At 71.2% G+C, this 108,635-nt stretch carries 112 protein-coding genes, 1 other RNA gene and 1 pseudogene (2 of these 114 cut by a window edge); 44 read left to right on the top strand and 70 right to left on the bottom strand.

The genetic code is table 11. The annotated features are described in order from the left end of the window. Both VM685_RS19405 and VM685_RS19400 read right to left on the bottom strand, forming a co-directional pair. Positions 1 to 282, bottom strand: the 5' portion of a protein-coding gene (locus VM685_RS19405) for a phosphoribosyl-ATP pyrophosphohydrolase (RefSeq protein WP_325461823.1). 60 nt of this gene lie to the left of the window's left edge; only the first 282 of its 342 coding nucleotides appear in the window; its start codon is at positions 280 to 282; the stop codon falls past the left edge of the window. A gap of 2 nt (positions 283 to 284) precedes the next feature. Continuing rightward, complete coding sequence (locus VM685_RS19400) at positions 285 to 1,133, bottom strand: thymidylate synthase (RefSeq protein WP_325461822.1); 849 nt, start codon at positions 1,131 to 1,133, stop codon at positions 285 to 287. A 165-nt stretch (positions 1,134 to 1,298) separates the two neighbouring features. Between VM685_RS19400 and VM685_RS19395 the strand changes: the two genes are divergently transcribed. Next, a complete protein-coding gene (locus VM685_RS19395) occupies positions 1,299 to 1,574 on the top strand; it encodes a hypothetical protein (RefSeq protein ID WP_325461821.1) in 276 nt (91 codons plus the stop codon). A gap of 23 nt (positions 1,575 to 1,597) precedes the next feature. Here VM685_RS19395 and VM685_RS19390 read toward each other — a convergent pair whose 3' ends face one another. Continuing rightward, positions 1,598 to 2,140, bottom strand: coding sequence for a DUF924 family protein (locus VM685_RS19390; protein ID WP_325461820.1), 543 nt, complete (start codon positions 2,138 to 2,140; stop codon positions 1,598 to 1,600). 141 nt (positions 2,141 to 2,281) lie between these two features. On the opposite strand from VM685_RS19390, the gene VM685_RS19385 reads away from it, so the two are divergent. Further along, entirely contained in the window at positions 2,282 to 3,223 is a 942-nt protein-coding gene (locus VM685_RS19385) for an RcnB family protein (RefSeq protein WP_325461819.1), read from the top strand. A gap of 7 nt (positions 3,224 to 3,230) precedes the next feature. Here VM685_RS19385 and VM685_RS19380 read toward each other — a convergent pair whose 3' ends face one another. Together VM685_RS19380 and VM685_RS19375 are read right to left on the bottom strand one after the other, a co-directional pair. After that, positions 3,231 to 3,701 (bottom strand): 5' nucleotidase, NT5C type, encoded by a 471-nt coding sequence (locus VM685_RS19380; protein ID WP_325461818.1) that lies wholly within the window; start codon positions 3,699 to 3,701, stop codon positions 3,231 to 3,233. A 32-nt stretch (positions 3,702 to 3,733) separates the two neighbouring features. Continuing rightward, positions 3,734 to 4,216, bottom strand: coding sequence for a Fur family transcriptional regulator (locus tag VM685_RS19375; RefSeq protein ID WP_325461817.1), 483 nt, complete (start codon positions 4,214 to 4,216; stop codon positions 3,734 to 3,736). 122 nt (positions 4,217 to 4,338) lie between these two features. On the opposite strand from VM685_RS19375, the gene VM685_RS19370 reads away from it, so the two are divergent. Continuing rightward, complete coding sequence (locus VM685_RS19370) at positions 4,339 to 6,363, top strand: TonB-dependent receptor (RefSeq protein ID WP_325461816.1); 2,025 nt, start codon at positions 4,339 to 4,341, stop codon at positions 6,361 to 6,363. Between the two features lie 106 nt (positions 6,364 to 6,469). Here the strand turns inward: VM685_RS19370 and VM685_RS19365 are convergent, their stop codons facing one another. The 3 genes from VM685_RS19365 to VM685_RS19355 all read right to left on the bottom strand — a co-directional run bounded on the left by VM685_RS19365 (position 6,470) and on the right by VM685_RS19355 (position 9,417). After that, complete coding sequence (locus tag VM685_RS19365) at positions 6,470 to 7,513, bottom strand: DUF4167 domain-containing protein (protein WP_325461815.1); 1,044 nt, start codon at positions 7,511 to 7,513, stop codon at positions 6,470 to 6,472. A gap of 246 nt (positions 7,514 to 7,759) precedes the next feature. Beyond that, positions 7,760 to 8,629: a peptide chain release factor N(5)-glutamine methyltransferase gene (prmC, locus tag VM685_RS19360; RefSeq protein ID WP_325461814.1), complete on the bottom strand. Its 870-nt coding sequence runs from the start codon at positions 8,627 to 8,629 to the stop codon at positions 7,760 to 7,762. After that, entirely contained in the window at positions 8,620 to 9,417 is a 798-nt protein-coding gene (locus tag VM685_RS19355; RefSeq protein WP_325461813.1) for an MOSC domain-containing protein, read from the bottom strand. The genes prmC and VM685_RS19355 overlap by 10 nt, the downstream gene beginning before the upstream one ends. A gap of 101 nt (positions 9,418 to 9,518) precedes the next feature. On the opposite strand from VM685_RS19355, the gene VM685_RS19350 reads away from it, so the two are divergent. Beyond that, entirely contained in the window at positions 9,519 to 10,772 is a 1,254-nt protein-coding gene (locus tag VM685_RS19350) for a YihY/virulence factor BrkB family protein (protein WP_325461812.1), read from the top strand. On the opposite strand, the gene VM685_RS19345 is transcribed toward VM685_RS19350, so the two are convergent. Then, a complete protein-coding gene (locus VM685_RS19345; protein ID WP_325461811.1) occupies positions 10,769 to 11,446 on the bottom strand; it encodes a DJ-1/PfpI family protein in 678 nt (225 codons plus the stop codon). The genes VM685_RS19350 and VM685_RS19345 overlap by 4 nt on opposite strands. A gap of 126 nt (positions 11,447 to 11,572) precedes the next feature. On the opposite strand from VM685_RS19345, the gene VM685_RS19340 reads away from it, so the two are divergent. After that, complete coding sequence (locus VM685_RS19340; RefSeq protein WP_325461810.1) at positions 11,573 to 12,541, top strand: GlxA family transcriptional regulator; 969 nt, start codon at positions 11,573 to 11,575, stop codon at positions 12,539 to 12,541. A gap of 4 nt (positions 12,542 to 12,545) precedes the next feature. Here VM685_RS19340 and prfA read toward each other — a convergent pair whose 3' ends face one another. Further along, entirely contained in the window at positions 12,546 to 13,619 is a 1,074-nt protein-coding gene (gene prfA / locus VM685_RS19335) for a peptide chain release factor 1 (protein ID WP_325461809.1), read from the bottom strand. 124 nt (positions 13,620 to 13,743) lie between these two features. On the opposite strand from prfA, the gene VM685_RS19330 reads away from it, so the two are divergent. Then, a complete protein-coding gene (locus VM685_RS19330; RefSeq protein WP_325461808.1) occupies positions 13,744 to 14,040 on the top strand; it encodes a hypothetical protein in 297 nt (98 codons plus the stop codon). Positions 14,041 to 14,130: 90 nt separating this feature from the next. On the opposite strand, the gene VM685_RS19325 is transcribed toward VM685_RS19330, so the two are convergent. The 5 genes from VM685_RS19325 to VM685_RS19305 all read right to left on the bottom strand — a co-directional run bounded on the left by VM685_RS19325 (position 14,131) and on the right by VM685_RS19305 (position 20,253). Beyond that, positions 14,131 to 14,427, bottom strand: coding sequence for a hypothetical protein (locus VM685_RS19325; RefSeq protein ID WP_325461807.1), 297 nt, complete (start codon positions 14,425 to 14,427; stop codon positions 14,131 to 14,133). Positions 14,428 to 14,513: 86 nt separating this feature from the next. Further along, on the bottom strand, positions 14,514 to 15,656 hold the full coding sequence (gene ispG / locus VM685_RS19320) for a flavodoxin-dependent (E)-4-hydroxy-3-methylbut-2-enyl-diphosphate synthase (RefSeq protein WP_325461806.1): 1,143 nt from the start codon (positions 15,654 to 15,656) through the stop codon (positions 14,514 to 14,516). A gap of 53 nt (positions 15,657 to 15,709) precedes the next feature. After that, positions 15,710 to 16,657 (bottom strand): helix-turn-helix domain-containing protein, encoded by a 948-nt coding sequence (locus VM685_RS19315; protein WP_325461805.1) that lies wholly within the window; start codon positions 16,655 to 16,657, stop codon positions 15,710 to 15,712. A gap of 195 nt (positions 16,658 to 16,852) precedes the next feature. Next, entirely contained in the window at positions 16,853 to 19,117 is a 2,265-nt protein-coding gene (gene ptsP / locus VM685_RS19310) for a phosphoenolpyruvate--protein phosphotransferase (protein ID WP_325461804.1), read from the bottom strand. A 173-nt stretch (positions 19,118 to 19,290) separates the two neighbouring features. Continuing rightward, positions 19,291 to 20,253, bottom strand: a complete 963-nt coding sequence (locus tag VM685_RS19305; RefSeq protein ID WP_325461803.1) for an NAD-dependent epimerase/dehydratase family protein — start codon at positions 20,251 to 20,253, stop codon at positions 19,291 to 19,293. Between the two features lie 86 nt (positions 20,254 to 20,339). On the opposite strand from VM685_RS19305, the gene VM685_RS19300 reads away from it, so the two are divergent. Beyond that, on the top strand, positions 20,340 to 22,070 hold the full coding sequence (locus VM685_RS19300; protein ID WP_325461802.1) for an alpha/beta hydrolase: 1,731 nt from the start codon (positions 20,340 to 20,342) through the stop codon (positions 22,068 to 22,070). Positions 22,071 to 22,227: 157 nt separating this feature from the next. Further along, positions 22,228 to 23,628 (top strand): MFS transporter, encoded by a 1,401-nt coding sequence (locus VM685_RS19295; RefSeq protein ID WP_325461801.1) that lies wholly within the window; start codon positions 22,228 to 22,230, stop codon positions 23,626 to 23,628. On the opposite strand, the gene VM685_RS19290 is transcribed toward VM685_RS19295, so the two are convergent. Next, positions 23,625 to 24,875, bottom strand: coding sequence for an aspartate kinase (locus VM685_RS19290; protein WP_325461800.1), 1,251 nt, complete (start codon positions 24,873 to 24,875; stop codon positions 23,625 to 23,627). The genes VM685_RS19295 and VM685_RS19290 overlap by 4 nt on opposite strands. 109 nt (positions 24,876 to 24,984) lie before the next feature. On the opposite strand from VM685_RS19290, the gene ubiG reads away from it, so the two are divergent. The 4 genes from ubiG (at position 24,985) to VM685_RS19270 (ending at position 29,284) form a co-directional block, all read left to right on the top strand. Further along, the gene (gene ubiG, locus VM685_RS19285) at positions 24,985 to 25,743 is read left to right on the top strand and encodes a bifunctional 2-polyprenyl-6-hydroxyphenol methylase/3-demethylubiquinol 3-O-methyltransferase UbiG (protein WP_325461799.1); all 759 of its coding nucleotides are present in this window, start codon (positions 24,985 to 24,987) and stop codon (positions 25,741 to 25,743) included. A 53-nt stretch (positions 25,744 to 25,796) separates the two neighbouring features. Then, entirely contained in the window at positions 25,797 to 26,600 is an 804-nt protein-coding gene (locus tag VM685_RS19280; protein ID WP_325461798.1) for an FkbM family methyltransferase, read from the top strand. A 34-nt stretch (positions 26,601 to 26,634) separates the two neighbouring features. Then, the gene (locus VM685_RS19275) at positions 26,635 to 28,251 is read left to right on the top strand and encodes a long-chain fatty acid--CoA ligase (protein WP_325461797.1); all 1,617 of its coding nucleotides are present in this window, start codon (positions 26,635 to 26,637) and stop codon (positions 28,249 to 28,251) included. A 79-nt stretch (positions 28,252 to 28,330) separates the two neighbouring features. Further along, positions 28,331 to 29,284, top strand: a complete 954-nt coding sequence (locus VM685_RS19270) for an alpha/beta hydrolase (protein ID WP_325461796.1) — start codon at positions 28,331 to 28,333, stop codon at positions 29,282 to 29,284. 4 nt (positions 29,285 to 29,288) lie between these two features. Here the strand turns inward: VM685_RS19270 and chrA are convergent, their stop codons facing one another. Further along, positions 29,289 to 30,491, bottom strand: coding sequence for a chromate efflux transporter (gene chrA / locus VM685_RS19265; RefSeq protein ID WP_325461795.1), 1,203 nt, complete (start codon positions 30,489 to 30,491; stop codon positions 29,289 to 29,291). Between the two features lie 161 nt (positions 30,492 to 30,652). Between chrA and VM685_RS19260 the strand changes: the two genes are divergently transcribed. Beyond that, positions 30,653 to 31,738 (top strand): Zn-dependent alcohol dehydrogenase, encoded by a 1,086-nt coding sequence (locus VM685_RS19260; RefSeq protein WP_325461794.1) that lies wholly within the window; start codon positions 30,653 to 30,655, stop codon positions 31,736 to 31,738. 113 nt (positions 31,739 to 31,851) lie between these two features. Continuing rightward, positions 31,852 to 32,397: a hypothetical protein gene (locus VM685_RS19255; RefSeq protein ID WP_325461793.1), complete on the top strand. Its 546-nt coding sequence runs from the start codon at positions 31,852 to 31,854 to the stop codon at positions 32,395 to 32,397. Positions 32,398 to 32,404: 7 nt separating this feature from the next. Here VM685_RS19255 and VM685_RS19250 read toward each other — a convergent pair whose 3' ends face one another. The 6 genes from VM685_RS19250 to ctrA form a co-directional block, all read right to left on the bottom strand. Continuing rightward, complete coding sequence (locus VM685_RS19250) at positions 32,405 to 32,764, bottom strand: cytochrome c (protein ID WP_325461792.1); 360 nt, start codon at positions 32,762 to 32,764, stop codon at positions 32,405 to 32,407. Between the two features lie 44 nt (positions 32,765 to 32,808). Beyond that, on the bottom strand, positions 32,809 to 33,615 hold the full coding sequence (locus VM685_RS19245; protein WP_325461791.1) for a methyltransferase: 807 nt from the start codon (positions 33,613 to 33,615) through the stop codon (positions 32,809 to 32,811). Between the two features lie 66 nt (positions 33,616 to 33,681). After that, the gene (locus VM685_RS19240) at positions 33,682 to 35,034 is read right to left on the bottom strand and encodes a M23 family metallopeptidase (protein WP_325461790.1); all 1,353 of its coding nucleotides are present in this window, start codon (positions 35,032 to 35,034) and stop codon (positions 33,682 to 33,684) included. Positions 35,035 to 35,164: 130 nt separating this feature from the next. After that, positions 35,165 to 35,515 carry an arsenate reductase (glutaredoxin) gene (gene arsC, locus VM685_RS19235; protein WP_325461789.1) on the bottom strand — a complete coding sequence of 117 codons (351 nt, stop codon included), beginning with the start codon at positions 35,513 to 35,515 and terminating at the stop codon, positions 35,165 to 35,167. Positions 35,516 to 35,546: 31 nt separating this feature from the next. Next, a complete protein-coding gene (locus VM685_RS19230) occupies positions 35,547 to 37,931 on the bottom strand; it encodes a M20/M25/M40 family metallo-hydrolase (protein WP_325461788.1) in 2,385 nt (794 codons plus the stop codon). A 114-nt stretch (positions 37,932 to 38,045) separates the two neighbouring features. Beyond that, complete coding sequence (gene ctrA / locus VM685_RS19225; RefSeq protein ID WP_257816599.1) at positions 38,046 to 38,741, bottom strand: response regulator transcription factor CtrA; 696 nt, start codon at positions 38,739 to 38,741, stop codon at positions 38,046 to 38,048. A 296-nt stretch (positions 38,742 to 39,037) separates the two neighbouring features. On the opposite strand from ctrA, the gene VM685_RS19220 reads away from it, so the two are divergent. From VM685_RS19220 to VM685_RS19210, 3 genes are all read left to right on the top strand, one after another. Continuing rightward, positions 39,038 to 40,063, top strand: a complete 1,026-nt coding sequence (locus VM685_RS19220; protein ID WP_325461787.1) for an SDR family oxidoreductase — start codon at positions 39,038 to 39,040, stop codon at positions 40,061 to 40,063. 100 nt (positions 40,064 to 40,163) lie between these two features. Then, complete coding sequence (fliI, locus tag VM685_RS19215; RefSeq protein ID WP_325461786.1) at positions 40,164 to 41,498, top strand: flagellar protein export ATPase FliI; 1,335 nt, start codon at positions 40,164 to 40,166, stop codon at positions 41,496 to 41,498. Then, positions 41,495 to 41,902, top strand: coding sequence for a flagellar FliJ family protein (locus tag VM685_RS19210; RefSeq protein WP_325461785.1), 408 nt, complete (start codon positions 41,495 to 41,497; stop codon positions 41,900 to 41,902). Before fliI ends, VM685_RS19210 begins: the two co-directional genes overlap by 4 nt. A 21-nt stretch (positions 41,903 to 41,923) precedes the next feature. On the opposite strand, the gene VM685_RS19205 is transcribed toward VM685_RS19210, so the two are convergent. The 12 genes from VM685_RS19205 to ssrA all read right to left on the bottom strand — a co-directional run bounded on the left by VM685_RS19205 (position 41,924) and on the right by ssrA (position 54,399). Then, positions 41,924 to 42,295, bottom strand: a complete 372-nt coding sequence (locus tag VM685_RS19205; protein WP_325461784.1) for a DUF4282 domain-containing protein — start codon at positions 42,293 to 42,295, stop codon at positions 41,924 to 41,926. A gap of 130 nt (positions 42,296 to 42,425) precedes the next feature. After that, positions 42,426 to 44,522, bottom strand: a complete 2,097-nt coding sequence (flhA, locus tag VM685_RS19200) for a flagellar biosynthesis protein FlhA (protein WP_325461783.1) — start codon at positions 44,520 to 44,522, stop codon at positions 42,426 to 42,428. A 6-nt stretch (positions 44,523 to 44,528) separates the two neighbouring features. After that, positions 44,529 to 45,896 carry a sigma-54 dependent transcriptional regulator gene (locus tag VM685_RS19195; RefSeq protein WP_325461782.1) on the bottom strand — a complete coding sequence of 456 codons (1,368 nt, stop codon included), beginning with the start codon at positions 45,894 to 45,896 and terminating at the stop codon, positions 44,529 to 44,531. A gap of 32 nt (positions 45,897 to 45,928) precedes the next feature. Next, positions 45,929 to 46,264: a flagellar motor switch protein FliN gene (fliN, locus tag VM685_RS19190; protein ID WP_325461781.1), complete on the bottom strand. Its 336-nt coding sequence runs from the start codon at positions 46,262 to 46,264 to the stop codon at positions 45,929 to 45,931. A 6-nt stretch (positions 46,265 to 46,270) separates the two neighbouring features. Next, the gene (locus VM685_RS19185; RefSeq protein WP_325461780.1) at positions 46,271 to 46,918 is read right to left on the bottom strand and encodes a flagellar assembly protein FliH; all 648 of its coding nucleotides are present in this window, start codon (positions 46,916 to 46,918) and stop codon (positions 46,271 to 46,273) included. After that, positions 46,918 to 47,940, bottom strand: a complete 1,023-nt coding sequence (fliG, locus tag VM685_RS19180) for a flagellar motor switch protein FliG (RefSeq protein ID WP_325461779.1) — start codon at positions 47,938 to 47,940, stop codon at positions 46,918 to 46,920. Before fliG ends, VM685_RS19185 begins: the two co-directional genes overlap by 1 nt. After that, positions 47,940 to 49,580, bottom strand: a complete 1,641-nt coding sequence (gene fliF / locus VM685_RS19175) for a flagellar basal-body MS-ring/collar protein FliF (protein ID WP_414693392.1) — start codon at positions 49,578 to 49,580, stop codon at positions 47,940 to 47,942. The genes fliG and fliF overlap by 1 nt, the downstream gene beginning before the upstream one ends. A 225-nt stretch (positions 49,581 to 49,805) precedes the next feature. After that, complete coding sequence (locus VM685_RS19170; protein WP_325461777.1) at positions 49,806 to 52,007, bottom strand: serine hydrolase domain-containing protein; 2,202 nt, start codon at positions 52,005 to 52,007, stop codon at positions 49,806 to 49,808. 121 nt (positions 52,008 to 52,128) lie between these two features. Beyond that, the gene (locus VM685_RS19165) at positions 52,129 to 52,926 is read right to left on the bottom strand and encodes a C13 family peptidase (protein ID WP_325461776.1); all 798 of its coding nucleotides are present in this window, start codon (positions 52,924 to 52,926) and stop codon (positions 52,129 to 52,131) included. Continuing rightward, a complete protein-coding gene (locus VM685_RS19160; RefSeq protein WP_325461775.1) occupies positions 52,923 to 53,387 on the bottom strand; it encodes a PaaI family thioesterase in 465 nt (154 codons plus the stop codon). The genes VM685_RS19165 and VM685_RS19160 overlap by 4 nt, the downstream gene beginning before the upstream one ends. Positions 53,388 to 53,395: 8 nt before the next feature. Further along, positions 53,396 to 53,896, bottom strand: coding sequence for an SspB family protein (locus VM685_RS19155; RefSeq protein WP_325461774.1), 501 nt, complete (start codon positions 53,894 to 53,896; stop codon positions 53,396 to 53,398). A gap of 119 nt (positions 53,897 to 54,015) precedes the next feature. Beyond that, positions 54,016 to 54,399, bottom strand: a transfer-messenger RNA (tmRNA) gene (gene ssrA / locus VM685_RS19150). A gap of 143 nt (positions 54,400 to 54,542) precedes the next feature. Here ssrA and VM685_RS19145 point away from each other — a divergent pair. Beyond that, positions 54,543 to 55,118 carry an inner membrane-spanning protein YciB gene (locus VM685_RS19145; protein WP_325461773.1) on the top strand — a complete coding sequence of 192 codons (576 nt, stop codon included), beginning with the start codon at positions 54,543 to 54,545 and terminating at the stop codon, positions 55,116 to 55,118. On the opposite strand, the gene VM685_RS19140 is transcribed toward VM685_RS19145, so the two are convergent. Then, positions 55,081 to 56,052, bottom strand: coding sequence for a hypothetical protein (locus tag VM685_RS19140; protein WP_325461772.1), 972 nt, complete (start codon positions 56,050 to 56,052; stop codon positions 55,081 to 55,083). The genes VM685_RS19145 and VM685_RS19140 overlap by 38 nt on opposite strands. 48 nt (positions 56,053 to 56,100) lie before the next feature. Beyond that, positions 56,101 to 56,649, bottom strand: coding sequence for an acetolactate synthase small subunit (ilvN, locus tag VM685_RS19135; RefSeq protein ID WP_325461771.1), 549 nt, complete (start codon positions 56,647 to 56,649; stop codon positions 56,101 to 56,103). Between the two features lie 324 nt (positions 56,650 to 56,973). On the opposite strand from ilvN, the gene VM685_RS19130 reads away from it, so the two are divergent. From VM685_RS19130 to VM685_RS19120, 3 genes are all read left to right on the top strand, one after another. Next, positions 56,974 to 57,993, top strand: coding sequence for a hypothetical protein (locus tag VM685_RS19130; protein ID WP_325461770.1), 1,020 nt, complete (start codon positions 56,974 to 56,976; stop codon positions 57,991 to 57,993). A 47-nt stretch (positions 57,994 to 58,040) separates the two neighbouring features. Beyond that, entirely contained in the window at positions 58,041 to 58,355 is a 315-nt protein-coding gene (locus tag VM685_RS19125) for a DUF6665 family protein (RefSeq protein WP_325461769.1), read from the top strand. An 85-nt stretch (positions 58,356 to 58,440) separates the two neighbouring features. Then, positions 58,441 to 58,773 carry a DUF6665 family protein gene (locus tag VM685_RS19120; RefSeq protein WP_325461768.1) on the top strand — a complete coding sequence of 111 codons (333 nt, stop codon included), beginning with the start codon at positions 58,441 to 58,443 and terminating at the stop codon, positions 58,771 to 58,773. 1 nt (position 58,774) lies between these two features. On the opposite strand, the gene VM685_RS19115 is transcribed toward VM685_RS19120, so the two are convergent. From VM685_RS19115 to miaA, 5 genes are all read right to left on the bottom strand, one after another. Further along, positions 58,775 to 59,392, bottom strand: coding sequence for a hypothetical protein (locus tag VM685_RS19115; protein WP_325461767.1), 618 nt, complete (start codon positions 59,390 to 59,392; stop codon positions 58,775 to 58,777). Positions 59,393 to 59,539: 147 nt separating this feature from the next. Further along, the gene (gene ybaK, locus VM685_RS19110; RefSeq protein ID WP_325461766.1) at positions 59,540 to 60,010 is read right to left on the bottom strand and encodes a Cys-tRNA(Pro) deacylase; all 471 of its coding nucleotides are present in this window, start codon (positions 60,008 to 60,010) and stop codon (positions 59,540 to 59,542) included. A gap of 16 nt (positions 60,011 to 60,026) precedes the next feature. Continuing rightward, on the bottom strand, positions 60,027 to 60,800 hold the full coding sequence (locus VM685_RS19105; RefSeq protein ID WP_325461765.1) for a VOC family protein: 774 nt from the start codon (positions 60,798 to 60,800) through the stop codon (positions 60,027 to 60,029). A gap of 62 nt (positions 60,801 to 60,862) precedes the next feature. Continuing rightward, positions 60,863 to 62,653: an acetolactate synthase 3 large subunit gene (locus tag VM685_RS19100; RefSeq protein WP_325461764.1), complete on the bottom strand. Its 1,791-nt coding sequence runs from the start codon at positions 62,651 to 62,653 to the stop codon at positions 60,863 to 60,865. Positions 62,654 to 62,826: 173 nt separating this feature from the next. Then, entirely contained in the window at positions 62,827 to 63,759 is a 933-nt protein-coding gene (gene miaA, locus VM685_RS19095; RefSeq protein ID WP_325461763.1) for a tRNA (adenosine(37)-N6)-dimethylallyltransferase MiaA, read from the bottom strand. Between the two features lie 118 nt (positions 63,760 to 63,877). Between miaA and serB the strand changes: the two are divergent. Together serB and VM685_RS19085 are read left to right on the top strand one after the other, a co-directional pair. After that, positions 63,878 to 64,645 (top strand): annotated as a pseudogene (serB, locus tag VM685_RS19090) (phosphoserine phosphatase SerB); the annotation flags it as partial. 4 nt (positions 64,646 to 64,649) lie between these two features. Beyond that, positions 64,650 to 65,315, top strand: coding sequence for an HAD family phosphatase (locus tag VM685_RS19085; protein ID WP_325461762.1), 666 nt, complete (start codon positions 64,650 to 64,652; stop codon positions 65,313 to 65,315). Here VM685_RS19085 and VM685_RS19080 read toward each other — a convergent pair. From VM685_RS19080 to hflK, 4 genes are all read right to left on the bottom strand, one after another. Next, entirely contained in the window at positions 65,312 to 65,647 is a 336-nt protein-coding gene (locus VM685_RS19080; RefSeq protein WP_325461761.1) for a UrcA family protein, read from the bottom strand. The two genes, VM685_RS19085 and VM685_RS19080, sit on opposite strands and share 4 nt — an antisense overlap. 68 nt (positions 65,648 to 65,715) lie before the next feature. After that, positions 65,716 to 66,261, bottom strand: coding sequence for a GNAT family N-acetyltransferase (locus tag VM685_RS19075; RefSeq protein WP_325461760.1), 546 nt, complete (start codon positions 66,259 to 66,261; stop codon positions 65,716 to 65,718). After that, entirely contained in the window at positions 66,258 to 67,157 is a 900-nt protein-coding gene (locus VM685_RS19070) for a protease modulator HflC (RefSeq protein ID WP_325461759.1), read from the bottom strand. Before VM685_RS19070 ends, VM685_RS19075 begins: the two co-directional genes overlap by 4 nt. Then, a complete protein-coding gene (hflK, locus tag VM685_RS19065) occupies positions 67,154 to 68,329 on the bottom strand; it encodes an FtsH protease activity modulator HflK (protein WP_325461758.1) in 1,176 nt (391 codons plus the stop codon). Before hflK ends, VM685_RS19070 begins: the two co-directional genes overlap by 4 nt. A gap of 141 nt (positions 68,330 to 68,470) precedes the next feature. On the opposite strand from hflK, the gene VM685_RS19060 reads away from it, so the two are divergent. After that, positions 68,471 to 69,580: an Mrp/NBP35 family ATP-binding protein gene (locus VM685_RS19060; protein WP_325461757.1), complete on the top strand. Its 1,110-nt coding sequence runs from the start codon at positions 68,471 to 68,473 to the stop codon at positions 69,578 to 69,580. A 12-nt stretch (positions 69,581 to 69,592) separates the two neighbouring features. Here the strand turns inward: VM685_RS19060 and VM685_RS19055 are convergent, their stop codons facing one another. From VM685_RS19055 to VM685_RS19020, 8 genes are all read right to left on the bottom strand, one after another. Further along, positions 69,593 to 71,059: an MFS transporter gene (locus tag VM685_RS19055; RefSeq protein ID WP_325461756.1), complete on the bottom strand. Its 1,467-nt coding sequence runs from the start codon at positions 71,057 to 71,059 to the stop codon at positions 69,593 to 69,595. Beyond that, positions 71,056 to 72,483 (bottom strand): MFS transporter, encoded by a 1,428-nt coding sequence (locus VM685_RS19050; protein WP_325461755.1) that lies wholly within the window; start codon positions 72,481 to 72,483, stop codon positions 71,056 to 71,058. Before VM685_RS19050 ends, VM685_RS19055 begins: the two co-directional genes overlap by 4 nt. A gap of 152 nt (positions 72,484 to 72,635) precedes the next feature. Then, a complete protein-coding gene (locus tag VM685_RS19045; protein WP_325461754.1) occupies positions 72,636 to 73,538 on the bottom strand; it encodes an SDR family NAD(P)-dependent oxidoreductase in 903 nt (300 codons plus the stop codon). Between the two features lie 93 nt (positions 73,539 to 73,631). Then, positions 73,632 to 74,606 carry an HlyD family secretion protein gene (locus VM685_RS19040; protein WP_325461753.1) on the bottom strand — a complete coding sequence of 325 codons (975 nt, stop codon included), beginning with the start codon at positions 74,604 to 74,606 and terminating at the stop codon, positions 73,632 to 73,634. Between the two features lie 5 nt (positions 74,607 to 74,611). After that, on the bottom strand, positions 74,612 to 75,358 hold the full coding sequence (locus VM685_RS19035) for an ABC transporter ATP-binding protein (RefSeq protein ID WP_325461752.1): 747 nt from the start codon (positions 75,356 to 75,358) through the stop codon (positions 74,612 to 74,614). Next, on the bottom strand, positions 75,355 to 76,497 hold the full coding sequence (locus VM685_RS19030) for an ABC transporter permease (RefSeq protein ID WP_325461751.1): 1,143 nt from the start codon (positions 76,495 to 76,497) through the stop codon (positions 75,355 to 75,357). Before VM685_RS19030 ends, VM685_RS19035 begins: the two co-directional genes overlap by 4 nt. 192 nt (positions 76,498 to 76,689) lie before the next feature. Further along, a complete protein-coding gene (locus VM685_RS19025) occupies positions 76,690 to 77,151 on the bottom strand; it encodes a chemotaxis protein CheW (RefSeq protein ID WP_325461750.1) in 462 nt (153 codons plus the stop codon). Further along, on the bottom strand, positions 77,151 to 78,620 hold the full coding sequence (locus VM685_RS19020; RefSeq protein WP_325461749.1) for a methyl-accepting chemotaxis protein: 1,470 nt from the start codon (positions 78,618 to 78,620) through the stop codon (positions 77,151 to 77,153). Before VM685_RS19020 ends, VM685_RS19025 begins: the two co-directional genes overlap by 1 nt. A 385-nt stretch (positions 78,621 to 79,005) precedes the next feature. On the opposite strand from VM685_RS19020, the gene VM685_RS19015 reads away from it, so the two are divergent. From VM685_RS19015 to VM685_RS19005, 3 genes are all read left to right on the top strand, one after another. Beyond that, positions 79,006 to 80,286, top strand: coding sequence for a NupC/NupG family nucleoside CNT transporter (locus tag VM685_RS19015; protein ID WP_325461748.1), 1,281 nt, complete (start codon positions 79,006 to 79,008; stop codon positions 80,284 to 80,286). Positions 80,287 to 80,351: 65 nt separating this feature from the next. After that, positions 80,352 to 80,984: a glutathione S-transferase gene (locus VM685_RS19010; protein WP_325461747.1), complete on the top strand. Its 633-nt coding sequence runs from the start codon at positions 80,352 to 80,354 to the stop codon at positions 80,982 to 80,984. Between the two features lie 2 nt (positions 80,985 to 80,986). Continuing rightward, positions 80,987 to 81,142 carry a hypothetical protein gene (locus VM685_RS19005; RefSeq protein WP_325461746.1) on the top strand — a complete coding sequence of 52 codons (156 nt, stop codon included), beginning with the start codon at positions 80,987 to 80,989 and terminating at the stop codon, positions 81,140 to 81,142. 6 nt (positions 81,143 to 81,148) lie between these two features. Here the strand turns inward: VM685_RS19005 and VM685_RS19000 are convergent, their stop codons facing one another. The 3 genes from VM685_RS19000 to VM685_RS18990 all read right to left on the bottom strand — a co-directional run bounded on the left by VM685_RS19000 (position 81,149) and on the right by VM685_RS18990 (position 82,521). Next, entirely contained in the window at positions 81,149 to 81,526 is a 378-nt protein-coding gene (locus tag VM685_RS19000; RefSeq protein ID WP_325461745.1) for a GFA family protein, read from the bottom strand. After that, on the bottom strand, positions 81,523 to 81,987 hold the full coding sequence (locus tag VM685_RS18995; protein WP_325461744.1) for a GNAT family N-acetyltransferase: 465 nt from the start codon (positions 81,985 to 81,987) through the stop codon (positions 81,523 to 81,525). Before VM685_RS18995 ends, VM685_RS19000 begins: the two co-directional genes overlap by 4 nt. 66 nt (positions 81,988 to 82,053) lie before the next feature. Next, a complete protein-coding gene (locus VM685_RS18990) occupies positions 82,054 to 82,521 on the bottom strand; it encodes a PaaI family thioesterase (RefSeq protein ID WP_325461743.1) in 468 nt (155 codons plus the stop codon). 87 nt (positions 82,522 to 82,608) lie between these two features. Here VM685_RS18990 and pcaF point away from each other — a divergent pair, with 87 nt between their 5' ends. The 8 genes from pcaF to VM685_RS18950 all read left to right on the top strand — a co-directional run bounded on the left by pcaF (position 82,609) and on the right by VM685_RS18950 (position 89,245). Then, on the top strand, positions 82,609 to 83,817 hold the full coding sequence (gene pcaF, locus VM685_RS18985) for a 3-oxoadipyl-CoA thiolase (protein WP_325461742.1): 1,209 nt from the start codon (positions 82,609 to 82,611) through the stop codon (positions 83,815 to 83,817). Between the two features lie 2 nt (positions 83,818 to 83,819). Next, positions 83,820 to 84,380 (top strand): hypothetical protein, encoded by a 561-nt coding sequence (locus tag VM685_RS18980; RefSeq protein WP_325461741.1) that lies wholly within the window; start codon positions 83,820 to 83,822, stop codon positions 84,378 to 84,380. Between the two features lie 4 nt (positions 84,381 to 84,384). Next, positions 84,385 to 85,533 carry an acyl-CoA dehydrogenase family protein gene (locus VM685_RS18975; RefSeq protein WP_325461740.1) on the top strand — a complete coding sequence of 383 codons (1,149 nt, stop codon included), beginning with the start codon at positions 84,385 to 84,387 and terminating at the stop codon, positions 85,531 to 85,533. Position 85,534: 1 nt separating this feature from the next. Beyond that, positions 85,535 to 85,804: a DUF3253 domain-containing protein gene (locus tag VM685_RS18970; protein WP_325461739.1), complete on the top strand. Its 270-nt coding sequence runs from the start codon at positions 85,535 to 85,537 to the stop codon at positions 85,802 to 85,804. After that, a complete protein-coding gene (locus tag VM685_RS18965) occupies positions 85,801 to 86,460 on the top strand; it encodes a glutathione S-transferase family protein (RefSeq protein WP_325461738.1) in 660 nt (219 codons plus the stop codon). Before VM685_RS18970 ends, VM685_RS18965 begins: the two co-directional genes overlap by 4 nt. A 51-nt stretch (positions 86,461 to 86,511) precedes the next feature. Then, positions 86,512 to 87,090, top strand: coding sequence for a uracil-DNA glycosylase family protein (locus tag VM685_RS18960; protein ID WP_325461737.1), 579 nt, complete (start codon positions 86,512 to 86,514; stop codon positions 87,088 to 87,090). Then, a complete protein-coding gene (locus VM685_RS18955) occupies positions 87,087 to 88,106 on the top strand; it encodes a lysophospholipase (RefSeq protein WP_325461736.1) in 1,020 nt (339 codons plus the stop codon). Before VM685_RS18960 ends, VM685_RS18955 begins: the two co-directional genes overlap by 4 nt. 62 nt (positions 88,107 to 88,168) lie before the next feature. Further along, positions 88,169 to 89,245 carry a Glu/Leu/Phe/Val dehydrogenase dimerization domain-containing protein gene (locus tag VM685_RS18950; RefSeq protein WP_325461735.1) on the top strand — a complete coding sequence of 359 codons (1,077 nt, stop codon included), beginning with the start codon at positions 88,169 to 88,171 and terminating at the stop codon, positions 89,243 to 89,245. 126 nt (positions 89,246 to 89,371) lie between these two features. On the opposite strand, the gene VM685_RS18945 is transcribed toward VM685_RS18950, so the two are convergent. The 3 genes from VM685_RS18945 to VM685_RS18935 form a co-directional block, all read right to left on the bottom strand. Next, entirely contained in the window at positions 89,372 to 89,803 is a 432-nt protein-coding gene (locus VM685_RS18945) for a VOC family protein (protein WP_325461734.1), read from the bottom strand. A gap of 87 nt (positions 89,804 to 89,890) precedes the next feature. Continuing rightward, entirely contained in the window at positions 89,891 to 91,249 is a 1,359-nt protein-coding gene (locus VM685_RS18940; RefSeq protein WP_325461733.1) for an MFS transporter, read from the bottom strand. A gap of 102 nt (positions 91,250 to 91,351) precedes the next feature. After that, positions 91,352 to 92,230, bottom strand: a complete 879-nt coding sequence (locus VM685_RS18935) for a transglutaminase family protein (RefSeq protein WP_325461732.1) — start codon at positions 92,228 to 92,230, stop codon at positions 91,352 to 91,354. Positions 92,231 to 92,311: 81 nt separating this feature from the next. Here VM685_RS18935 and VM685_RS18930 point away from each other — a divergent pair, with 81 nt between their 5' ends. From VM685_RS18930 to VM685_RS18920, 3 genes are read left to right on the top strand one after another with little or no spacing between them, the layout of a single operon-like run. Then, the gene (locus VM685_RS18930; RefSeq protein WP_325461731.1) at positions 92,312 to 93,538 is read left to right on the top strand and encodes a putative DNA modification/repair radical SAM protein; all 1,227 of its coding nucleotides are present in this window, start codon (positions 92,312 to 92,314) and stop codon (positions 93,536 to 93,538) included. Beyond that, the gene (locus tag VM685_RS18925; protein WP_325461730.1) at positions 93,538 to 94,968 is read left to right on the top strand and encodes a UdgX family uracil-DNA binding protein; all 1,431 of its coding nucleotides are present in this window, start codon (positions 93,538 to 93,540) and stop codon (positions 94,966 to 94,968) included. The genes VM685_RS18930 and VM685_RS18925 overlap by 1 nt, the downstream gene beginning before the upstream one ends. Positions 94,969 to 95,000: 32 nt before the next feature. Continuing rightward, the gene (locus tag VM685_RS18920; RefSeq protein ID WP_325461729.1) at positions 95,001 to 95,264 is read left to right on the top strand and encodes a hypothetical protein; all 264 of its coding nucleotides are present in this window, start codon (positions 95,001 to 95,003) and stop codon (positions 95,262 to 95,264) included. On the opposite strand, the gene VM685_RS18915 is transcribed toward VM685_RS18920, so the two are convergent. The 5 genes from VM685_RS18915 to VM685_RS18895 form a co-directional block, all read right to left on the bottom strand. After that, complete coding sequence (locus VM685_RS18915; RefSeq protein WP_325461728.1) at positions 95,261 to 95,575, bottom strand: cupin; 315 nt, start codon at positions 95,573 to 95,575, stop codon at positions 95,261 to 95,263. The two genes, VM685_RS18920 and VM685_RS18915, sit on opposite strands and share 4 nt — an antisense overlap. Continuing rightward, on the bottom strand, positions 95,572 to 96,747 hold the full coding sequence (locus VM685_RS18910; RefSeq protein ID WP_325461727.1) for an MFS transporter: 1,176 nt from the start codon (positions 96,745 to 96,747) through the stop codon (positions 95,572 to 95,574). Before VM685_RS18910 ends, VM685_RS18915 begins: the two co-directional genes overlap by 4 nt. A gap of 6 nt (positions 96,748 to 96,753) precedes the next feature. Further along, complete coding sequence (locus VM685_RS18905; RefSeq protein WP_325461726.1) at positions 96,754 to 97,413, bottom strand: TetR/AcrR family transcriptional regulator; 660 nt, start codon at positions 97,411 to 97,413, stop codon at positions 96,754 to 96,756. Between the two features lie 63 nt (positions 97,414 to 97,476). Continuing rightward, on the bottom strand, positions 97,477 to 98,652 hold the full coding sequence (locus VM685_RS18900) for a VWA domain-containing protein (protein ID WP_325461725.1): 1,176 nt from the start codon (positions 98,650 to 98,652) through the stop codon (positions 97,477 to 97,479). Positions 98,653 to 98,740: 88 nt separating this feature from the next. Further along, positions 98,741 to 99,733, bottom strand: a complete 993-nt coding sequence (locus VM685_RS18895) for an aldo/keto reductase (protein WP_325461724.1) — start codon at positions 99,731 to 99,733, stop codon at positions 98,741 to 98,743. Between the two features lie 94 nt (positions 99,734 to 99,827). On the opposite strand from VM685_RS18895, the gene VM685_RS18890 reads away from it, so the two are divergent. Then, entirely contained in the window at positions 99,828 to 100,730 is a 903-nt protein-coding gene (locus VM685_RS18890; RefSeq protein WP_325461723.1) for a LysR family transcriptional regulator, read from the top strand. Here VM685_RS18890 and VM685_RS18885 read toward each other — a convergent pair. The 4 genes from VM685_RS18885 to VM685_RS18870 form a co-directional block, all read right to left on the bottom strand. Then, complete coding sequence (locus VM685_RS18885; protein WP_325461722.1) at positions 100,727 to 101,176, bottom strand: hypothetical protein; 450 nt, start codon at positions 101,174 to 101,176, stop codon at positions 100,727 to 100,729. The two genes, VM685_RS18890 and VM685_RS18885, sit on opposite strands and share 4 nt — an antisense overlap. Further along, the gene (locus VM685_RS18880) at positions 101,173 to 101,661 is read right to left on the bottom strand and encodes a hypothetical protein (RefSeq protein ID WP_325461721.1); all 489 of its coding nucleotides are present in this window, start codon (positions 101,659 to 101,661) and stop codon (positions 101,173 to 101,175) included. The genes VM685_RS18885 and VM685_RS18880 overlap by 4 nt, the downstream gene beginning before the upstream one ends. 84 nt (positions 101,662 to 101,745) lie before the next feature. After that, positions 101,746 to 102,243, bottom strand: a complete 498-nt coding sequence (locus VM685_RS18875) for a recombinase family protein (RefSeq protein ID WP_325461720.1) — start codon at positions 102,241 to 102,243, stop codon at positions 101,746 to 101,748. Between the two features lie 114 nt (positions 102,244 to 102,357). Next, on the bottom strand, positions 102,358 to 102,930 hold the full coding sequence (locus VM685_RS18870) for a GNAT family N-acetyltransferase (protein ID WP_325461719.1): 573 nt from the start codon (positions 102,928 to 102,930) through the stop codon (positions 102,358 to 102,360). Between the two features lie 33 nt (positions 102,931 to 102,963). Here VM685_RS18870 and VM685_RS18865 point away from each other — a divergent pair, with 33 nt between their 5' ends. Together VM685_RS18865 and VM685_RS18860 are read left to right on the top strand one after the other, a co-directional pair. Beyond that, positions 102,964 to 103,890, top strand: coding sequence for a histone deacetylase family protein (locus VM685_RS18865; protein ID WP_325461718.1), 927 nt, complete (start codon positions 102,964 to 102,966; stop codon positions 103,888 to 103,890). Positions 103,891 to 103,933: 43 nt separating this feature from the next. After that, positions 103,934 to 104,557: a histidine phosphatase family protein gene (locus VM685_RS18860; RefSeq protein ID WP_325461717.1), complete on the top strand. Its 624-nt coding sequence runs from the start codon at positions 103,934 to 103,936 to the stop codon at positions 104,555 to 104,557. 4 nt (positions 104,558 to 104,561) lie between these two features. Here VM685_RS18860 and VM685_RS18855 read toward each other — a convergent pair whose 3' ends face one another. Continuing rightward, complete coding sequence (locus tag VM685_RS18855) at positions 104,562 to 105,974, bottom strand: alkaline phosphatase PhoX (protein ID WP_325461716.1); 1,413 nt, start codon at positions 105,972 to 105,974, stop codon at positions 104,562 to 104,564. A 145-nt stretch (positions 105,975 to 106,119) separates the two neighbouring features. On the opposite strand from VM685_RS18855, the gene VM685_RS18850 reads away from it, so the two are divergent. The 3 genes in view from VM685_RS18850 to dxs are tightly spaced (at most 22 nt apart) and all read left to right on the top strand, a layout consistent with a single transcriptional unit that may run on beyond the window. Further along, positions 106,120 to 106,374: an exodeoxyribonuclease VII small subunit gene (locus VM685_RS18850; RefSeq protein ID WP_325461715.1), complete on the top strand. Its 255-nt coding sequence runs from the start codon at positions 106,120 to 106,122 to the stop codon at positions 106,372 to 106,374. After that, complete coding sequence (locus tag VM685_RS18845) at positions 106,374 to 107,255, top strand: farnesyl diphosphate synthase (protein ID WP_325461714.1); 882 nt, start codon at positions 106,374 to 106,376, stop codon at positions 107,253 to 107,255. Before VM685_RS18850 ends, VM685_RS18845 begins: the two co-directional genes overlap by 1 nt. Positions 107,256 to 107,277: 22 nt before the next feature. Then, positions 107,278 to 108,635: the 5' portion of a 1-deoxy-D-xylulose-5-phosphate synthase gene (dxs, locus tag VM685_RS18840; RefSeq protein WP_325461713.1), read on the top strand. Its footprint extends 559 nt past the window's final position; the window shows 1,358 of its 1,917 coding nt (coding positions 1-1,358); the start codon lies at positions 107,278 to 107,280; the stop codon falls past the right edge of the window.

The raw sequence follows: 108,635 nt of genomic DNA, 5'->3' as shown, positions 1-108,635 counted from the left end.
CCAGCTCAGCCATTTCCGCTGGACGGCGGCCTGCGGGTCCACGCCGAAGCGGCGGCAGTAGAGGAGGAGCATGCAGAGCACGTCGGCGGCCTCGTCGGCGCGGTCCTGCTCGCTGGCCTCGCCGCGGCCGCGGGACGAGAGGCGCAGGTGGGCCTGGGAGAGCTCGCCCAGCTCCTCCTGCAGCTTGAGCAGGAACCAGTCGTCGTCGCGGTCGATGGCGTACTTGCCGGCGTAGATGTCGGAGATCCGGGCCGCCGCCTCGCTGATCTCGGCGAGCGTCATGGTCAGACGGCGATCGGCGCGGCGATCGAGGGGTGGGCGCGGTAGCCCTCGAGCTGGAAGTCCTCGTAGTCGAAGGCGAACAGGTCGTCCTTGTCGGCGACGTGCATGACGGGCAGCGGCAGGGGCTCGCGGGAGAGCTGCAGGCGGGCCTGGTCGAGGTGGTTCAGGTAGAGGTGGGCGTCGCCGAGGGTGTGCACGAACTCGCCGGCTTCGAGGCCCGTCACCCTGGCCATCATCAGGGTCAGCAGGGCGTAGCTGGCGATGTTGAACGGCACGCCCAGGAAGACGTCGGCCGAGCGCTGGTAGAGCTGGCAGGAGAGCTTTCCGTCGGCCACGAAGAACTGGAACAGGCAGTGGCAGGGCGGCAGGGCCATGTCCTCGACCTCGGCCGGGTTCCAGGCCGAGACGATGTGGCGGCGGCTGTTGGGATTGGTCTTCAGGCCCTCCACCACGGCGGCGATCTGGTCGATCACCCGGCCGTCCGGCGCGGACCAGGAGCGCCACTGCTTGCCGTAGACGGGGCCCAGCTCGCCGGTCTCGCGGTCGGCCCACTCGTCCCAGATGGACACGCCGCGTTCCTGCAGCCAGCGGACGTTGGTGTCGCCGCGCAGGAACCAGAGCAGCTCCAGGATGATCGACTTGCGGTGCAGCTTCTTGGTGGTCAGCAGCGGGAAGCCCTTCGAAAGGTCGAAGCGCATCTGCCGGCCGAAGACGCCGAGCGTGCCCGTGCCCGTGCGGTCGCCGCGCTGGACGCCGTTGGCGAGGATGTCCTCCAGCAGGTCCAGGTACTGCCGCTCGGGATGGTCCTGGGCGGCCTGGTAGCGGGCGGCGATGGAGACGGGGGCGTTCATGGCGAGTCGAGGTTGCCCGATTCGCGAATCGGAATCTCGGCGCGTGGAACGCCATCCACAGCCTTCGGAGCGTCCGTTCGTCGCAAATTAAGCTTTCGAAACTTGGCCTGACGCCCTGCGGCCGCTAAGGGCCCATGATCCTCCCCAATTCAGGTTCGTACACAGATGCTCTTCGTCTCCGCCCTGGCCGCCCTGGCCATCGCTGCGGCTCCGGAAGCCGCGGCCGTCGAGAAGACCGCCCAGGCCCCCGTGGAGTCCACGGCCCAGACCCCCACCCTCGACGCCAAGGGCGATGCGAAGACCAAGAAGGTCTGCACCGAGCGCCCGGCGATCAGCGGCTCGCGCATGGCCAAGAAGTCCTGCCGGACCGTGCCGGTCACCGAGAAGGCGGCGCCTGCTCCGGGCGCGAAGGCCGAAGCCGGCCACGACCACGCCCACTAGACGGACCCGCGGGCGGCGCCGGTTCAGCCGGCGAAGCCGCCCTCGTCCAGGAAGGCCTGCTCTTCGGGCGTGGTGACGCGCCCGAGGGCGGGATTCCTGTGCGGGAAGCGTCCGAACCGCGCGATGATCTCGCGGTGGATGCGGACCCACTTCAGCACCTCCGGATCGTCCAGCTCGGCGGCCAGGGACAGGCCGTAGTCCTGGTCGGCCATGTCCTCGGAATGCTCGAAGGGCAGGACGAAGAACTGCGCCAGCGGGGGCTCCACCTTGCGGTGGAAGCCGGCCTCGGTGGCGGCGCGCGCGATGGCCCGGGCCTTGGGGTCGGTGGCCCAGGCGTGGGCGGAGCCGCGGTAGAGGTTGCGCGGGAACTGATCGAGCAGGATCAGGAGCGCGAGCGCGCCCTCGGGGGTCACGGCCCAGGCGTCGTACTCGCCGCGGGCGGCGCGGTGGTGAACCGGCTCGAACTTGAGGCGGATCGCCTCGTCGAAGCGGGGGCTCTTCGCGTACCACTTCTCCGGCCCGGCATTGCGCCAGAAGCCCAGGATGTCGTTCGGGGTCGCGGGCACGGGGGATCCTCTTCCACGTCGGCGGCGCAGAGTTGGCGCGACCGGCGGCGGCGTTCAACCCCGGTTCATTGGAGCGGCGCCAATCCTGCTGGCCGAGTGGACTTGTCCCGGCCGCCGAAGCGGCCGCGGGGGATGACGAAGATGAAGACCAGGATCATGGCGCTGAGCCTCCTGCTGCTGGCCGGCGCCAGCGGCGCGGCGATGGCTCAGGAACAGGAGCGGGACCGCGAGCCGCGTGGCCACGTGGGTCCGGGCGACCGGCCGCAACGGCCGGTGGCGCGCGGCGTCTACCCGCGGCCGGAGACGCCGCCCCGGCCGCCGCAGGCCGCGGAGGCCCCGCAGGCGCCCGCCGCGCCCCAGGCGTCCGGCGGCGAGCGCCGTCGCGGCGGCGAGGGACGCGGGACGGAGGGCCGGCGTCGCGACAGCGACGGCCAGGGCCGGCCCGTGGGGCGCGGCGTCTGGGTGGATCGGGACGGCGACCCGGACGTCTCCGGCCTGACCGGCGCCGACCGGCAGGACCACGAGGACCGCACCGAGCTGCGCGACGCCCGCCGCTTCGACGGGCAGGAGCGCGACGGCCGCCGCGACCGTGACGGCGACGGTCGGCGCGAGCGCGACGGACGCCGTGACGGCGATGGCCGGCGGGATGGGGACGGCCGCCGCGACGGCGACCACCGCCGCGACGGGGACGGCCGCTGGGATGGCGACCGACGCTGGGACGGAGACCGGGACGGCCGGCGCGACGGCGACCGGCGCTGGGACGGATACCGCGACGGCCGCCGGCCGCCGCCGAACCATCCGCGCTGGGACCGCCGACACTATCCGCCGGTCTACAGCAGCCGCCACCGCTACCGCGGCCATGTCTGGCGTCCGCCGTCGGGGTTCTACGTCCGCCTGTGGAGCTACGGCGACGTGCTGCCGCGCGGCTGGTACGACGAGGGCTACCGGCTGTGGAGCTGGTGGGACTACGGCCTGCCCATGCCGCCGCCCGGCTACGACTGGGTGCGGGTCGGCTACGACGCCGTCCTGGTGGACCGGTTCACCGGCCGGGTCGTCCAGGTCGTGCGGCTGGTCTTCTGGTGACGCCCGCCTAGATGAAGCCCCTGGCCCGCAGCTCGGCGATCGAGCTGCGGGCGTCCTTGTGATGGATGAAGACGCCGCCCTCGGCCTCCCAGAGGTGGCGGTACTTGTCGCGGTCGTCGACCAGGGCGTCGCCGGGGTGGCAGTGCTCGCGCTTGAGCGCGGCGGAGGTGGTGATCACCTCGACGCCCGGGAAGTGCTTCTCCGCCCAGCGGCGCTTCTGCGGCTCGGCCCAGTTCCCGCGCGGCAGGCCGGTCAGGATGATCGGCTCCCTGTGCTTCACCGCCTCGAACAGCTGGTAGGCGTCCGGCAGGGGCTCGAGGGTCTCGAAGAAGCCGTCGGCGGTGGCGAGCCGCTTCCAGAACTGGCCCAGGCCATGCCGCTTCTCGAAGGCGCGGGGATGCAGGCCGAGGACCTTCTCGGCCCCCTTGTCGAAGTCGGCGAGCACGCCGTCGCAGTCGAGGTAGATCTGCTTGCGCATGGGTGGGTTGAACGTCCGCGTCGCGGCGGGGTTCACCCCTCGGCGCAGGCCGGGCAGCGGCCGCGGGCCTCCAGCGTCACGGTGCGAACCGCGTAGCCGGCGGCCCCGGCGGCCGCGAGGGCCGGGGCCAGGTCGGGCTCGAACTCCTCGGCCGCCCCGCAGCAGTCGCAGATCAGGAAGGCGGCCAGGTGGCCGTCGCCCTCCAGACGGCAAGGGACGTAGGCGTTCAGGCTTTCGATGCGGTGGGCGAAGCCCAGGCGCTCTAGGAACTCCAGGGCGCGGTAGACCGTGGGCGGCTTCGCCGGCTCCCCGGTCGCCCCGAAGGCGGCGATCAGGTCGTAGGCCTTCAGCGGCGCGTCGGCCTCCAGCAGCAGCTCGAGGACGCGTCGGCGCGGGGCGGTGAGCCGCTCCTGGGTCTCGGCGCAGCGCGTCTCGGCCGCACCGAGGGCGCGGCGAAGCGCCGGGCCCTTCAGGCCCGGGTGGACGCCATCGTCGTGGTGACACGCATCTCCCATGGGCAATCACGTAACTCCGCTCGGCGCCCGGCCGCAACGCTCTTGACGACGCGTTATGTTATTTCATAACGGTGCTGTTACTTCATAACACCTAGTCCCGCTTTCAAGTCCCTGGAGGGTCCATGTCGCGAGCCGCCCTGTTCGCCTGCGCCGCCGTCACGGCCCTGACCGCCGCCGGAGGCGCGCACGCCGCCGCGCCGAAGGACCTCGACGAGGTGGTGGTCACCGCCGCGCCCTATCCGGTGTCGATCGGCTCGGCGACGACGAGCGTCAACATCGTCAAGCGCGAGGAGCTGGACACCGCCCCGGTGGGGGGGCTGGGCGACGTGCTGAGCGGCCTGCCGGGCGTGCGCTCGACCTTCTTCGGACCGGGCGCGAGCCGGCCGGTGATCCGGGGCCTGGCGGGCCCGCGGGTGCTGGTGCTGTCCAACGGCCTGGGCCAGGTGGACGCCAGCGCCCTGTCGCCCGACCACGCGGTGGCCACCGACCCGCAAGAGGCCGAGCGGATCGAGGTGCTGCGCGGGCCCTCGGCGCTGGCCTACGGCGGCTCGGCGATCGGCGGCATCGTCAACGTCATCGACGACCGCATCCCCCGCGACCCGGTGGACGGGCTGGAGGGCCGGGTGATGGCCTCCGGCTCGACGGTGGACGAGGGGCGGATGGCGACGGCCTCGCTGAAGGCCGGCGCGGGGCCGTTCGTGGTCACCCTCGACGGCGTGCGCCGCGAGACCGAGAACTACGACGTCCCGACCCATCCGGAATCGCGCCGGCTGATGGAGGCGGACGGCGAGGAATGGCCGGGGCCGGTGGACTCGGTGGTGGAGAACACCTCGACCGAGCTCAGCTCCTACGGCGCGGGCGTCGCCTATGTGAAGGACCGCGGCTACCTGGGCCTTTCGGTGAAGCGCACCGAGACGACCTATGGCGTGCCCGGCCACGCCCACGAGGCGGGCGCCGAGGAGGAAGGCCACGAGGGCGAGGAGGCCGGGGTCGCCATCGAGCTGGAGCAGACCCGCTACGACCTGCGCGGCGAGTACGACATGGCGCTGGGCCCGTTCGAGAAGCTGCGCTTCGCCGGCGGCTATGCCGACTACACCCACGTGGAGCTGGAGGACGGCGCGCCGGCCACCCGCTTCTTCTCCGAGGGCTGGGAAGGCCGGCTGGAGCTGGTGCAGCCCGACCGCGACGGCTGGCAGGGGGCGGTGGGCTTCCAGGCCCTGTCACGCGACTTCGACGCGGTGGGCGAGGAGGCGCTGGTCCCGGCGACTACCACCAAGGAATGGGGCGCCTTCGTCCTGCAGCGGTACGACCGCGACGGCTGGGGCGTGGAGGGCGGCCTGCGGGTCGACAACCGCAGCCTCGACAGCGTCGCGGGGGAGCGCGACTTCACCAACGTCTCGGCATCCCTGGGCGCCTTCGTGCGGCCGGCGGACGCCTGGTTCTTCAGCCTGTCGGGCTCGCGGACCAGCCGCGCGCCGGCCCAGGAGGAGCTGTTCGCCAGCGGTCCGCACCCCGCGACCCGCGGGTTCGAGGTGGGCGACCCCGACCTCGACCAGGAGGTCTCCTGGTCGCTGGACGCGACGGCCCACTACGGCTCGGACCGCTGGACGGCCGACGTCCACCTGTTCGGGGTGCGCTATGAGGGCTTCATCGACCTGCGGCCGACGGGCGAGGCGGATCCCGACTCCGGCCTGCCGGTGTTCCGCTACGTGCAGACCGACGCCACCTTCCACGGCTTCGAGACCGAGGTCTCGTACCGGCTGTGGGCGGACGCCGGGCGCAGCTTCCGGCTCGAGGGCATGGCCGACTATGTGCGCGGCGACACCGACCTGGGCGCGCCGGCGCGGATCCCGCCGTGGTCGGCGGCGCTGCGCGGCGTGTTCGAGGGCGGCTGGTGGACCGGCCAGCTCGAGGCCCGCCGGGTGGGCGAGCAGGAGCGGGTCGCCGAGTTCGAGCTTCCCACCGACGGCTCCACCATGCTGAACGCCTCGCTGACCGTGCGTCCGCTCAAGGACGAGGGCTTGAAGCTGTTCCTGGACGCCCGCAACCTCACCGACACCGAGGCGCGCGAGCACGCGTCCTTCCTGAAGGACCTGGCGCCGCTGCCGGGCCGGAACGTCCGGGTGGGCGTGGCCTACAGCTTCTGAGGCCGTCCAAAACGGACGAGGGGCCGCACGATCTCTCGTGCGACCCCTCATCCGACCCGCGTCGCGGGCCACCTTCTCCCACAAGGGGAGAAGGGGATTTCAGACCTTAAGCCTCTTCGCTCTCGCTGGAGGGCGCGCCTTCGCCGGCCTCGAAGCTGCGCGGGGCGCGGCGGCGACGCGGCTTGCGGGCGGGGGCCTCCTCGTCGGAGGCGGCCTCCGGACGGGGCTCGGTGCGGGCCTGCAGGAAGGCCGGAGCGTGGCTCTCGCCGCCCTCGGCGTCGCGCAGGACCGGAGAGGGACGCTCGTCGGCCGGCGCCGCGGCGCCGCGGGGCTCGACCACGGCCAGCGGATCACGCTCGGGGCGCTCCTCGCGGTCGCGGCGTTCGCGCCGGTCGTCGCGGTCACGGTCGCCGCGCGGGCGGTCGTCGCGAGGACGATCCTCACGGGGCCGATCGTCACGGGGCCGATCGTCACGGGGACGGTCGTCACGGGCGGCGCGGTCCTCGCGGGGACGATCGTCGGCGCGTGGGCGGTCGTCACGGCTGCGGTCGTCGCGGGGCCGGTCGTCCCGGTCGCGCCAGCGGTCGCGGCGTCCGCCGCCTTCGCCCCGGTCACGGTCGTCGCGGCGGCCTTCGAAGCGCTCGCCGCGGTCGCGGTCGCGGCCCTCGCGGGGACGATCGTCGCGGCTGCGGTCGTCGCGGTCGCGGCGTTGCTGGCCGTCGCCGTCCTGGCCCTCGGGCTGGGCGGCGCCCTCGCCGGCGGCGGCGGCGGCCTCATCGGCGGCGGCGGCCTGGGCCTGGGCGCCCTCGTCCTCGAAGTCGATGTCGTAGCCGGAGGAGAAGGTGTCGCGCCCGAGGATGTCGGAGGCGGGCCGCTGCGGCTGCATGGCGCGCAGGAGGCGGAAATAGTGTTCGGCGTGCTGGAGGTAGTTCTCGGCGAGCACCCGGTCGCCGGCCGAGCCGGCGTCGCGCGCCAGCTGCTGGTACTTGTCGAAGACGTGCTGCGCGTTGCCGCGGACCTTCACGCCTTCGGGCCCGTTGGAATCGAAGGCCCGGTTCGCGTTCTGTTGAGGCTTGCCGCCGCCCCCACCGCCGCCGCCACCGCCACGATTGCGGCCGCGCTGACGCTTCATACCCTTGAAATCTCTCATTATTCGATAACCGTTTGCTCTTTTCCTGAGCGGCCCTGAGGCGGCCTGTGCCCTAGCCTTCAGCGGGTTCGGGCCCGCGGCCCGGATGGATTGTTGAAGACGCTTAAGTTCCCCGTCTTCCGCCCGGAAGCTCTTCAGCGAGAGGCCTTTTTGAGAAGCTCGCGCCTGCCGGGACGGCCTGCGCCCTCGTCGGGCGCGTCTGCCTAGCCGGCTTTCATGGGTGGAGACGACACTTGATGTAGCGACTCAAGCGCCCGTTTCCAAGGGGTTTTTCGCACCTGCGACAACCCTGTCCCGATCGGCCAGGTCGCGGATCGTCCGCACGTCCGCGGCGCCCGCCTCGCGGAACAGGGCCTCGACGGCGTCCTTCTGGTCGTAGCCGATCTCCACGGCGAAGATTCCGCCAGGCTTCAGTACGCGGAGGATCTCGGGGGCGAGGCGGCGGTAGGCGTCCAGGCCGTCGGCGCCGCCCTCGAGCGCGAGGCGCGGCTCCCAGTCCCGGACCTCCGGCTCCAGGGTCTCCAGCACGTCGCTGGCGATGTAGGGGGGATTGGAGACCACCACGTCGAAGTTCGCGTCGGCCAGGCCCTCGGTCCAGTCGCCGCGCAGCAGGGCCACGCGCCCGGCGAGGCCGAGGTGGGCGGCGTTGTCGCGCGCGACCGCCAGGGCCTCCTCCGAGACGTCGACGCCCAGCCCCCTGGCCGCGGGCCGCTCGGCGAGGATGGCCAGCAGGATGGCGCCCGAGCCCACGCCCAGGTCGAGGATCGAGAAGGCCTTGTGCTCCGGCGTCTGCTTCAGGACCACGTCGACCACCGTCTCGGTGTCCGGCCGCGGCGTCAGCACGTCGCGGTTCACGTTGAGCATGATCTTCCAGAAGCCCTTGCGGCCCAGGATGTGGCTGACCGGCTCGCGCCTCATCCGGCGGGCCAGGTAGTCGGAGAGGGTCGCCTCCTGCTCCGGGGACAGCGGGCGGTAGGGGTCGGTGACGATGTCGGTGCGGGTGGCGTCGGCGGCGGCCTCGACGAGCAGGCGCGCGTCGATCACCGGCCCGGCGAGGCCGGCGTCCTCCAGGGCCCTCTTCGCGTGCGTCCAGGCCTGGACGAGGTTCAGGCCCATTCGGGGGTCTCCACCGGCTGGGCGTCCGGAGAGGTGACCGCGTCGCCCACGCTGATGCGCCCCGGTGCGGTGACCTTCAGGTAGATGCCGCAGTTCATGTGGCCGTAGTTGTCGAACAGCGCCTTGACCACGTCGAGGTTCCGCTCGGCGGTGGTGGGATCCACATGGGTGGCCGCGCAGCGGACGATGGGCTTGAACACCTCGGCCTTCGCCCAGCCCAGCATCATCGGCCGGCCGGTCCACTCGTTCTCGACCCAGGGCGCCCAGCCGTCGACGTAGAGGTTGGCGCGGAAGCGCAGGGGATCGAGTTCGACGCCCATCTTCTGCGACAGGTCGCGAAGGCTGGCCAGGTTGATGATCGAGACCTGGCCCTGCGGATGGTCGGTGAAGCGGTAGGCGCCGGGCGCCTTGACCACCTTCAGGGGCCCGCGGAGGTCGTCCTCTGGGAGGAGGCGCGTCAGCCAGGCGGCGAAGGCCTCGCGGCCCGCCTCCTCGGCGAGCTTGCCGGAGAACACCGGCAGGCCGTCGGCGTGGGCGTGCAGGAGGCCGGTGTCCTCCTCGTAGTGGGTGCGCGCCGCGGCCACCCTGGGGATCGACATCAGGACGGTGAACTTCTGCTTCGGCACGAAAGCCGGCGCCGCCGGATCGAAGCCGGAGGGGCCGTTCTCCACCGCCCACAGGCGGTCGAAGGGGAAGCCCTCGCCCGGGGCCAGGTCCGCGTGCGGCAGGGATTCAGGGGTGAACCCCTTCACCGGGTGGCGGAAGATGGCGGCGACGTGTCCGGTCATGGACGCCCCTTGCCGGAACGGCCGGCTGGCTTCAAGGGGAACGGAGGCCGCAGGCGGCGGGTTCGGACAAGCGCCGCCTTGGAGAGGAAGCGAAGCAGCCCGTGGCGCGACCCGGCAAGACCGACAAGCCGCCCGGCCGGGGCGGCGGCGTCTCCCGCCTCCTGCTGGGCGCGGCGCCGTGGCTCGGCCTGGCCGCCATGACCGCGCTCTGGGCGCAGGCCGCACGACGGCCGCCGCCCGGCCTCTCCAATCCCGAGATCGCCGCGCCGGAGCACTTCGAGCTGACCGAGCCCGGCCGCGGGCGGCTGGCCGCCTGGCCGTTCCAGATCCCGTGGAAGGGCTGGAAGGACATCGTCTGGCGGGTCTACCGCGAGAGCGGCAACGACCGCATCGCCTTCCTGGCGGGCGGGGTGACCTTCTACGTCCTGCTGGCGCTGGCGCCGGCGGTGGCCGTGTTCGTCTCGCTCTACGGCCTGTTCTCCGACGTGAACACGGTGAGCAAGCAGCTCGACCAGCTGGCCGCCTTCGTGCCGCACGACGTGCTGGTGATCGTCGGCGAGCAGATGACCCGGCTGGCGACCCAGCGGCCGGCGGAGCTCTCCATCGCCTTTGCGCTGTCGGTGCTGCTGTCGCTGTGGACCGCGAGCCTCGGCATCCGCGTGCTCGTGGACGCGCTCAACGTCACCTACGAGGAGAAGGAGCGCCGGCCCTATCTGCTCAGGATCATCACCACCTACAGCTTCACCTTCGCGGCCCTGGTGTTCATGGCGGTGGTGACCGCCGTGCTGGTGGCCGCGCCCCTGGTGCTGAACGAGATCGGGGCGGGCGAGCTCTTGATCCCGCTGCGCTGGCTGGTGCTCTATGTGCTGGTCGCCGGGGCCTTCGCCATCCTCTACCGCTACGGGCCGTCGCGGCGGTGGGCCCAGTGGCGCTGGGTGGCGGTGGGCGCGATGCTGGCGGCCGCCGTCTGGATGGGCGGCTCGCTGGGCTACTCCTGGTACGTGAACCATGTGGCGCGGTTCCAGATCACCTACGGCTCGCTGGGCGCGATCGTCGGCTTCCTGGTGTGGATCTGGTTCTCGGTGATGGCCCTGCTGCTGGGCGCGGAGGTCAACGCCGAGGTGGAGCACCAGACCGCGCTCGACACCACCATCGGGGAGCCGAAGCCCATGGGCCATCGCGGCGCGGTGGTGGCCGACAGCGTCGGCCTGGCCTTCGTGGGCGTGCGCAAGGGCGCGGTCATCCTGTGGGGCACGACGCGCCGGCAGGTGGGCAACCTGGTGCGCCGCGGCCCGCGCGAGCCGCCGCCGCCGCTCCCGACCCTGCCGCCGCCGCCGAGACGCCCGCAACGCTAGGCCTGCCGCCAGTCGCCGCCGGCATGCTCCAGGTAGCGGGCCGTGGCCTTGCGGACCTCGGGCCCGAAGCAGCGGCCGACCACGTGCAGGGCGAGGTCGATGCCGGAGGTGAGGCCGCCGGCGGTGGCGATGCGGCCGGTGTCCACGAACCGAGGGCCGCGCTGCAGCGCCACCTTGGGGAACTCCTTCGCGAAATCGTCGAAGAACTCGTGGTGGGTAGTGGCCGGAAGGCCGTCGAGCAGGCCGATCCGCCCGAGCTGGAACGCGCCGGTGCAGACGCTCATGGTCATGTGGGCCTTGTCGCTCGCCGCCCTCAGCCAGGCGCGGGAGGGCTCGGTGGAGCGCTGGGCCGGGACGACGATGACGTCCGGCTGCGGGACGGTGTCGATGGAGTAGGCGGGCTGAACCAGCAGGCCGCCGGTCATCCGCACCGGCTCCAGCGTCGGCGCGACGGTGAACGGGAAGAACGGGTGCTGATGGCGACCGTCCGCCATGAACATCGCGTCCTGGAACACCTCCCACGGGCCGGCGGTGTCGATGACGTTGGCGTTGTCGCCCAGCAGGAAGGCGACCTTGATCATCTTCGAGGCCGGCAGCGGTGGGAGGGGCTGGGCGAGCGCCGGGCCGGCGGCGAGGGCGGCGGCCGAGGCGGTGACGAGCTCGCGACGGTTCATGGCGAGGGCTCCGGTTGAGGCTGCGGCGAAGCTTGCGCCCATGCCCGCGTGGCGCGAAGGACGCCGAGGCGTCAATTCCAGCCAAGGTCGTTGCGGGCGGGCCGCGCGTGGGCCTAGCGTCGCGGCATGACCCACCGCGTGGCCATGCTCGCCTTCCCCGACGCCCAGGTGCTGGACGTGATCGGGCCGCTGGAGGTGTTCTCGCGCACCGCCCGCTGGCTGGCCGACACCTGGGGCCGGGCCGAGCCGGCCTATTCAGTGGAGGTGGTCGCCGCGCAGGCGGGGCCGGTGCGGATGTCGAGCGGCCTGGAGCTGACCGCCTCGCGCAGCTTCCGCGACCTGGACGCCTGCGACACCCTGCTGGTGGCGGGCGGCATCGGCTGGGCCGGGGCGGCGCAGGACGCCGGCCTGCTGGCCTGGCTGCGCGGCATGGCGGGCCAGGTGGAGCGGCTGGGCTCGATCTGCACCGGCGCCCTGATCCTCGGCGCGGCCGGCCTGCTGGAGGGGCGGGCGGCGACCACCCACTGGGCCTACTGCGACCGGCTGGCGGCGCTCGCGCCCGGCTGCGACATCGCCCCCGACGCGATCTTCGTGGAGAGCGGCGGCGTCTTCACCTCGGCGGGGGTGACCACCGGCATGGACCTGGCCCTGGAGATGGTCGAGCGCGACTGGGGCAAGGCGACCGCCGTGGCGGTGGCCCAGGAGCTGGTGATCTACCGCAAGCGGCCGGGCGGGCAGGGGCAGTTCAGCCGCTTCCTGGAGGCCGAGCGGCGGGAGGACGTGTTCGGCCGCCTGCAGCTCTGGGTTCTGGATCACCTGGACGAGGACCTGCCGCTGGAGCGGCTGGCGGCCGTCGCCGGCATGAGCCCGCGGCACTTTTCCCGGCGCTTCAGGGCCGAGATGGGCGCGACGCCGGCCGCGTGGGTGGGCAAGGTCCGGCTGGAGGAGGCGCGCCGCCGGCTGGAGAGCGGGGCCGGCAGCCTGAAGGACGTCGCCCGCGGCTGCGGCTTCCAGGACGAGCAGAACCTGCGCCGGGCCTTCCGCCGCCGCCTGGGCGTGGCCCCCAGCGACTACCGCGAGCGGTTCGGCGGCTGAGCGCCTAGGCCAGCTCCTCCTCGAGGGCGGCGAGGCGGGCGGCCTGGTCTTCGGCGATCAGGGGATCGATGACGTCGTCGAGGGCCTCGCCCTCCATGATCTTCGGCAGGTTGTAGAGGGTCAGGTTGATCCGGTGGTCGGTCACCCGGCCCTGCGGGAAGTTGTAGGTGCGGATCCGCTCGGAGCGGTCGCCGGAGCCCACCTGGCTCTTGCGGCTCTCGGCGCGGGCGGTGTCGAGCGCCTCGCGCTGCTGGTCGTAGAGCTTGACCTTCAGGGCCTTCATGGCGCGGGCCCGGTTCTGGTGCTGCGACTTCTCGGAGCTGGTCACCACGATGCCGGTGGGCAGGTGGGTGATGCGCACGGCGGAGTCGGTCTTGTTGACGTGCTGGCCGCCGGCCCCGGAGGAGCGGTAGGTGTCGATGCGCAGGTCCTGGTCGCGGATCTCGATCTCCACGTCCTCCGGCTCGGGCAGGACGGCGACGGTGGCGGCGGAGGTGTGGATGCGCCCCTGGGCCTCGGTGGCCGGCACCCGCTGCACCCGGTGCACGCCGCTCTCGAACTTCAGCCGGCCGAACACGCCGTCGCCCGTGATGGAGGCGACGATCTCCTTGTAGCCGCCGGCGTCGCCCTCGGAGATGGAATCGATCTCCACCCGCCATCCGCGGTTGGCGGCGTAGCGCTGGTACATGCGGAACAGGTCGCCGGCGAACAGGGCCGCCTCGTCGCCGCCGGTGCCGGCGCGCACTTCCAGGATGGCCGAGGCGTTCTCGTCGCGGTCCTTGGGTGCGAGCAGCAGGGCGACCTCGTGCTCAAGTTTCGGAAGCCTCTCCTTCAGGGCCTCCAGCTCGTCGCGCGCCAGCGCGGCCATCTCGGGGTCGCCGGAGGCCATCTCCTCGAGCTCCGGCAGCTCGGCCCGGGCGCGCTCCAGGTTGGAGACGGCGTCAGCCACCGGCTTCAGCTCGGCGTGCTCCTTGGAGAGCCGGACGATCTCGGTCCCGTCGGTGGCCGCGCCCATGCGCGCCTCGATCTCGCGGAAGCGGTCGAGCACCTGGTCGAGCCTGGCCTGGGGAAGTCGCACGTGGTTTCGCACCCGGAAAAGAGGGGAGCCTCCTCTAGCGCGCAGCCGGGCGGATGCCAAACCCCGCCGGAACGGGAGAGCGCCGTTCCGAGTTACGGCCACGGTGACTACGAGGAGACTTGAAATGGCTACCGAACGCGTGACCCAGCACCCGGACGGCACGACCGAGCGGGTCGTTGACCGCGACAGCGGCGGCACGACCTATGTGGAACGCGGCGGCTCCGGCGTGGGCGGCGTGATCATCGGCATCGCCGTCCTGGCGCTTGTGGCGATCGTCGCCTTCTTCCTGCTGAGCGCGAACCGCCAGGAGGCGATCCGCACCGACGCCGTGACCAGCGCGGCCTCCAGCGTGGCCGACAGCGCCGCCGGCGCCGCGGACGCGGTGGGCGACGCGGCCAATGCGGTGAACCCGAGCAAGTAGGATCTCCTGCCCACGATCCGGGAAGGCAAAGAAAAGGCCCGCTGCGGCGTCCGCAGCGGGCCTTCGCTGTTTTCGGTCAGGCGTGGAGCCTTAGACGCGGACGCCCGAGAGCGGGGCGTTGCCGAACGCGCCGAGCTTGACGTTGCCGGTCATCTTGTCGCCGTCGACCTTGGCTTCGAACTCCAGGGTCATCGGCATCGGGCTCGTGATGTTCGAGCTCCAGGTGAGGGTGTCGCCGGCCACCTTGCCGGAGACTTCCTGCGAGCCCATGCGGCCTTCGGTCTTGCCGGTGAAGGTGTCGCCGCTGGTCGTGATCGAGGCGTTCACTTCCTGCGCGCCCATGGGCGTGTTGATGGTGATCTTCCAGTTGCCGTCAGCCGAGGACATCAGTCCCTCCCGTGTTGGTCGGCGCGCAGCTAACAGCGGTTGCGTCGCAGGCGCAAGGGTGACGCCGGCGTCAACTTCGCAGTTTTCTACTCGGCGGCTTCCAGGGAGGCGGTCTTCGCCGCCTCGATCTCGGCGGCGCGGGCCTCCACGAGGCCGACGATGTGGTCGACCATGGCCTCGTTGTCCATCTTGTGGTCGGGCCGGCCAGCCACATAGACCATGCCCGAGCCCTTGCCGCCGCCCGTGAAGCCCAGGTCGGTCATCAGCGCCTCGCCCGGGCCGTTGACCACGCAACCGATGATCGACAGCGACAGCGGCGTGGAGATGTGCGCCAGGCGCTCCTCCAGGGCCTCCACCGTCTTGATCACGTTGAAGCCCTGCCGGGCGCAGGACGGGCAGGCGATGATGTTGACGCCGCGGTGGCGCAGGCCGAGCGACTTCAGGATGTCGAAGCCGACCTTCACCTCCTCCACCGGATCGGCGGCGAGGCTGACGCGGATCGTGTCGCCGATGCCGGCCCACAGCAGGGCGCCCAGGCCGATGGAGGACTTCACCGTCCCGGTGCGAAGCGCGCCGGCCTCGGTGACGCCCAGGTGCAGCGGGCAGTCGATGGCTTCGGCCAGCATCTGGTAGGCGGCCACCGTCATGAACGGGTCGGAGGCCTTCACGCTGATCTTGAACTCGTGGAAGTCGTGGTCCTGCAGGATGCGGGCGTGGTTCAGCGCGCTCTCGACCATGGCGTCGGGGCAGGGCTCGCCGTACTTCTCCAGCAGCTCGCGCTCGAGGCTGCCGGCGTTGACGCCGATGCGCATGGAGCAGCCGTGGTCGCGAGCGGCCTGGATGACCTCGCGCACCCGGTCGGGGCTACCGATGTTGCCGGGATTGATCCGCAGGCAGGCCGCGCCCGCCTGGGCCGCCTCGATCCCGCGCCGGTAGTGGAAGTGGATGTCGGCGACCAGCGGGACCTTCGCCGCCCGGGCGATGGTGCGGAAGGCGGCGGTGGACTCCTCGTCGGGGCAGGAGACCCGGACGATGTCGGCCCCGGCCTCCTCCAGCTGGCGGATCTGGTCGATGGTGGCCGCCGCGTCGGCGGTCAGGGTGTTGGTCATCGACTGGACGGTGATCGGCGCATCGCCGCCCACCTCCACGGAGCCCACGCGGATCTTCCGGCTCGGCCGGCGCTGGATCTGCCGCCAGGGGCGGACGGAGGTGTGGTCCTGGGTGCTCATGCCGCGCGGAAAATAGGGACTTTCAGGAGAGAACCCAAGCGCGGCGGCGCCGCTTACCCGCCCAGCTTGCTGGCGGAGGAGAGGGCGGCGGGGAGGAAGCCACGGGACTGGCCGCCGGCGAACACCTGGAAGGCCTGCGGCTCGGAGACGTCCACCATCAGGCCCTCGATGGCCGGAATGCGGTAGGCCTCGCCCTTGTCGAGCTGGCGGGCGAAGTAGACCGACCCGTCGGCGCCGCGGATGATCAGGGCGCCGGACTTCAGCGCCTTGAGGGTCACGTAGGACGGCTGGCCGACCGCCGCGCCGTAGATCTTGCCGTCCGGCTTGAACACCGGGGCGAGCTGGGAGGTGTCGGGCGGCGGGGCGTCGTCGGGCGTGACGCCGAGGATGGCCGGCGGGGCGAGGTTGCCCATGCCGTCCTCGCCCGCCTTGGCGAGGCCGGGCGTCTCGTAGGGCGTGGGCGTGGTGGACTCGACCGGCGCCGGCAGGGGCGCGCCGAGGGTCACCGGCCCGGCCTTCTGCGCCGTCAGCGCCTGGATGACGGCCTTCTCCGGCGCCAGCGGCGGCGGCGGGGCGGCGTCGACCATGGCGCGCTGGGCGATGTTCCACATGAAGATGGCCGCGACGATCACGCAGCCGCCGGCGATCAGGGCGGAGAGCCGCGGATCGCGGTCCTCCTGCACGCCGACGGGGGCGCGGAGCGGCTCGTCGAGCACCGGCTCGTCGGCCTTGAAGCGGTAGACCGCCTCTTCCGGGTCCAGGCCCAGCGCTTCGGCGTAGGAGCGGATGTAGCCGATGGTGAACGGCCGCGAGGGCAGCTGCTCGAGCCGCAGCTCCTCGATGGCCGCCAGATAGCTGCGGCGCACCCGGGTGCGCTCGGCCAGCTCCTCCAGCGACAGTCCCCTGAATTCGCGGACGGCGCGCAGCGCCTCGCCAATATCCGCGCCGGACTGCAGCGTCGGCGCGTAGGAGTCGACAAGACCAGGGTCGCCGGCGTTCACGGGTTCGACTTCAAGATCGACAATGCGACCAGTATCGAGCGGCATGGCCACTCTCACCCCCGGACATGCGCAGCGGTGAGCTCACCGCGGCGGCGTTCGAACCCAAGACTCGCGGAAGTTCTAGAGAAGAACTTCGCGTACCACGCGTCGGGGTTGTGCTCAATGCGGTATTCGGTCACGTCGGCCGGGCTCTCCTCAGACCGCCAGGTAGATTTTGCGCGCGAGAGTTTCGATTTCGTTGCGCACGGAACCGGCTCCGCTCTTCAACAACGCCGAAACCCCCCGCCGCGCTGCCTCGCGGTCGCACGAGAGCACCATCTGCTTCACCGGGCCCACGCCCGCCGGCGGCATGGACAGCCGCTCGAAGCCGAGCGCCACGAGGGCGAAGGCCTCCAGCGGCCGGCCGGCCATCTCGCCGCAGACGCTGACCGGGGTGCCGGTCTCGGCGCAGCCGCGCTGGATCTGCTCCATGGCCCGCAGGAACGGCGGGGACAGCGGATCGAAGCGGTCGGAGACCCGCGGGTTCCCGCGGTCGGCGGCGAACATGTACTGCATCAGGTCGTTGGTGCCGACGCTCACGAAGTCGGTCATCGGCAGGAGGGCGTCGAGGTGCCAGACGATCGAGGGCGCCTCGATCATCGCGCCCACGTCGAGGCGGGAAGGCGCCTTGCGGCCGCGGCGCAGGGCCCAGGCGATCTCGGTGTCCACGAGCGCGCGGGCGGCGCGGAACTCGTCGACGCTGGCGACCAGCGGGAACATGATCCTGAGCGCCCGGCCCTTGGCCGCGGTGATCAGGGCGCGCAGCTGCAGGCGCAGCAGGGACGGCCGGTCGAGGCCCATGCGGATCGCCCGCCAGCCGAGCGCCGGATTGTCCTCCCGCTCGGCCTCCAGGTAGGGCAGCACCTTGTCGCCGCCGAGATCCAGGGTGCGGAAGGTCACCGGCAGGTCGCCGGCGGCGTCCATCACCCGGGCGTAGAGGGCCGCCTGGGCGTCGAGGCGCGGCATCTCCTCGGCGACCATGAACTGGAACTCGGTGCGGAAGAGGCCGATGCCCTCGGCCCCCGTTTCGCCGAGGATGTCGAGGTCCACGTCGAGGCCCGCGTTCATCAGCAGGGTGACCTTGGCCCCGTCGCGGGTGAAGGCGGGCGTCTCGCGCAGCTTGGCGAACTCGGCCCGGCGCTGGCGGCGCACGTCGATGCGGGCCTGGATGGCCTTCACCACGTCGGGCCGCGGCCGCAGGTAGGCCTCGCCGGTCTCGGCGTCGACGATCACCGGGTCGCCCTCGCTCACCCGGTCGCGCAGGCCGGGGAGGCGGCCGACGCAGGGAATGTCGAGCGAGCGGGCGATGATCGCCGCGTGGCTGGCGGCGGAGCCCTCCTCGAGCAGCAGGCCGCGCAGCTTGGTGCGGTCGTATTCCAGCAGGTCCGCCGGGCCGAGGTTGCGGGCGATCAGGACCGCGTTCTCGGGCAGCTCGCGAGCGACGTGGCCGTCGCCGGAGAGGTGGCGCAGCAGGCGGTCGTTGAGGTCCTCCAGGTCGTGCAGGCGCTCGCGCAGATAGGGGTCGCGGGCCTGGCCGAGGCGGGCGCGGTGCTCGGAGCGCACGCGCTCGACGGCGGCCTCGGCGGTCAGGCCGTTGCGCACCGCGTCCTCCAGGCTGCGGTTCCAGCCGCGGTCGTGGGCGAACATGCGGTAGGTCTCGAGGACCTCGTAGGAGGCCTCCACCAGGCCGTGCTGGCCCTCCAGCATGGTGTCGATCTGGGCCTGCAGGGCGGCGACCGCGGTCTTCAGGCGGATCTCCTCGGCCGCCACGTCGTCGGACAGCAGCTGGGAGGGGGCGACCGGGGGCTCGTGCAGGACGGCCACGCCATAGGCCAGGCCGTCGGCGAACTTGGCGCCCTTCAGCCGCTCGGGCCGGTGGGGCGCGATCTCGACGCCCTTGAGCTCGTCCTCGGCGATCAGCTCGCCGCCGGCCACCATCTCGGCCAGGACCATGGCGATGATCTGAAGGTCCTCGACCTCGTCCTCGGTGTAGACCCGCTCGGTGCGGTTCTGGACCACCAGCACGCCGATCGCGCGGCCGCCGCGCAGCAGGGGCACGCCGAGGAAGGCGTGGTAGGGATCCTCGCCGGTCTCCGGACGGTAGGAGAAGGCCGGGTGCTCGGGGGCGTCGGCCAGGTTCAGCGGACGGCCGGCCTTCATGATCTCGCCGACCAGGCCTTCGCCCGGCCGCATGCGGGTCAGGTGGACGGCGCTGGGGTCGAGGCCCTCGGTGGCGAACAGCTCCATCTCGCCGCTAGCGCGGCGCATGTAGAGCGAGCAGACCTCGGCCACCATGGAGCGGGCGATGATGCGCACGACCATGTCCAGGCGCGCCTGCGCCGGGCCGCCGCCCGCGAGGGCTTCGCGGATCTGGCGCAGCAGGCTGCGTTGGCCCCGTATGGCTACCCCTGGAATCGCCATCTGGCGGCGTCGTCCTCCCTGTCCCTTCGGCGCGGCGTCCCTAACAGCTTTACGTGTCCGGACGGAGACGGAAAGAGGGGCGTTGCGTCGATTGGCCCGTCTGCCTGGGACCCGAGCATGGCAAGCTTAGGGCGGTGACGGTTAGGACCGCGTTATGCCCCGGTCCGTGGCGTTCAGGCGCGCCTGATCTCGTCGGCGAGGGTGCGGGCGATCGCCTCCTGGGGTGACGTCGGCTCCGCATAGCCCAGCTCGGCCCGGATGCGGCCGCTGTCGAGCACCATCGGCACGGAGAGGTCGAGCGCGTCGAGGGCGCCGCGCACGCCTTCGGGCGCGGCCTCGCGTGGCAGGCGGCGGACCTCGCCGTCCCAGCCGGTGGCCTCGGCGAAGCGGGCGGCCCAGGCGGCGTGGTCGAGCGCCTCGACCGGCCCCAGGTTGTAGGTGCGGCCGGCCGCGGCGGGATGGGTCGCGGCCAGGGCCAGGCCATAGGCGACGTCGTCGACATAGCCGTAGCTCGTCCTCCAGTCGGTCCAGGCGGCGTCCAGCTCGAGCACCGGCTCGCCGGAGGTCATGGGCCGGAGCGCCCAGGAGAAGCGCCGCTGCCGGTCGCGCGGGCCGTAGACCATGGGCAGGCGCACGACGGCGTGCTCCAGGCCCGCCTGCATGCGCACGGCCGCCTCGATCGGCACCTTGTCGTAGCGGTCGAGCCAGGCCTCGGGATCGCCCGGCGCGCGGGGCTGGGCGCCGCGGTAGGGATGCAGGTGGGTGCGCAGCGGCGCGTCCTCGTCCAGGCGCTCGCGGATGGGCGTCGTCTCCAGCCGGTGCAGCGCGCCGTACTGGCGGTAGACGTCGCCGGAGCTCGCCAGGACGTAGCGCCGGACCACGCCGGACAGGGCGTCGAGCAGGGGCTGGGTGGCGGCGCGGCTCATGGCCAGCAGGTCGATCACCACCTCGACGCGGCGGTCGGCGGCGAGGGCGGCGATCTTGCCCGCGTCCCCACGATCGGCCGCGGCATGGGTGGCGCCGCCGCCCGATCCGCCCCGGCGAGAGACCGCCGTCACCTCGTGCCCGAGCCGGGCCAGCTGCTCCGTCACGGCCGGGCCGATGAAGCCCGTGCCCCCCAAGATCATAACCCGCATCGCCCCGTCCTCCCGCCCGCTTGAGCTTTCCGCCACGCGGGCTCATCGTCGCCGCCAAAAGAAACACGTGTTCGGGGGGACGCGCCATGCTCAGGACCTGCGGCTTTTTCCTGCTGGGCCTCGCCCTCATCCTTGGGGGCAGCCTGCTGGCCAGTCGGGTGCAGACGGACGGCGGCCGGGTGGAGGTGCGCGACGTGCGGTTCGCCGGCGACGGGGGGCTGATCCAGAGCGGCCTGCTCTACGTGCCGAAGACCGCCACGGCGCAGGATCCCGCGCCGGCCGTGCTGGCCAGTCACGGCTACATCAACACCCGCGAGATGCAGAGCGCCTTCGCCATCGAGCTCGCCCGACGGGGCTTCGTGGTGCTGGCCATGGACATGACCGGCCACGGCCGCTCGCAGGGCGGCGTGGCGGAGAACGACTTCGGCGGCCCCGCGGCGCTGCGCTACCTGCAGGGCCTGCCGTTCGTGGACCGGGCGAACATCGGGCTCGAGGGCCACTCGATGGGCGGCGGGCCGATCCTGGCGGCGGCGGTGGCCCAGCCGGACGGCTACCGGTCCATCGTGCTGGAGGGTTCGACGCCGGGCCTGCTGGGCGCCAAGGCGCCGGAGCGCCCGCGCAACCTGGCCGTGGTGTTCGGCGGCTACGACGAGTTCGCGCAGCTCATGTGGCAGGTCCCGAAGGGCTCGGACGTCGAGCGGTCGGCGCGGCTGATGGCGCTGTTCGGGACAGCGGCGCCGGTGGTCGAGGGACGGGTCTACGGCTCGATCGCCGACGGCACGGCGCGGGTGCTGCACAACCCGCCGATCACCCATCCGTGGGAGCACTTCTCCCGGGCCGGCGTGGCGCCGGCGGTGGCCTGGTTCCAGCAGACCCTCGACGGCGAGCCGGCCGGCCCGCCGGCGGGCGAGCAGGTGTGGCTCTGGAAGGAGATCGGCACGGGGATCGCGTTCGTCGGCTTCGCCTGGCTGCTGCTCGGGACGTTCGAGATCCTGCTGCGGACCCCGCTGTTCGCGGGCCTCAGCCGGCCGGCCGAGCCGGTCGTGGAGCGGCGCGACCGGCGCTGGTGGCTGGCCTTCGCGCTCACCGCCCTGGTCCCGGCGCTCACCTTCTATCCGGCCATGAAGCTCGGGCAGGTGTTCTTCCCGATGCGGCTGTTCCCGCAGTGGATCCAGAACCAGCTGCTGGTCTGGGCGCTGGTGAACGGGCTGATCTTCCTGGTCCTTGGCCGCTTCCGGAAGCGGAAGCCGGTGTTCGTGAACCGCTGGCTGCTCTCCGTGGCCGCGGCTCTGGTCACGGTGGGCGCGGGCTATCTGTCGCTGGTGGCCGTCGAGGCGGTGTTCCAGACCGACTACCGCTTCTGGGTGCTCGGCCTGCCGACGCTGGCGGCCGAGGACTGGGCGACGCTGGTCCCCTATGTGGTCCTCTGGACCCTGTTCTTCCTGGTGGCGGTCCGCGGGCTGGCGGCGGACCTGGCGGTGCGCGGCGAAGGCTTCCTGAGCCAGGTGACGACCGGCAAGCTCGCCATGAGCCTGGGGTTCCTCGCGCTGGTGACGATCCAGTACGTGACCCTGTTCGCCACCGGCTTCCTGGCCACGCCGTCGGAGCCGCTGAACACCATCGTGGCGATCCAGTTCGTGCCCCTGCTGGCGCTGGTGGGGGCGATCGGCGCCTGGACCTACCGGCGCACCAGCTCCTACGTCCCCGGCGCCCTGATCTGCGCCCTGGTGATCGGCTGGTACGTGACGGCCGGCACGGCCGTGCACTGGACGCCGGACTTCAAGCTGCCGCAGCCGGGAGCGAGTCGCTCGCGCTGAGCCGCCGCGCCGCCGCGCGCCGTGACCGCGGTCACAAGACCGCGGCCGGCGCCGTCATGCGAGAAGCGGCCGGGGGACGTGGCTGGATTTCCGGCGCGGCGCGCTGCAAAACGCCGGCCCCCGCTGACGTGGGCGACGGCGAGGCCGAGACGGGCGAATGGACACGGCGATCCGGAATCCGAAGGGCTGGGGCGACCTGCTGGGCGAGGGGCGGCTGCCGCGGTTCGCCATCATCTGCCTCGGCGTCTGGCTGAACGCCGCCGACAGCCTGGTCACCGCCACCATCATGCCGAGCGTCGGCGCGGACCTGGGCGGCTATCAGTACTTCGCCTGGGCGACGGCCGGGTTCCTGGTGGGCGCGATCCTGGCTGGCGCCAGCGCCGGCCGGCTGTCCGAGCTGTTCGGCCTGCGCGCCGCCACCGCCCTGGCCGGCCTGATCATGACCGCGGGCTGCGTGATGAGCGCCCTGGCGCCGGACGTGGGCACCTTCCTCATGGGCCGGCTGGTCCAGGGGCTGGGCTCCGGCTGGATCTCCGGTTTCGCCATGGTCGCCATCGCGCTCATGTTCCCCGAGCGGCACCTGGCGCGGGTGTTCGCCAGCGTCTCCGGCGTCTGGGGGATCGCCACCCTGCTGGGGCCGCTGGTCGGCGGGGTGTTTGCCGAGACCGGCGACTGGCGCAACGTCTTCTGGCTGTTCGCCCTGCAGGCGGCGGGCTTCAGCCTGGCCGCCCCCTTCCTGCTGAGCGGCACGTCCAAGGGCGCGGGCGGGCCCGGCGTGCCCTGGCTGCAGCTGGGCGTGCTGGCCGTGGGCGTGGGCGCCATCGCCGTGGCCGACGTCCTGCCGAGGCCCGGCCTCTCCATGGCGCTGATCGCCGCGGGCCTGGTGGTGCTGGGCCTGGTGTTCTGGATCGACCACCGCTCGAAGGTGCGCCTCCTGCCGCACCGGGCGGGCGACCTCGGCACGGTGGTGGGCTCAGGCTACCAGGCGATGTTCTGGCTGACCGCGGCGTCGATGGGCTTCGCCATCTACGGGCCGCCGATCTTCCAGGAGCTCAGGGGCATGTCGCCGCTCTGGGCGGGCTATGTGATCGGCGTGGAGTCCCTCGCCTGGACCGTCACGGCGCTGGCGGTCGCTCACGTCAGCGGCGCGTGGGACGGGCGCTGGGTGCGGATCGGCGCCGTCTGCCTGGTGGTGAGCCTCCTGATCCTCACCTGGGGGATGGCCGACGGGCCGCTCGCCTGGGTGCTGGTCGGCGGCGCGCTGATGGGGGCGGCCTTCGGCTTCTCCTGGAGCTTCATGGGCCGGCGGGTGATGGCGGCGCTGTCGGAGGACGACCGGGCCATCGGCTCCTCGGCGATCACGGCCGTGCGCCAGACCGGGGCCGCGGCCGGCGCGGCGATCTCCGGGGCGGCGGCCAACCTGGCCGGCTTCCACCACGGCCTCACCGCCGAGAGCGCGCGCGGGGCCTCGGTCTGGGTGTTCGCCGCGGTGATCCCGCTGGCGCTGGTGGGCGCCTGGGCGTCCTGGCGGCTGACCGGCGGGGCGGAGCGGGCCTAGAGCTGGTCCAGCCCGTAGGCGGCGTGCAGGGCGCGCACCGCCAGCTCGGTGTAGGCGGCGTCGATCAGCACGCTGATCTTGATCTCGGAGGTGGAGATCACCTGGATGTTCACGCCCTTGTCGGCCAGCGCCTTGAACATCGATTTGGCGACCCCGGCGTGGCTGCGCATGCCGACCCCGATCACCGAGACCTTGGCCACGTCCTCGTTCACCTGCACGTCGTCGAAGCCGATCTTCGGCTGGGCGGCGCGGACGATCTCGACGGCCCGCTGGGCGTCGCGCTTGCCGACGGTGAACTCCATGTTGGCCGTGTCCGCCGTGCGGGCGTGGCTCTGGACGATCATGTCGACGTTGACGTTGGCGTCGGCCAGGGCCCCAAAGATCTCCGAGGAGACGCCGGGATGGTCGGGCAGGCCGAAGAGGCTGATCTTCGCCTCGTCGCGGCTGTAGGCCACCCCGCTCACGATCCGCTTTTCCACGATCTCCTCCTCGTCGCAGACGATGGTGCCCTGTCCGGGGGCTTCGCCCGGCTCGACGAAACTTGAAAGCACCCGCACCGGCACGTTCTGGGACATGGCCAGCTCGACCGAACGGGTCTGCAGGACCTTGGCGCCCAGCGAGGCCATCTCCAGCATCTCCTCGTAGGAGATCTTGGAGAGCCGCCGGGCCTTGGCCTCGATGCGCGGGTCGGTGGTGTAGACGCCGTCGACGTCGGTGTAGATGTCGCAACGGATCGCCTTCAGCGCCGCGGCGATGGCCACCGCGCTGGTGTCGGAGCCGCCGCGGCCAAGCGTGGCGATGCGCCCGTCGCGGGTGACGCCCTGGAAGCCGGCGACCACGGCCACCTCGCCGCCGTCCATGGCCGCCGCCAGCTTCTCGGGCGGGATGTCGTCGATGCGCGCGCGGCCGTGCGCGTCGTCGGCGATGATCGGGATCTGCCAACCGAGCCAGGAGCGGGCCGCCACGCCCATGTTGCGGAGCGTCATGGCCAGGAGGCCGGCGGTGACCTGCTCGCCGGAAGCGACCACCACGTCGTATTCGTCGTCGGAGGCGGGGAGGCCCTGGGCGGCGGAGCCCGCGCCGTCGGTCCAGGCGACCAGCTCGTTGGTCTTGCCGGCCATGGCGGAGACGACGACGGCCACCTTGTGGCCCGCCTCCACCTCGGCGTTCACGAGCCTCGCCACGCGGCGGATGCGCTCCAGGTCGGCCACCGAGGTGCCGCCGAATTTCATCACCAGCCGGGACACGCCGCGCCGAACCCCCTCAGCAAAGAGCGGGCCCTTCTAGCGGCGCGATAAGGGGTCCGCAACGGGCACAAACGCTTCATGTGGAGGCCGCGCAAGGGTATGACGGGGCATGACTTCCTCCGCCTCCGTCCGTTCGAGCATCGATCCTGCCGAGGTCGAGCGGTTCTCGCGCATCGCCGCCGAATGGTGGGACCCGAGGGGCAAGTTCGCGCCCCTGCACAAGTTCAATCCCGTCCGGCTGGCCTTCATCCGCGACCACGCCCTCTACCGGTTCGGCCGGGACGGGGCCGAGCGGCAGCCCTTCACAGGCCTGCGCCTGCTGGACATCGGCTGCGGCGGCGGCCTCCTGTCGGAGCCCATGCGCCGGCTGGGGTTCGAGGTGACCGGCGTCGACGCCTCGGCGCGCAACATCGGCACCGCCTCGGCCCACGCCGCCGAGCAGGGCCTGGACATCGACTACCGCTGCTCCACCGCCGAGGCCCTGCTGGAGGCCGGCGAGCCGCCGTTCGACGTGATCCTCAACATGGAGGTGATCGAGCACGTGGCCGATCCGGGCGAGTACCTGCGCAGCTGCGCGCGGCTGCTGAAGCCCGGCGGGCTGATGATCGTCGCCACCCTCAACCGCACCCTGAAGGCCTTCGCGCTCGCAAAGGTAGGGGCGGAGTACGTGCTTCGGTGGTTGCCGGCCGGGACCCACGACTGGAAGAAGTTCCTGAAGCCGGAGGAGATCCGCGATTTCCTCGCGGGCGAGCCGGTGCAGGTGGACGGTCCCTACGGCGTGGCCTTCGACCCGCTCAGCGGCCGGTGGTCGCAGTCCACGGACACCGACGTGAACTACATGATGACGGTGGTGCGCGACCCCGCTTAAGAAGGGTGGCCGATACCGGCTTTGGGGCGCGGGGGCGCCGAAGAGGGTCTTCAATGGCTTCGCTACGCGTGCTGGGTCACGCCTTCCGGGCCTGGCGGCGGAACCTGAGGTGGGCGAAGCACGAGCCCGAGACGCCGTACCTGGCCGACCTCCTGTCCGGCGCGCCGGTCTGCCTGCACGTGGGCGCCAGCGATGGGCGGCACACCTACGTCATGACCCAGGTGGCCCCGGACGCCCGGATCCACGCCTTCGAGCCCTCGGCCTTCACCTTCCAGGTGCTGAAGACCTGCATGGCCTGGCACGGCATCGCCCGCCAGGTGACGCCGGTCCACGCCGCCGTGGCCGACAAGCCGGGCGAGCTGCTGCTCGTCACGCCGAAGAAGATGTCCGGCCGCATGGGCCGGGCCTACGCCTTCGTCGCCGAGCAGGCGCCGGAGGGCGCCGCGCGGCCCGACCTGCAGGACAAGGGCGCCGACCTGCAGCCGACGCCGGTGGTCACCCTCGACGAGTACTGCGCGCAGAACGGCATCGGCCGCGTCGACTTCATCCGGATGGACATCGAGGGCGCCGAGCTGCGGGCCCTGGAGGGCGCCAAGGGCATCCTCGACCGCGACCGGCCGCACGTGCTGATCGAGATCCACCCGACCATGCTCGCCGCCCGCTTCGGCGGCACGGCGGAGGCGGTGGTGGAGCTGTTCCGCAGCCGCGGCTACCGGATGTTCGCCCTCGACGGAGGGCGGCTCGAGGAGCGGGACACGGTGGTCCCGGACCTGCCCTGGAAGGACTACTTCTTCATCCATCCCGCCCGCGCCGCGCGCCTGCCCGACGGGGTGTTCAAGGCCCGGATGGCGGCCTAGCCTTTTCCCCGACGACGTTCAGGGAGGACGCGCCATGCGGGCGCTGATGATGGACCGGGCGCTGACGCTGCCCACGATCCTGGAGTACGCGGCGCTCTACCATCCCGACCGCGAGGTGGTGACGCGCAGGGTCGAGGGGCCGATCCACCGCTATGGCTACGCCGACGCCCTGGCGCGCACCAAGCGGATGGCGAACGCGCTGCTGGCCCTGGGCGTGAAGCCCGGCGACCGGGTGGCGACGCTGGCCTGGTCGACCCACCGGCACTTCGAGCTCTACTTCGCGGTGACCGGCATCGGGGCGGTGCTGCACACCATCAACCCGCGCCTGCACGACGACCAGATCGCCTGGGTCGCCAACCACGCCGAGGACAGCGTCCTGTTCTTCGACATCACCTTCGCGGGCCAGGTGGCCGAACTCGCCGCCCGCATGCCGACGGTGAAGACCCTGGTGGCGATGACCGACCGGGCGCACCTGCCGGCCGACGCGCCGGACACGGCCCTGGTCTACGAGGAGCTGATCGCCGCCCATGCGCCAGAGTTCGACTGGCCTGAGCTGGACGAGCGTAGCGCCTCGGGCCTCTGCTACACCTCGGGCACCACGGGCAATCCGAAGGGCGTGCTCTACGGCCACCGCTCCACGGTGCTGCACGCCATGGCGCTGGTGGCGCCCGACGCCTTCAACCTCTCGGCCCGCGACGTCGTCCTGCCCTGCGCCCAGATGTACCACGCCAACGCCTGGTGCACGCCCTACGCGGCCCCTCTGGTGGGCGCCACGCTGGTGCTGCCCGGCCGGCAGCTGGACGGGCCGGCGGTGTCGGAACTGATCGAGGCGGAGGGGGTCACCTTCCTGCTGGGCGTGCCGACCATCTGGGTCGGCGTCGCCGAGCACCTGGAGGCCCAGGGGCGGACGCTGACGTCCGTGAAGACCATCGCCATCGGCGGCTCGGCGCCGACCCAGGCGCTGATCGAGCGGATCGAGCACAGGCTGGGCGGCGAGGTGCGGCAGATCTGGGGGATGACCGAGACGAGCCCGCTGGGCGTGATCAACACCCCGCTGCCCGGCCAGGCGGCGGAGCCCGCGCAGAAACTGAAACAGGGCCGCGGGCTGTGGGGCGTGGACCTGCGCATCGTCGGGGAGGACGGGAGCCTGCTGCCGCGGGACGGCAGGAGCCCCGGCCGGCTGCAGGTGCGCGGGCCCTGGGTCTCCTCGGCCTATTTCAAGCACGACGGCGCGGGCGCGTTCACGGCCGACGGCTGGTTCGACACCGGCGACATCGCCACGATCGACGCCGACGGCTTCCTCAGGCTGACCGACCGGGCCAAGGACGTGATCAAGTCCGGCGGCGAGTGGATCTCCACCCTCGACCTGGAGGACGCCGTCTGCTCGCACCCGGCGGTCGCCATGGCCGCGGCGGTGGGCGTGCCGCACCCGAAGTGGGACGAGCGGCCGCTGCTGCTGGTCACCCTGCGCGCCGGGGCATGGGTCGATCCCGAGGTGTTGAAGGCCCACGTGGCCGAACGGGTGGCGAAGTGGTGGGTCCCGGACGAGGTCCGCATCGTCGAGGCCCTGCCCATCGGGCCCACGGGCAAGGTGCTGAAGCGGGAGCTGCGCGACACCCTGGCCACACCGGCGGCAGAAGCTGCGGTTTAGGCCGCAGCCGCCAGAACCAAGCCTTGAAACGCGCGTTTGCGACCTCAGGTGACAATGGTGACCTGAGGAGATTGCGAACGTGCCGCGCAAACGGCCGAAGGGTGTGCTCGCCATGGGGTGGGCGTGTATCGAGTGCGCCGCCACCGGCCGCACGGAGCACGCGCCGACGTCGGCCGACTATCCGGATAGTGTCATCCGGCGCACCAGCTTCTACGCGGGCGGCGGCCACGGCTGGAAGATCTCGGCGCTCGAGACCCCCCGCGAGGAGCCGGCGCCCTGGCGCGTCGTGGTCATCACCGGCGCGCCGTCCTGGGCCGAGTACTGGGCCGAGACCATGGCCGAGCTGCCGCAGGACCGCGAGATGATCGTCGTCGACCGGCCGGGCTATGCGGCCTCCGAGCCGGCCCACGCCGTCACCGACATCCGCACCCAGGCGGAGGCGCTGGCGCCGCTGCTGCACGCCGCGCCCGGCCAGAAGGTCCTCCTGGTGGGCCAGAGCTACGGGGCGGCGATCGCCAGCCTGATGGCCGAGGCCAATCCGAACCGGGTGTCGGCCCTGGTGCTGCTCTCCGGCTTCTTCGGCGAGACGGGCCCGACGGCCCGCTGGCTGCTCGACACCGGCGCCAAGGCGCTGAAGGTGATCCCCAAGGACCTGCGCCACGCGGTCATGGAGGCCTCGGGCCAGCGGCCGCAGCTGGTCCACGCCAAGCGCGCCCTGGAGCGGCTGCACATGCCGATCCACATGATCCACGGCGACAAGGACGACTTCGCGCCGATCGAGGTCGCCGAGCGGATGGCGCGCGAGGTCAGGACCCGGCGGCCGATCAACTTCGTGCGGACGCAGGGCGCCAACCACTTCCTGAACGACGGACCGGCCGAGCAGCTGCTCGCGGCGCTGGAAAGCTGCATTCCGCAGAAGAAGGCGGCCTGGACCTTCCGCCTGCCGAAGCTGCCGCAGATCCGCTTCCCGCGGCCGGCGGCGGCGTTCGGCGCCATCGCCCCGGGCGCCACGGCCCGGCAGCAGGCGGCCTAGGCGCCTACCGCGGCCACAGTCCGGTCGCCGCGGCGAAGCCCACGACGACCAGCCAGGGCGGCAGCCTGGCGACCGTAAGGAAGACGAAGGCCGCGGCGACCAGCGCCCAGTCGCCCGACCGGCTCACGGCGCTGGTGAGGACCGGATCCCAGAGCGCGGCGGCGAGCAGCCCCACCACCACGGCGTTGACGCCGGCGAGCGCGCCGCGTGCCCCGGGACGCCGCCGCAGGTCGTCCCAGAACGGCAGGACGCCCAGGACCAGCAGGAAGCTCGGCAGGAAGATGGCCACGATGGCCACCAGGCCGCCGGCCCAGCCCCCCGGCGCCACGCCCTGGGCCGCGCCCACGAACCCCGCGAAGCTGAACAGCGGTCCGGGCAGGGCCTGCACCGCGCCGTAGCCGGCCAGGAAGGTGTCGGCGTCCAGCCAGCCGCGGCCGACGACCTCGCCCTCGAGCAGCGGCAGCACCACGTGGCCGCCGCCGAACACCAGGGTGCCGGTGCGGTAGAAGATGCTGGCCAGCCCCAGGGTCGGGCTCTGCAGCAGCTGGGCGAGGAAGGGCAGGCCGGCCAGCAGGAAGGCGAAGACGGCGATGGCGGCGGCCGCGCCGCGCAGGCTGATGGAGTTCGCCGACGCAGCCTCGGGCGCCTCGGGCGGCGGCTCCTTCAGGAAGGCGGCGCCGAAGGCCGCGCCGGCGATCAGGGCGCAGATCTGCGCCACCGGCCCCTGGGCCAGGATCAGCCCGCCGGTCGCCCCGATGGCCATGCCGGCGCGGATCGGGCCCACCGCGAGGCTGCGGGCCATGGCCACGACGGCCTGCAGCACGACGGCGGCGGCGGCGATCTTCAGCCCGTGCAGCCAGCCCTGGCCCCAGGCCGAGTTCAGCACCGGCGTGGCGTAGGCCAGCAGGATCATCGCCGTGGCCGCGGGCAGGGTGAAACCGACCCAGGCCGCGAGCGCGCCGGCCAGGCCCGCGCGCCTGAGCCCGATGGCCATGCCGAGCTGGCTCGAGGCGGGGCCCGGCAGGAACTGGCAGAGCGCCAGGAGATCGGCGAACACCGCTTCCGACACCCAGCCACGGCGCTCGACGAACTCCTTCCGGAAGTAGCCGATGTGCGCCACCGGGCCGCCGAAGGCGGTCAGGCCCTGGTGAAGGAAGGCGAGGAACACCTCCCACAGGGGCGCGCGCTGGGGCTGCGTCTCGTCCATCAAATCCGGGGCGGCCATCGACGTCCCCTGTCATGCGGGGCGGACGCTGCGCTGTCGAGGCGTTTTCGGAAAAGCCCTTGGCCGCCGCATCTGAACGGCGATAAGGCTCATCCCGACCGGTCCGCGACGAGAGCGGGCCCAACGGGAAGGGGAGATCCGCCATGAAGGCCGCCGTTCTGCGTGAAGTCCGCAAGCCGCTCCAGATCGAAGACGTCCAGATCAACAAGCCGGGCCCGCACGAGGTGCTGATCCGCACGGCCGCGGCCGGGGTCTGCCACTCCGACCTGCACTTCATCGAAGGCTCCTACCCGCACCCCCTGCCGGCCGTGCTGGGCCACGAGAGCGCCGGCGTGGTCGAGGCGGTGGGCTCCGAGGTGCGCACCGTGAAGCCGGGCGACCATGTGATCACCTGCCTGTCGGCCTTCTGCGGCCACTGCGAGCACTGCCTGACCGGCCACATGAGCCTGTGCGTCAGCCCCGAGACCAAGCGCGACCAGGACGACGAGCCGCGCCTGTCGGCGGCCAACGGTCCGATGATGCAGTACCTGAACCTGTCGTCCTTCGCCGAGCAGATGCTGATCCACGAGCACGCCTGCGTAGCCGTGCGCAAGGACATGCCGCTGGACCGCGCCGCCCTGATCGGCTGCTCGGTGATGACCGGCGTGGGCGCGGTGATGCACACCTCCAACGTGCGGCCCGGCGACACCGTGGCGGTGATCGGCTGCGGCGGCGTGGGCCTCTCGGCGATCAACGGGGCGGCGATCGCCGGCGCAGGCCGGATCATCGCCATCGACGTGGTGGCCGGTAAGGAGAACTTCGCCCGCGCGTTCGGCGCCACCGACTTCGTCAACGCCTCGGAAGTCGATCCCGTGAAGGCGGTGATCGAGCTGACCAAGGGCGGCGTGCAGCACTCCTTCGAGGCGCTGGGCATGACCAAGACCGCCGAGCAGTCGTTCAACATGCTGCGCCGGGGCGGCACGGCGAACATCATCGGCATGATCCCGGTGGGGCAGTCGATCAGCCTGATGGGCGCGGCCTTCCTGGGCGAGAAGCGCATCCAGGGCTCGCTGATGGGCTCCAACCGCTTCCCGGTCGACATGCCCCGGCTGTGCGACATGTACATGGCCGGCAAGCTGAAGCTCGACGAGATGATCTCCCGCCGGCTTAAGCTGGAGCAGGTCAACGAGGCGTTCGACGAGATGAAGACCGGCTCGATCGCCCGCTCGGTCATCGTCTTCGACGCCTGATGCCTCCCTGCGCGGTGGCATAACGATGATCGTTGTGCCACCGCCACGGCCAAGTTAGCCTCTCGCTAAGGTTGCGTGTGCCAGAGTCGCACGGACCGTGGCGGGGGCCAGCTATGAGCGGAGCATTGCGGATACGCCGGGCGTCGCCCGGCCAGGCGGCGGCGGGCGGCGAGCCCCGGCCGCCCAGTGAGTACATCGAGCGGCTGGTCAAGCTGATCCCCACCGAGATCATCGGCCTCTACCTGGGCGGCAAGGCCGCCATCCAGACCCGCTACATCGACTTCCACACCCCGGCCGTCGGCGCGCCGTCGCAGGACCCGCCGGTGCTGGGGCCGAACGAGGACGTGGCCTGGGTCGGCTGGACCGCCATCTGCTTCTTCGCCCTGCTGGCCGTCCGCGCCTGGGCCACCAAGCAGAACGATCGCCCGCAGTGGTCGGCCGTGCTGATCGCGGCGGTCTCCTACCTGATCTGGGTCTATTCCTTCGGGGACGTCTTCCACCTGGTGATGGGCATCTGGGATCCGCTGCCGGCCACCCTTCTGGTGCTGGTGTGGACCTTCGCTGTGCCGATCTTCTACCGCGGCGATCCCGACGCCGCGCCTGTGGCGGCGAAGAAGGCGGCCGAGCCCAGCGCCCCCGCCAAGGCCGCGCGGGCCTGAGCCCCGCCTATTCCGCTTCGGGGTGCGGCAGGCCGGCGGCCTGGCTCGTCTGCACGGACTTGAGGTAGCGGATGATGGCGTTGACGTCGGTCGGCCCGAAGCGCAGCTCGGGCATGGCCGGGTGGCCGACGATGATCCCCTCGGCGAGGGCCTCGGCCAGGTTCTCCACCGGATAGCGCTTGTGCAGCTCGCGGAACGGCGGGGCGGCGGCGTTGCGGCTGCGGCCGGTGGCGGCCACCGCATGGCAGCCGGCGCAGTGGCGCTGGACGAGCGCCTTGCCGCGCTCGGCGGAGGCGTCCCGCTCGGCGGCGAGGGCCGCGGTGGGCAGGGCGAGGGTGGCGAGGAGCAGGAGCGGGAGGCGGCGCATGGCGCCATGAGGCGCCGGACCGGAGCCCGCCGCCTTGACCGCGATCAACCCCTGGGACGCATCACCAGCCACGGCGTCGGCGCCGAGCGCCACTCCCAGACCGCCAGCAGCTGGTCGAGGTGGGGAAACTCCTGGAGCCAGGCCGGCAGGGGCATGGTCTTGGGCCCGAGGTCGACGACGGTGATGTCGTGGGTGGGGCTGAACCGCTCGATCAGCCGGGCCTTCACGCCCGGGCGGAAGCAGTCGTGCGTCTCGACGATCACGTTCATGCCGGCCAGCGCGGGCCCGAGATCCGGCTTCAGGATGTCGTCCTCGGCGCCCTCGCAGTCCACCAGCACCAGGACGCGGCGGCCCTCGAAGGCCTGGAAGTCCTGCGGCGTGAACTCACCGCCGACGACCACCCGGTCCTTCACGCCGTTGGCCTCGGCGTGCAGCGCGCAGGCCTCCCGCGCGCGGGCCTCGATGTCGTAGGCGTAGACCGTGGCCTTGGGCATCAGCCGCGCCAGGCCCACGGCGTAGTAGCCCTCGGCGCAGCCCACATCGATGACGCACTCCACCCCCTCGTCGGCGAAGGCCTGGAAGTGCGGATGCAGCTCGCACTCGTAGGTGCCGAGCAGCCGGGGGATCAGCGCCCCCTCCGTCTGCATGGTGACGTATTCGAAGCCGGCGAACGGCCCCTGCAGCACCTTCGCGCCGTGGTGGCGGACATAGGTGTTGGCGATCAGCTGGGAGCGCCAGCGGGCCAGCAGGCGCAGGACGGAATTCAGGTCGTCGATGCCGGGCTGTGGCGGCAGGCGGCTGACGCCGTCGCGCAGCAACTCGCTGATCCGCTCGGTGATTGGCCCGGCCATGCCCTGCTCCTACGCCACTCCGCCCAGCTTATGGCGCGCCGGCGGACGGCGCGGCAAGCTCGGGCGTCAGCGGCGCAGCTGCGACTGGACGGCGGTGGTGTCGGCCTGGGCCAGCTGGCGGGTCTCGGTCTCGCCGGCCAGCAGGCGGTCGATGCGGGCCTTGTTGGCCTTGAAGCGGGCCAGGTCCGCGCCGGCCAGCACCGTGCCCTGGGGCACCTTGGCGCCGACGGGGTTCACCCGCTTGCCGTTCAGCCAGACTTCGTAGTGAAGGTGCGGGCCCGTGGACATGCCGGTGGAGCCCACATAGGCCACGACCTGGCCCTGCCGGACGCGCATGCCGGGCCGGATGCCCTTGGCGTAGCGGGAGACGTGGGCGTAGCCTGTGGACCACCCGCCGGAGTGCTTGATCTGCAGCCAGTTGCCGTAGCCGCCCCAGCGGCTGGCCTTGGTGACCACGCCGTCGCCGGCGGCCAGGATCGGCGTGCCGTGGCCGGCGCCGAAGTCGACGCCCTGGTGGGCGCGGGCGTAGCCCAGCACCGGGTGGCGGCGCAGGCCGAAGCGGGAGGTCATCCGCGCGCCGTCCACCGGGGTGCGCAGCAGGAAGCCGCGGATGTTCTTGCCGGACTCGTCGAAGTACTCGGCGTCGCCGTCGCCGCGCTCGAAGCGGTAGAACTTGACGCCCTTGACCTCGGCGAACTCCAGCTCGCCGGTCTCGATGGTGCGGCCGCTCTCGGTGACCTGCCGGCCGAACACCAGCTTGAAGTCGTCGCCGGCCTTCAGGTCGCGCTGGAAGTCGAGCTTGTGGGCGAACAGCTTGACCACCTGGGCGGTGATCGCGGGCGTGGCGCCCAGCTTGGCGGCGCTCTCGTAGAGCGAGCCGTGGATCTCGCCGTCGGCGACGGTGGTCTCGGCGCGGATCTGCTCGTCGAGTTCGCGCAGGCGCATGGCGCCGTCGAAGGTGCGCGAGAGCGTCAGGGTGCTGGCGGGGCCGGTCCGCATGGACAGGCCGATCAGCCGGGCGTGGCCGCGGTCGGCCCGGGGCCGGGCGATGGCCGCCTCGAACGCGAGGCCGGCGCGGATGCGGGTGGTGTCGATCGACTGGGCGAGGACCTGGACGGCCTGGCGGGCCTCCTCGGGAGCCACCCCGGCGCGCTCCACGGCGCCTTCCAGGGTCTCGCCGCGGCGGACCTTGACCTCGACGCTTTCAGGACGGTCGAAGCCGGGCTGGGCCTCGGCGTGGGTGAAGGCGGTGTGCTGCAGGGCCGCGATGGCGGCGGGGCTGAGCGGCGGCGGGGCGTCGGGCCCCTGGGGCCCCTGGGTGACCTTCCAGGCCACGAACAGGCCCAGCACGGCCGCGGTCCCGGCGAGCACGCGCGGCGCCACCCGGAAATTGGTCTGTCGCGGGTCGAATTCCTGCATCACGCCCCCGTACTAGGCGATGCATGGTTAAGGCATCGCCACGAACTAGCCGATTATCCGCCGCCTCCCCAGGCGGTCGGAAGATGGCCGAGTTTGGCGGCCGCCGCCCCCGGTCCTTTTGTCACGGTGTCTAAAGCAGTCCCAGGACGAGCTCCGCGGGCCGGCACAGGGCCGCACCCTTCGGGGTCACCACGATAGGCCGATTCACCAGGATCGGATCGACGATCATGGCCGCGATCAGGGCGTCGTCCGACGCCACCGGATCGGTGAGGCCGAGCTCGTCGGCCTTGGTGCCGTTCACCCGCAGGATGTCGTGCGCCGAGGCGTCCATCTTCTTCAGGAGCGCCTGCAGCTGGTCGCGGGTCCAGCCCTCCTTGAGGTACTCGACCACGGTGGGTTCGATCCCCTTCTCCCGCAGGAGGGCCAGGGTGTTGCGCGAAGTCCCGCAGGCGGGGTTGTGGTAGATCACGACGTCGCTCATGGGCCGGATCCATTAGCCGGTTCGCGGCCGTTCACCAAGAGAAGCGGCGCGTGCCGCTGACCCGGACGGAGTCCGAGGCGTCGAACGGCATGTCCGCGGCGGGCCTGGGCGGCAGGGGGGCCGCGCCGGCCGGCCAGCCGTCGATCGTGGCGATGTAGCGGACGTCGAGCGTCCCGGGCCCGGCGGGCCGCAGGCGCAGGGTGAGCCCCTCGGGCGCGGCTTCCCAGTTCACCCGGGTCCAGCGACCGGGGGTGAGGATGAGCTTCACCGGCAGGCTCGCCACCTGCTCCAGGGTCACGGCGGTGTCGGCCCGCAGGCGCAGGCCGATCTCGCGGGCGCCGGCCGGCGGGACGACCGTCAGCAGCACCGAGCCGTCCGACTGGCGGGCCAGGCTCGCCTGCGCCGTCGGCGCGGGCAGCGGCCGGGCGGCGGCGGCGATGTGCGGGCGGCCGATCGCCCAGTGCCCGGAGGGCGCGATGCGGCCGCCGTCGGCGGTGAGCACCCGCTCGACCCAGGGCGTGCGCTCTAGCGTGCTGACCCGCCAGGCGCGGCCGGTGTCCTGGTCCAGGTGGTAGACGACGAGGGTGGCCCGCGGATGGCGGGCGTCCCAGGGGTCGTTCAGCCGCACGGCGACCAGGGCCACGAGGCCGGCGGCCACCAGCAGCGGGCCCACGAGGCGCGCGGGCGGCGCGCCTTCCTCGGGCTGGGCCAGCGGCCAGATCAGGATGGCGGCCAGCCAGACGGCGGCGGCCAGCAGCTCGGGCATGTCGAGACCGAGGAACAGGACGTGCGCTGTGCCGGCAATCCAGCCGAGGCCGATGGCGGCCAGCAGGGCGAGGAGGGCGTAGGCCGGCAGCCCGCGGCGCGCGGCCATGGCCGTGGCGGCCCCGCCGACGCCGGCCAGCGCCAGCGGCCAGGCGAACATGTAGCCGGTGGCGGGGGCGGCGACCTGGGCGGCCACGGCCACGAGGAAGGTGAGGGCCAGGACGCCGGTCCAGGCGCCGGGACGGCCGGCGGGCCGGCCGTAGGTCAGGACGGCGACCACCGCGGCGCCGACGCCCAGGCCCGCGCCCAGCGGGTCCAGGCCGCCGAAGGCCGAGCTGGCCAGGCCGGCGGCCAGGGGCACGAGGGCGATGTTGCGGCGGCCCCGCGCCAGCTCGCAGGCCGACCAGAGGAGGAAGCCCATCGCCAGGAGGAACACGGCCGCCTCCCAGCGGCTCACCTGGGCCAGCAGGAAGCGCTGCTCGAAGTAGCCGAAGTCCGCGCCGGTGGCCCGGCGGGCGAAGTGCAGGATGGCGGCCGAGCCGAGGACGGCGGAGATCGTCGCGCCGGCGCCCCGCGCCACGTCCGGCCAGGGGAAGGCCTCGATCCGGCGCGCGCGGACCACGCCCAGCAGCATCAGCCCGCCCGCCACGGCCAGCACGATCCAGCCGCCCCAGGCGGGGTAGGCGAGGACCAGGTCGCCGAACACCTGGCTGTAGACCGCGTCCGGCGCCTTGCCGGGCAGGGTGGGGGCGAAGGCGGCGGCCCGCGTCACCGCCAGTACCTGGGCGCCCAGGTCCTGCAGCGTGCCGCGGTCCATGTTGGCGGGTGTGGCGGTGGCGGCGTGGTAGTCGAACTGGCGGCCGATGAAGGCGAAGTTCATGCCGGGGAAGCCTGCCTCGTTCGACTCCGTCATGTCGGTGTCGTTGGGCATGTTCTCGTAGACGAACACCGAGAGCGACGAGGACGAGGGCCGCTCGGCGTGGCGGCGCAGGAGGTCGATCAGCTCGCCGTTGCCGGCGCTGGTCTGGAACATCTGCACCCGGCCGGAGATGCCGCGCGCCTCCATGTTCACGACGAGGCCGACGCGCCGCGCCAGCGGGTCGCGCTTGAAGAAGGCGTTGGCGCCCAGCAGGCCGCTCTCCTCGCCGTCGGTGATCAGAACCATGACGTCGCGCACGGGCTCGCCCTGCGCCTTGATGGCGCGGACGATCTCCAGGGCGGCGGCCACGCCGGCGGCGTCGTCGGCGGCGCCGGGAGAGCCCGGGACGCTGTCGTAGTGGGCCATCAGCGCCACGGCGGGCAGGGTGCGGTCGCGGCCGGGCAGGACGCCGACCAGGTTCTCCACCGCGCCGCCCGAGACGAAGGTGTCGCCGCCCCGCTGGCGGTGGGTGACCGCATCCCCGCGCCTGACCTGCGGCGAGAGGCCGAGCGTGGTCATGCGGGCCAGGAGATGGTCGCGCACCCGGTGGTTGGCGGGCGTGCCCATGGGGTGAGGCTCGCGGGCGATCTGCGCCACGTCGGCCATGGCGCGCTCGGCCGAGAAGACGGCGGCCGGCGCCGTGGCCGGCTCCGGCGCCGGCGGCCGGGCGTCGAACCAGGCGATCAGCGTGGCTGCGACCAGCGCCGCCAGCAGCGCCAGAACTCGTCCCATGGGCCGTCCTCCCCGACGGGCGTTTGTGGCGAGGCTAGCCGCGGGGCGGCCAAATGAAAACGCCCGCCGGCGAACCGGCGGGCGTCCCACTCTCCTCGATGATCAGGTCGCGGTTTACGCTGCGACCTGGGCCTCCTGTGGGTCGCGCAGCACGTAGCCGCGGCCCCAGACGGTCTCGATGTGGTGCTTGCCGTCGGCGGCGGCCGCCAGCTTCTTGCGCAGCTTGCAGATGAAGACGTCGATGATCTTCAGCTCCGGCTCGTCCATGCCGCCGTAGAGGTGGTTGAGGAACATCTCCTTGGTCAGGGTCGTGCCCTTGCGCAGGGAGAGAAGCTCCAGCATCTGGTATTCCTTGCCCGTCAGGTGGACGCGGATGCCGTTCACTTCGACGGTCTTGGCGTCCAGGTTGACGGTGATGTCGCCGGTCTTGATGACCGACTGCGCGTGGCCCTTGGAACGGCGGACCACCGCGTGGATGCGGGCGACCAGCTCGTCCTTGTGGAACGGCTTGGTCATGTAGTCGTCGGCGCCGCCCGAGAAGGTCTTCACCTTGGTGTCGATCTCGGCGGTGCCGGAAAGGATCATGATCGGGGTGTTGATCTTGCCGACGCGCAGCGTGCGCAGGACATCCATGCCGCTCATGTCCGGCAGGTTCAGGTCGAGCAGGATCAGGTCGTAATCGTAGATCTTGCCGAGATCGACGCCTTCTTCGCCCAGGTCCGTCGTATAGACGTTGAACCCTTCCGACTTCAGCATCAATTCGATGCTTTGTGCCGTGGCGCTGTCGTCCTCGATCAACAGTACGCGCATTCTGCTCTCCTACTGCGTCCCCGCCCAGCCCTCGGATTCTCGGAATCCGCCCCGAAGCTCGCCGTTAAACCTGCCAGCGAGTTAATTTAAGACTGGTTAATGGATGATGGCTCTCTGCCCGGAATGGTTAATCTGATTTGAGATTCCGGGACAAGCGGGACTGCGCGGACGGTCCGCCGCAGCCCCGTTGAATCTTTTGTGATTGGACAGTTCCGCGAAGCGGAGGGGGCGGAACGACGGCCGGGCGGGGCCGTTCAGCGCAGCGGTCCTACTCCAGCAAACCGACAGGTTCCGCCATGCGCGCCAGGCTCAAGCCGATCTCCGACCAGGTCATGGTCATCACCGGCGCGAGCTCGGGCATCGGCCTGGCGCTGGCCCGCCAGGCGGCGCGGGCGGGGGCGGCCGTGGTCCTTAACGCCCGCGACGAAGCGACGCTGCGGAAGATCTGCGACGAGATCAACGCGGAGGGCGGCCGGGCGCACGCCGCGCCCGGCGACGTGGGCGTCCCGGACGACGTGGCGCGGGTGGCGCGCGCGGCGATCGCCCGCTTCGGCGCCTTCGACACCTGGGTGAACAATGCGGGCGTCGGCATCTATGGCGAGCTCACCGAGATCCCGCCCGGCGACCATGAGCGGATGTTCCGGACCAACTACTTCGGCGTGGTCAACGGCTCGGTGGAGGCGGCCCGCCACTTCCAGGCCCGCGGCGGGTCGGGCGCGATCATCAACCTGGGTTCGGTGCTCTCCGACATCGGCAGTCCGCTGACCGGCGCCTACGGGGCCTCCAAGCACGCGGTGAAGGGCTTCACGGATTCCCTCAGGATGGAGCTTTCCCGGGCCCGCGCGCCGGTGTCGGTGACCCTGATCAAGCCCTCCAGCATCGGCACGCCGTTCCCCGACCATGCCCGCAACTTCATGGGTCGCGCCGCGCGCGTGCCGCCGCCGGTCTATGCCCCGGAGGTGGTGGCCGACGCGATCCTGCACGCCGCCGCCCATCCGATCCGGCAGATCATCGTGGGCGCCGGCGGGCGGCCGCAGGTGCTGGCGGCCGCCGCCGCCCCGGGGCTGGCCGACCGGATCTACGCCCGCGTCGTGCCGCCGCTCTCCCGGCGGAACGCGCCGCCGCCGGCGCAGGACAGTCTGGACGGGCCGCACGGGGACGGCGAGGTGCGCACGCGGGCCTACCGGGCGCGGAACTTCAGCGTCTACACCGAGACCCAGAAGCATCCCGGCCTGACCCTGGGCGTGGGTCTCGCCGCGGCTGCGGCCGGGGCCCTTTGGCTGGCGGCCCGTCCCGGCGCGGCGGCGCGGGCGGCCCGCTGAGCCACCCCCAAAGGGGGTGACGCGCCGAAGCGCCGCACCGATCTTCATCACCTCTTAAGGGCGAAGCACGGATTCTGCCCCCTCAGTTCGGGGGCGTTACGTGCAGAGCCTTGTGGCCGCGGTCGAGCGGCTGGATCCCCTCAGTGTTTCGGGCCGCGTCGCGGCGGTGAACGGCCTCCTGATCGAGGCCCGCGGAGGGCTGTCGCGCCTGGCCGTGGGCGCGCGCGCCGAGATCACCCGCCACGGCGAGGTCCCGCTGTCGGCCGAGGTGGTGGGCTTCCGCGAGACGCGCGCCCTGCTCATGCCCTTCGGTCCTGTGGAGGGCGTGGCCCCCGGCGCCGAGATCCGCATCGAGCCGCAGGGATCGGCGGTGCGGCCGACCAAGGCCTGGCTGGGCCGCATCATCGACGCCTTCGGGGAGCCGATCGACGGCCTGGGCCCGCTGCCTCATGGGCTTGCCTCCTACCCCCTGAAGGCGCCGCCGCCAGCCGCCCACGCCCGCGCCCGGGTGGGCGAGCGGCTGGACCTCGGCGTGCGCTCGATGAACGTCTTCACCACCTGCTGCCGCGGCCAGCGCCTGGGCGTCTTCGCCGGCTCGGGCGTCGGCAAGTCGGTGCTGCTCTCGATGCTGGCCAAGAACGCCGACTGCGACGCCGTCGTGGTGGGCCTGATCGGCGAGCGGGGCCGCGAGGTGCGCGAGTTCATCGAGGAGACCTTGGGCGAGGAGGGGCTGCGCCGGGCCGTCGTCGTGGTCGCCACCTCCGACGAGCCGGCCCTGAAGCGTCGCCAGGCCGCCTACATGACGCTCGCCATCGCCGAGTTCTTCCGCGACCAGGACATGGAAGTCCTGTGCCTGATGGACTCGGTCACCCGGTTCGCCATGGCCCAGCGCGAGATCGGCCTGGCGGCCGGCGAGCCGCCGACCACCAAGGGCTATACGCCCACCGTCTTCACCGAGCTGCCGAAGCTGCTCGAGCGCGCCGGTCCCGGCCCGATCCGGCCCGACGGCACCCAGGCGGGGCCGATCACCGGCCTGTTCACGGTGCTGGTGGACGGCGACGACCACAACGAGCCCATCGCCGACGCGGTGCGAGGCATCCTCGACGGCCACATCGTCATGGAGCGGGCGATCGCCGAGCGCGGCCGCTTCCCGGCGATCAATGTGCTGAAGTCGATCAGCCGGACCATGCCGGGCTGCCACCTGCCGCACGAGCGGGAGATCGTCACCGCCGCGCGCCGGTCTCTGGCCGCCTATTCGAACATGGAGGAGCTGATCCGCATCGGCGCCTACCGCGCCGGCGCCGATCCCGACGTCGACCGGGCGATCCAGCTCAACCCGGCCCTCGAGGCCTTCCTTTCGCAGAGCCCCGACGATGCGACCGGCCTCGAGGCCTCCTTCGCCCAGCTCTCCCAGATCCTGAATGAGGCCGCATGAGCTGGGCGAAGTCCCTGATCAAGCTCTCCACCTACGAGGTGGAGGTGCTCCAGAAGCGGCTGGCGGAGATCGGCGACCGCCGCCGCCAGGCCGAGATGCGGCTGGCCATGCTGTTCGCCCAGGGCGAGGCGGAGGCGGCCCAGGCCGACCCGTCCACCAGCGGCGACCTGCTGCGCTTCCTGGACGCGCTGAAGGGCCGCAAGCAGCAGATCCAGTGCGAGATCGAGATCATCATGGCCGAGGAGGCCGGCGCGCGCGACGCCCTGGCCCAGGCCTTCGAAGAGCAGAAGAAGTACGAGCAGATCGCCGAACAGGCTCGGCTGATGGAGCTGAAGGTCCAGGCCAAGGTCGAGGCCGCGGCGATGGACGAACTGGGCCTCAGGAAGGCCGGCGGCGGGCGCTGAGGGGGGCTCCGGTCCCTCCGATCAGACCCGCGGCTGCGACTGGCGGGCGCGCTCGGCTTCCACGTCCTGGCGCAGGACGCTGAGGTCCTCGCTGATCTTGAAGATCGCCACGTAGAACTCGCAGAACGAGCGCCACAGGAGCGCCAGCGCTCCGATCACCAGCAGGCCGCCGACCAGCACCGGGATCGCCAGCAGGACCCCGAAGATGCTGGATTCGCGGATCGCGACGCCCACCGCAGCCCCGATGGAGCCGAACGCCCCCAGCGCGATCACGCCCAGGCCGGCCCAGTAGATCAGATGGATGACCGAGTTGGTCATCAGCTTATCGAAGGTGAGCAGGTCCCACAGGACCGCCGCGCCGGCGCCCTGAGGTCTTTTGAGAGTTCGCCGCATCCGATTTCCAAGACTCGCCGGAGCTTCGAACGCTCCGCAGGGGTGAACCGCTACCAGCCGCCGGGCCCGGTCGCAACGGGCCAGACGTCGGGCGAGGCGCGACGCTTGGTCCGGCGAGGGGCTCCGCCGGCTAGATCGTGCCGACCGTCTTCAGGCGGGCGCGGGGGTGGATCTCGTTCTGGCTCATCACCGGGGTCTGGCCGCGGAAACGCTCGATGATCGAGCGGACATAGGGCCGGATGGTCGGGCTGGTGAGCAGGACCGGCGTCTCGCCCGACAGGGCTGCGCGCTCGAAGGTGTCGCGGACCGCGCGGATGAACTCCTGCAGGCGGGAGGGCGGCAGGGCGAGCTGCTTCTCCTCGCCCTGGCCGACCAGGGCGTCGGCGAAGGCGTACTCCCACTCCGGCGACAGGGTGACGATGGGCAGGGCCCCGTCGTCCCCCCGGTTGGCGAAGCAGATCTGGCGGGCGAGGCGCGTGCGGACCTGCTCCACCAGATTGGTGACCGAGGCGGTGTGCGGCGCAGCCTCGCCGATGCCCTCCAGGATCGCCGGCAGGTCGCGGATCGAGATGCGCTCGCGCAGCAGGGCCTGCAGCACGCGCTGCACCGTGGTGGCGGTGACCACCGACGGGATCAGGTCGTCGGCCAGCTTCTTCTGCTCGGCCGGGAGTTCCTTCAGGAGCTTCTGGACCTCGGCGTAGGAGAGCAGGTCCGGCATGTTCTCCTTGAGGATCTCGGTCAGGTGCGTGGTCAGCACGGTCGCGGGATCGACGATGGTGTAGCCGCGGAAGGTGGCCTCCTCGCGGAGGTTCTCGTCGATCCAGGTGGCGGGCAGGCCGAACGCCGGCTCGCGCATGTGCTCGCCGGGCAGCTCCACCTGGCCGCCGCGCGGGTCCATGGCCATCAGCTGTCCCAGCCGCACCTCGCCGGAGCCGGCCTCCATCTCCTTGATGCGGATGCAGTAGCCCTGGGAGGGCAGGCGCATGTTGTCGAGGATGCGGACGCTCGGCATGACGAAGCCGAAGTCGGCGGCCAGGGTGCGGCGCAGCGCCTTGATCTGGTCGGTGAGCCGGCGGCCCTCGAGGTCGTTGATCAGGCCCAGCAGGCCGTAGCCCAGCTCGATCTTGATCTCGTCGATGGCGAGCGTCTGGCCGATCGGCTCCTCGACCTCCTCCACCTGCTCGACGGGGGCGATCTCCACGGCTTGCGGCGGCTGTCCGCGGATCGAACGTCGCCAGGCGAGGAGGCCGGTGGCGATGGAGATCAGGGCGAACGGGATCAGCGGCATGCCCGGGATCAGGGCGATGACGCCCGACGACGCCGCCACCATGCCCAGGCTGATCGGGTTCATGGCCAGCTGGGCGACCAGCGCCTTGTCGGCCGAGCCCTCGACGCCGGACTTCGACACCAGGAAGCCCGCGGCGATCGAGATGATCAGGGCCGGGATCTGGCTGACCAGGCCGTCGCCGATGGTCATGATGGTGTAGGTGGAGAACGCCTGGCCGATCGGCACCTTGTGCTGGATCACGCCGATCAGGATGCCGCCGATCACATTGATGGCGACGATGACCAGGCCGGCGACGGCGTCGCCCTTCACGAACTTCGAGGCGCCGTCCATGGCCCCGAAGAAGGTGCTTTCTTGCTCCAGCTCCTTGCGGCGCTTCTTGGCCTCGGTGTCGTCGATCAGGCCCGCCGAGAGGTCGGCGTCGATGGCCATCTGCTTGCCGGGCATGGCGTCGAGGGTGAAGCGGGCCGCGACCTCCGCGATCCGTCCCGAACCCTTGGTGATCACCACGAAGTTCACCAGCACCAGGATGGCGAACACCACGAGGCCGATGATGAAGCTGCCGCCCATCATCAGGTTGCCGAAGGCTTCGATGATCTTGCCCGCCCCGTGCACGCCCTCGTGGCCGTGGCCGAGGATCAGGCGGGTGGAGGCGATGTTGAGGCCCAGCCGGTAGAGCGTCGCCACCAGCAGGACGGTCGGGAAGGCGGTGAATTCCAGCGGCCGCTTGATCAGCAGCGAGGTCATCAGGATCAGCACGGAGCTGGTGATCGAGATGGCCAGGAACAGGTCCAGCAGGAAGGCCGGAACCGGCAGGATCAGGATGACGATGACCGCGGCGATGCCGATCGCCAGCGCGACTTCGCCGCGCGCGACCCAGCTCCACACCTCGCGGGCGTTGATCGGCGATCCCGCCTGGCCTGTGATCCCCGTGTCCGACATCTGGGGTTAGGCCGCGCTCGCGCCCATCTGCGGGGCGGGCACGGACACGCCGGCCTCGGTGTATTCCTTCAGCTTGTTGCGCAGCGTCCGGATGGAGATGCCCAGGATGTTGGCCGCATGGGTGCGGTTGCCCAGGCAGTGCTCCAGGGTGTCGAGGATCAGCTGCTGCTCCATGGCGGCCACCGTCTGGCCGACGAAGGCGCGGCTGGCGCTCTCGGCGGCGAAGGAGGCGGCCTGGGCCGTGCGGGTCGCGGGATCGGCGGCCGCCAGCGGCTGGCCGTCGGGCAGGCGGATGGCGCCTTCCTCGATCTCCGGGCCGTTGGAGAGCAGCACCGCGCGGTGCATGGCGTTCTCGAGCTCGCGCACGTTGCCGGGCCAGCGGTGCAGCGCGAGACGACGGCGGGCCTCGGCCGACAGCGGCCGCTCCGGCACGCCGTTGGCGGCGGCGTACTTGCGGATGAAGTGCTCGGCGAGCGCGGTGACGTCCGCCGGACGCTCGCGCAGGGACGGGATGCGCAGGTTCACGACGTTCAGGCGGTAGAGCAGGTCCTCGCGGAACGTGCCGTCCTTCACCGCCTGGGCGAGATCGCGGTTGGAGGTCGCCAGGATGCGGATGTCCACCTTCACCGGCTTGGCGCCGCCGACCCGGTCGATCTCCCGCTCCTGGATGGCGCGCAGCAGCTTGGCCTGCAGGCGGGCGTCCATCTCGGAGATTTCGTCCAGCAGCAGGGTGCCGCCGTTAGCCTCCTCGAACTTGCCGATCCGGCGAGCCACGGCGCCGGTGAAGGCGCCCTTCTCGTGGCCGAACAGCTCGCTCTCCAGCAGGTTCTCCGGGATGGCGGCGCAGTTGACCGAGATGAACGGCTTGGACGCCCGGCGCGACTTCTGGTGCACGTAGCGGGCGATGACCTCCTTACCGACGCCGCTTTCCCCGGTGATCAGGATCGAAGCGTCGGAGGGGGCCACCTGGTCGGCCAGGGCGATGACCGCATGCATCGAGGGGTCGGTGACCACCATCGGGCGGTTGTCGTCGGAGACGGCGGCCAGGACGGCGGCGATCAGCTCGGCGTCCGGGGGAAGCGGGATGAACTCCTTGGCTCCCGCCTTGATCGCCGCGGCGGCGCCGATGGCGTCGGCCCCGATGCCGCAGGCGACCACCGGCACGCGGATCCGCTCGGCCTCGTTGGCCGCGATCAGCGCCGCGATGTCGAGCTCGTAGTCGACCATGAGCAGGTCGGCGCCCTGGCCCGCGCGCAGAGCGTGGGTGGCCTGGGTGATGCTCTCCACATGGCTCACCTTGGCCCCAGCGCTCATCGCCATCTTCACGGCGGTTGAGAGCTGTCCGTTCAGTCTTCCGACGACCAGAAGCCGCATGGGTTGTCTCCTTCAGTCAATCACGCCGGCCTTCAGGCCGCCGCGTCGCCGTCCTTGATGATTTCGGTCATGGTCACGCCCAGGCGCTCGTCGACGATGACGACCTCGCCGCGCGCCACCAGGCGGTTGTTCACATAGATGTCGATGGCCTCGCCGACCTTGCGGTCGAGCTCCAGCACGCTGCCCTGCGCCAGCTCCAGCAGCTGGGACACCGAAAGGCTCGCGCGGCCGAGCACGGCCGAGATGTTCACCGGCACGTCGAAGACGGGCGCCAGGTCGGTGGCGGTCTTGTCCTCGCCGACGACGTTGTCGGGCAGGGGGCCTTCGCCGGGGGCGAATTCGTCGAGCTTCAGGTCATTCTCGGACATGGCCGTCTAGCCTTCGCTTCCGGGGATCAGGGGTTCCGCATGCAGGCCCTCGGCGGCCAGCGCCGCCTCCAGGGCCTCGGTCACGCGCAGGGCGGCGGCCTCGGGATCGAAGGCGGCCGAGCCGTCGCCGAAGTCGAGGGTGAAGGCGTAGGGCGACAGCGTCGGCTCGGTGCGCACCTGCACGGCCCCGGGGAAGCCCACGGCCGCGGCGGTGTTGCCCAGCTTCTCCTGGACGTGGGCCGCCATCTCCGGGCGCACGGCGATCACCAGGCGCGGCGCGGTTTCGACCTCCCGCGCCAGGCTTTCGATGGCCGCCTGCAGAGGCGCCTCGGGGAAGCGCGAGAGCGCCGCGTCGGCGATGGCCCGGGCGCAGGCCAGCGCCAGGTTGGCCGAGCCCACCCGGTGCAGGTGGGCCACCTCGGCCAGCTTCGGCAGGGCCTGGCGGCAAGCCGCGGCGACCTCGGCCATGGCGCGCGCCTGGGCGGCGTTGACGCTCTGCAGGCCGGCCTTCTCGCCCTCCGCATAGGCCTGCTGGCGGATCTGCTCGACCTCCTCTGGCGTGAAGGCGGTCTTCGGCCGCGGCGCCTGGTAGGCCACGGCGCCGCCGTCGTCGAACTCGGTGTCGAAGCCGAACTTGGGGAGGGAGCCGGTCATCAGTACACCAGCTCGTCATCGCCGCCGTTGCCGGCGAGCATGATCTCGCCCTTGGCGGCGAGGTCCTTGGCGACCTGAACCATGGCCATCTGGGCCTGGTCGACGTCGCGCAGGCGGACCGGCCCCATGGTCTCCATGTCCTCGCGCATGATCTTCGCCGCGCGCTCGGACATGTTGGAGAAGAACATCTCGCGCAGGGTGTCGGAGGCGCCCTTCATGGCCAGGCCCAGCTGGTCCTTGTCGACCGCGCGCAGCAGGGTCTGGACCCCGCCCGGATCCAGCTTGGAGAGGTCCTCGAACACGAACATCAGGGCGCGGATGCGCTCGGCGGCTTCGCGGTTGCGCTCTTCCAGGGCGGTGATGAACCGGGCCTCGGTCTGGCGGTCGAAGGCGTTGAAGATGTCGGCCATCATCTCGTGGCTGTCGCGCTTCGAGGTGCGGGCCAGGTTCGACATGAACTCGGTGCGCAGCGTCTGCTCGATCTTGTCGAGGATTTCGCGCTGCACCGGCTCCATGCGCAGCATGCGGTTGACGCATTCCAGCGCGAAGTCCTCGGGCAGGGCGGCCAGCACGCGCGCGGCGTGCTCCGACTTGATCTTGGAGAGCACCACCGCGACGGTCTGGGGGTATTCGTTCTTCAGGTAGTTGGCGAGCACGGCCTCGTTCACGTTGCCGAGCTTGTCCCACATGGTCCGACCCGCGGGGCCGCGGATCTCCTCCATGAGCTGGTCGACCTTCTCGCTCGGCATGATCGAGGCGAGCAGCTTCTGGGTCTGCTCGAAGGAGCCCATCAAGGCGCCCGTGCCGGCGACGCCGGAGACGAACTCCAGCAGGAGATCCTCGACGGCCTGGGACGAGACGGTGCCGAGGCTCGCCATCGCCTGCGAGATCTCCTTGATCTCGTCCTCGTCGAGCTGCTTCCAGACCTGGGCGTGCTCCTCGCCCAGGGCCAGCAGGATGACGGCGGCCTTCTCCGGTCCGGTGAGGCGCGCGGCCACGTCGATGGTCTTGCCCTTGGCCATCAGGCGGTCTCGTGCAGCCAGCTACGGAGGATCGAGACCGACTCCTCGGGGTGCTTCTCGACGAACTCCGAGACGCGCTTGATCGAGGACGCCTTCACCTGGCCCTCGATGCGCGCGATGTCGATCTTCTGCTCGAGGTCGCCCATGGGCCCCGGCAGGGCGAGGTTCGCCGTGCCGTCCGCGGAGATCTGCATCTGCTGACCGTCGGCGGTGGTCACCACGCGGGTGACCTGGGGGCCGGCCAGCGCCGGCATGCCGCCGCCCGCGCCGCCGCCCATGGCGCCGCGCAGCAGCGGCCGGACGATGAAGAACATCATCAGGAGCGCCACGATCGCCAGCACGCCCAACTCGGCGGCCCGCATGATGTCGTTCTTGTCGAAGCCCATCAGCGGGTTGGCCGCCTCCACGCCGTTGGGATCGGCGTCGGAGGGGAACCGGACGTTGATCACGCTCACCTGGTCGCCGCGGTCCTGGCTGAAGCCCACGGCGGTGCGGACCAGCTGCTCGATGCGCTGCATCTCCTCGGCGCTGCGCGGCGTGTAGCCGCCGGGCCGGCCGTTCTGGCCGGGGGCGGTGACGCCGTCCACGGCCACGGCGACGGAGAGCCGCTTCACCTGGCCGGGCTCCTGAACCTCCGTGCGGACGGTCTTGGAGATCTCGTAGTTGGTGGTCGATTCCTGCCGGCCCGAGGCCGAGGAGTTGCGGCCGGTGTCGGCGCCCCCGCCGCCCGGGATGTTGGCGGCGGCGGAGACCTCTCCGGTGGTCTCCGGCTCGTTCTCGCGGGCGTTCTCGTCGGTGGTGGACTCGGAGCGGATCACCTGGCCGTCGGGATCGTAGGTCTCCTGCTGGACGGTGACGCGGGCGAGCTCCAGGTCGGCGGTGACGTTGACCCGCGCCTTGCCGGCGCCGACCACGCCTTCGACGAGCGCCTTCACCTGCTTGGCGATGCGCTGCTCGACCTCGGTCTTGCGGCCATCGGCCTCGGCGGCCATGCCGGTCTCGCCGCCCGAGAGGGTCTTGGCGTGCTGGTCGACGACGGTGACGCGGTCGGGCTTCAGGTTCGGGACGGCGCCCGACACCAGGTTCTGGATCGCACGGACCTGTTCGGCCGTGGGCTCGCGGCCGCCGACGCCGATGTTCACCGAGGCCGAAGGCTGCTCGCCCTCCTCGTCGAACAGCTGGCGCTTGGGCAGCACCAGGTGGACGCGGGCGGAGGTGACGCCGTCGAGGCTGCGGATGGTGCGGGCCAGCTCGCCCTCCAGGGCCCGCTGGCGGTTCAGCTGCTGGACGAAGTCGGTCTGGCCGAGCGCATTGGCCTCGTCGAAGATCTCGTACCCGACGGACCCCGCGGTCGGCAGGCCCTTGGACGACAGCATCAGGCGGGTGGAGGCCACCTCGTCGCGCGGGACCAGGATGGTGGAGCCATCGCCCTTCACCTCGTACTTCACGCCCGCCTGTTCGAGGGCGGCGGTGATCGAACCGGCTTCCTTGAGGTCGAGGTTGGAATAGAGCAGGGCCTTGGGCTCGCCCAGGTTCATGGTCACGGCGACGAGCACGGCGGCCACGCCGGCGCCGATGCCCAGGATAGCGGCCAGCCGGCCGATCCCGAATCGCTGAAGCGCCGCCATGAACTGGTTCAAGCGCGTCCGTCCCCCAACCCCAAAAACCCAGAGCGGCAGGCAAATCAGCCCCGCCCGCCGCTAGGCAAGAATTACCGGGGTCTTGGTAAACGGGGCTTTAAGAAGGTCCTTCCGGGGGCGGATCAGCGGCGCCTGCGACATTCCGCGCAACATCTTGAGCCACAAAAGAAAACGCCCGCCGCCGGGGTCGGCGACGGGCGTTCTGCCAAGCAGGGGTTAACGGCCTCAGCCGCTCCAGGGGCTGAGCGCCCCCCACAGTCCCAGCACCACCGAGAAGGCCGCGTAGACCAGGACCGTGACCGTGAAGAAGGCCTTGCGCAGGTGGGTCCAGGAATCCACGCGCCGGCCGCCGCGCCAGATCGCCGGCAGGGCGATGATGGTGGTCAGCGTCAGGGCCGCAGCCACCAGGGCGCAGGCCGAGGCGGTGATCAGCAGCGCGCCGGGCCAGCGATAGATGATCTGCGAAACGTCGCCGGTCTTGGTGGCCCACACCGCCAGCAGGGCCATCGAGATCAGCCACAGGCCGGCCTGGATGTTCTGCACCAGGGCCGCGCGGGCCTGGATGGCGTTCTCGCGGAACTCCCGACGGTTGCGCAGGAAGATGCCCCCCAGGGTGGCGATGGCCGCGAAGGCGGTCAGGGCGGCCAGCACCGCCAGAACCGGCGGCCGGCGCCAGAACGGCGCGCGCTCCATCCGCGCGCCGCCGAAGGTCGGCAGGTAGCCCGTGGCCTTGCCGTCGCGCATGACGAAGGCGATCCGCTGGTCGCCGTCCGTCGCCACGAAGCGGCCCTGCGAGAGCGGCCCGTCGGGGACCCAGGTGCGTACGCCCTCGCCCGAGCCGGTGACCAGCCGGCCGGCATCGGTGACCGAGACCTCGCCGCCGCCGATCAGCGAGGTGACGAAGCCCTCGAGGCCCGAATAGGCTCGCCGGCTGGTGAGATAGTGGCCGGTGAACATGCCCGCCTGCCGCACGAGCTCCGGCGAGCCGGGGCGCGGGAACGTATGGGGCGCGGCGTAGAACTCGCGCACCAGCCGGTCGGGGAAGCGGGCGGCGAGCTGGGCGCCGGTCTCGGTGTTGGTGGAGATGAAGATCCCGAGGTTCAGCGCCGGGACCGTCACCATGTTGGAATGGAAGAAGATGGTGTCGCCGCCATGCCCGAAGCCGCGGTAGCCGCCCGGCAGCTCGTAGATCATGAAGCCGTGGGCCCAGCCGTTGATGCCGGTGGGCGTCGGCCGAAGCGGCCTGCGGAAGGCCTGCGCGGTGCGCGGGCTGTAGATCGCCACGCCGTTCAGCTGGCCGCCGTTCAGCAGGGCGATCATGTAACGGGCCATGTCGGCCGCCGTGGACGAGGCCGCGCCGGCCGGGGCGATCTGGCCCACGTACTCGAAGCCGCGGCGCTCGAAGCCCGCTGGCGTCCAGCGGTAGGCGTCGGAAACGTCGGCGGCCAGCGCCGCGGGCATCGGCCCGGGCAGGCCGCGCTTGGCCTCGCGCGGCTCGCGGAAGGTGGTCCGGCCCATGCCCAGCGGGGTGAAGATCTCGTCTTCCACCTGCTGCTCGAAGGGCTTGCCGCTGACGTAGGTGACCGCCTGGCCGGCGAGGCCCACGCCGTAGTTGGAATAGGTCGAGACCACGCCGGGCGCGGCGACGCGCCGGGGCCGCTCCTGGCGCAGGTAGAGCTCGAGCGGCCGGACGCGGTCGGGATCGCCCTCGAACAGGTGGCCCAGCGCGCGGTCCTCAAAGCCCGGGGAGTGGTCCATCAGGTTCTGCACCTGGACGTCGCGCTGATAGCCCTGGTCGCGGACCCGCACCTTCTCGGGCAGGTAGAGGTTGATGGGCGCGGTCAGGCGGATGCGGCCCGCCTCGACTTCCTTCATCAGGGCGATCCAGGTGAAGGTCTTGGAGATCGAGCCCAGGCGGAACAGGGTCCGGTCGGGGTCCACGGGCCTGCGGGGGTCGAGGTCGGCGAAGCCGTAGCCCTTCTTCAGCACCACCTGGCCGTTCTGCACCACCGAGACGGTGACGCCGGCGATGTGCTCGCGGCCCATGGCGTCCTTCACCATGCCGTCGACGAAGGCTTCCAGTTCGGCGGGCGGCAGGGCCTGGCCGGCAGAGAGGCGTGCGCCCGTCACCGTCGTCGGCTGGCGGGCCAGGGTGGGAACGGCGCCGGCGACGGCCGGCCCCGGGGCGGCGGTCGTTGCGGCGGACGCGGCGCCTGCGGCGGGGGCCGTGGCGGCTGGCGCCGGGCGGCTCGCCGCCTTCGGCTGCGGCCGGCGCTGCGGTCGGATCTTGGTGTAGGGGACGGGCGCGTCGGGCAGGTCGACGGCCGGCGCGGGCGCGGCGGGCGCCGGATCCTGGGCGACGGCGGCCGGCGCGGCGACGAGCAGGGCCAGCGCGGCGACGGCGGCTTTGACGATGGACCGCTTCAAGGAAACCCCGTCTCGACTTTGATTTTATGGAACCTTGCCCAGGTGTAGGGCGCAAAGTGAGTCCTTCAAAGCCGCCGCGGTCGCGTCAGTTTGGCTGGGCGTGCGATGGCGGGGGGCCGCCTCAGGGGCCGGTGCTGAGCGTCCGGGCCGGGGCCGCCGGCGTCGGCGCAAAGGCGTAGAGCGGCAGGAGCGGCCTAAGCGCGGGGCCGACCCAGAGCTGCGGCTCGGACGGCGGCTTCATGCCCTCCTTCTGCTCGCGATCGGCGACGCAGGCCTGGACGGCCCGCCCGAGCCCCGCGAAGTCCCGGGCCCGGGGCGCCGACTGCAGGAAGCAGTCGTCGAAATAGGGGTACTTGTCGGCCTCGCCGCAGCCGAACGAGCTGCGGTCCCGCCGCGCGGCGGTGAGGACCATCCGGTTCGGGGCGGCGAGCGCCGGCACGAAGACGCCGGAGAAGCAGGCGGAGATCACCACCACGGTCGGGCGCTCGCCGCAGGTGCGGTCGACCATGGTCCCCAGCACGCGGGGCGGCAGGACGCGCTCGTCCACCAGGACCCCGCTCGGGTCGCCATGCGAGGTGACATAGAGCAGGCATCCGCCGCTCGTGCGGGCGGTGAGGTCGCTCATCGAGGCGTAGATCGCCTCCAGGTCGGACTTCGCCGGGCGGCTGTCGCGGTAGCGCTCGGGCCGCACGGAGAACTGGCGAAGATTGTCGCGCTGGAAACCGACGCGCTCCAGGGCCTGGGCGACGTCGCGGCGGGCGTTGTCGAAAGTCTCGGTGGGGCCGCCGTTGTGGGCCCGCCAGTCCCCGGCCACCACGATGGCCGCCCAGTCGGAGAAGGAGCCGGCCTGGGCGGCGGGCGCCGTCCCGAGCCAGAGGCCCGCGAGGAGCACAACCAGCCGGGACAGCCCACGGGTCATTTCTTGTAGTTGGCGAACGGCGTGGGGATCGCCGTTCCCGTGGCCTTGGCGAGCAGCCGGCCGTCCGGGTCGTAGAGCTCCCCCTCGGTGAAGGCGACCTGCCGGCCCCACTTCACCACCTTGCCGATCCCCTTGATCTTCCCGGGCATGCCGGGCCGGAAGAAGCTGGTCTTCATCTCCAGGGTCGGCGCGACGGCCGTCATCCCGGACGCCACCATGCAGGCGACGCTCATGCACTCGTCCAGCATGGCGCAGAGATAGCCGCCCTGGATCTGCTTCATGGGGTTGAGCAGGAGTTCGGCGCGGGCGTCGAACTCCACCTCCACGCTGCGCTCGGCCTGGCTCACCGCCACCATCCGGAAGCCCAGCGTCTGGGAGCCGGTGGGCTGGTTCTTCGTGCGCAGGAAGCGCTGGAGGATGTCGCCGTCGGTCAGGGTGTCCGCGGTGGGGGCGTCGCTCATCCGCGGGCTCACTTCTTCCGGAACTGGTCCAGGGACACGATCTTCGCCTCGCCGTCGCCCTCGGCGGCCGGCGCGGGGGCGGCGGCCTCGGCCGGGGCGGGCAGCGGCGCGACCTTGGCGTCCGTCGCCGCCGCGGCCGGCGGCTCGAACTGCAGCAGGAACTGCACGGACGGGTCGTAGAACCGGGTCACCGCGGCGTACGGGATGGAGAGCCGCTTGGGCTGGCCGCCGAACTGCAGGGTCACCGAGAAGAAGGTCTCGCCGGGGGCCAGGTCCCAGTACTGGTGCTGCAGGACGATGGTCATCTCGTCCGGGTACTTGCCCAGGAGGTCCGCGGGGCCCGAGACGCCCGCCGCGTCGGTCTTGAAGGTGATGTAGAAGTGGTGCGCCCCGGGCAGCCCCTCGGGCGCGGCCGCCCGCTTCAGCGCGGCCTTCACGACGCCACGCAGGGCGTCCTGAGCCAGCGCCTCGTAGTGCATCAGGTCCTGGGACGGCGGGTCCTGGGCCATGGGGGCTCCGAAACTTTACGCAATTGCGAAAGGTAGCGTGTGAGCCAGAACGCGCAAGGCGGCGCAAGGGCCCGGATGCAAAGAAGGCGGCCCCCTCGGGGAGCCGCCTTCCGGAATGAGGTGGAGGGATTCTGTTGCCAGGCTCCCTCCCGGCCCCGCCTGAGGATCTGAACCCCCAGGACTTAGGTCGGATTTCTACCGCACCGCATTACGCGGCGAGGCGGACTTCCTCAGCGAAGTTATCGTTCGCATTTAGTTTAAAGACCCGAAGCGGTGGGTCAGGCCGAGAGAAAGCAACACCTTTACACGTCTGTCGATGCTGATCGGCCCCGTACTTCCAAAGCCAAGAACTTGGCTCCCCGGCGATAACCCGGAAGGATTTTGGTGGAGCCGCCGGGAATCGCACCCGGGTCCAGTCCGCTTATTGCGTGCGCGTTTATCTCCATAGTCGGGCGAACCCGACGCAGAGGAATATAGGGACCGAGGGTTAGGATTTGAAGACCGCATCGTCCCTTTTCGCCGTTGGCGAAGCGTGGACGGCGGCGCCGTTTGCGTGAACGGCCGCGCCGGCTTCGTCGGCGGACTCACGGCCGGGCCGCCTCGCCGCCACACTCGCACGCATCGGATTTCCCTGGAGTTTTCCCCGATGCGCAACCTCGCCTACGCCGCCCGTCCGCTGTTCAACGACCTGGCGTCCAGCCTGTTCTTCGCCGCGCTCCTGGCGCTGGGCGCCGACGCCATGACGGCGACCCTCTGGGCCATCGGCTTCGGCGTCGCCCATGTGGTCCTGTGGAAGGCGCTGAAGAAGCCGATCGCCCCTCTCCAGTGGGCGAGCCTCGGCCTCGTCCTTGTGTTCGGGACCGCGAGCCTGTTCTTCCACGACCCGCGCTTCCTGATGGCCAAGCCGTCGATCATCTACCTGATCGTCGCCGCGGTGATGCTGAAGCCGGGCTGGATGCTGCGCTACATGCCGCCGATCGCCGCCGGCCATGGCGAGCGGACGATGGTGGTGTTCGGCTTTGTCTGGGCGGGGCTGATGGTCTTCAGCGCCGGCGCGAACCTGGTGGTCGCCGTCTGGGCCCCGGAGCACTGGCCGCTCTACAAGGCCACCTTCCCCATGACGTCCAAGCTCGCCCTGTTCGCGATCCAGTACGCGACGGTGCGCGCGGTGGTCCGCCGCAAGATCATGGCCGCGGGGCAGCCGCAGGCGCAGGCGGCGTAGCCGGGGGCTCGGCGGTCTCCGGCGGCGGCTCGAAGGCGGGCGCCTGCGGGCGGGCGAGAGGATCGGGCTTCAGTGTCCCGCCGTCGCGCAGCAGGCTCTCGTACATCCGTCGCGCCGAGGCGTAATCCGCTCCGCCCGGGAAGATCACGTCGAAGCGGGGCTCGTGGCCCAGGGCGGCGCCCAGCACCGGTTCGATCGCGTCGGCCACCTGTCCGATCTCGGCGCTGTCGCAGGCCCGGCGCAGCGCCACCGACCGGCCGGGGACCACCAGGGTCAGGTCGTAGGAGGTGCCCTCCACGCAGACCGCCTCGGAGGCGCCGCCGCCCTCCTGCACCCGCACCTCGCGCGGCGCGGTCCACATCGGATGCTGGCGGAGCGCCAGGAACCGTTCGGCCGAACCGGCCGGCAGTTCGCGATCGAAGCCGATCCGCCGGGCGATCCCGGCTTCGCAGCAGGCGAGGCCCGCACGGGCCTGGACGAAGGCGTCGCCGTCGCGCCGCACGGTCACCCGCACCACGCTCTGGCGCACGCTCTGCGACGGGCGGATCCACAATTCCAGGATCATCTCCTGGCCGCGCAGCACCTGCCACTGCAGGGGCATCAGGCCCCAGAGCCGGTAGGTGGGCGGGTCCACCCCGTTGTCGATGGCCACGGTCCGCTCGCCGCGGCCCAGCCGGCGGCCGCCCAGCGGATCAGCGGCCTCGGACGGCTTCGGCCACTTGTCCTCCCACCAGGTCTTCGGGTCGGGTGGCGGGAAGGGCCAGATGGCCGCCTCGTGCGGCGGCAGGTTCTCGGGCGCGGGCGCGACGGGGACCTGGCCCTGCGGCGTTCGGCGCAAGCCGAACAGCTGCGCCTGGGCCGGCAGGGGGGGCGTCGCGGCGGTGACGAGGGCGATGGCGAGGCAGGCGGCGCGCACGCAGGCGGTCTCCTTCAAGAAGCCGGCCCCCGCCCGCCAAACATCCTACCGCCGGGAGAGGGTTCCCTAGAAGACCTCGACGCCGCGCTGGATCGACAGGACGCCGGTGCGCGAGACTTCCACGAGACCGAGCGGCCGCATGAGGTCGATGAAGCTGTCGATCTTGGAGGGCGCGCCGGTCACCTCGAAGACGAAGCTCTCGTGGGTGGTGTCGATCACCCGGGCGCGGAAGATGTCGGCCACGCGCAGCGCCTCGACCCGGTCGGGGCCCGTGCCGCGCACCTTCACCAGGGCGAGCTCCCGCTCCAGGCCGTGCGGGTCGCGGGTGATGTCCTGGACGTGGCGGGTGGAGACCATCTTCTCCAGCTGGGCCTCGATCTGGCCCAGCACCTGGCGGGTGCCGCGGGTGACGATGGTGACGCGGCTGGTGTGCGCCTTCCGGTCGGTCTCGGCGACGGTCAGGCTCTCGATGTTGTAGCCGCGCGCCGCGAACAGCCCGACCAGCCGGTGCAGCACGCCCGGCTCGTTGTCCACCAGCACCGCGAAGGTGGCCAGGCTCTCCGGCTCCTCGTCGTGGGCCAGGTCGTACACGGAAGCGGGCTGGGCGTCGGTCATGGTCGTTCCTCTTGCCGCAGGAGGTGTCACAGGAGCCGCCCCGCCGCAACCGGAGCGTTGCTTCCGCGCCACATCCGGCGGCGCATGGTTAGCGGGCTACAGGCTTGGCCTTGCGCGGCTCCGGCGGATCATGGGAAACGGCCGGCTCCAAATACGAGAGTTCGCCGAATGACGATGCGCAACGCAGATACAGGTTGGGGCCGCTTCCGCGGAACCGCCTTTGCGCGCCTCGTCCCAACGGCCGCCGCGCGCACCGCCCACTCGATCTGATCCCGCGGCCGCTCCCCAGAGAGGCGCGTCCGCGCCTCCCGACGGGAGCCTTCGATGTTCAAACGGACCCACGGCGTCGCCCCCGCCCTCGTGAAGGTGGGGCCGACGTCCCTCCTGACCCTGGTGGCGGGCGACTTCGCGCCGGCCGTGGACCGGCTGTGGCCCGCGCCGCACGCCGCCTTCGTGACCGCGCCCGCCGCGCGGCGCCACCTCGTCTGCCTGGCGCTGGCGCTCGGCGTGCGGGACCCGGCGCTGCACGAGCGTCTGCTGACCGATCGGCTGCGGCGCGCGATTCCCGCCGCCGTGGGCGAGCCGCCGCCCGGTCTCGAGCGGGCGCTTGGCCGGATGGGCGAGGTGGCCTGGGCCGCCGAGGACTACCGCATCCTGCTGCGGGTGCTCGGCGCGCCGAGGGCCGCCAAGGCCCTGCGCCACGCCGCGGTCATCGAGGCCGACGTCGTGCGCCGCCTCGCGGCGCTGCCGGAGCCGATGGGCGAGGCGGCGCACCTGGCGCTGGAGCTGACCGAGGACGGTGTCGGCGCCCTGCGTGAGGCCTATGCCGCCCTGCGGCTCCGCTCCGGCGAGGCGGCGGCGGCGGCGGCGGCGGCCCGCTGGGCGCGGAGCGGATCGGCCCGGGCGATGTTCGAGGCGGTCCGCGACGACCTCGCGCCCGAGCCCCTGGCCCCGCCGCACCCGGGCACCGCGCGGCTGAAGCCGCTCGGCAGCAAGGCGGAGATCCGCGCGGTCGCCCGGCGGTTCCGCAACTGCCTAGCCGACCGCGTGCCGCACGCGGTCACCGGCTGGTCCGCCTACTACCTGTGGGAGGGCCCGCCGGCGGGCGTGGTCGAGGTGACCCGCGACCACATCTTCGGCTCGCGGCTGGAGGAGGCGCGGCTGGCCGACAACGCCGCCGTGCCCGAGCCGGTGCGCGACGCCATCGCCGGCGAGCTCGCCCTCATGGGCGTGCACGTGGGCCGCAGCGGGTGGGAGCTCGACCGGGCGCTCAGCGTGGACGTGGGCCGGACCTATGCCCTGCGTCCCGCCGAGGAGGTCATGGCCGAAGCCTTCGGCGAATGACCGCGGCCGCGCTTGCCACGGGGACATCGGCCGCCAACATGGGGCCGATGTCCTCGCTTCGCATGCCCCAGAGCCTCGTCCGGCGCCTCGGCGTCGACACCGGTGAGGCCGTGCTGCGCTATGAGCTCCTGGAGGAGCAGGCGCATGCGCTCGGACGCTCGGGCCGGAAGGTGGAGGTCGCGCTGGCCGCCCTGCGCGACCATCCCGGCGGGGAGGGGCGGGCCGAGGCGCTGAAGGCGGCCGCCGACGCTGTCTGGGGCTTCCTGGTGCAGCGGGAGGTCATGGGGCTGCGGGACCGGCAGGCGATCATCGAGCAGTACGCCATCCCGCGCGAGGTGCTGAACCGGATCGGGGCGCGCTGAGCTGCGCGCTCAAATCCCCGCGAGGCCTGCGCGGCGGCCGAAGAACGGTGGTATCGTCGGGGCGTCCTGAACGAGGGGTTGACCCATGTCCCCACTCCGCATGCCGCAGGGCCTGAGTGAGCCACAGCACGTGGACACCGGCGAGGCGGTGCTTCGTTTCGAACTCCTGGAAGAGCTGGACGGCGGGCTCGCCCGCTGCGAACGGCGGCTCGAGGCGGCGCTGGCCGCCCTGGAGGCCGAAGCCGACGGGCCGGAGCGAAGTCGCAGGCTCGATGAAGCGGCGGACGCGGCGTGGCGGCTGATCGTGCAGCACGAAGCCTGCGACGTCTGTGACCACCGCGACCTGATCGCGCGCTACCACATCCCGCCGGAGGTGCTGGGACGGGTGGGCGCGATCCGGCCGGCGCCGCACGCCTGAACTAGGCCGCGCGCACGTCGCCCGTGCTCTGCGGCGCCTCGGCAGGCTCCAGCCACCAGAGGGAATCGCGAGAGGCCTGCGGCGCGTCCTCGGCATGGGTCATCAGCCGACCGTCGCGGATCGGGCTGGCGTTCGCCGGAACCGGGCTCGTCCGCTCATGGCCCAGCCGGCGGCCGCGGAACGCCCAGGACTCGAAGCGCATCGCAAGGCCCGTCCCCTGACCGTTTGGAAGCGGCAGGACCAGGGTCTCGGCGATCCAGCAGACATGGGCCTCCTCGATGAGGTCGGGCCCGGTGCCGGTGAGGCGCACCTCGCCGTCCTGGAAGGCGCCGAGCAGCAGCGGCGCGTGCGCCCAGTAGGCGTACTTGTCCGGGTTCTCGGGCATGCCGGGCACGGCGGTGTCCACGGCCGCCAGGCTGACCATCCGGCGGGCGGGATGGCCGCCCTCGATCTGGCCGTAGTCCTGCATGAACCAGAGGCGCGAGAGGCCCGCGCCCGGGCGCGTCCAGACCTCGGGCTCGGCCCGGTCGCGCCGATAGCCCATCCGGCCCTGGTCGCCGAACGGATGCTCGAGATATTCGTAGCCGTTGCGGAAGTAGCAGTAGCTGCCCGTAGTCATCCGTTTCCCCATTGGATGCTGCGCACGCGCGTGGAGGACCGCGCGGAGCGCACGGGTTGAAGCCAGGAACTGACGTGACTGTCAGGCCCCCCTCCCCAGGAGCGCCGGGGCCAATGGGTAAGGTGCGTCGGTGTCGCAGCCTGTGACCTAGGTCACAGGCGCCACGATGGCGCCGGTCGCCCGGACGATCTCCCCCGGCGCGAGACGCACCTGCAGCCCGCGCTGCCCGCCGTTCACGAACACCTCCGGCAGGGCGGCCGCGGCCGCATCGAGCACGGTGGGCGCGGGCTTCTTCTGGCCGAACGGGCTGACCCCGCCGACCCGGTAGCCGGTGAGCCGTTCGGCGTCGGCGGGCTTCATCATCTCGGCGGACTTCGCCCCCAGGGCGGCGGCGAGCTTCTTCATGGCCACCTCGCGGTTGGACGCCAGGATCACGCAGGCGGGTTTGCCGTCGGCGCGCACCATCAGGGTCTTCAGCACCTCGCCGGGCGGAACGCCCAGGGCCTCGGCCGCCTGCAGCCCGACGCGGTCGGCGCCGGGATCGTAGGCGTAGGTGGCCAGCGTGTAGGCCACTCCGGCGCGGTCCAGCGCCAGGGTGGCGGGCGTGGTCTTCGACATCGACGTCCGTGGGCGATCAGGCGGTCTTCTTGCCCATCAGGGCGAACATCGCCCCCTGTGGGTCCGTCGCCTGGACGATCCAGTCGCCGCCGGGCACCTCCATGGGGCCGTTCAGCACCTGGCCGCCGCCGGCCTTCACGCGGTCCGCCCCCGCGTTGATGTCGTCCACCACGAAATAGTAGAGCCAGGCTGGGACCGGGAATTCGGCCGGCATGGTCATCATGCCGCCGACCTGCCCGTCCTGGTTGGCGAACAGCCGGTAGGGGCCCATCGGGCCCATGTCGACGTCGTCGTCCTTCCGCCAGCCGAACATCTGCGAGTAGAAGGCGAAGGCGCGCTCCAGGTCGGCGGCGTAGAACTCGCGCCAGCCGGCCGTGCCGGGACTGCCCGGCGCGGGCATGGGCGGGGTCTCGTCCATCGGCGCGGGCGTCATCACCGCGATGGCGGCCCCGCCGGGATCGGCGATCACCGCGAAGCGGCCGACGCCCGGGATGTCCATGGGCTCCATCTCGACCGAACCGCCCAGCGCCTTCACCTTCTGGACGGCGGCGTCCACGTCGTCGACATCCACATAGGACGACCAGTTCGGCGGCACGCCGGCCGACTTCAGCTCGTCCGACAGCGCCATGAAGCCCGCGACGCCCGGCCCCGGCCCGGCGATGGTGTACGACATGCCGCCGCCGTCCATCTCCTCGAACGTCCAGCCCAGGAGCGGGCCGTAGAAGGCCTTCGCCCCGGCCACGTCGGGGGTCATCAGCTCATACCAGATGAAACGGCCGTGGTCGGACATGGGCGCCTCCTTAGCTGAGGCGCCCATCCTAGACCCGCCGCCGCGTCAGTTGAATGACCGCGTCAGACCAGCCGCTTGCCGGCGTCGTCGATGATCGAGCCAAGGTCGCGCGCCTCCTCGGCCATGATCATCTCGTTGTGCGCCTTGCCCGAGGGGATCATGGGGAAGCAGTTCTCTTCCTTGGTCACCCGGCAGTCGAAGATCACCGGCCGGTCGACGTTGATCATCTCGCGGATGGCGTCGTCCAGCTCGTCCGGGTGCTCGGCGCGCAGGCCGACGCAGCCGTAGGCCTCCGCCAGCTTCACGAAGTCGGGCAGGGAGGAGGAATAGGAGTGCGAGTAGCGCTCGCCGTGCAGCAGCTGCTGCCACTGGCGCACCATCCCCATCCACTCGTTGTTGAGGATGAAGATCTTGATCGGCAGCTCGTACTGCACCGCCGTGGACATCTCCTGCATGGTCATCAGCACGCTGGCGTCGCCGGCGATGTCGATGACCAGGCTCTTCGGGTGCGCCATCTGCACGCCGACCGCGGCCGGCAGGCCGTAGCCCATGGTGCCCAGGCCGCCGGAGGTCATCCAGCGGTTCGGCTCCTGGAAGTGGTAGAACTGGGCGGCCCACATCTGGTGCTGGCCCACCTCGGTGGTGACGTAGACGTCCCGGTCCTTGGTCAGCTCGTAGAGGCGCTGGATGGCGTGCTGCGGCTTGATCAGCTTGGCGTCGGGCCGGTAGCGGAACGAGTCCCGCGCCCGCCAGGCCTCCACTTCCTTCCACCAGTCGGCGAGCGCCTGCTGGTCCATCTTCAGCTTCCGCTGCTTCCAGACGGCGATCAGGTCCTCCAGCACGGAGGCCGCGTCGCCGACGATGCCGATGTCGGCGCGCACGTTCTTGCCGATCGACGAGGCGTCGATGTCGATGTGGATCTTGCGCGACGTGGGCGCGAAGGCGTCGAGGCGGCCGGTCACCCGGTCGTCGAAGCGCGCGCCGATGGCCACCATGACGTCGCAGTCGTGCATGGCGTTGTTGGCCTCGAACGAGCCGTGCATGCCGACCATGCCCAGCCACTGGCGGTTCGAGGCCGGGAAGGCGCCCAGGCCCATCAGCGTCGAGGTGACCGGCGCGCCGGTCAGCTCCGCCAGTTCGCGCAGCAGCGCCGAGGCCCGGGGGCCGGCGTTGATCACGCCGCCGCCGGTGTAGAGGATCGGCCGGCGGGCCTTGGCGATCATCGCCGCGGCCTCGGCGATGCGGGCCGCGTCGCCCTTCACGCGCGGGGCGTAGTTGTGGCTGTGCTTCACCTCGGCGGGGCCCTGGTAGACGCCCTTGGCGAACTGCACGTCCTTGGGGATGTCGATGACGACGGGGCCCGGCCGCCCGGAGGTGGCGATATGGAAGGCCTCGTGGATGATCCGGGGCAGGTCGGCGACGTCCTTCACCAGGTAGTTGTGCTTGGTGCAGGGCCGGGTGATCCCGATGGTGTCGCATTCCTGGAAGGCGTCGGTGCCGATCAGGTGGGTCGCCACCTGGCCGGTGATGACGATCATCGGGATGGAGTCCATCAGGGCGTCGACGATGCCGGTGACGGCGTTGGTCGCGCCGGGTCCGGAGGTCACCAGGACCACGCCGCACTTGCCGGTCGAGCGGGCGTAGCCCTCGGCGGCGTGGGTCGCGCCCTGCTCGTGGCGGACCAGGACGTGCTGCAGCCGGGGCTCGGCGAAGAGCGCGTCGTAGATCGGCAGCACCGCGCCGCCCGGATAGCCGAACAGGACCTCCACGCCCTGGTCGAGGAGGGCGCGCACGACGATCTCGGCGCCGGAGAGGGTCTGGGTGTCGGCTTCGATGGTCTGGTGGGCGGTCATGGCGGCGAGCCTTCGGGGCGTTTCGAGCAATAAAAAAGGCCCGCGGGGGGCCTGGTTACGAGCGACCGGTCGGTCCTGACGCGTCGTCAGTCCGTCTACGGTCGCCCTACGAGTACAAGAATGGTGCGCACGGGTGTTCTTCCAAACTGGAGGATCAGGGCTTTCGCATGCTCCTAAGGAGGCGTCAAGCCGGGTTCCGGCGCAATAAACTGCCTCCACTGTGCCTCGGGGTCCTCGCCTTCGATGCGTCGCCAGCCGGCCATCTGGCCGCGCATCCAGGTCATCTGACGCTTGGCGTAGCGGCGGGTCTCCTGCTGGGCGCGGGCGATGGCCTCGGCGAGGGTCGTTTCCCCCCGGAGATGGGCCGCGAACTCGCGCACGCCCACGGCCTTCATCGCCGGCAGGTCGGGAGCCAGGTTGCGGGCCATGAGCGCCGCCACCTCGTCCAGGGCGCCCTGCGCCACCATGGCCTCCAGGCGCGCGTCGCAGCGGGCGTAGAGCGTCGCGCGCGGCGGCTCGAGCGCGGCCGCCGTCCAGCTCCCCTCGGGAATGGCCGGATCACCGGTGCGCTGCCAGTCGGTGAGCGGCGCGCCCGTGGCGGCGAACACCTCCCAGGCGCGGACCAGCCGCTGGCGGTCGCCTGGCGCGATGCGGCCCGCCGCGGCCGGATCATGGGCGGCCAGCCGTTCGCGGAAGGCGCTCTCCCCGAGGCGCCCGAACTCGGCCTCGGCCGTCGAGCGCGCCTCGGCCGGGATCTCCGGCACCTCGGCCAGCCCCCGCGTCAGGGCCCGGAAGTAGAGCCCGGTGCCGCCGACCACGATGGCGTGGCGCCCCCGGCCGCGGATGTCCGCCAGGACGTCGGTCGCCGCCCGCAGCCAGCGGCCCACCGACCAGCCCTCCGCCGGATCGACCGTCCCGAACAGGTGATGCGGCGCCCGGGCCGTTTCCTCGGGGGACGGGCCGGCGGTGAGCACCCGCAGTCCCTGATAGAGCTGCATGGAGTCGGCGTTGACGATCTCGCCGCCCGTCGCCTCCGCCAACCGCAGGGCGAGCGCCGACTTGCCGCTTGCCGTGGGGCCGGCGATCAGCCAGATGCGGGGCTCCATGCAGATCGCCTTCACCTACGTCGTTCCGCCCAGCTCGGCGGCCTACACGCCCAATCTCAAAGCGCTGGCCAAGGCAAGTGTCGTCGACAACAGGTTCCTGGCCGACAGCGACACCTTCGCCGAGGATTTCGTGCTCGAGGTGGCCGACGCCGACGCCTTCCGGGCGGAGCTGGCCGAGGATCTCGCCGACATCCCCGTCGACTGGTGCGTGCAGCCGGCGCAGGGCCGCCGCAAGCGGCTGCTGGTGGCCGACATGGATTCCACCATCATCAACGTCGAGTGCCTGGACGAGCTCGCGGACTACGCGGGGCTGAAGGCGGAGATCGCCGAGATCACCGAGCGGGCGATGCGCGGCGAGCTGGAGTTCGAGGGCGCCCTGCGCGAGCGGGTAGGGATGCTGAAGGGGCTCGCCACCACCGCGTTGCAGAAGGCCTATGACGAGCGCGTGCGGCTGAACCCCGGGGCGCGGGCCCTGGTGCGGACCATGGCGGCGAACGGCGCGCGCTGCGTGCTGGTCTCGGGCGGCTTCACCTTCTTCACCAGCCGGGTGGCGCAGGCGGCGGGCTTCCACGCCAACCGCGCCAACACGCTGAACGAGGCCGACGGAGCGCTCACCGGCACGGTGGGCGAGCCGATCCTCGGGCGCGAGGCCAAGCTGGCGGCGCTGGAGGAGGAGGCCGCGTCCCTGGGCCTCGACCTTTCCCAGACGCTCGCGATCGGCGACGGGGCGAACGACCTGGCCATGATCAAGGCCTCGGGCCTTGGCGTCGCCTACCGGGCCAAGCCGGTGGTCGCCGCCGAGGCCCACGCCAAGGTGGACCACGGCGACCTGACCAGCGTGCTCTACTTCCAGGGCTACGCCGCCGACGAGTTCGTGGCGGACTGACGCCATGAGCCTCCCGCGCCCGGTCAAGGCGGTCGTGTTCGACATGGACGGCCTGCTGGTGGACACCGAACGGGTCTACTGCGAGGCGCTGACGCTCACCTGCCGGGACATGGGCCACGAGTTGCCCGAGACGGTGCTGCACCGGATGATCGGCCACATCTGGCTGGGCAGCGCGGTCGTGCTGCGCGAGCACTTCGGCGAGGCCTTCGACACCGACGAGCTTCGCCGCCTGTCGACCGAACGGTTCTACGAAATCGTCGAGGCCGAGGTGGCGCTGAAGGCCGGCGTGCTGGAGGTGCTGGACGAGCTGGACCGCCAGGGGCTGCCGCGGGCCATCGCCACCTCGTCGCGCCGTCACGACGTGGAGCATCACATGAGCGCCCACGGCCTTCTGGACCGGTTCCACGCGATCCTGGCCAACGGCGACTATCCGCGGCCCAAGCCCAACCCCGATCCCTACCTGAAGGCGGCCGAGGCGCTGGGCGTCGCGCCTGAGGACTGCCTGGCGCTGGAGGACAGCCACAACGGCGTGCGCGCCGCGGCCGGGGCGGGGATGATGACCATCATGGTGCCGGACCTGCTGCATCCCACCGAGGAGATGCACGCGCTGTGCGTCCGCATCGCCCGCGACCTGCACGAGGTCCACGACCTGCTGCGGGCGCAGGGCTAGCGGGTCAGCTCGGCCAGGCCCCCGCGCGCCACCAGGGCGGCGTAGGTGCGGTTGACCTCGGCCTCGTTCAGGCTCGCGAGCGCCCTCTCGATCACCTTGCGCCGGCAACGGTAGGCATAGGCCCGTGCGCGGGGAAACATCGGGCTCTCCACATGGGCGCAGGCCTCGCGGGCCGAGCCGGCGAGCCGGCGGAGCAGGATCCGCGCGCCTTCTTCGGTCGAGAGGTCGAGGTCGGCGCGCCAGATGCGGACCTCGACCGGCTGCGGCCCGTCAGCCGCGGCGGCGTGGGTCGCGGCCAGGAAGGCGAGGGCGGCCAGGGACATGCGCAGCATGGGTTCATCTCCAGACTACATGCGTAATCTGAGGCGAGGCTACGCCGGAAATTACAAACGTCAACCGATTAGCGAAGATCGATCCAGTAGCGGCGGCCGAGCGCGCCTTCGACCCACAGGTGCGGGATGATCTGCTCCAGCACGCCGCCGTTCTTCTCGATGACCCGCCGGGAGGCGAGGTTGTCCTCCGCGACCGTGAGCATCACCCGGTCGAGCGGCAGGGTTTCCCGGCACCAGGCGAGCGCGCCGGCGAGCATGGCGCTGGCCACGCCCTGGCCGCGCGCGGAGGGGCGCACCGCATAGCCGATGTGACCGCCCCACGTCGCGAGCATGTCGTTCAGCCGGTGGCGCACGCCGACCGAGCCCAGGAAGCGGTCGCCGTCCACGGCCCAGAAGTGGGTCTCCGGCACCCGCTCGCCGAGGGACCCGTCGGGCAGGACGATGGTGGTGGGAGGGGTCAGCAGCTGGCGGACGAACGCCTCGGGCTCCGCGGCGATCGCCTCGATGGTCTGGGGCGTCTCCGCCCGCAGGTTGTCCCGGGAATAGCCCTCGCGCATGGCCTCCACGAAGGAGGCCATCCAGCGGAGGTCCGGCCGGACGAGCGGGGACGTCACCGGCGGCCGCCGGAGGGCCCCTGCTCGAAGTAGCGGAAGAAGGCGCTGTCCGGGGACAGGACCATGGTGGTCTCGCCCTGGCCGAGGCTCGCCTCATAGGCCTGCATGGACCGGTAGAAGGCCGCGAAGGCCGGGTCCTTGCCGTAGGCCTGGGCGAAGATCCGCGTGCGCTGGGCGTCGCCCTCGCCTCGGGTGGTTTCGCCGAGTTCCTGGGCCTGGGCGAGCGTGATGGTCACCTCCCGGTCCGCCGAGGCGATGATCTCGCGCTTCTGCTGCTCGCCGACGGCGCGGATGCGGGCGGCCTCCTGCTGCCGGTCGGTCTGCATCCGGCGGTAGACGGCGGCCTCGTTGGTCTCCGGGAAGTCGGCGCGGCGGATGCGCACGTCGATCACCTCGATGCCGAGGCGCGAGATCTGCGCCCGACGCGCCACGTCCTGGCGGGCGAGCTGCATCAGCTGGCCGCGGCGACCGGCGATGATCTCCCTCTGGGTGGCCGAGCCCAGCACCTGGCGGAGCGAGGAGTTCACCAGCCGCTCGATCCGGTCCGTGGCGGTCCGCTCGTCCCGCAGGGTGCGGTAGAAGGCCAGCGGGTCGGAGATGCGGTAGCGGACGAAGGCGTCGACCACGAGCCGCTGGCGGTCGGCGGTGAGGATTTCCTCCTGCTGCGACTCCAGCGCGATGTTGCGGCGGTCGAACTTGATCACGTTCTCGGCGAACGGGATCTTGGCGTTCAGGCCGGCGCCGTTGACGCCCGGCGGGTTGACCACGCGGACCGGGTTGCCGAGGCGGACGACGATGGCCTGCTCGCGCTGGTCGACCACGAACAGGGTCTGGCTCAGCAGGACCAGCGCGCCCACGGCGACGAGCAGATAGATCCAGAGGCGGCGGGTGTTCATCGGGCGGCCCTCGCGCCGGCTTCGGGCTGGACCTGGACGTCGGGGACGGGAACCGCGGCCGGAGCCGGGGCCGTGCGCGGCCGGAAGACGTCGGGCGGCAGGATGATCGGGGCCGAGGCGCCCTCGGAATCGACGATCACCTTGTTCGAACGGGCGAGCACGCGCTGCATGGTCTCGATGTAGAGCCGGTCGCGGGTGACGCCCGGCGCGCGGCGGTACTCGTTGTAAATGGCGTTGAAGCGCGCGGCGTCACCGGTCGCTTCGCGCACCGCCTGCTCGCGGTAGCCCTGGGCCGACTGGACGATCTTGGCCGCGTCGCCTCGGGCCTCGTTGACCACCCGGTTGCGGTAGGTGTTGGCCTCGTTGACGGCCGAGGCCTGGTCCTGCTCGGCGCTGTTCACGTCCCGGAAGGCGGCGATCGCCTGCTGCGGCGGGTTGGCGCTGCGGATCTGCACTTCCACGACGCGGACGCCCGCGCCCCACTGGTCCAGCGTGCGCTGCATCAGATCGGCGGTCAGGGTCTGCACCTGGCCGCGCTGGCGGGTCAGGACGTCGTCCAGCGGCATGCGGCCGACCACCTCGCGCATGGCGCTCTCGGCCACGGCCTTCACGGAGGCTTCCGGGTCGCGCAGGCGGAATACGAACTGGTCGGCGTCGGCCACGCGCCAGGTGACGCTGAAGTCCAGGTCGACGATGTTCTCGTCGCCGGTGACCATCAGGCTTTCCTGCGGCACGTCGCTCTCGCCCACGCCGCCGATGTCGACGCGCTGCAGGCTGGTGACGGGCACCTTCACCACGCGTTCGATGGGGAAGGGCAGGTGGTACTTGATGCCGGGGGACTCGTTGCGGGTGTAGGCGCCGAAGGTGGTGACCACCGCCTCTTCGTTGGGCTCGACCACATAGATCCCCGACAGCGCCCACAGCGCGAAGGCGCCGCCGGCGATGGCCACGATGGCGCCGGGGCGGACGCCGCCGCCGGGGCCGCCGAAGTAGCCGCCGAAGCGCCGGCGCAGGGTCTCGAAGCTGGCGTTGAGGTCAGGGCCAGGGCCGCCCGGGCGTTGCGGGCCGCGGGGGCCGCCCCCTTGCGGGCGCTTGGGCGGGGTGTCTCGGCGGTCGCCGTCGTCCCCCGGCGAGCCCCACGGGCCGGGGTTGGCGTTGTCGTTCCAGGGCATCAGGCAGGTCGCGTCTTGGTCAAGGTTGTTGTTTTCGTGTCCAGGCGCGGCCGTGTCGGGCAAGCCCCCATGGGCTTGTAAACCGGCGCAGTCAGCCGGATATGAGACCCCTTCCCGGGCAAAGCAAGACAAAGGGGCGTCATGAGCGAACCGGCCGGACCGCAACGGGCCGTGATCCTTGAGGCGCTGGACCACGTCCGCGACCCGAAATCGGGCCAGGGCCTGGCCGCGGCCGGCCTCGTGCGCGGCCTGGTGGTGCGCGGCGACCGGGCGGCCTTCATGCTGGAGGTGGCCCCCGCGGACATCGAGCTCTACGCCCCCGTGCGCGACGCCGCGGAGCGGGCGCTGGCCGCCGTTCCGGGCGTGGGCCGGGCGCAGGTGATCCTGACCTCCGAGGGGCCGCCGCCCGAGCTGAAGACCGCGCCCCGCCGCGCCCGCGTCTCCGACGATCCGCAGGCCAGGCTCGGGAACATGCCCGAGGCCGAGAAGCCGCCCCACGTCAGGAAGGTCATCGCCGTCGCCAGCGGCAAGGGCGGGGTGGGCAAGTCCACGGTCGCGGTGAACCTGGCCGCCGCCTTCGCGGCCCTAGGCTACCGGGCCGGCCTGCTCGACGCCGACATCTACGGACCGTCGGCGCCCACCATGCTGGGCATCGAGGAGGCCGAGCCCACCTTCGACGCCGACAAGAAGCTGAACCCTGTGGAGGCCTGGGGCCTGCAGGTGATGTCCATCGGCTTCATCGTCGAGCCGGGGACGGCCAACATCTGGCGCGGGCCCATGGCCTCGTCGGCCCTGCGCACCCTGATGGGCTCCAACTGGGGGACGGCCGAGGCGCCGCTGGACGTGCTGGTGATCGACCTGCCGCCCGGCACGGGCGACATCCAGCTCACTCTCGTGCAGCGCCTGAAGCTCGACGGGGTGGTGATCGTCTCGACCCCTCAGGAGATCGCCCTGATCGACGCGCGGCGCGCGGCCGCGATGTTCTCCAAGACCGGGGCCGAGATCCTGGGCGTGGTGGAGAACATGGCCTACTTCCCCGATCCCGCGACCGGCGCCCCGATCCCGATCTTCGGCCAGGGCGGCGGCAAGGCCGAGGCGGAGCGCCTGGGCGTGCCGCTGCTGGCCGAGATCCCCATCGACATCGCGCTTCGCCAGGGTTCCGACGAGGGCCGGCCCCTGGTCGCCACCGCGCCGGAGAGCCCGGCCGCCCAGGCCTTCCTCAGGATGGCCGAGCGGCTGGCGTCCCGCTAGGCCGGGGCCTTCCTATTCGGCGGGCGTGGCCGGCCCGGGCTTCGGGCTATGCGGCGGGCCGGGCGGGCGAGGCGCCTCGCGCTCCTCGCCGGTGAGGCTGACCAGCGCGCCCGAGAGGTCGAGCACGGCGTCGCGCTCCTCGAGCTGGCGGCGGACCTCGGCGGCGCGCTCGGCGGTGAGCCGATAGCCGATCAGGCACGCCGCCCCCAGCATCACGAAGAACACCGGCCCGACGACGAACGACAGCATCAGGGCCTGGATCGCCTCCGGCGTGTTGCGCTGGCCGAGTTGCGGGTCGTAGCCCATCCGCGAGAGTACGCCGAAGGTGAGGAAGATCGAGACGCCGGCGGCGATCTTCGTGGTGAGCGTGGTCATGGCATAGAGCAGGCCGCTGCGCTCCTTGCCCTGCTTCAGCCGCATCTCGTCGGCCACGTCGGCGGTCATCGCGCGCGTGAGCACGTTGAAGCCCTGCGCCATGAAACCCGTGAAGAAGAGGGTCGGCAGCGAGGCCAGAACGCTGCCCTTGGGCAGGAAGGGCAGGCTGATCAGCAGCAGCGAATAGGCGGCCGCGATCAGCATCACGGTCCGGTGCTTGCTGATCCGGGTCGCCAACCAGGCCAGGCACGGCGCGCCGGCGATGCCGGCCAGGATGTAGACCAGCAGCAGGATGTTCGCCTGGCCGGCCGTGAACTGCATGTAGTCGCGGCTGTAGAGGATGTAGAGCGCCGCCATCCAGCCGGGCCCCAGGGAGACCATCAGGTCCACCAGCAGGATGCGCGACATGTTGCGGTCGGTGACGATCTCCAGGTAGTCGCGCAGCCGGAACCGCTGCCCGGGGACTTCCTTGGTGATCGTCTCGGGGGTGCGCCAGACCACGATGGCCACCGCGATCGGGGCCAGCACGATCAGGTACCAGACCATGGCCCGGACGCCCTGAGCCTCGCCGTAGCCGAGCTGTTCCATGACGATGGGTATGGCGAGCACGGTCACCGCGCCCAGCACGCCCACGGCGGCCATCACCCCGAACAGCCGCGCCCGGTCGTCGTAGGACCTGGCCAGCGTCGCGGCCCAGGCGTGGTGGGAGAGCATCAGGATCGAGACGCCCAGGTACATCACCAGGAGCCAGGTGATCAGATAGCCGCTGCCCACGCCGCGTCCGGCGGTCAGCAGCATGTAGAGGCCGAGCATCAGGAACGGCGCGCCCAGCAGGGTCCAGAGGCGGTAGCGGCCGAACCGGCTGCGGGTGCGGTCCATGCCGAGGCCGAGCGCCACCTCGATGGGCACGTCGATCAGCCGGACCGTGCCGAAGGCCGCGGCGACGACAGCCAGCGGCACCCCGATGTTGGCGGCGAAGTAGGCCGGCAGGTGAACGGCCACGGCCAAGCCCAGCGCCGACAGCGGCAGGCTGGTGGCGGCGAAGGCGAGCGCCGTGCCCAGCGGCAGGCGGCTCGTCGCCGGGGCGCCGGCGGGGCGGGTCACGACGGCCGGTTCGCCGGCGCCAGGTCCTCGCCGGTCAGCGACTCGAGGCTGGCGGCCGGATCGAGCAGGGTGTCGCGCTCCTCCAGCTTGCGCCGGATCTCGGCGTGCCGGTCGGCGCTCAGCCGATAGCCGATGAAGCAGGCGCCCGCGGCCATGACGAAGACGATCGGGCCGACGATGTAGGCGATCTCCAGTCCGCGGATCGCCTCCGGCGTGTTCACCGACCCGGCCTGGGCCACATAGCCCACGGCGGCCAGGACGTTGAAGGTCAGGAAGATGGCGCCGGCGGTGGCGAGCTTCGAGGTGGCGGTGATGCCGGCGTACATCAGCCCCATCCATTCCCGGCCGCTGTCGAGCCGGAGCTCGTCGGCGATGTCGGCGCAGATCGCCCGGATCATCACCGTGAAGCCGGCGGCCATGGCGCCGACCAGGAACATGATCGGCGCGAACGCCAGGAAGTTTCCGGCCGGCAGCAGCGGCACGACGATCAGGCCCAGCGAATAGATGCTGGTGTTGACCATCAGGGCGCGGTGCTTGCTCAGGCGGTTGGCGAGCCAGGCGGCGAGCGGCGCGCCCGCGAAGCCGGCGACCACGTAGATCAGCAGCAGGAGGTTGGCCGCCGCCGTGTCGAAGCCGCGGCTGTCCTTGAAGTAGAAGAGGTAGAGGGCCGCCATCCACCCCGGTCCCAGGGTCACCAGCAGGTCGGCGGCCAGCAGGCGGATGACGTTGCCGCGGCTGAACAGGGCGGCGTAGTCCTTCAGCGCGAAGTGGGAGCCGTGGTCGCGGGCGATCCGCTCGGGCGAGGTCGCCACCACCAGGATGCAGGTGAGCGCGGTGCTGCCGATGATGAACCAGATCATCGCCTGCACGCCCTCGGCGTCGGTCGCGCCGGCCTGGGTCATGACCACCGGGATCAGCAGGACCGCGATCGCGCCGATGACGCCAAGGCCGGTGATGGCCCCGAACACCCGGGAGCGTTCCTTGTAGGTGGCGGCGAGCCGCCCGGCCCAGGCGAGGTGGGAGAGATAGATGCCGGAGTAGCCGACATACATCACCAGCAGCCAGGCCCCGAGGTAGACCGCGCCCACCCCTTCGGGCGAGATCAACAGCATGTAGAAGCCCAGCATCAGCACCGGCGCGCCCACCGCCATCCAGATGCGGTAGCGGCCGAAGCGGGTGCGCGTCCGATCCATGGCCAGGCCCATCAGGGCGTCGATCGGGATGTCGATGAAGCGGACGAGGGCGAAGACGGTCCCCACCACGGCCAGCGAGAGGCCCAGCTCGGCGGCGAAGTAGCGGGGCAGGTGCACCGTGGCCGCCAGCACCAGGGCGCCCACGGGAATGCTGGCGCTGGCGAAGGTCAGCACAGCCGGAAGCGAGAGTGCGCCATCGGGCGCGGCCTTGTTGCCTGGGACCACCGGCATTCGTCCTCCGTCATGCGTCTCTCAACGGACGCTGGGGCTTAGGTTACGCGCGTTCACCTGCGCTTCGGCAAGCGGTTTTGGATTGCAGATGCGAAACGGGCGGCCCCGAGGGGCCGCCCGCCATGGTTGCGCGCAACGGCGTCGGCGGCGGCTCAGCCGCCCTGCATCTTGCGGAAGAACTTCTGGGTCTGCTCGCCGCCATTGACGTAGGCCTTGGCCCCCGCCTCGTCGGTGATCTTGGCCCAGTTGTCGCGGACCGCTTCCACCGAGGCGTTGGCGCCCAGGTAGACGCCCTCGGTCTCGACGATACGCGACAGGGCGAAGGCGCCGGCGCCGGCGGTCAGGATGGCGCCGGTCGGCGCCTCTTCCGAGCAGAGGAAGACGACGCCCGGCGTCACATACTCGGGCTTCAGCTGCTCGAGGATGGCCGGCGGCATCAGGTTCTCGGTCATCCGGGTCGCTGCCACCGGGGCGATGGCGTTGACGTGGATGTTGTTCTTCTGGCCCTCGAGCTTCAGCGTGTTCATGAAGCCGATCAGGCCGAGCTTGGCCGCGCCGTAGTTGGACTGGCCGAAGTTGCCGTAGAGGCCCGACGACGACGTGGTCACCACGATCCGGCCGTAGTTCTGCTCGCGCATGATCTCCCAGACGGCCTTGGCGGGCTTCACCGTGCCGAACAGGTGGACGTCCACCACCACCTGGAAGTCGCCGAACTCCATCTTGGCGAAGGTCTTGTCGCGCAGGATGCCGGCGTTGGCGACCAGGATGTCGATCCGGCCCCAGGCGTCCATGGCGTCCTTGACCATCCGCTGCACGCCGGCGTCGTCGGTGACGGAGGAGCCGTTGGCGATGGCCTCGCCGCCGGCCGCCTTGATCTCCTCGACGACCGCGTTGGCCGCATCCGAGCCGCCGCCCGAGCCGTCCACCGAGCCGCCCAGGTCGTTGACCACCACCTTGGCGCCGCGCCGGGCGAGTTCCAGGGCGTGCTGGCGGCCGAGGCCCCCGCCCGCGCCGGTGACGATGGCCACTTTGCCGTCGAAGCGGATGTCCGCCATGTGCTGATCCCCTCTGGAACAGGTGTTCGAAGTCGGCGCCTTGTGCGGCGCGGAACGGGGACCGTCAAGTTGACGCGAGGGAGCCCGGCGGCCTCACCCCACCGGCTTCCCCGGGACGCTGGCCTGCTTCTGGTCCATGAACTTCACCAGCACCCGCTGGCCGATCAGGAACGGCGCCCCGTCGGCCTGCACGACCACCTCGACCACGCGGTCGTCGGTGCGTTCGGTGGGATCGTCCGACTGCAGCTTGCGGGCGCCGAAGACGGCGGCGCGGCGCAGCACCCGGCCCGGATAGGTCTTGGTGGGGTCGGCTTCGGGCGACATCTGCACCGTCTGGCCGATCACCACATAGGGCAGGGCGCCCTCGGCGATCTCGGCGCGCACGATGCGGCCGGCCTGCGGCTCCAGGTCGAACATGTTGGACACGTTCAGCGTCGAGGCGCCGGCGCCGGGGTTGGCGTAGCGGCGCACGATGCGCCCGTCGGCCGGCGCGCGGATCACCGACAGCTCCTGGTCGTAGCGGGCCTCGGAGTGGCGGGCCTGGGAGGTGGCGACGATGGCCTGCTGGGCGAGGATCTTGGCCTGGGCCTCGCGCACCGCGTCGCGGGCCTGGTCGAGCTTCTGGGCGGCCACGAAGTTGTTGGGCGCCAGCCCCTGCAGCCGGCGCTCCTCGCGCTGGGCGGAGGAGAGCTGGACCTCCAGCAGGGCGAGGGCGGCGCGGGCCTGGGCGACCTCGGCGGCGGCGCGCTCGGCGGCGAGCCGGGGCTCGTCGTCCTCCAGTTTCGCCAGCACCTGGCCGCGGGTGACCATGTCGCCCTCCTGGACGAGCACGTCGCGGACGACGCCGGCGCGGCGGGCGGCCACCTGGATGATCCCGCCTTCCACGTCGGCCTTGCCGTTGGCGACGGCGGCGTAGGGGCTCTTCTTCTCGGCTGCGGCGGCTTCGGCCTTGGCGGCCTCGGCCTTCTTGGCCTGGGCCTGGCTGTTCATGAAGACGCCGACGCCGCCGCCCACGACGACGAGGGCCAGGACGATCAGGACGATGCGGTTGCGAAGGAAGGCGAACATGGACGTCAGGCTCCGACGAGCTCGGGTTGGGAGTGGGACTTGGCCGGTTCGGCCGGCGCGGGGCGCCGGTCGTCGAGGATGCGGCCGTCCTCCAAGTGGATGATGCGGTCGGCGTAGACCTCCAGCCGCGGGTCGTGGGTCACGCAGATCACGGCGGCGCCGTGCTGCTTGGCGGCCCGCTGCAGGAGCTTGATGACCACCTGGCCGTTCTCGCCGTCGAGCGCGCTGGTGGGCTCGTCGGCGAACAGCAGGCGCGGATCCTTGGCCAGCGCCCGGGCGATCGCGACGCGCTGCTTCTCGCCGCCCGACAGCTCGGACGGCCGCTGGTTCATGCGCATCTCCAGGCCCACCTCGGTCAGCGCATCGGCCGCCTTCCGGCGCGCCTCGCTCTTCGAGTAGCCCTGGTACTTCAGGATGATCTCGACCTGCTGCAGGGCGGTGAGCGCCGGGAACAGGTTGAAGCCCTGGAAGATGAAGCCGCAGTGGTCAAGCCGGAAGCGGTCGCGCTTGCCGCCGGGGAGCTTCCAGATCTCCTGCGAGAGCGAGGTGACCTGGCCCTCGTCCGGCTTCAGCAGGCCGGACAGCGCGGCCACCAGCGTCGACTTGCCTGAGCCCGAGGGCCCCATGACCATGGTGACGTCGCCGTGGAGGGCGTCGAAGTCGACCCGCTTCAGCACCTCGATGTGGGTGCGGCCGGTCTTGAACCGCTTGAAGAGGCCGTGGGCGGCGATTGCGCGTTCGGTCTTGCTCATCTCAGGAGGTCCGCGGGCTGGCTCTTCTTGAGGATGCCCAGGGCCAGCAGCCCCGAGGCGATGGAGATGATCAGCAGCAGAAGGGCCACGCTGATCACCCACCCGGGGGGGAAGCCCATGGGCAGGCCGTTGTTGGTGGCGAGCAGATAGACGCCGAAGGTGAGGACCGTGGTGGCCATCAGCCCGGCCACGCCGACCCAGAACGACAGCTCCATGACGATCAGGCTGAGGGACCCCATGGAGACGCCCAACGCCCGCAGGCTGGCGAACTCCTTGATCGACGACAGGATCGCCCCGCGCAGGGTCTGCGAGGTGATGCCGACGCCGATCAGGAAGCCGAGGAAGACCGAGAAGCCGAGGAAGATACCGATGATCTGCTCCTTCATCAGCGCCCCCTCGTTGGCCTTGGCGAGCTCCGGCCGCGTCCAGGCGCGATAGGCGCCGTTCGCCTTGGCGTTCAGCTCGTCGCGCACGGCTTCGGCGCGGGCGGGGTCCTTCACGCGGATCATCAGGGGACCGCTCTTGCCGTCCTTGTAGGCCATGCCGAGCAGGCGGAAGGTGTCGCGCGACATGGTCACGCTGGCGTTGTTCATGTCGGGATAGCCGTGCAGGACGGCCCGCACGTAGACCGTCTTGCCGCGCAGCGAGGCGGAGTCGCCGAGCTGCACGCCCAGGCGCTTCAGCTGGGTCTCGTCGATGGCCACGGAATACGGCTCGAGGAGCGCCTTGCGGATGTCCTCGCTGAAGTCGGTGGGCAGGTTCACGGCGCCGGGCCGCGTATCCACCATGTTGACGTTGACGAAGGTGGTGACGGCCTTCTTGCCGTCCTTGGGATAGTTCACCCAGCGACCGCCATCGCCGTCCCAGCTCGCCACCTCGACCACCTCGGGGTGCAGGTACATCTGCGGCTGGAGGCGCACCGGCAGGGTCGTGCCGCCGGAGTTCATCAGGCTCTCCATCTTGGGCGGCAGGACCATGATGTCGGCCCGGCTGCGGTCGATGGTGGCGGTCGCGCCCTTCACCATGCCGGTGAACATGCCGACCTGGGCGAGGATCAGCAGGCCGGAGAAGGCCAGCGCGACCATGGCCGCCGTGTAGCGGCGCCATTCGTAGAGCAGCGTGGCGAGCGCCAGCGACATGGGAACCCCCTCAGTTCGCGAACGGTGTCGTCCGGGGCGGGGATCGCGGCCAGTTAAATCCCGGTAAGCCGGGCGGCTGCGGGCCATCCGGAAACGGCGCCGTTCTCGACTACAAGGAGGCCGCCGGGGCTTCCGGCGGATGCGGAGGGCGGGATTAAACCTTCGTAATCCGGCGCCCGCCGGCCGCGAACGTCAGGCGGCTTCCAGCGCGGGGGTCTCGGGAATGGCGCCGGCCAGCTGCAGGACGGTGACGATTCCGTCCTCGTTGGTGATCACTCCGCTCAGGAACCCGGCGTAGTCCGAGCCCAGCTCCGGCGGCGGCTTCATCTCCCCTTCCTGCACGGTGATGATGTCGCACACGGCGTCGACCAGCAGGCCCACGGCGCGGCTGCCGAGGTCGGCGACCACCACCACGGACGAGGCGTCCGGATTGATCCGCGCCAGGCCCAGCAGGCCGGCGAGGTCCAGCACCGGCAGCACCGCGCCGCGCAGGTTGATCATCCCCAGCACATAATCCGGCGCGTGGGGCAGGGGCGTGGAGGCGGTCCAGCCGCGGATCTCGCGCACCGACATGATGTCGAGGGCGAAGAGCTGCTCGCCGATGCGGACAGAGATCAGCTCGGCCGGGCCGCTGGAGGTGAGGCCGCCTTCCATCAGAATTCCTCCCAGGTGTCGGCCTGCTGGGCCGGCGCGAGCTTCAGGGCCGCGCCGCCCGCCGTGGCGCGGCGGAGCTCGGCGTTGGAGGGGCCGCTGGCGCGGGCAGGGGCCCGGGGCGACGGCTGCCCGCGGACGTTCCGCGCCGGGGCGCCGCCCTCGACCTTGAAGCGGGAGATCAGCTCGGTGAGCTGGTGGGTTTCCTGGGCCAGGCTGTGGCTGGCGGCGGTGGACTGTTCGACCATGGCGGCATTCTGCTGCGTAACCTGGTCCATCTGATTAACGGCGGTGTTGACCTCGGCGAGGCCGGTGGCCTGCTCGGCCGCCGAGGCCGCGATCTCGGTGACCACGCCCGTGATGTCGCTCACCTGGGAGACGATCCGCTCCAGGGCCTCGCCGGTGCGGCCGACGAGCGTCACGCCCTCGCCCACCTGCTGGGTGGAGGCCGAGATCAGCGCCTTGATCTCCTTGGCGGCGTCGGCGGAGCGCTGGGCGAGCGCCCGGACTTCCGAGGCGACGACCGCGAAGCCGCGGCCGGCGTCGCCGGCGCGGGCCGCCTCGACGCCGGCGTTCAGGGCCAGCAGATTGGTCTGGAAGGCGATCTCGTCGATCACCCCGATGATCTGGCTGATCTGCTGGGCCGACTTCTCGATCTCGGTCATGGCGGTGACGGCGTTGCGCACGATCTCGCCCGAGCGCTCGGCGTCTGACTTCGCGGTGGAGACCACGTCGCGGGCGTGGTTGGCGCCCTCGGCGGTCTTGCGCACGGTGGCGGTGATCTCGTCGAGCGCCGCGGCCGTCTCTTCCAGGCTGGCGGCCTGCTGTTCGGTCCGCTTGGACAGGTCGTCCGCCGCCTGGCCGATCTCGCCGGTGGCCGCGCCGATGCTGCCGGCCGTCTCGATGATCACGCCCATGACCTCGGCGAGGCGCTGGATGGCGGCGTTGAAGTCGCTCTGGATGCGCGCGTATTCGGCCGGGAAGTCGCCGTCGATCCGCGCGGTGAGGTCGCCGTCGGCCAGGGCGGTCAGGCTGTCGGCCAGGCGGCCCATGGCCAGTTCCTGGCGCTCGGAGGCCTCGCGGCGCTCCCTCTCGTTCTGCGCCCGCTCGTTCTCCACCGCGGTCACGTCGCTGGCGAACTTGATCACCTTGTAGGGCTTGCCGTCGCGATCGAGCATCGGGTTGTAGGTGGCCTGGATCCACACCTCCTTGCCGCCCTTGCCGAAGCGCAGGTACTTGTCGGCGAAGAATTCCCCGCGGTTCAGCCGGGCCCAGAACGCCTGGTAGTCGGGGCTGGCGGCGTACTCGCGATCCACGAACATGCTGTGGTGGCGGCCCACGACCTCCTCGGCAGTGTAGCCAAGCGTCTTCAGGAAATTCTCGTTGGCCGTGATGATCGTGCCGTCGAGCTCGAACTCGATGACGGCCTGCGACCGCTGGATAGCGGCCACCTTCGATTCAAGCTCGGCCATCTGGTCGTTTCGTTCGACCCGGCTCTTTCGCGAAAACATCGGCTTCTCCGTGGGTGTCGCGGGTACCCTCGTCGTCCTGAGTTAAATAACGGTGTTCGATTCTTCGCTTATACCGTGTAATTACTCAAAATCCGCACCCAGGGGTGGGTAATCTAGTCGACGTTACACTGGTTAGCTGGATAAGTGTTGATCTGCCTCAAGTTCACAATTGAACCTATTCGTTTCGAACGCTTCCAGTCTGGCGCATCCTTCGCGCGAGTTCCTGAGTTTTGCTAGTCTGGCGGTTCCATGTCCTACGCGCCGGCCGGGCGCTTGCGCTCTCCCGTCTTCTGGCGCCCTTTAGCCGTTCGAGCCGCCTGACTCGGCGGCGGTGCGGGGGCTTCGCATGTTCGGTCCGGAAAACGCGCAGAGCCTGGCGGGGCTCGCGCTGGTGCTGCTCGTCTGCTGGGCGCTCTCCGAGGACCGCAGTCGCTTCCCATGGAAGCTCGCCGTGGGCGCCATCCTCCTGCAGGCCGTGCTCGTCCTGGCCCTGTTCGGCCTGCCCGCCCTTCGCGCAGGCCTGGCCGGGGTCGGCACGGTCGTGGACGGGCTCGCCAACTCCACCCAGGCCGGCGTCAGCTTCGTGTTCGGCTTCCTGGCCGGCACGCCGCAGCAGCCCTACGAGCTAGTGAACCCTTCCAGCCTGTTCGTGTTCGCGTTCCGGGTCCTGCCCGTGATCCTGGTGGTCTGCGCGCTCGCCGCCCTGCTCTGGCACTGGCGGATCCTGAAGTGGATCACCCAGCTCTTCGGCTTCATCTTCGAGCGCACCATGGGCCTGCGCGGCGCGCCGGCGCTGGCCACCGCCACCACCATCTTCATGGGCCAGGTGGAGGGCCCGATCTTCATCCGCAGCTACCTGCCCAGCCTGTCGCGTTCGGAGCTCTTCCTGCTGATCGCCGTGGGCATGGCCTGCGTCTCGGGCTCCACCATGGTGGCCTATGCGACGATCCTGCGTGACGTCCTGCCCAACGCCGCGGCCCACGTGCTCACCGCCTCGATCGTCTCGGCCCCGGCGGGCGTGCTGCTGGCGCGGATCATCGTGCCCCGCAACGCCGCCGCCGAGCAGCCGCAGGACCTCGATCCCGCCCAGGCCAAGCGCTACGAGAGCTCGGTGGACGCCCTGATCAAGGGCACCGGCGACGGCCTGCAGATCGTGCTCAACGTGGCCGCCACCCTGATCGTCTTCGTCGCCCTCGTGGCGATGGTGAACGGCGTGCTGGGCCTGTTCCCGGACGTGATGGGCGCGCCCCTGTCGGTGGAGCGCGTCCTGGGCGTGCTGTTCGCCCCGCTCGCCTGGGCGATCGGCGTGCCGTGGGAGGACGCCCTGAAGGCCGGTTCCCTGCTCGGCGTGAAGCTGGTGCTGACCGAGTTCACCGCCTTCATCAACCTGGGCGCGGTCCCGGTGGGCGAGATCAGCGAGCGCACCCGCGTGCTGATGACCTATGCGCTGTGCGGCTTCGCCAACGTGGCGTCGGTCGGCATCAATCTCGCCGGCTACTCCGTCCTGGTGCCCGAGCGGCGCAACGAGATCGTGGGCATGGTGTGGAAGGCGATGTTCGCGGGCTTCCTGGCCACCTGCCTCACCGCCTCGGTGGTGGGCCTCCTGCCGCGGGCCCTGTTCGGCTGAGCCCCGCACCAGCTTGACTGTGGTGACCGATCGTGCACTTTTTTCGGGCGAAAGGGAGGTCCGCCATGAAGCTCTACGACACGCCGCTCGCCCCCAATCCGCGCCGGGTGCGCTGGTTCATGGCCGAGAAGGGCATCCGCGACGTCGAGATCGTCACCCTCAACCTGATGGAGGGGACCCACAAGCAGCCCGACTACCTGAAGAAGGCCGGCCTGCCGAACGTGCCGATGCTGGAGATGGACGACGGGACCTGCATCACCGAGAGCATCGCCATCTGCCGCTACCTGGAGAGCCGCTATCCCGAGCCCAACCTGTTCGGCCGCACGCCAGAGGAGACGGCGGTGATCGAGATGTGGATGCGCCGGGCCGAGATGCTGGTGGCCACGCCGTTCATGATGGGGGTGCGCCACTCCCACCCCGCGCTCGCGGCGCTGGAGACCCAGAACCCCACCATCGCCGAGTACAACAAGGAGCAGGGCCTGAAGGCGCTGAAGGTGCTCGACCGGCGCCTGGCCGAGAGCGAGTGGCTGGCGGGCGACCGGATCACGATTGCCGACATCGTCGCCTTCATCGGCATCGACTTCGGCCGGATGATCCGGCTGAAGCCGCCGGAGGAGCTGAAGAACGTCGCCCGCTGGGCGGACGCCATGCGCGCCCGTCCGGCCGCCGCGGCGGGCATGCCGGAGAAGGCCGCCTAGGCATGGAGGCCCGCCACCGGATTCTCTGGCTCACCCTCGCCATTACGGCCTTCGTGCTCGGTGTGGCGATCTGGAGCCGAAATCCCGGGCTCTTCGTCCTCGCCGCCCTGGGCGCCGCGGCCGGCCTCACCGCCTGGACGCGGAGCGGTCCCCGCTAGGCCTGCTCAGTCCGGGTCGCAGGGCCGGCGCACGGCGAGCGTCGTCCAGGTGTCGGCGCCGTCGAACCGCCGCACCGGGATCCGCGTCCAGTCCAGGCCGTCCATCAGCCGTGCGTTCACGCCCATCCGCTGCAGCGCCCCGTCCAGGCTCTGCCAGTGGGTGACGACGCCGCAGGTCTTGCAGCGGTGCAGGGCGAGCATCCGGTCGCCCCAGACGTAGGCCTGGGTGGAGCCGGGGTGGGGCAGGGTGACCTCGACGGGCGTGTAGTAGGCCCAGCGCGCGCCGGTCCGGCGGCAGATCGAACAGTTGCAGATGGTGATTTCGGACGGCGGCGACGGCGCCGTCAGCCGGGCTGCGCCGCAGTGGCAGGTCGCCTCGATCACGACACGGCCTCCCGCAGGGTCGCCCAGCGCGCGCGGGTGATCTTCAGGAAATAGTGGACCTCGTCCGGCGGCCGGAACTCGGTGAAGCCTTCGCGGGCGTAGACGTGCTGGGCGCGGGCGTTGCCGAGCGCCACGTCCAGTTCCAGCGCCTCGGCGGGCGTGGTCTCGAAGACCCAGTCGGTCACCGCGCGCAGCAGTCGCGTGCCGGCCCCGCCGCCGGGGCTCTCCACGGCGATGCGGCGGAGGAGGACCATGGGTTCGCGCATCTGCTGCAGGATGGCGAAGCCGGAGAGGCCGCCGCCGTCCTTGCGCACGCCGAAGTAGCGGGCGTCTTCGGAGGCCATCAGGGCGGCGTGCTCGCCCGCCTCGAAGCGGCCGATGAAGGCGTCGTAGCCGGGCAGCCGCTCGAGACGCATCACCTCGGGGATGTCGTCAGGGGTCAGGGGCGCAAGTGGAGCCATGCCCCATCCTAGATTGCGGAGGCGGCGCTTGTCAGGCCTTGATGAACGCCGGTCCGCGGAACGACGCTAGCGCGCGCCGGTCTTCTTCAGCACCGCGGAGAAGCTCATCATCGGGTCGCCGCCGCGGCTGGCGTTCACGATCAGGCCGCGGACGAAGACCATGCTGCGGCCGGCCTTCACCACCTCGCCGGCGCACTCGACCAGGTCGCCGACCGCCGCCGAGCCCACGAACTCGCCGTTGAAGGTGGCGGTCACCGCGCGGCTGTCGACGAGCGCCTCGCCGGCGATCACGAACAGGCAGAAGTCGGCGAAGGTCATGACGCAGCCGCCATGCATGAACATGCCGCCGTTCATGTGCTTCTTCTCCGCCCGGAAGGCGCAGACCCGCTTGCCGTCGCGCTCCTGGAAGTAGAAGGGGCCGGCGAGATCCTCGTACGGGTCGCCGCCCGGATAATAGGACCAGCCGGCCCAGTCACCCTCGGTCACCGCCGTCAGCCTCGAGGTGTAGTTGTTCTCGTCCTGGCCGCCGTCCATCGCCCCTCCTCGTGCTCGCGGAAGCGTTTGCCCGCGCGCAGTTCAAACACTAGTTTGCCGGCCCGCTTAGAGCGTCGAGGAGCCCCCATGCAAGGCAAGACCGTCTATCTCTGCACGGGCGTGCGCACCCCGATCGGCCGTTACGGCGGCGCGCTCGCCAAGGTCAGGGCCGACGACCTGGCGGCGCACCCGCTCAAGGAGCTGATGGCGCGGCTGCCGTCCGTCGACTGGGAGGCCGTCGACGAGGTGGTCTACGGCTGCGTGAACCAGGCCGGCGAGGACAACCGCAATGTCGCGCGCATGGCCCTGCTGCTGGCCGGCATGCCGACGCGCACGCCGGGGCTGACCGTCAACCGCCTCTGCGCCTCTGGTCTCGACGCCACCATCGCCGGCGCGCGGATGATCGCCACGGGCGAGGCCGACCTGGTGGTCACCGGCGGCGTGGAGAGCATGACCCGCTCGCCCTTCGTCATGGGCAAGGCCGACAGTGCGTTTTCGCGCAACGCCGAGATCTTCGACACCACCATCGGCTGGCGGTTCGTGAACCCGCAGATGCAGAAGGACTACGGCGTGGATTCCATGCCGGAGACCGCCGAGAACGTCGCCACTGACTACCAGATCGCCCGCGACGACCAGGACGCCTTCGCCCACCGCAGCCAGAGCCGCGTCGGCAAGGCCCGGGAGCGCGGCTTCTTCGAGGGCGAGATCGCGCCCGTCACCATCAAGGACCGCAATGGGGATGTCATGGTGGCCCAGGACGAGCATCCGCGCCCCGACACCACCCTCGAGGCGCTGAAGGGCCTCAAGCCCATCGTGCGGCCCGACGGCACCGTGACCGCCGGCAACGCCTCGGGCGTCAACGACGGCGCCGCGGCCCTGCTGCTGGCGTCCGAGGAGGCGGTGCGCAAGTACGGCCTGGAGCCCATCGCCCGGATCGAGGGCGGAGCGTCCGGCGGCGTCGCCCCGCGGGTGATGGGCGTGGGCCCGGTGCCCGCCGTGGAGCGACTGACCGCCCGGCTCGGCATCACCGCGCGCGACTTCGACGTCATCGAACTCAACGAGGCCTTCGCCGCCCAGGCCCTGGCCTGCACCCGCGCCTGGGGCCTGGCGGACGACGCCGAGCACGTGAACCCGCACGGCGGGGCCATCGCCATCGGTCACCCGCTGGGCGCCTCCGGCGCGCGGCTGGCGCTCACCGCTGCGCGTGCGCTGAAGGACCGTGGCGGCGAGCGCGCGCTCGCCACCATGTGCGTCGGCGTCGGCCAGGGTTCGGCCATGGCGCTCGCGAAGGCCTGATCATGTTCATCGCCGCCCTGGCCGCCCTGGCGCTCGCCGCCCCGGGCGACCCGCCGCCAAAGACCGCCACCCCGCCGACGAAGTCGGCCCCGGCGGCGCAGGCGGCCGCGCAGTCGCTGAAGTTCGAGCCCAAGACGCTCGTCGACGGCGAGACCCTGCAGGTGATCCTCGGCCAGCGGGCGGTGTTCACCGTCGGCGACAACGGCCGGCCGTTCCTGGAGAAGGTGGAGGAGGGCAAGCTCGCCGACGCCCACCCCGCCGGCCAGGCGAAGGAGACCTTCGAGGCGCCGGGCGAGGGGCTGGTGGCCGCCGCCCTCGACGGCTCCGCCGAGAAGCGCGCCACCGTGCTCAAGGTGTGGAACGGCCGGGCCGAGCCGCTCGACTTCCGCGCCATCCTGCTCGTGCTGCGCGGCGAGAAGCTGACGCCCGCGCCGGTGACCATCTGCGCGGTGCCGGCCGGCCAGGTGAAGACCTACAGCTGGCCCGCGCCGGTGGTGGCCGTAGGGCTCGCCCGCTTCACCGCCAAGATCGACGACGACAAGACCTGCAACCAGGGGGACTGACCCGATGGCGCTCGACGCCGAGACCCGCGAACAGCTGATCGACACCGTGCGCCGGTTCGTCTCCGAGCGCCTGCGGCCCATCGAGGCCCAGGTGGCCGAGCAGGACCGCGTGCCCGACGAGATCCTCGAGGAGATGAAGGGACTGGGCCTCTACGGCCTCTCGATCCCCGAGCAGTACGGCGGCCTGGACCTCTCCATGGAGGACGAGTGCCTGGTGGGCGTCGAGCTCGGCCGCACCAGCCCCGCCTTCCGCTCGGCCTTCGGCACCAATGTCGGCATCGGCTCCCAGGGGCTCGTCATGTTCGGCACCGACGAGCAGAAGCAGAAGTACCTGCCGGGCATCGCGTCGGGCGAGATCATCACCTCCTTCGCGCTGACCGAGCCGGAAGCCGGGTCCGACAGCGCCAACGTGCAGACCCGCGCCGTGCGCGACGGCGACCATTACGTCCTGAACGGCTCCAAGCGGTTCATCACCAACGCCAACAAGGCCCACCTCTTCACAGTCATGGCGCGGACGGACGCGGACAAGCCCGGCGGCGCCGGCGTCTCGGCCTTCCTGGTGGAGCGCGACCTGCCGGGCCTGTCGGTCGGCAAGCCCGAGAAGAAGATGGGTCAGCAGGGGGCCCACATCTGCGACGTGATCTTCGACAACGTGCGCGTGCCGGTGGAGAGCCGGCTCGGGCGCGAGGGCGAGGGCTTCAAGGTGGCCATGCAGGTGCTGGACCGCGGCCGCCTGCACATCTCGGCGGTCTGCGTCGGCGTGGCCGAGCGGCTGATCGCCGACTGCGTGGCCTACGCCTCCGAGCGCAAGCAGTTCGGCCAGCCGATCTCCGGCTTCCAGCTGATCCAGGCGATGATCGCCGACTCCAAGACCGAGGCGCTGGCCGCCAAGGCGCTGACCATGGAAACGGCCCGCAAGCGCGACGCCGGCCAGAGCGTCACCATGGAGGCCGCCGCCGCCAAGTATTTCGCCTCGGAGATGGTCGGCCGGGTGGCCGACCGGGCGGTGCAGATCTTCGGCGGCTCGGGCTATGTGGCCGACCACGGCATCGAGCGCTTCTACCGCGACGTTCGCATCTTCCGAATCTACGAGGGCACCAGCCAGATCCAGCAGGTGGTCATCGCCCGCGAGACCCTGAAGCGGGGCGGCTAGGATGAGCGCCGCCGTCGAGGCCGCCATCTTCGACCTGCTGGGCAAGCTTGCGCCCGGCAAGTCGATCTCGCCCGAGGACGTGGCCAAGGCGGTCGATCCCGCCGGCTGGCGGCGGGAGCTGGGCAAGGTGAAGCCGGTGGCCGTGGGCCTCGCGCGCCAGGGCCAGCTCGTCATCACCCGCCACGGCAAGCCGGCGGACCCGGAGAAGTTCAAGGGCGTCTGGCGGATGCGCCTGCCCGACGCCACCACAGCGGAGGGAGACGCGTCATGAGCATGACCATCTACGGGGCGACGCTTTCGCCGTTCGTCCGCAAGACCGTGGTGTTCGCCACGGAGAAGGGCCTGGAGTTCGAGGTCGTCCCGGTGGGCGGCGGCCTGACCCCGCCGGCGGAGTTCCTCGAGGCGAGCCCGTTCCGGAAGATCCCGGGACTGAAGCACGGCGACTTCACGATCTCCGACTCGACCGCGATCGTAACCTACATGGATGCGCTGAAGCCCGAGCCGAACCTGATCCCCACCGAGGCCAGGGCGCGGGCGCGGACCATCTGGTTCGAGGAGTTCGGCGACACCCTGGTGGCGGCCTGCGGCGGCAAGATCGTCTTCAACCGCATCGTCTCGCCGCGCTTCCTCGGCAAGCCGGGCGACCTGGCCGTCGCCGACGAGGCCCAGCGGACCGAGTTCCCGAAGCTCATGGACTACCTGGAGAGCGTCGTCCCGGCCTCCGGCTACCTGGTGGAAGACCGCTTCACCCTGGCCGACATCGCCGTGGCGAGCCCGCTGGCGACGCTGGCCCACGCCGACTGCTCCGTGGACGCCGGCGCGCATCCGAAGACAGCGGCCTATCTGGAGAAGATCCTGGCGCGGCCGTCCTTCGCCGGCCTGCTCGCCCAGGAGCGGGCCTTCCTCAAGGCCACCGAGCCGGCCTGATCGCGCCGCCAGCGGGATGACAGCGGCGGGTGTCGGCCCTACCTGGGGCCGATGTCGTTGGACACCCTCCTTGGCGAGATCCGCGCCTGCCGGGCCTGCGCGCACGAGTGGCCGCATGAGCCCCGGCCGGTGGTGCGGGTCTCGGCGGACACCCGCCTGCTGATCTGCGGCCAGGCGCCCGGCCGGCGCGTGCACGAGAGCGGCCTGCCGTTCGACGATCCCTCCGGCGACCGCCTGCGCGACTGGCTGGGGATCGACCGCGAGACCTTCTACGGCCACCCGGCGCTCGGGGTGGCCGCCATGGCTTTCTGCTTTCCGGGCACCGACCCCAAGGGCGGGGACTACCCGCCGCCGAAGCGCTGCGCCCAGCTCTGGCGGCCCCGGCTGCTGGCCGAGCTGCCGCAGGTCGAGCTGACCCTGCTGGTGGGCTCCCACGCCCAGGCCTGGGCGCTCGGCCGCGCCGCGGGCATGACGGAGACGGTGCGCGACTGGCAGGCGCGCCTGCCCGCCATCCTGCCCCTGCCGCACCCCTCCTGGCGCAACACCTCGTGGCTGAAACGAAACCCCTGGTTCGAGGCGGAAGTTACGCCCTATCTGAGGGACAGGGTTCGACGGATCCTGGAGACATGAGCCGACTTCTCGCCGTCCTCTTCGCCGCGCTCAGCCTGGCCGCCTGCGCGCCGATGATGGTGCAGCAGGCCGGGCAGCCGCCGCTGGGCTTCCAGGGGCCGCGCCTGGAGGCCGACCGGGTGGTCAGCTTCGACGGCGCGCGGCTCGGCCTGACGAAGTGGCAAGCGGCCGGCGAGCCCTGGGCGGTGATCGTCGGCGTCCACGGGATGAACGACTACGCCAACGCCTTCCACCTGGCCGCGCCGTGGTGGGCGGAACAGGGCGTGACCACCTACGCCTACGACCAGCGCGGTTTCGGCCGTTCGCCAGGCCGCGGCATCTGGGCCGACGACGAGGTGCTGATGGAGGACCTGCGCACGGTCACGGCGCTGGCCCGGGCGCGGCACCCGCACGCGCTCATCGTCGTCGCCGGCGAGAGCATGGGAGGCGCCGTGGCGGCCAAGGCCTTCGCCTCCGACCGCCCGCCGCCCGCCCACCGCCTGGTGCTGCTGGCGCCTGCCGTCTGGGGCTGGGACAGCCAGCCGCTGCCCTACAAGACCGCGCTCTGGTTCGCCGCCAACGTCACGCCGGGCAAGGTCTACACCCCGCCGCGCTGGCTGACCGAGCGGATCACGCCCACCGACAACCGCGAGGAGCTGATCCGCATGGGGCGCGACCCGCTGATGGTCTGGGGCGCGCGGTCCGACACCCTCTACGGCCTCGTGAAGCTGATGGACGACGGCGCCGAGTCCATCGGCCGCGCCGCCGCGCCCACGCTCTACCTCTACGGCAAGAACGACCAGATCATCCCGGAGAAGGCGGCTTTCCGGGCGGTGAAGCGGCTGAAGCCCTCCGACCGCTCCGCCTACTACGCCCGCGGCTACCACCTGCTCACCCGCGACCGGCAGGGGCCGGTGGTGTGGCGGGACATATTGTCCTTCATCCGCGATCCCGAGGCTCCGCTCCCCTCGGGCGCGCCGCCGATCCCGGGGGCGCCGGGCGAGGAGGGTCACCCGCAGGTCGCCGCGGGGTTGTGACATGGAGCGGAGGGGCGTAGAGGCAGGCGCAATTCCTTCCCGATGATGGTGGTCTACGCGGCATGACCTTGTTCGATTCCCCGGCCTTCGAGGGCCATGAAGGCGTCCACGCGTTCTGTGACGAAAGAACCGGCCTCAAGACCATCATCGCCGTGCATTCCACGGCCCGAGGCCCCGCCGCCGGCGGCTGCCGCATGTGGCCCTACGCCTCGGCCGAGCTGGCCCTGGAGGACGCGCTGCGCCTGTCGCGCGCCATGTCGTACAAGAACGCCATGGCCGACCTGGAGCTGGGCGGCGGCAAGGCGGTGATCATCGGCGATTCCCGCACCCAGAAGACGCCGGCCCTGTTCGAGGCCTTCGGGCGCGCGGTCGAGGACGTCGGCGGCAAGTACTGGACCGCCGAGGACGTGGGCGTCTCGCCCGCCGACCTGATGCACGCCCGCAAGCACACCCGGTACGTCGCCGGTCTCGAGGGCCACCCGGCCGCCTCGGGCGACCCCTCGCCCGTGACCGCCGAGGGCATCTTCCGCGGCATCCGCCTCTGCGTGCGCCGCGCCATGAACCGCGAGCTGGACGGCGTCACCGTCGCCATCCAGGGCGTCGGCCACGTGGGCGCCTACCTCGCCGACAAGCTGCACGCCGCCGGCGCGAAGCTGGTGATCGCCGACGTCAACGAGGAAGCCGTGCAGGAGGTCGCCGGCCGCACGGGCGCCAAGGTCGTCTCGCCGGGCGCGATCTTCGACGTCGCCACCGACGTCTTCGCTCCCTGCGCCCTGGGCGGCGCGGTGAACACCGACACCCTGGACCGCATCTCGGCCCGTATCATCGCCGGCGGCGCCAACAACCAGCTGGCCGATCCCGAGGTCGGCCGCGTGCTCTTCCAGCGCGGGATGCTCTACGCCCCGGACTACGTCATCAACGGCGGCGGCATCATCAACGTGGCCGGCGAGATCCGCGCGCTGGACCGCGGCGAGGCCTTCGACCCGGCCTGGGTGGAGACCAAGCTCGCCCGCCTAATGCAGACCCTGGAAGAGGTGCTCGACCGCTCCCGCCAGGAGTCGCGCCCGACGCACGAGGTCGCCAACGAGATCGCCCGCGCCCGCATCGGCGGCGCCGCCGAGAAGAAGGCCGCGGCGTAACGAGAAAAGGCCGCTCACCCCGGCGCAAGCCGGGGCCCAAGCGGCCTCTCGGGGCGCACATCAGCCGTGGGGAGGCGCGGCGACGTGGGCTTGGGTCCCGGCTTGCGCCGGGATGAGCGGTAGGGTTCAGGCCAGCTCGCGTTCCGGCACGCCGGGGCCGGGCTGCACGATGGCGGGGTCCATCCACATCACTTCCCAGACGTGGCCGTCCGGGTCCTGGAAGCTCACCCCGTACATCACCCCGTGGTCCTGCGCCGGCATCCACGGCTTGCCGCCGTTGGCCAGCGCCTTGCCGAGGAATCCGTCCACCTCGGCGCGGCTATCCGCCGACAGGCAGATCAGCGCCTCCTTGCCCTTGGAGGTGTCGGCGATGTCGCCGGTGATGAAGCCGCGGAACTTCTCCTCGGTCAGCAGCATGACGACGATGTTCTCCTCGATCACCATCGAGATGGCGGTGTCGTCCGAGAACTGCGGGTTCTGGACGAAACCCAGGCCTGCGTAGAAGCGCCGCGACGCCTCCAGGTCCTTCACCGGCAGGTTCACGAAGATCATCCGCATGGCGTCCTCCTTGGCTTGGGCGAGCGGCAGCTTACGCTCCAAGGACGCCCGCCGGGACCGGGTCCCGACACGGAGGCGCGGATTTTTCTAGAAGGCCTGCAGCCGCGCCGTCCGGGGCTCCTTCACCGCCACGATGAGCAGGAGGAGGGCGATGGCGAGGAAGCCGAGGGAGACGCCGAACACCACGTGGTAGCCGGCGAGTTCCGCGACCACGCCGCCGATGAGCGGGCCAGCGGTGGCGGTGATGCTCTCGGCGGTGGCGGAGACGGCGATGCGCATGGGCAGCTCGTCTCTGTCGCCGAACTCCAGGATCATGGTCTGGGCGGCCATCATGTAGCCCGACTGTGCCGCGCCCAGGCCGCAGAAGGCCACGAACATGGCGGCGATGTCGTGCACGCTCATAAGCAGGACGGTGGCGCCGATCCAGGTCACGAGCGACAGCAGCAGGACCAGCCGGAAGCCGGTCTTGTCGCCGAGGTAGCCCCAGACCAGGTTGGAGACCGTGTCGGCGCCGAGGAAGGCCAGCGACAGCAGGCCCAGCGTCTTGCCGTCCAGGCCGATGATCGAGCCCACGAAGATGATGTAGAAGGGCGTCGCGATCCGCGCCGAGGTCGCCAGCATCTGCATCAGCACGAAGAAGCCGTAGCTGCGGTCCTGGCGCAGCAGGGCGGGGAAGTCGCGCAGCCGGTCGCGGAAGCGCGATTGCGCCCGGGTGGTCGGCGGCTCCGGCTCCTTCAGGAGGAGCTGCAGGGCCCAGAGCCCCAGGCTGGTCAGCACGAAGGCGAAGACGAAGGTCGTCGAATAGCCGTTGCCGAACAGGTTGGCGTCGATGAAGTACCGGCCGGCGAAATAGGCGAGGACGGCGGCGATCAGCCCGCCGGTGGCGTTGCGCCAGGCCTGCAGGCGGCCCCGCCGGCTGATGGGGATCACCTTGGCCATCAGTAGGCTGAACACCACCCGCTGGGCGCCCATGAAAATGCCGAACATCAGCATGAAGCCGAGGATGGCGGCGACGCGCGGGCGGACCAGCCATTCGCCCAGGAAGCTCAGGGACACCGGCTCGTTGGGCAGGAACCAGCCGGCGAGCGCGATGCCGAGGATCGCCATGCGCGCGAGGCCGCCCATCCACATGGCGGCCGGCATCACCCGCTTGCGGTGCTCGATCTTGGTGGCCCCGAAGATCGGCGAGATCACCCCGCCCACCTGCTGCAGCGCGAGGCCGAGGCCGACGATGGCGTTGGAGCCGGAGATGGCGAACAGGTAGGCGGGCAGGAAGGTGGGGGCGTTGACCAGCCGGAAGCCGGTCATCCCCAGCATGCCGTGCAGGTAGTTGCCGAGGTAGTTCCGCCGGAGGTTCGACCAGATGAAGTTCTCGTACGCCGCCTCGCGGGCGGGCAGGTCATCGTCGCCCGCAGGCGCGGGAGAGGCGTCAGGCTTGGCGTCCAAAATGGAATAGCCCCGGCCGAGCCGCCGCGGCCCCTTCAGGCAATGTCTAAATTCAATGACACCGGTCTATCAGAGTCCCGGACCGGGCGCCTAGCGTGCGGGTCAGGCGGCGGCGGAAAGCGCGCCGACCGGCCGCACGTCGACCCGCACGATGAGTTCCGAGCGGCCGCCGTCCCCGTAGATCGCGCCCGAAACCGGCGCGGCCTCGGCCGGCGTGCGGGCCACAGCCACGGGGATCAGGTCCTCGCTCTCGGCCAGCGCATTGGTGGGGTCGAATTCCATCCAGCCGAGGTCGGGCAGGAAGACCTCGCACCAGGCATGGGTCGCGCCGGCGCCGCGGACGTCTCCGTGGCCGGGGGAATAGAGATAGCCGGTGACGAAGCGGGCGGCGTAGCCCAGCCGGCGCAGCGCCTCGACCATCAGCCAGGCGAAGTCGCGGCAGGTGCCGGAGCCGACCTTGACCGTATGGCTGGGCTCCTGGGCCGCGCCGAGATCCCGGGCCTGGTACTCGAACTCGTCGTGGATCGCCCGGTTGAGCCGCAGCAGGAAGTCGAGCGCGGGCTCGTGGGGGCTGCCCACCCGCCCGCGCAGCCACTTCAGGAGGTCGCCGTCGCCGTCCTCGCTGACCGGCTCGATGAACGGCGCCAGCACTGCCCGGTCCGCCGCGGCGTAGACGATCGGCGTGGCGGTCTGCGGGTCGGCGATCTTGAGCTCCGAGATAGGGGCCGGATAGCGCTCGATCACCAGGTCGCTGACGATCGAGAGCGCGGTGCTCTCGCCCTGCGGCGTGAACGTGCACACGGAGTTGCCGAAGGCGTCGTAGAGCCAGCGGGTCTCGCCGGGCGGGGAGACGGTGAGCACGGCCTCCACCACGCGGATGGCGTGGCTGTCCCGCGGGCGCACCATCAGCCGGTGCGGCGCGAAGCTGACGGGACGCTCGTAGGTGTAGAGCGTCTCGTGGCGGATGCTGAGCCTGGCCATGGGCCACGGAACCGCCCTTGGCCGGGAGGGTTCCATTCGGTCGCACTATACAGAACAAAACGCGAACTGTAGAACCGGCCCATGGCGGTCCTCGACCTGAAGCGCAAACTCGCCATCCTGTCCGATGCGGCGAAGTACGATGCGTCTTGCGCCTCGTCGGGGAGCACGAAGCGGGACTCGGTGGGCGGGAAGGGCGTGGGCTCCACCGAGGGCTCGGGCATCTGCCACGCCTATGCGCCGGACGGGCGCTGCATCAGCCTGCTGAAGATCCTGCTGACCAACTTCTGCGTCTACGACTGCGCCTACTGCGTGAACCGGGTGAGCTCCAACGTGGCCCGCGCCCGCTTTTCGGTGGAGGAGGTGGTCGACCTGACGCTGAACTTCTATCGGCGCAACTACATCGAGGGGCTGTTCCTCTCGTCGGGCATCATCCGCAGCGCCGACTACACCATGGAGGAGCTGGTCCGGGTGGCGAAGACCCTGCGGGAGGTCCACGACTTCCGCGGCTATATCCACCTGAAGGTGATCCCCGAGGCCTCGCCGGCGCTGGTCAACGAGGCCGGCCTCTACGCCGACCGGGTGTCGATCAATATCGAGCTGCCGAAGGATGAGAGCCTGGCGAGCCTCGCCCCCGAGAAGGACGCCGCCGGCATCCGCAAGGCCATGGGCGCGGTGCGGCTGGGCGTCGACGCCGGCAAGGAGAAGGGCCGCGTCGCTCGGCCGCCGAAGTTCGCGCCGGCCGGCCAGTCCACCCAGATGATCGTCGGCGCCGACGCCGCCGCCGACGGCGACATCCTCAAACGCAGCGAGACCCTCTACGGCGCCTACCGCCTGCGGCGGGTCTACTATTCGGCCTTCTCGCCGATCCCGGACTCCACCGCCCGTCTGCCGCTGCAGCGCCCGCCGCTGGTGCGCGAGCACCGCCTCTACCAGGCCGACTGGCTGATGCGCTTCTACGGCTTCGAGCGGGCGGAGATCGTCGGCGAGGGGGAGGACCTGGACCTCGCCATCGACCCCAAGCTCGCCTGGGCGCTCCGGAACCGGGGCGAGTTCCCCGTGGACCTCAACGTCGCCGATCGCGAGCGCCTGCTGCGCGTGCCGGGGCTTGGGGTCAAGGCCGTGGACCGCATCCTCGACGTCCGCCGCTTCAAGCAGCTCGTCCTCGAGGACGTGCGCAGGCTCTCCCGCGGGCTGGAGAAGCTGAAGCCGTTCATCGTCACGGCCGACTGGCGGCCGGGCGCGCTCACCGACAAGGCCGACCTGCGCGAGCGCCTGGCGCCGCCGCCCGAGCAGCTGAGCCTCTTCTGATGCAGGTGGTCCGCCTCGCCTCCGAGACCGACTTCACCGGCTGGCGCGAGGCCGCCCGCGCCCTGCGCGCCCACGGCGTCCCGCCCGAGGAGGCCTTCTGGACCGTGGACGGCGCCGGCGACCTGTTCGGCGAGGCCGCCCCCGCGCCTCAGCCCGGCGCGCCGCCGTTCACCGTGCCGCGCGAGTTCATGGAGCTGGCCGACACGGTGATCCTGCACCGCTCGGACGAACGCTTCGCCCTCCTGTACCGCCTGCTCTGGCGGTTGCAGAAGGAGCCGAACCTCCTGCGCATCGCCTCCGACCCGGACGTGGCCCAGGCCCGCAGCCTCGCCCGCCAGGTCAGCCAGGCGGCGCACAAGATGAAGGCCTTCGTCCGCTTCCGCCGGGTGGAGGACGCCGAGGGCGAGATCTACGTCGCCTGGTTCGAGCCGGCGCACCGGGTGGTGGAGATGACCGCGCCGTTCTTCGCCCGGCGGTTCGCCAACATGCGCTTCTCGATCCTGACGCCGGACCTCTGCGCCCACTGGGACACCCGTGAGCTCACCTTCACGCCGGGGGCGGACGCCGCCGACGCGCCGCGCGAGGACGGGCTCGAGGACTACTGGCGCACCTACTATGCCTCGATCTTCAACCCGGCGCGCCTGAAGACGGCCCAGATGCAGAAGGAGATGCCGAAACGCTACTGGCGGAACCTGCCGGAAGCGCGCCTCATTCCTGAGCTGATCGCGCGCGCGGAGGCGAAGACAGACGCCATGGTCGCCCAGGCCCCTTCCGAACCGAGCCGCCGGGTCGTGCGCGCCGCCCAGCGCGCCAGCCGCGACGCGCCCTACGACGGCGCGGCGCCCACGACGCTGGAGGAGGTGTGGGCCGGCGTGCAGGCCTGCCGCCGCTGCGATCTCTGGAAGTGCGGCACGCAAGGCGTGGCCGGGGAGGGGCCCGCGCGGGCCAGGCTGATGTTCGTGGGCGAGCAGCCGGGGGACCAGGAGGACCTGGCGGGCAAGCCGTTCGTGGGGCCGGCCGGCAAGGTGCTCGACCGGGCGCTCGCCGAGGCGGGCGTCCCGCGCGCCGAGACCTTCGTCACCAATGCGGTGAAGCACTTCAAGCACGAGCTGCGCGGCAAGCGCCGGATCCACAAGACCCCAGACGGCGGCGAGGTGCAGGCCTGCCGGTGGTGGCTGGACAACGAGCGGCGGATCGTCCGGCCGCGGGTGATCGTGGCGCTGGGGGCGACCGCCACCCTCTCGGTGTTCGGCAAGACCATGCCGATCGCCAAGTTCCGACAGCAGGCGCTCCAGCTCCCGGACCAGGCCCAGGGCGTGGTCACCTACCACCCCTCCTACCTGCTGCGCGTGCCCGACGCCGAGGCCAAGGCGAAGGCCTACGCCCTGTTCGTCGAGGACCTGAAGTTCGCCTGGACGCTGGCGGCCTAGGAACTGCTGCGGCCCGGCGGTGTTCGTGCAGCATGCACGAGCAGAGCCCCCACCCCAGCCACCTGGACCAGACGGACCCGGCCAAGGCGGACGTGCGCGACATCCGCGAGGAGGCCGACCGGGAGATCGACGCCTATTCGGACCTGGCCGACCTGGTGCTGCTGATGCCGGAGGACCGCTGGGACGAGTTCGTCCGGCTGACCGGCGCGACGGACAGCGGCGGCGAGACGCTCTATCGCGGCGTGACCTTCCGCAGGGGGCCGGTCACCGCCGTGGTCGCCCAGGAAGGCTTCTAGACCGAGCCCTTGCGCTCGATCACCAGCACGCGGGCCTCGCCCAGCGGGTGGGCGACGTGCGCGTCGCCGGCCTCGGCCACGAACATGTCGGCGGGACCGAGCCGCACCGACTTCTCCTCGCCCGCCTCGCGGTAGCGCATCTCCACCTCGCCCTCGAGCACGACGAACACCTCGGCGCCGTCGTTGACGTGCCAGCGGTAGGGCTGGTCGGTCCAGTGCAGGCGGACGGTTGCGCCCTCGACCTCGGCCAGGTCGCGCGCGCCCCAGGCGCACTCGGCGGTGAAGGTGCGGGCGTCGGTGACGATCTTCATGGGGGAGCCTTAGCCGAGGCCGGGCCGCGCGCCAAAGCCCGCAGGCCGAAGAGCGCGCCCCATCCCACCGCGACGGCGCCGCAAACCAGGAAGGCGGTGCGGTAGTCGCTGGCCTGCGCCACGCCGGCGAAGCCGAGGATCAGTCCGGTGTAGGTGAGCTGCATGGCCAGCCCCTTCACCGAGGCCACCGTGGCCCGGGTCTCGGGGGCCAGCGCGTGCTGGAACCGGGCGTCGGCGCTGACGTCAATCACCCGGCTGAGGCCGCCCACCCCGATCAGCAGGACCACCACCCAGGGCCGGAAGACCGCGGAGGCGGCGAGGATCACCACGCCCGCCACCACCAGCAGGCCGTAGAGCGACTTCAGCCCGAGCCGGTCGAGCCGGTGGGCGAGCACGCTGCCGATGGCTTGCGCCCCGCTCATGGCGGCGATGAACAGGGCGATCTGGGCCGGCGTCAGCCCCACCTCGCGGCCGAACAGCTGCCAATAGTCCTCCAGCGCCAGCAGCACGCCCTGGACGCCGGCGATGAAGATGAGCAGCGGCAGGACGCCCGGCAGGCGCACTGCGTCCAGCGCGCCCCGCCGCAGGTGGGCCAAGTACTGCGGCGTCTCCGCCGTGGCCGCGCGGGGGACCTTCGGCAGGGAGAGCGCCACGCCCGCCGAGACCACCACCGCCAGCGCGCTGCCGGCGATCAGCAGGGGATAGCCGAAGCCCACCAGGGCCGCCGCGCCCAGCGACGCGAGCAGCAGGCCCGCATACCGGCTGGCCCAGGCGCGGCCCATCACCCGGGCGTAGTCGCCGGCCCGGCCGGCCGCCTTCAGCTCGTCATAGACCAGGGCCTCGAAGGTGCCGCTCATCAGGGCGCTCTTCACGCCCCACAGGGTCAGCCCGGCCAGGAAGCCCCAGAAGGTGGGAAAGAGAATCCAGATCCCGAACCCGGTCGCCCGGGCGAGCTGCGCCACGGCCAACAGCCAGCGCCGCGGCAGGTGGTCCGCGAGCACGCCGGACGGCACCTCCAGCAGGACGCCGGTGAGCGACCACGCGGCCAGCGCCACGCCGATCTGCGCCGGCGACAGACCGGCGTCGGCGAACATGACCGCGCTCAGCGGGTAGATCAGGACGAAGGTGTCGAGGAAGCGGTAGGCGCAGACCTTGAGGAGGAAGCCGCGCAATCCGCCCTAGGCCACGAAGCCCGCCTCGGCGAAGTCCAGCATGCGCCGCAGCAGGGCCGCCACGTCGCCCTCGCGGGTCAGGCCGCCCGACAGGTGGTGCAGCCGGTCGAACTCCACGAAGCGGTTGTTGTGGACCATGCCCAGGCAGAAATGCAGCCGCCAGTAGACCTCCTCGCGGGGAAGGTCAGGGCGGGCGGCCAGCAGGGCGTTGGCGAAGCGCTCCAGGTGGGAGACGTCGTTGCGGATCGCCTCGCGCATCTCCTCCGTGCCCTCGGAGCGGGCGCGGATGATGAACTGCACCGAGATGCGCCGGTCGTTGTCGGGCGCGGCCCACTTCAGCGGCGGGGTGAAGTAGGCCTCCAGGATCTCGCGCACCGGCGGCTTGCCCTGGTGGCGGTCGCTGGCCTCGTGGAGCATCCGCGCGCGCTCGCGGTTCAGCTCGCTGGTGCGCCGGCGGAAGATCTCGAACAGCAGGGCGTCCTTGGAGCCGAAGTGGTAGTTCACGGACGCCAGGTTCACCCCGGCCTCGGCCGTGATGTCGCGCACCGACACGTTCTGGAAGCCGTGCAGGGCGAACAGACGCTCGGCGGCGTTGAACACCGCCTGCTTGGTGGCGGCCTGGGCCTCTTCGGTGTCGGCCGCGTCGTGGATGATGGGATCGGTCATGCGAATCCCTGTGAACTTCCCACGACAGTAGGCCTCTTGTGAACGGTCACAAGCGCCACAGCGTCAGCGGGCGAGCTCCTTCATGGCCTTTTCCAGCCCCTCGATGGTCAGCGGGTACATCCGGTCGTTGACCAGCTGCTTGATGACCCCGATCGAGGGCGTGTAGTCCCAGTGCCGCTCGGCCGTGGGGTTCAGCCACACCATGTGCTCGTAGATCTGGGCCACGCGGTCCATCCAGACGGCGCCGGCCTCCTCGTTCCAGTGCTCCACCGAGCCGCCCGGATAGGTGATTTCGTAGGGGCTCATGGTGGCGTCGCCGACGAAGATCACCTTGTAGTCGTGCGGGAACTTGTGGAGCACGTCCCAGGTGGGGATCTTCTCGGCGTGGCGGCGGCGGTTGTCCTTCCACACGGCCTCGTAGAGGCAGTTGTGGAAGTAGTAGAACTCCATGTTCTTGAACTCGGACCGCGCGGCGCTGAACAGCTCCTCGCAGACCTTGATGTGGGAATCCATCGAGCCGCCGATGTCGAAGAAGATCAGCACGCTGATCTTGTTGCGGCGTTCGGCCCGCATCTGGATGTCGAGGTAGCCCTTCTCGGCCGTGCCCTTGATGGTCCCGGGCATGTCCAGCTCGTCGGGCGCGCCCTCGCGGACCCACTTGCGCAGCCGGCGCAGCGCCACCTTGATGTTGCGGGTGCCGAGCTCGACCTGGTCATCCAGGTTCTTGTACTCGCGCTTGTCCCAGACCTTGATGGCCTTGCCGTGCCGGCCCTTGTCCTGGCCGATGCGGATGCCTTCGGGGTGGTAGCCGTTGGCGCCGAACGGCGAGGTGCCGCCGGTGCCGATCATCTTGTTGCCGCCCTCGTGGCGCTCCTTCTGCTCCTTGATGCGCTCGGCCAGCGCTTCCATGAGCTTGTCGAAGCCGCCCATGGCCTCGATCTGCGCCTTCTCCTCCTCGGTGAGGAACTTCTCGGAGATCTTCTTCAGCCACTCGGCGGGGATGTCGGCGGCGAGGCCCTCCTCCATCCGCTCGAGGCCCTTGAAGACGTGGCCGAAGACCTGGTCGAACTTGTCGAGGTTCTTCTCGTCCTTCACGAGCGCCGAGCGCGACAGGTAGTAGAAGTCGTCCACCGAGCGGTCGATGACCCCCTTGTCGAGCCCCTCCATGAGCATGAGGTACTCTTTCAGGGTCACCGGCACGCGGGCCTGGCGCAGCTCGGTGAAGAAACGCATGAACATGCGGCGGTCTCGCGGGACGAACGTTCGTTTGAACGCGAAGGATGGGGCCGCGGGTCCCCGATGTCCAGTCCGCGGCCCGTCCTGCGGCTCAGCGCTCGCTGTCCAGCATGGCCATATGCTGGGCGGGGTAGCGGTCGCCGGCTGCGGCCTCGGCCGGCGCGGCTCGTTCGAGCGCCGCCAGGTCCTCCGGCGTCAAGGCCCTGTCCAGCGCGGCCAGCGCCTCGGCCAGCCGGTCGCGGCGCCGCGCGCCGACCAGCGGGACGATGTCGCGCCCTTGCGCAGCGACCCACGCGATCGCCGCCTGCGCCGTGGTCAGGCCGCGGGCCTCCGCGACCCGGCGCAGCGCCTCTGTGAGGGCGAGGTTCTTCCTGAGGTTCTCGCCCTGGAAGCGGGGCGAGTGGGCGCGGAAGTCGCTGACGTCCGCCACGCCCCCCTGCATGTGACCGCCGAGCAGGCCGCGGGAGAGCACCCCGTATGCGGTGATTGCGATGCCGAGCTCCCGGCAAGTCTGCAGGATCTCACGCTCCACGCCGCGCGAGATCAGGGAATATTCGATCTGCAGGTCGACGATCGGGTGGACGGCGGCCGCCCGACGGATGGTCTCCGCCCCCACTTCAGACAGCCCGATGTGCCGCACGTAGCCCGCGTGCACGAGGTCGGCGATGGCGCCGATGGTCTCCTCGATCGGTACGTCCGGGGAGAGTCGCGCGGGGCGGTAGACGTCGATATGTCCGGTGCGGAGCCGCTGCAGGCTGTAGGCTGCGGAGGTCTTCACCGACGCCGGCCGGCCGTCGAAGCCGAGGGAGGCGCCGTCAGGCCCGCGCTGGGCGCCGAACTTGACGCTGAGCACGACCTCCTCGCGCCGTCGGCCCTCGAGCGCGTCGGCGATCAGCAGTTCGTTGTGCCCCATGCCGTAGAAATCGCCGGTGTCGAGCAGGTTGATTCCCGCGTCGAGGGCTGCGTGGATGGTGGCGATGCTCTCGGCCCGCTCCGAGGGCCCGTAAGCGCCGCTCATGCCCATGCAGCCCAGGCCGATGGCCGAAACCTGCGGGCCTGTGGTTCCCAGTTTGCGCTGTTCCATGTCGCTTCTCCTCGTCTGCGAGGCTGAAGCTAGGGGCTTGGGACTGATACGATAATCGGCATAATCCTGCACGGACTGTGCGGGATTTCGAACAATGGCCAGACTGGATCTCGACGCGCTCGAGGCCTTCGCAGCGGTGGCGCGCCATCGCAGCTTCCGGCGCGCCGCGATGGAGCGGGGCGTCTCCGCCTCGACGCTCAGCCAGGCGCTGCGCGACCTTGAGGCGGCCATGGGCGTGCGGGTGCTCAACCGCACGACCCGCAGTGTCGCGCCCACCCCGGCTGGCGAGCGGCTGCTGGCCCGGCTCGGCCCGGCGCTCCAGGAAATCGGCAGCGCGCTTGAGGAGGTCCGTTCCGAACAAGACCGGCCGTCCGGCGCGCTGCGGATCAATGCGCCGGAGCCGGCGGTTGAGCTGGTGCTGGCGCCCCTGGTGGCCGGCTTCCTGGAAGCCTACCCCGACGTGCGGCTGGAGATCACCGCCGAGAGCAACCTCGTGGATATCGTGGCCAAGGGCTACGACGCCGGCGTCCGCTGGGGCGAGCACTTGGCGCAGGACATGGTGGCCGTGCCACTGGCCGGACAGCAGCACTATGTCGTGGTCGCCGCGCCCTCGGTCCTGGAGCGCCACGGGACGCCTGAGCACCCGCGTGACCTGCTCGGCAAGCCCTGCGTCCGGGTCCGCTATCTCAGCGGGGCCGAGCCGCCCTGGGAGTTCGAGCGCCGCGGCGAGGTGCTCCGGATCTCGCCTGAAGGTCCGCTGATCGCCAACAATGTCGCCCTGCTGTTGCGGGCGGCGGTCGACGGGGTGGGGTTCGCCATGGCCTTCAGGGACCACGCCGAGTCGCATCTCCATGCAGGCCGGCTGGTCAGCGTCCTGGAAGAGTGGTGCGATCCGTTCCCGGGGCCCTACCTCTACTATCCGAGCCGGCGTCACCCGCCGTCGGCCTTGAGGGCGTTCGTGGACTATGTGCAGGCGCGCCGGCGCCGCGAGGGCTAGCCGACCGGACCGCGGCAGGCGATGGCGAAGGCCGCTGCGGTCTTCTCGTCCGGCGGTCCGTGGGGGCCATCGGCGCGGCGGCCCTGGCGGATCGTCACCGCGCCGCCCGCCATCAGGGCCGCGGGCAGGGCGCTGGGCCAGGGCGCGGTGGCCGTGAGGCCAGGCCCGCCGTCGATGCGGTTCAGCGGGAAGACCGCCTCGCCGACGCTGAGCTGCGGGACGCCTGCGCCGCCGCGCAGCCAGGGCGTGGCCACCAGCAGGTCCTCCGGATTGCGCCGGCAGGCGATGCGCAGCACCTCGCGGCCCTCGGCGTCGGTGTGCACCAGCGCCGCGCCGGCCGTGGCCGACGCCTGCAGCGCCCAGCGCGAGGCCTCGTCCGGCGGCTCGGGCCGGACGGTGGCGCAGGCGCCGAGCGCGAGCGCGAGGAGGGAGGCGGCGGCTCTCATCCCCGCCCGAACGCCTGGCGGCACAGTTCGGTGGCGAAGGCGTCGCTGATCATCACCTGCCGGTCGGCGAGCAGGGCCTCGACCGGTCCGCCGGCGTCCACCACGACGTGGATGGGATAGCGGCCGACGACGGCGCGGGTCTTCGGGTCGACGAATTCGGCCACGCCGGCGATCTCGTGCTCGCCGCCGCCGTTCAGCAGTTGCGTAAGCCGGCCCTCCCGGTGGGTGCGCGAGACGTGCAGGCGCAGGTCCAGCTTCTCCGGGCCGCGGGCGCAATCGGCCAGGTTCTCGTGCACGGCGTCGGTGAAGGTGTCGGTGAAGTCGGGATTGCCGCTGACCCAGTCGCTGGTCATGCGCACCACGTCGACGTGGCTACGGGCGGCGATCTCCGGGGCCATCGACAGCGGCGCCGCGCCCGTGGTGGCGGTGGCGCAGGCGGCGAGGGAGAGCGTCGCGGCGGCGGCGAGGAGCGGGCGCAGGATCATCGGGCAGGCTCTACGGTCAAGGTTGGCCCCGCCAATAGCCACGCCCCGCCTGACGCCCCGATGAACGGCGAAGCTTGTCTCCGTTCAGGCCTCGACCGCCCGGAGCTTGCGCCAGACCGTCATGCGCGAAACGCCCAGGCGGCGGGCGATCTCGACCGGGCCTACGCCGGCGCGCTGCAGGTCACGGATCTCCTGGGCCGCGGCGGGCCGGCGGCGGCGGCGGGCGAAGCTCACCGGCTCCAGGGTCGCGACCGCCTGCAGCGCCGCACGCAGGGCCCGACCACCGACGCCCTCGCTGCTGAGCTCGCACTCCGTCACGAACAGGCTGGCGCCGCGCTGATCGAGCCGTTCGATCACGTCCAGCACGGCCCGCCCGCCGGGCCCGAGCTGGCCCAGCCGCGTCACCACCAGCTGATCGCCGGATCCGATGAAGTCGAGGATCGAATCGAGGACGGCGAAGTCGTCGGACCCGGGCAGGCCCGGCTCCTCCGCGCGCACCACATGGCAGCCCAGGGCCTTCAGGGCCGCCGTCTCGCCGGCCGAGTCCTCGTCCCTCAGCCGGACATATCCGATCCGCAGCATTCCGCACGCTCCCAGCAACTTTTGCCGATTAAGGCGAAGGTTCCAAAAGAGCGGCCGCTCGCCAAGAGCCTGATTCCTTAATTCGCGGCAATAATCCCGGCGGAAACCGCGGATCTAGGCAAGATTGTGTTCGAGAGCCGCTTCATCTGCCGGTCTTGTGGAAAAATTCACCGCAGATTTGCGTAGGATGAACTCGCGGTCGACTGTGCTTCCCACCGCGAAGCCGTACTCGCCCACCTTGGTGAAGCCGTGGCGGCCATAGAAGCGCTGGGCGCCGTCGTTCTCCGACCAGACGCCGATCCACACGTCACGCGGGCCCCCGGCGGTGAGCCAGTCCATCGTCTCGGCGAACAGCCTGCGTCCCAGCCCGCCGTTCTGCCAGGCCTTCAGGAGATAGAAGCGCTTGAGCTCTCCGCAGGCGGGGGTCACCTCCGGGTGGGGCAGGCCGCAGGGTCCGGCCTGGGCGTATCCGACCACCTCGCCGCCGGCCTCGACGATCCAGCCGGCCTTCGCCGGGTCGGCGAGGTCGCGGCGCGTCCGCTCCAGGCCGTAGGCCTCGTCCAGGAACCGGGCGAGGTCCTGCGGCGGATAGAGGTGGCCGAACGTCTCGGTGAAGGTGCGGGCGCCGATCTCGGCGAGCGCCTCGGCGTCGCCCGGGCCGGCGCGGCGGATGATGGGTTCAGGCATCGGCGGCGGAGAGAGTTGGGTTAGGATTGCGGAATGACCATCGCCCTCTACACCCATACCGACATGCTCGACCACCGTCCGGGTGACTGGCACCCCGAGCGGCCGGAACGGCTGCGGTCGGTGATCGACGCCCTGCAGGACGCCTCCGACCTCGACCTCGCCCCGCGCGACGCCCCGCTGGCGGAGGAGGCCGACCTCGCCCTCGTGCACCCCCAGGCCTACATCGACAGGATCCTGGCGCTGCGGCCCGGCGACCATCCCCTGGAGCTCGACGCCGACACCTACATGTCGGCCGGCAGCATCGTCGCCGCACGAAGGGCCGCGGGCGCGGTGGTCAGCGCCGTGCGCGACGTGGCCGCCGGCCGCGCGGAGCGGGCCTTCTGCGCCGTGCGGCCGCCGGGCCACCACGCGGAGCCCTCCACGCCGATGGGCTTCTGCATCTTCTCCAACGTCGCCGTCGCCGCGCGCGCCGCCCAGGCGGCCGGCCTGCACAAGGTGGCGGTGGTGGACTTCGACATCCACCACGGCAACGGCACCCAGGCGGCGTTCGCCGGCCGCGAGGGGCTGTTCTTCGCCTCGATCCACCAGTGGCCGATGTGGCCCGGCACCGGCCACCCCTCGCAGGCGGCGCCGCCCAACATCGTCAACACCGTGGCCCCGCCGAACGCCCCGCCGGAGGTGTGGCGCCAGGCCTTCGAGCGGCTGATGGAGAAGGTGGACGCCTTCGCCCCCGACCTGATCATCGTTTCCGCGGGGTTCGACGCCCACCGGCGCGATCCCATCGGCGAGGCGGGGCAGAACCTGGAAGAGGCCGACTTCGCCTGGGCCACCCGGGCCATCGCCTCGGTGGCGAACCGGCGCTCCAAGGGGCGGGTTGTGTCGTCGCTTGAGGGCGGCTACGACCTTGAGGCTCTGGGCCAGTCGGCGCTTGCGCACGTCAGGGCCCTGTCAGAGGGGTGAGGGAACGCGGCGCGGGGTGTGAATCCGACGCCGACCGGATGGAATGGCCAGCGTCTTGACCGCCGAGGTTCCCGTCGCATCCGCGAACACCCGTCCGGGCGCCATCATCCTGGCGCGCCACGGCGAGCCCGCGCTGTCGCGCAAGGTCAGGCTCTCCGCCGAGGAGTACCGCACCTTCTGGGAGAGCTACGAGGTCCTGGGCCTGCTGCCCGGCCAGACCCCGCCCGAGACCCTCGTCCGGTTCGTCGAGCGCTGCGGGACGCTCGTGGCCTCGACGCGGCTGCGCTCCATCGAGAGCGCCGAGGCCCTGGCCCGGGGGCGGGAGTTCACCCGCCACGACATGCTGATCGAGGCGCCCCTGCCGCCGCCGAAATGGCCCGCCTGGGTGCGGATGTCCCCGAAGATGTGGGGCTTCTGGGCGCGGGTCTGGTGGTGGTTCTTCGATCACCACGAAGGGCAGGAGACGCGACGCGAGGCGGAGCGGCGGGCCGACGAGGCCGCCGCCATGCTCACCGCGCTGGCCGAACGCGGCGAGGACGTGGTGGTGCTCGCCCACGGCTTCTTCAACTTCATGATCGGCCGCGCGCTCAAGCGCCGCGGGTGGCGGCTCGCCTGGAGCGAGGGCTACAAGTACTGGTCCATGCGCCGCTTCGAGCGGGCGCGCTGAGGGCTCAGGCCTTCAGCGCCTTCCACGGCCCGGTGATCGCGATGGTCGTGCCGGGGAAGTAGATGTTCAGGAACAGGGTGGAGCCGTCCGGCGAGAAGCACGCGCCGGCGAGCTCGGTGTTGGGCGCGTTCTTCAGCGCCGGGACCGTGGCGTTGCGGCCGACGGTGTAGACCTGCCCCTTCGGCGTCACCGCCTTCAGGGCGTTCTGGCCGGCGTACTTGTCCTCGCAGACGAACAGGTGGCCCCAGGGCGACACCGAGATGTTGTCGCACATCGACATCACCTCCTTGTCGGTGGGCTCCAGGAAGAGCTCGAGCTCCCCCGGGCGGTCCTTTTCGCCGGAGCGGCCCTCCTGCGGGCTCGGCCGGTAGCGGAGGATCTGGCCGTTGCGGGCCGGGCCGCCGGTGGTGCAGGTGAAGAAGAACTCGCCGTCGCCGAAGTGGATTCCCTCACCGCGGGCGAACCAGGCCGCGCCCTTGGCATGGCCGCGGTGGCGCAGGTCGTTGTGCGGGTTGTCGACGCCGTCGAGGTCGATCCACACCACCTTCTTCTTGTCTCCGACCTTCCAGGCCTGCCGGTCCCAGTTGCGCAGGTCGAACTCCGCCCCGTCGCGGAAGCCGAGCGCCTGCAGCCGGCCGCCGGCCTGCAGCCTGGCGGGATCGGCGGGCAGGTAGCGGTAGAACAGGCAGAAGCCGTCGGCGAAGTCCTCGGTCAGGTAGACGATGCCGGTGCGCGGGTCGGTGGCCGTGGCCTCGTGCTTGAAGCGGCCCATGCCGGTGATCGGGACGGGGTCGGCGAGCCCGCGCAGGTCGGCGGGCACCTCGAACACCCAGCCGTGGTCCTTCGTCCCGCCTTCGCCGGCCTTGATCTCGGTCTCCTCGCAGGAGAGCCAGGAGCGCTGCGGGGTGCGGCCGCCGGCGCAGTTCACGGTCGTTCCGGCGAGGCTGAGGTGGTGGGTGACCAGCCGCTGCTGCTTGAGGTCCCAGACGAGCGTGGTCGTCCCGCCGTCCATGGGCGCGCCCGAGGCGATGCGGTCCCAGGCCTTGTCGGCCGGCACTTTCAAGGCCAGCGCGCCATCCTTGCCGAACGCCGAGCGGTCCGGCTCCGATGGCCGCTGCTCATGGTTGCGCACCAGGATCACGCGGTTCGGGTCCGACGCATCCGGGAAACAGCCCATGCCGTCGTGCTTGCCGGGGGTCAGCAGGCCGTCGTCCATCGGCTGGCCGGCCCGCGAGACGACCTTGTAGGAGAAGCCCTGCGGCAGGTCGAAGATCCCGGCGGGGTCAGGGACCAGCGGCCCATACCCGGTGATCTCGTTGCGGTAGCCCGCGGCGGGCTGGGCGACGGCGCGGGAGAGCCCCCCGAAGGCGGCGGAGGTGGCGGCAAGCGCCAGGAAGCTGCGGCGGCTGACGGACATTCGATGGTTCCCCCACTCGGTCCGACCTATCCCGACGGAAGGTCACAGTCCAATGACGGATGCGCGGGCCAATGATGGTTGTGCCGGGCTGGCGCGGGCCTTAACGGTTGGGCCTGTCTGGTTCGCCCGCCGCGGGAAAGGTGACATGTCCGAAGCCGCCGACATCGAGGCCCTGTCGTTCGAGCAGGCGCTCGCCGAACTGGAGCAGATCGTCGCCCGCCTGGAGTCGGGCCAGGCGCCGCTGGAGGATTCGATCCGCATGTACGAGCGCGGCGCGGCGCTGAAGGGGCACTGCGAGAAGCGCCTGGAGGCCGCCCGCCTGCGCGTCGAGAAGATCGTCATGGGCGCTGGCGGATCCGCCGAGGGGCCCAAGGGGGTCGAACCGGCCGAGTTCAGCTGATGACGGACCTCGGCAGGCGGGTCGCCGAGGCGGCGGACCTCGTGACGGTGGCGCTGGACGAGCTGCTGCCGCGCGGCGAGGGACCGGAGTCGCGGCTGACCGAGGCGATGCGCTACGCGGCCCTCGGTCCGGGCAAGCGCCTGCGCACCTACTTCGCCCTGGAGACCGGCCGGATGTTCGGCCTCGCCGAACGCTCGGTGCTGCGTTCGGCCTGCGCGCTGGAGTGCATCCAGGCCTACAGCCTAATCCACGACGACCTGCCGTGCATGGACGACGACGACATGCGCCGCGGCCGGCCGACGGTGCACAAGGCCTATGACGAGGCCACAGCCGTGCTGGCCGGCGACGCCCTGCAGACCGCGGCCTTCGAGATCCTGGCGCATCCCGACACCCATCCGGACGGCGCCATCCGCGCCGAACTGGTGATGAAGCTCGCCCACGCCTCCGGGGCGCGAGGCATGTGCGGCGGCCAGATGATCGACATCCTCGGCGTCCGCGACGACCTGGGCGGGGTCGCGCGCATGCAGCGGCTGAAGACCGGGGCCCTGATCGCCTGCGCCTTCGAGCTGCCGCTCGTCATGGCCCGCGCCAAGGAGGCCGAACGCCACGCGCTGCTGGCCTTCGCCCACGACCTGGGCCTGGCCTACCAGATCGTGGATGACCTGCTGGACGCTGAGGGCGACCCCGAGAAGATGGGCAAGGCGGCCGGCAAGGACGCGGCCAAGGGCAAGGCCAATTTCGTCACCCTGCTTGGGGTCGACGCCGCGCGTGATCGCCTGGGCCTCCTCCAGGAGCAGACGAAAGATCACCTGGAACCGTTCGGGAAACAGGCCGAATTCCTGCGGGCCAGCGTCGATTTCGTGCTAGAGCGCCGGCACTAGTTCGTCAGACGACCCGCGTTCCATGTCCCCACCCACACCGCTTCTCGACAAGGTCTCCTCGCCCGCGGACACGCGCGCGCTGACCATCCCGCAGCTCCGCCAGCTGGCCGACGAGCTGCGCGCCGAGACCATCGACGCCGTCTCGCAGACGGGCGGCCACCTGGGCGCGGGGCTGGGGGTCGTCGAGCTGACGGTGGCCCTGCACCACGTCTACGAGACGCCCCGAGACATCCTGATCTGGGACGTCGGCCACCAGGCGTATCCGCACAAGATCCTCACCGGCCGCCGCGACCGGATCCGCACCCTGCGCCAGGGCGGCGGCCTCTCCGGCTTCACCAAGCGGGCCGAGAGCGAATACGACCCGTTCGGCGCGGCCCACGCGGCCACCTCAATCTCCGCCGCGCTCGGCTTCTGCGCCGCCCGCGACCGCGAGGGCCGCGACAACCGCGTCGTGGCCGTCATCGGCGACGGCTCGATGAGCGCCGGCATGGCCTACGAGGCGATGAACAACGCCTGCGAGACGACGGGCCAGCTCACGGTGGTGCTCAACGACAACGACATGTCGATCGCCCCGCCCGTCGGGGGAATGAGCGCCTACATGGCGCGGCTGGTGTCCGGCGGCGGCTACCGCTCGCTGCGCAACCTCGGCAAGGCGGTCTCCAAGGCCTTCCCGCGCCCGCTGCAGGAAGCCGCCCGCAAGGCGGAGGAATACGCCCGCGGCATGGTCACCGGCGGGACCTTCTTCGAGGAGCTGGGCTTCTACTACGTGGGCCCCATCGACGGGCACGACATGGACGCCCTGGTCCACGTCCTGCAGAACGCCCGCAACATCACCGACAAGCCCGTCCTGGTCCACGTGGTGACCCAGAAGGGCAAGGGCTATGCGCCCGCCGAGAATGCCGCCGACAAGTACCACGGGGTGGTCAAGTTCGACGTGGTCACCGGCGCCCAGGCCAAGAGCCAGACGCACGCGCCGAGCTACACCAAGGTGTTCGCCCAGGAACTGACGAAGCAGGCGGAGCGGGATCCCAAGATCGTCGCCATCACCGCGGCCATGCCCTCCGGCACCGGCCTCGACCTGTTCGGCCAGAAGTTCCCCGAGCGCACCTTCGACGTGGGCATCGCCGAGCAGCACGCGGTCACCTTCGCCGCGGGCCTCGCCGCCGACGGCATGAAGCCGTTCTGCGCGATCTATTCCACCTTCCTGCAGCGCGGCTACGACCAGGTGGTCCACGACGTGGCGATCCAGCGCCTGCCCGTGCGCTTCGCCATGGACCGCGCGGGCCTGGTCGGCGCCGACGGCCCGACGCATGCGGGCTCCTTCGACGTGGGCTTCATGGGCGCCCTGCCGGGCATGGTCCTGATGGCGCCCTCCGACGA

This window comes from Phenylobacterium sp. (genome assembly GCF_035539035.1).
In the GTDB taxonomy this organism is placed as follows: Bacteria; Pseudomonadota; Alphaproteobacteria; order Caulobacterales; family Caulobacteraceae; genus Phenylobacterium.
Note: the sequence above shows the minus strand (reverse complement) of the source record. Positions and strands in the feature narration are given on the sequence as shown.

Excerpts from the sequence above, each read along its gene's own strand:
- VM685_RS19400 (WP_325461822.1), bottom strand. The coding sequence starts at position 1,133 with ATGAACGCCCCCGTCTCCATCGCCGCCCGCTACCAGGCCGCCCAGGAC.
- VM685_RS19395 (WP_325461821.1), top strand. The coding sequence starts at position 1,299 with ATGCTCTTCGTCTCCGCCCTGGCCGCCCTGGCCATCGCTGCGGCTCCG.
- VM685_RS19385 (WP_325461819.1), top strand. The coding sequence starts at position 2,282 with ATGAAGACCAGGATCATGGCGCTGAGCCTCCTGCTGCTGGCCGGCGCC.
- VM685_RS19380 (WP_325461818.1), bottom strand. The coding sequence starts at position 3,701 with ATGCGCAAGCAGATCTACCTCGACTGCGACGGCGTGCTCGCCGACTTC.
- VM685_RS19375 (WP_325461817.1), bottom strand. The coding sequence starts at position 4,216 with ATGGGAGATGCGTGTCACCACGACGATGGCGTCCACCCGGGCCTGAAG.
- VM685_RS19370 (WP_325461816.1), top strand. The coding sequence starts at position 4,339 with ATGTCGCGAGCCGCCCTGTTCGCCTGCGCCGCCGTCACGGCCCTGACC.
- VM685_RS19365 (WP_325461815.1), bottom strand. The coding sequence starts at position 7,513 with ATGAGAGATTTCAAGGGTATGAAGCGTCAGCGCGGCCGCAATCGTGGC.
- prmC (WP_325461814.1), bottom strand. The coding sequence starts at position 8,629 with ATGGGCCTGAACCTCGTCCAGGCCTGGACGCACGCGAAGAGGGCCCTG.
- VM685_RS19355 (WP_325461813.1), bottom strand. The coding sequence starts at position 9,417 with ATGACCGGACACGTCGCCGCCATCTTCCGCCACCCGGTGAAGGGGTTC.
- VM685_RS19345 (WP_325461811.1), bottom strand. The coding sequence starts at position 11,446 with ATGAACCGTCGCGAGCTCGTCACCGCCTCGGCCGCCGCCCTCGCCGCC.
- VM685_RS19340 (WP_325461810.1), top strand. The coding sequence starts at position 11,573 with ATGACCCACCGCGTGGCCATGCTCGCCTTCCCCGACGCCCAGGTGCTG.
- VM685_RS19330 (WP_325461808.1), top strand. The coding sequence starts at position 13,744 with ATGGCTACCGAACGCGTGACCCAGCACCCGGACGGCACGACCGAGCGG.
- VM685_RS19325 (WP_325461807.1), bottom strand. The coding sequence starts at position 14,427 with ATGTCCTCGGCTGACGGCAACTGGAAGATCACCATCAACACGCCCATG.
- ispG (WP_325461806.1), bottom strand. The coding sequence starts at position 15,656 with ATGAGCACCCAGGACCACACCTCCGTCCGCCCCTGGCGGCAGATCCAG.
- ptsP (WP_325461804.1), bottom strand. The coding sequence starts at position 19,117 with ATGGCGATTCCAGGGGTAGCCATACGGGGCCAACGCAGCCTGCTGCGC.
- VM685_RS19305 (WP_325461803.1), bottom strand. The coding sequence starts at position 20,253 with ATGCGGGTTATGATCTTGGGGGGCACGGGCTTCATCGGCCCGGCCGTG.
- VM685_RS19300 (WP_325461802.1), top strand. The coding sequence starts at position 20,340 with ATGCTCAGGACCTGCGGCTTTTTCCTGCTGGGCCTCGCCCTCATCCTT.
- VM685_RS19295 (WP_325461801.1), top strand. The coding sequence starts at position 22,228 with ATGGACACGGCGATCCGGAATCCGAAGGGCTGGGGCGACCTGCTGGGC.
- ubiG (WP_325461799.1), top strand. The coding sequence starts at position 24,985 with ATGACTTCCTCCGCCTCCGTCCGTTCGAGCATCGATCCTGCCGAGGTC.
- VM685_RS19280 (WP_325461798.1), top strand. The coding sequence starts at position 25,797 with ATGGCTTCGCTACGCGTGCTGGGTCACGCCTTCCGGGCCTGGCGGCGG.
- VM685_RS19275 (WP_325461797.1), top strand. The coding sequence starts at position 26,635 with ATGCGGGCGCTGATGATGGACCGGGCGCTGACGCTGCCCACGATCCTG.
- chrA (WP_325461795.1), bottom strand. The coding sequence starts at position 30,491 with ATGGACGAGACGCAGCCCCAGCGCGCGCCCCTGTGGGAGGTGTTCCTC.
- VM685_RS19260 (WP_325461794.1), top strand. The coding sequence starts at position 30,653 with ATGAAGGCCGCCGTTCTGCGTGAAGTCCGCAAGCCGCTCCAGATCGAA.
- VM685_RS19255 (WP_325461793.1), top strand. The coding sequence starts at position 31,852 with ATGAGCGGAGCATTGCGGATACGCCGGGCGTCGCCCGGCCAGGCGGCG.
- VM685_RS19250 (WP_325461792.1), bottom strand. The coding sequence starts at position 32,764 with ATGCGCCGCCTCCCGCTCCTGCTCCTCGCCACCCTCGCCCTGCCCACC.
- VM685_RS19245 (WP_325461791.1), bottom strand. The coding sequence starts at position 33,615 with ATGGCCGGGCCAATCACCGAGCGGATCAGCGAGTTGCTGCGCGACGGC.
- VM685_RS19240 (WP_325461790.1), bottom strand. The coding sequence starts at position 35,034 with ATGCAGGAATTCGACCCGCGACAGACCAATTTCCGGGTGGCGCCGCGC.
- arsC (WP_325461789.1), bottom strand. The coding sequence starts at position 35,515 with ATGAGCGACGTCGTGATCTACCACAACCCCGCCTGCGGGACTTCGCGC.
- VM685_RS19230 (WP_325461788.1), bottom strand. The coding sequence starts at position 37,931 with ATGGGACGAGTTCTGGCGCTGCTGGCGGCGCTGGTCGCAGCCACGCTG.
- ctrA (WP_257816599.1), bottom strand. The coding sequence starts at position 38,741 with ATGCGCGTACTGTTGATCGAGGACGACAGCGCCACGGCACAAAGCATC.
- VM685_RS19220 (WP_325461787.1), top strand. The coding sequence starts at position 39,038 with ATGCGCGCCAGGCTCAAGCCGATCTCCGACCAGGTCATGGTCATCACC.
- VM685_RS19210 (WP_325461785.1), top strand. The coding sequence starts at position 41,495 with ATGAGCTGGGCGAAGTCCCTGATCAAGCTCTCCACCTACGAGGTGGAG.
- VM685_RS19205 (WP_325461784.1), bottom strand. The coding sequence starts at position 42,295 with ATGCGGCGAACTCTCAAAAGACCTCAGGGCGCCGGCGCGGCGGTCCTG.
- flhA (WP_325461783.1), bottom strand. The coding sequence starts at position 44,522 with ATGTCGGACACGGGGATCACAGGCCAGGCGGGATCGCCGATCAACGCC.
- VM685_RS19195 (WP_325461782.1), bottom strand. The coding sequence starts at position 45,896 with ATGCGGCTTCTGGTCGTCGGAAGACTGAACGGACAGCTCTCAACCGCC.
- fliN (WP_325461781.1), bottom strand. The coding sequence starts at position 46,264 with ATGTCCGAGAATGACCTGAAGCTCGACGAATTCGCCCCCGGCGAAGGC.
- VM685_RS19185 (WP_325461780.1), bottom strand. The coding sequence starts at position 46,918 with ATGACCGGCTCCCTCCCCAAGTTCGGCTTCGACACCGAGTTCGACGAC.
- fliG (WP_325461779.1), bottom strand. The coding sequence starts at position 47,940 with ATGGCCAAGGGCAAGACCATCGACGTGGCCGCGCGCCTCACCGGACCG.
- VM685_RS19165 (WP_325461776.1), bottom strand. The coding sequence starts at position 52,926 with ATGACCCGTGGGCTGTCCCGGCTGGTTGTGCTCCTCGCGGGCCTCTGG.
- VM685_RS19160 (WP_325461775.1), bottom strand. The coding sequence starts at position 53,387 with ATGAGCGACGCCCCCACCGCGGACACCCTGACCGACGGCGACATCCTC.
- VM685_RS19155 (WP_325461774.1), bottom strand. The coding sequence starts at position 53,896 with ATGGCCCAGGACCCGCCGTCCCAGGACCTGATGCACTACGAGGCGCTG.
- VM685_RS19145 (WP_325461773.1), top strand. The coding sequence starts at position 54,543 with ATGCGCAACCTCGCCTACGCCGCCCGTCCGCTGTTCAACGACCTGGCG.
- ilvN (WP_325461771.1), bottom strand. The coding sequence starts at position 56,649 with ATGACCGACGCCCAGCCCGCTTCCGTGTACGACCTGGCCCACGACGAG.
- VM685_RS19130 (WP_325461770.1), top strand. The coding sequence starts at position 56,974 with ATGTTCAAACGGACCCACGGCGTCGCCCCCGCCCTCGTGAAGGTGGGG.
- VM685_RS19125 (WP_325461769.1), top strand. The coding sequence starts at position 58,041 with ATGTCCTCGCTTCGCATGCCCCAGAGCCTCGTCCGGCGCCTCGGCGTC.
- VM685_RS19120 (WP_325461768.1), top strand. The coding sequence starts at position 58,441 with ATGTCCCCACTCCGCATGCCGCAGGGCCTGAGTGAGCCACAGCACGTG.
- VM685_RS19115 (WP_325461767.1), bottom strand. The coding sequence starts at position 59,392 with ATGACTACGGGCAGCTACTGCTACTTCCGCAACGGCTACGAATATCTC.
- ybaK (WP_325461766.1), bottom strand. The coding sequence starts at position 60,010 with ATGTCGAAGACCACGCCCGCCACCCTGGCGCTGGACCGCGCCGGAGTG.
- VM685_RS19105 (WP_325461765.1), bottom strand. The coding sequence starts at position 60,800 with ATGTCCGACCACGGCCGTTTCATCTGGTATGAGCTGATGACCCCCGAC.
- VM685_RS19100 (WP_325461764.1), bottom strand. The coding sequence starts at position 62,653 with ATGACCGCCCACCAGACCATCGAAGCCGACACCCAGACCCTCTCCGGC.
- miaA (WP_325461763.1), bottom strand. The coding sequence starts at position 63,759 with ATGGAGCCCCGCATCTGGCTGATCGCCGGCCCCACGGCAAGCGGCAAG.
- VM685_RS19085 (WP_325461762.1), top strand. The coding sequence starts at position 64,650 with ATGAGCCTCCCGCGCCCGGTCAAGGCGGTCGTGTTCGACATGGACGGC.
- VM685_RS19080 (WP_325461761.1), bottom strand. The coding sequence starts at position 65,647 with ATGCTGCGCATGTCCCTGGCCGCCCTCGCCTTCCTGGCCGCGACCCAC.
- VM685_RS19070 (WP_325461759.1), bottom strand. The coding sequence starts at position 67,157 with ATGAACACCCGCCGCCTCTGGATCTATCTGCTCGTCGCCGTGGGCGCG.
- hflK (WP_325461758.1), bottom strand. The coding sequence starts at position 68,329 with ATGCCCTGGAACGACAACGCCAACCCCGGCCCGTGGGGCTCGCCGGGG.
- VM685_RS19060 (WP_325461757.1), top strand. The coding sequence starts at position 68,471 with ATGAGCGAACCGGCCGGACCGCAACGGGCCGTGATCCTTGAGGCGCTG.
- VM685_RS19050 (WP_325461755.1), bottom strand. The coding sequence starts at position 72,483 with ATGCCGGTGGTCCCAGGCAACAAGGCCGCGCCCGATGGCGCACTCTCG.
- VM685_RS19045 (WP_325461754.1), bottom strand. The coding sequence starts at position 73,538 with ATGGCGGACATCCGCTTCGACGGCAAAGTGGCCATCGTCACCGGCGCG.
- VM685_RS19040 (WP_325461753.1), bottom strand. The coding sequence starts at position 74,606 with ATGTTCGCCTTCCTTCGCAACCGCATCGTCCTGATCGTCCTGGCCCTC.
- VM685_RS19035 (WP_325461752.1), bottom strand. The coding sequence starts at position 75,358 with ATGAGCAAGACCGAACGCGCAATCGCCGCCCACGGCCTCTTCAAGCGG.
- VM685_RS19030 (WP_325461751.1), bottom strand. The coding sequence starts at position 76,497 with ATGTCGCTGGCGCTCGCCACGCTGCTCTACGAATGGCGCCGCTACACG.
- VM685_RS19025 (WP_325461750.1), bottom strand. The coding sequence starts at position 77,151 with ATGGAAGGCGGCCTCACCTCCAGCGGCCCGGCCGAGCTGATCTCTGTC.
- VM685_RS19020 (WP_325461749.1), bottom strand. The coding sequence starts at position 78,620 with ATGGCCGAGCTTGAATCGAAGGTGGCCGCTATCCAGCGGTCGCAGGCC.
- VM685_RS19015 (WP_325461748.1), top strand. The coding sequence starts at position 79,006 with ATGTTCGGTCCGGAAAACGCGCAGAGCCTGGCGGGGCTCGCGCTGGTG.
- VM685_RS19010 (WP_325461747.1), top strand. The coding sequence starts at position 80,352 with ATGAAGCTCTACGACACGCCGCTCGCCCCCAATCCGCGCCGGGTGCGC.
- VM685_RS19005 (WP_325461746.1), top strand. The coding sequence starts at position 80,987 with ATGGAGGCCCGCCACCGGATTCTCTGGCTCACCCTCGCCATTACGGCC.
- VM685_RS18995 (WP_325461744.1), bottom strand. The coding sequence starts at position 81,987 with ATGGCTCCACTTGCGCCCCTGACCCCTGACGACATCCCCGAGGTGATG.
- VM685_RS18990 (WP_325461743.1), bottom strand. The coding sequence starts at position 82,521 with ATGGACGGCGGCCAGGACGAGAACAACTACACCTCGAGGCTGACGGCG.
- pcaF (WP_325461742.1), top strand. The coding sequence starts at position 82,609 with ATGCAAGGCAAGACCGTCTATCTCTGCACGGGCGTGCGCACCCCGATC.
- VM685_RS18980 (WP_325461741.1), top strand. The coding sequence starts at position 83,820 with ATGTTCATCGCCGCCCTGGCCGCCCTGGCGCTCGCCGCCCCGGGCGAC.
- VM685_RS18975 (WP_325461740.1), top strand. The coding sequence starts at position 84,385 with ATGGCGCTCGACGCCGAGACCCGCGAACAGCTGATCGACACCGTGCGC.
- VM685_RS18970 (WP_325461739.1), top strand. The coding sequence starts at position 85,535 with ATGAGCGCCGCCGTCGAGGCCGCCATCTTCGACCTGCTGGGCAAGCTT.
- VM685_RS18965 (WP_325461738.1), top strand. The coding sequence starts at position 85,801 with ATGAGCATGACCATCTACGGGGCGACGCTTTCGCCGTTCGTCCGCAAG.
- VM685_RS18960 (WP_325461737.1), top strand. The coding sequence starts at position 86,512 with ATGTCGTTGGACACCCTCCTTGGCGAGATCCGCGCCTGCCGGGCCTGC.
- VM685_RS18955 (WP_325461736.1), top strand. The coding sequence starts at position 87,087 with ATGAGCCGACTTCTCGCCGTCCTCTTCGCCGCGCTCAGCCTGGCCGCC.
- VM685_RS18950 (WP_325461735.1), top strand. The coding sequence starts at position 88,169 with ATGACCTTGTTCGATTCCCCGGCCTTCGAGGGCCATGAAGGCGTCCAC.
- VM685_RS18945 (WP_325461734.1), bottom strand. The coding sequence starts at position 89,803 with ATGCGGATGATCTTCGTGAACCTGCCGGTGAAGGACCTGGAGGCGTCG.
- VM685_RS18935 (WP_325461732.1), bottom strand. The coding sequence starts at position 92,230 with ATGGCCAGGCTCAGCATCCGCCACGAGACGCTCTACACCTACGAGCGT.
- VM685_RS18930 (WP_325461731.1), top strand. The coding sequence starts at position 92,312 with ATGGCGGTCCTCGACCTGAAGCGCAAACTCGCCATCCTGTCCGATGCG.
- VM685_RS18925 (WP_325461730.1), top strand. The coding sequence starts at position 93,538 with ATGCAGGTGGTCCGCCTCGCCTCCGAGACCGACTTCACCGGCTGGCGC.
- VM685_RS18920 (WP_325461729.1), top strand. The coding sequence starts at position 95,001 with ATGCACGAGCAGAGCCCCCACCCCAGCCACCTGGACCAGACGGACCCG.
- VM685_RS18915 (WP_325461728.1), bottom strand. The coding sequence starts at position 95,575 with ATGAAGATCGTCACCGACGCCCGCACCTTCACCGCCGAGTGCGCCTGG.
- VM685_RS18905 (WP_325461726.1), bottom strand. The coding sequence starts at position 97,413 with ATGACCGATCCCATCATCCACGACGCGGCCGACACCGAAGAGGCCCAG.
- VM685_RS18900 (WP_325461725.1), bottom strand. The coding sequence starts at position 98,652 with ATGTTCATGCGTTTCTTCACCGAGCTGCGCCAGGCCCGCGTGCCGGTG.
- VM685_RS18895 (WP_325461724.1), bottom strand. The coding sequence starts at position 99,733 with ATGGAACAGCGCAAACTGGGAACCACAGGCCCGCAGGTTTCGGCCATC.
- VM685_RS18890 (WP_325461723.1), top strand. The coding sequence starts at position 99,828 with ATGGCCAGACTGGATCTCGACGCGCTCGAGGCCTTCGCAGCGGTGGCG.
- VM685_RS18885 (WP_325461722.1), bottom strand. The coding sequence starts at position 101,176 with ATGAGAGCCGCCGCCTCCCTCCTCGCGCTCGCGCTCGGCGCCTGCGCC.
- VM685_RS18880 (WP_325461721.1), bottom strand. The coding sequence starts at position 101,661 with ATGATCCTGCGCCCGCTCCTCGCCGCCGCCGCGACGCTCTCCCTCGCC.
- VM685_RS18875 (WP_325461720.1), bottom strand. The coding sequence starts at position 102,243 with ATGCTGCGGATCGGATATGTCCGGCTGAGGGACGAGGACTCGGCCGGC.
- VM685_RS18870 (WP_325461719.1), bottom strand. The coding sequence starts at position 102,930 with ATGCCTGAACCCATCATCCGCCGCGCCGGCCCGGGCGACGCCGAGGCG.
- VM685_RS18865 (WP_325461718.1), top strand. The coding sequence starts at position 102,964 with ATGACCATCGCCCTCTACACCCATACCGACATGCTCGACCACCGTCCG.
- VM685_RS18860 (WP_325461717.1), top strand. The coding sequence starts at position 103,934 with ATGGCCAGCGTCTTGACCGCCGAGGTTCCCGTCGCATCCGCGAACACC.
- VM685_RS18855 (WP_325461716.1), bottom strand. The coding sequence starts at position 105,974 with ATGTCCGTCAGCCGCCGCAGCTTCCTGGCGCTTGCCGCCACCTCCGCC.
- VM685_RS18850 (WP_325461715.1), top strand. The coding sequence starts at position 106,120 with ATGTCCGAAGCCGCCGACATCGAGGCCCTGTCGTTCGAGCAGGCGCTC.
- VM685_RS18845 (WP_325461714.1), top strand. The coding sequence starts at position 106,374 with ATGACGGACCTCGGCAGGCGGGTCGCCGAGGCGGCGGACCTCGTGACG.